105 protein-coding genes and 2 tRNA genes (2 of these 107 cut by a window edge) are annotated in these 113,481 nt (G+C 66.7%); 66 read left to right on the forward strand and 41 right to left on the reverse strand.

What is annotated here, in order from left to right; all coding sequences use genetic code 11:
• Positions 1-178, forward strand: partial view of an acyl-CoA dehydrogenase family protein gene (locus KXD98_RS08570; protein WP_260763298.1) — the 3' end only. It extends 1,016 nt beyond the left edge of the window; 178 of the gene's 1,194 nt are visible here — the last part of the coding sequence; its start codon lies off the left edge, out of view; it ends in the stop codon at positions 176-178.
• A complete protein-coding gene (locus KXD98_RS08575) occupies positions 175-1,380 on the forward strand; it encodes a cytochrome P450 (protein WP_260763300.1) in 1,206 nt (401 codons plus the stop codon). Before KXD98_RS08570 ends, KXD98_RS08575 begins: the two co-directional genes overlap by 4 nt.
• A 3-nt stretch (positions 1,381-1,383) precedes the next feature.
• On the opposite strand, the gene KXD98_RS08580 is transcribed toward KXD98_RS08575, so the two are convergent.
• Both KXD98_RS08580 and KXD98_RS08585 read right to left on the reverse strand, forming a co-directional pair.
• Positions 1,384-2,529, reverse strand: a complete 1,146-nt coding sequence (locus KXD98_RS08580; RefSeq protein WP_260763301.1) for a thiolase family protein — start codon at positions 2,527-2,529, stop codon at positions 1,384-1,386.
• Between the two features lie 51 nt (positions 2,530-2,580).
• Positions 2,581-3,000: an NYN domain-containing protein gene (locus KXD98_RS08585; protein ID WP_260763302.1), complete on the reverse strand. Its 420-nt coding sequence runs from the start codon at positions 2,998-3,000 to the stop codon at positions 2,581-2,583.
• A gap of 47 nt (positions 3,001-3,047) precedes the next feature.
• Here KXD98_RS08585 and KXD98_RS08590 point away from each other — a divergent pair, with 47 nt between their 5' ends.
• Positions 3,048-5,231 (forward strand): molybdopterin-dependent oxidoreductase, encoded by a 2,184-nt coding sequence (locus KXD98_RS08590; protein WP_260763305.1) that lies wholly within the window; start codon positions 3,048-3,050, stop codon positions 5,229-5,231.
• Positions 5,232-5,247: 16 nt separating this feature from the next.
• On the opposite strand, the gene KXD98_RS08595 is transcribed toward KXD98_RS08590, so the two are convergent.
• Positions 5,248-6,459 (reverse strand): CaiB/BaiF CoA-transferase family protein, encoded by a 1,212-nt coding sequence (locus KXD98_RS08595; RefSeq protein WP_260763308.1) that lies wholly within the window; start codon positions 6,457-6,459, stop codon positions 5,248-5,250.
• Between the two features lie 135 nt (positions 6,460-6,594).
• Between KXD98_RS08595 and KXD98_RS08600 the strand changes: the two genes are divergently transcribed.
• Positions 6,595-8,115, forward strand: a complete 1,521-nt coding sequence (locus tag KXD98_RS08600) for an aldehyde dehydrogenase family protein (RefSeq protein WP_260763310.1) — start codon at positions 6,595-6,597, stop codon at positions 8,113-8,115.
• A 16-nt stretch (positions 8,116-8,131) separates the two neighbouring features.
• Here the strand turns inward: KXD98_RS08600 and KXD98_RS08605 are convergent, their stop codons facing one another.
• Positions 8,132-9,337, reverse strand: coding sequence for a cytochrome P450 (locus KXD98_RS08605; RefSeq protein WP_260763312.1), 1,206 nt, complete (start codon positions 9,335-9,337; stop codon positions 8,132-8,134).
• 105 nt (positions 9,338-9,442) lie between these two features.
• Here KXD98_RS08605 and KXD98_RS08610 point away from each other — a divergent pair, with 105 nt between their 5' ends.
• The gene (locus KXD98_RS08610) at positions 9,443-10,231 is read left to right on the forward strand and encodes an SDR family oxidoreductase (RefSeq protein WP_260763314.1); all 789 of its coding nucleotides are present in this window, start codon (positions 9,443-9,445) and stop codon (positions 10,229-10,231) included.
• 5 nt (positions 10,232-10,236) lie between these two features.
• Complete coding sequence (locus KXD98_RS08615; protein ID WP_260765070.1) at positions 10,237-11,691, forward strand: coniferyl aldehyde dehydrogenase; 1,455 nt, start codon at positions 10,237-10,239, stop codon at positions 11,689-11,691.
• A gap of 1 nt (position 11,692) precedes the next feature.
• On the opposite strand, the gene KXD98_RS08620 is transcribed toward KXD98_RS08615, so the two are convergent.
• The 3 genes from KXD98_RS08620 to KXD98_RS08630 form a co-directional block, all read right to left on the reverse strand.
• Complete coding sequence (locus tag KXD98_RS08620) at positions 11,693-13,348, reverse strand: acyl-CoA synthetase (protein ID WP_260763316.1); 1,656 nt, start codon at positions 13,346-13,348, stop codon at positions 11,693-11,695.
• Between the two features lie 87 nt (positions 13,349-13,435).
• Complete coding sequence (locus KXD98_RS08625) at positions 13,436-14,452, reverse strand: Rieske (2Fe-2S) protein (protein WP_260763317.1); 1,017 nt, start codon at positions 14,450-14,452, stop codon at positions 13,436-13,438.
• Positions 14,449-15,417 (reverse strand): TIGR03619 family F420-dependent LLM class oxidoreductase, encoded by a 969-nt coding sequence (locus KXD98_RS08630; RefSeq protein WP_260763320.1) that lies wholly within the window; start codon positions 15,415-15,417, stop codon positions 14,449-14,451. Before KXD98_RS08630 ends, KXD98_RS08625 begins: the two co-directional genes overlap by 4 nt.
• A 135-nt stretch (positions 15,418-15,552) precedes the next feature.
• Between KXD98_RS08630 and KXD98_RS08635 the strand changes: the two genes are divergently transcribed.
• On the forward strand, positions 15,553-17,196 hold the full coding sequence (locus tag KXD98_RS08635; RefSeq protein WP_260765071.1) for an NAD(P)/FAD-dependent oxidoreductase: 1,644 nt from the start codon (positions 15,553-15,555) through the stop codon (positions 17,194-17,196).
• Here KXD98_RS08635 and KXD98_RS08640 read toward each other — a convergent pair.
• Entirely contained in the window at positions 17,183-17,830 is a 648-nt protein-coding gene (locus KXD98_RS08640) for a TetR/AcrR family transcriptional regulator (protein WP_260763321.1), read from the reverse strand. The genes KXD98_RS08635 and KXD98_RS08640 overlap by 14 nt on opposite strands.
• Before the next feature lie 64 nt (positions 17,831-17,894).
• On the opposite strand from KXD98_RS08640, the gene KXD98_RS08645 reads away from it, so the two are divergent.
• Genes KXD98_RS08645 through KXD98_RS08655 form a run of 3 tightly spaced genes read left to right on the forward strand, consistent with a single transcriptional unit; the run spans position 17,895 to position 20,388 of the window.
• On the forward strand, positions 17,895-18,977 hold the full coding sequence (locus KXD98_RS08645; RefSeq protein WP_260763323.1) for an ecdysteroid 22-kinase family protein: 1,083 nt from the start codon (positions 17,895-17,897) through the stop codon (positions 18,975-18,977).
• Positions 18,974-19,348, forward strand: a complete 375-nt coding sequence (locus KXD98_RS08650) for a nuclear transport factor 2 family protein (RefSeq protein WP_260763325.1) — start codon at positions 18,974-18,976, stop codon at positions 19,346-19,348. Before KXD98_RS08645 ends, KXD98_RS08650 begins: the two co-directional genes overlap by 4 nt.
• A complete protein-coding gene (locus tag KXD98_RS08655) occupies positions 19,312-20,388 on the forward strand; it encodes a TIGR03857 family LLM class F420-dependent oxidoreductase (RefSeq protein ID WP_396883135.1) in 1,077 nt (358 codons plus the stop codon). Before KXD98_RS08650 ends, KXD98_RS08655 begins: the two co-directional genes overlap by 37 nt.
• Before the next feature lie 65 nt (positions 20,389-20,453).
• Here KXD98_RS08655 and KXD98_RS08660 read toward each other — a convergent pair whose 3' ends face one another.
• The gene (locus KXD98_RS08660; RefSeq protein ID WP_260763329.1) at positions 20,454-21,950 is read right to left on the reverse strand and encodes an acyl-CoA carboxylase subunit beta; all 1,497 of its coding nucleotides are present in this window, start codon (positions 21,948-21,950) and stop codon (positions 20,454-20,456) included.
• A gap of 79 nt (positions 21,951-22,029) precedes the next feature.
• On the opposite strand from KXD98_RS08660, the gene KXD98_RS08665 reads away from it, so the two are divergent.
• Positions 22,030-23,061: an LLM class F420-dependent oxidoreductase gene (locus KXD98_RS08665; RefSeq protein ID WP_260763331.1), complete on the forward strand. Its 1,032-nt coding sequence runs from the start codon at positions 22,030-22,032 to the stop codon at positions 23,059-23,061.
• 13 nt (positions 23,062-23,074) lie between these two features.
• Complete coding sequence (locus KXD98_RS08670; protein ID WP_260763333.1) at positions 23,075-24,313, forward strand: cytochrome P450; 1,239 nt, start codon at positions 23,075-23,077, stop codon at positions 24,311-24,313.
• Positions 24,314-24,325: 12 nt separating this feature from the next.
• Here the strand turns inward: KXD98_RS08670 and KXD98_RS08675 are convergent, their stop codons facing one another.
• The 4 genes from KXD98_RS08675 to KXD98_RS08690 all read right to left on the reverse strand — a co-directional run bounded on the left by KXD98_RS08675 (position 24,326) and on the right by KXD98_RS08690 (position 30,269).
• Positions 24,326-25,624 carry an amidohydrolase family protein gene (locus KXD98_RS08675; RefSeq protein WP_260763335.1) on the reverse strand — a complete coding sequence of 433 codons (1,299 nt, stop codon included), beginning with the start codon at positions 25,622-25,624 and terminating at the stop codon, positions 24,326-24,328.
• Between the two features lie 40 nt (positions 25,625-25,664).
• Complete coding sequence (locus KXD98_RS08680; RefSeq protein WP_260763337.1) at positions 25,665-27,068, reverse strand: MFS transporter; 1,404 nt, start codon at positions 27,066-27,068, stop codon at positions 25,665-25,667.
• An 82-nt stretch (positions 27,069-27,150) separates the two neighbouring features.
• On the reverse strand, positions 27,151-28,698 hold the full coding sequence (locus tag KXD98_RS08685; RefSeq protein ID WP_260763339.1) for an ATP-dependent DNA ligase: 1,548 nt from the start codon (positions 28,696-28,698) through the stop codon (positions 27,151-27,153).
• 62 nt (positions 28,699-28,760) lie between these two features.
• The gene (locus KXD98_RS08690; RefSeq protein ID WP_260763341.1) at positions 28,761-30,269 is read right to left on the reverse strand and encodes a molybdopterin-dependent oxidoreductase; all 1,509 of its coding nucleotides are present in this window, start codon (positions 30,267-30,269) and stop codon (positions 28,761-28,763) included.
• A gap of 99 nt (positions 30,270-30,368) precedes the next feature.
• Between KXD98_RS08690 and KXD98_RS08695 the strand changes: the two genes are divergently transcribed.
• Both KXD98_RS08695 and KXD98_RS08700 read left to right on the forward strand, forming a co-directional pair.
• Complete coding sequence (locus KXD98_RS08695; RefSeq protein WP_260763342.1) at positions 30,369-31,136, forward strand: SDR family NAD(P)-dependent oxidoreductase; 768 nt, start codon at positions 30,369-30,371, stop codon at positions 31,134-31,136.
• 93 nt (positions 31,137-31,229) lie between these two features.
• Positions 31,230-32,282 carry a phosphotransferase family protein gene (locus KXD98_RS08700; protein ID WP_260763344.1) on the forward strand — a complete coding sequence of 351 codons (1,053 nt, stop codon included), beginning with the start codon at positions 31,230-31,232 and terminating at the stop codon, positions 32,280-32,282.
• A 4-nt stretch (positions 32,283-32,286) separates the two neighbouring features.
• Here KXD98_RS08700 and KXD98_RS08705 read toward each other — a convergent pair whose 3' ends face one another.
• Positions 32,287-33,048, reverse strand: a complete 762-nt coding sequence (locus KXD98_RS08705) for a sulfite exporter TauE/SafE family protein (protein ID WP_260765072.1) — start codon at positions 33,046-33,048, stop codon at positions 32,287-32,289.
• 212 nt (positions 33,049-33,260) lie between these two features.
• Between KXD98_RS08705 and KXD98_RS08710 the strand changes: the two genes are divergently transcribed.
• On the forward strand, positions 33,261-33,740 hold the full coding sequence (locus KXD98_RS08710) for an alpha-isopropylmalate synthase regulatory domain-containing protein (RefSeq protein WP_260763345.1): 480 nt from the start codon (positions 33,261-33,263) through the stop codon (positions 33,738-33,740).
• Between the two features lie 4 nt (positions 33,741-33,744).
• Here the strand turns inward: KXD98_RS08710 and KXD98_RS08715 are convergent, their stop codons facing one another.
• Positions 33,745-35,226, reverse strand: a complete 1,482-nt coding sequence (locus tag KXD98_RS08715; protein WP_260763348.1) for a cytochrome P450 — start codon at positions 35,224-35,226, stop codon at positions 33,745-33,747.
• 117 nt (positions 35,227-35,343) lie between these two features.
• Between KXD98_RS08715 and KXD98_RS08720 the strand changes: the two genes are divergently transcribed.
• Positions 35,344-35,979 carry a TetR/AcrR family transcriptional regulator gene (locus KXD98_RS08720; protein WP_260763350.1) on the forward strand — a complete coding sequence of 212 codons (636 nt, stop codon included), beginning with the start codon at positions 35,344-35,346 and terminating at the stop codon, positions 35,977-35,979.
• A gap of 42 nt (positions 35,980-36,021) precedes the next feature.
• A complete protein-coding gene (locus KXD98_RS08725; RefSeq protein ID WP_260763351.1) occupies positions 36,022-36,909 on the forward strand; it encodes an SDR family oxidoreductase in 888 nt (295 codons plus the stop codon).
• 3 nt (positions 36,910-36,912) lie between these two features.
• On the opposite strand, the gene KXD98_RS08730 is transcribed toward KXD98_RS08725, so the two are convergent.
• From KXD98_RS08730 to KXD98_RS08740, 3 genes are read right to left on the reverse strand one after another with little or no spacing between them, the layout of a single operon-like run.
• Positions 36,913-38,079, reverse strand: coding sequence for an AAA family ATPase (locus KXD98_RS08730; protein ID WP_260763354.1), 1,167 nt, complete (start codon positions 38,077-38,079; stop codon positions 36,913-36,915).
• A gap of 9 nt (positions 38,080-38,088) precedes the next feature.
• Positions 38,089-39,177, reverse strand: a complete 1,089-nt coding sequence (locus tag KXD98_RS08735) for a DNA polymerase IV (RefSeq protein WP_260763356.1) — start codon at positions 39,175-39,177, stop codon at positions 38,089-38,091.
• A complete protein-coding gene (locus KXD98_RS08740) occupies positions 39,174-39,779 on the reverse strand; it encodes a helix-turn-helix domain-containing protein (RefSeq protein WP_396883137.1) in 606 nt (201 codons plus the stop codon). The genes KXD98_RS08735 and KXD98_RS08740 overlap by 4 nt, the downstream gene beginning before the upstream one ends.
• Before the next feature lie 107 nt (positions 39,780-39,886).
• Here KXD98_RS08740 and KXD98_RS08745 point away from each other — a divergent pair, with 107 nt between their 5' ends.
• The 5 genes from KXD98_RS08745 (at position 39,887) to KXD98_RS08765 (ending at position 44,073) form a co-directional block, all read left to right on the forward strand.
• Complete coding sequence (locus KXD98_RS08745; protein ID WP_260763358.1) at positions 39,887-40,429, forward strand: NAD(P)H-dependent oxidoreductase; 543 nt, start codon at positions 39,887-39,889, stop codon at positions 40,427-40,429.
• Positions 40,430-41,002: 573 nt separating this feature from the next.
• Positions 41,003-41,254, forward strand: coding sequence for a glutaredoxin-like protein NrdH (gene nrdH, locus KXD98_RS08750; RefSeq protein ID WP_260763360.1), 252 nt, complete (start codon positions 41,003-41,005; stop codon positions 41,252-41,254).
• A gap of 42 nt (positions 41,255-41,296) precedes the next feature.
• Entirely contained in the window at positions 41,297-41,755 is a 459-nt protein-coding gene (gene nrdI, locus KXD98_RS08755) for a class Ib ribonucleoside-diphosphate reductase assembly flavoprotein NrdI (protein WP_260763362.1), read from the forward strand.
• A 53-nt stretch (positions 41,756-41,808) separates the two neighbouring features.
• The gene (gene nrdE / locus KXD98_RS08760) at positions 41,809-43,890 is read left to right on the forward strand and encodes a class 1b ribonucleoside-diphosphate reductase subunit alpha (protein WP_260765076.1); all 2,082 of its coding nucleotides are present in this window, start codon (positions 41,809-41,811) and stop codon (positions 43,888-43,890) included.
• Between the two features lie 18 nt (positions 43,891-43,908).
• A complete protein-coding gene (locus tag KXD98_RS08765) occupies positions 43,909-44,073 on the forward strand; it encodes a hypothetical protein (RefSeq protein ID WP_260763364.1) in 165 nt (54 codons plus the stop codon).
• Positions 44,074-44,152: 79 nt separating this feature from the next.
• On the opposite strand, the gene KXD98_RS08770 is transcribed toward KXD98_RS08765, so the two are convergent.
• Positions 44,153-44,539: a DUF5997 family protein gene (locus tag KXD98_RS08770; RefSeq protein ID WP_260763367.1), complete on the reverse strand. Its 387-nt coding sequence runs from the start codon at positions 44,537-44,539 to the stop codon at positions 44,153-44,155.
• 29 nt (positions 44,540-44,568) lie between these two features.
• On the opposite strand from KXD98_RS08770, the gene KXD98_RS08775 reads away from it, so the two are divergent.
• Positions 44,569-45,282 (forward strand): LysR family transcriptional regulator substrate-binding protein, encoded by a 714-nt coding sequence (locus tag KXD98_RS08775; RefSeq protein WP_260763368.1) that lies wholly within the window; start codon positions 44,569-44,571, stop codon positions 45,280-45,282.
• A 38-nt stretch (positions 45,283-45,320) separates the two neighbouring features.
• On the opposite strand, the gene KXD98_RS08780 is transcribed toward KXD98_RS08775, so the two are convergent.
• Genes KXD98_RS08780 through KXD98_RS08790 form a run of 3 tightly spaced genes read right to left on the reverse strand, consistent with a single transcriptional unit; the run spans position 45,321 to position 47,575 of the window.
• The gene (locus KXD98_RS08780; RefSeq protein ID WP_260763370.1) at positions 45,321-45,737 is read right to left on the reverse strand and encodes a VOC family protein; all 417 of its coding nucleotides are present in this window, start codon (positions 45,735-45,737) and stop codon (positions 45,321-45,323) included.
• Between the two features lie 33 nt (positions 45,738-45,770).
• The gene (locus KXD98_RS08785) at positions 45,771-46,343 is read right to left on the reverse strand and encodes a hypothetical protein (RefSeq protein WP_260763373.1); all 573 of its coding nucleotides are present in this window, start codon (positions 46,341-46,343) and stop codon (positions 45,771-45,773) included.
• 50 nt (positions 46,344-46,393) lie between these two features.
• The gene (locus KXD98_RS08790; RefSeq protein WP_260763376.1) at positions 46,394-47,575 is read right to left on the reverse strand and encodes an NAD(P)/FAD-dependent oxidoreductase; all 1,182 of its coding nucleotides are present in this window, start codon (positions 47,573-47,575) and stop codon (positions 46,394-46,396) included.
• Positions 47,576-47,684: 109 nt separating this feature from the next.
• Here KXD98_RS08790 and KXD98_RS08795 point away from each other — a divergent pair, with 109 nt between their 5' ends.
• The 4 genes from KXD98_RS08795 to KXD98_RS08810 all read left to right on the forward strand — a co-directional run bounded on the left by KXD98_RS08795 (position 47,685) and on the right by KXD98_RS08810 (position 51,527).
• On the forward strand, positions 47,685-48,425 hold the full coding sequence (locus KXD98_RS08795; RefSeq protein WP_260763380.1) for a TetR/AcrR family transcriptional regulator: 741 nt from the start codon (positions 47,685-47,687) through the stop codon (positions 48,423-48,425).
• Positions 48,426-48,466: 41 nt separating this feature from the next.
• Positions 48,467-49,987, forward strand: a complete 1,521-nt coding sequence (locus tag KXD98_RS08800; protein ID WP_260763381.1) for an NAD(P)/FAD-dependent oxidoreductase — start codon at positions 48,467-48,469, stop codon at positions 49,985-49,987.
• Between the two features lie 141 nt (positions 49,988-50,128).
• Positions 50,129-51,091, forward strand: a complete 963-nt coding sequence (gene nrdF, locus KXD98_RS08805) for a class 1b ribonucleoside-diphosphate reductase subunit beta (RefSeq protein WP_396883139.1) — start codon at positions 50,129-50,131, stop codon at positions 51,089-51,091.
• A 106-nt stretch (positions 51,092-51,197) separates the two neighbouring features.
• A complete protein-coding gene (locus KXD98_RS08810; protein WP_260763386.1) occupies positions 51,198-51,527 on the forward strand; it encodes a hypothetical protein in 330 nt (109 codons plus the stop codon).
• 33 nt (positions 51,528-51,560) lie between these two features.
• On the opposite strand, the gene KXD98_RS08815 is transcribed toward KXD98_RS08810, so the two are convergent.
• Together KXD98_RS08815 and KXD98_RS08820 are read right to left on the reverse strand one after the other, a co-directional pair.
• On the reverse strand, positions 51,561-52,607 hold the full coding sequence (locus KXD98_RS08815; RefSeq protein ID WP_260763388.1) for an NAD(P)-dependent alcohol dehydrogenase: 1,047 nt from the start codon (positions 52,605-52,607) through the stop codon (positions 51,561-51,563).
• A 109-nt stretch (positions 52,608-52,716) separates the two neighbouring features.
• Complete coding sequence (locus KXD98_RS08820) at positions 52,717-53,853, reverse strand: ABC transporter substrate-binding protein (RefSeq protein WP_396882744.1); 1,137 nt, start codon at positions 53,851-53,853, stop codon at positions 52,717-52,719.
• A 198-nt stretch (positions 53,854-54,051) separates the two neighbouring features.
• Here KXD98_RS08820 and ctaD point away from each other — a divergent pair, with 198 nt between their 5' ends.
• Positions 54,052-55,797, forward strand: a complete 1,746-nt coding sequence (ctaD, locus tag KXD98_RS08825) for a cytochrome c oxidase subunit I (RefSeq protein WP_260765077.1) — start codon at positions 54,052-54,054, stop codon at positions 55,795-55,797.
• 10 nt (positions 55,798-55,807) lie between these two features.
• Positions 55,808-57,070, forward strand: coding sequence for a phosphoserine phosphatase SerB (gene serB, locus KXD98_RS08830; protein ID WP_260763392.1), 1,263 nt, complete (start codon positions 55,808-55,810; stop codon positions 57,068-57,070).
• Positions 57,071-57,078: 8 nt separating this feature from the next.
• Here the strand turns inward: serB and KXD98_RS08835 are convergent, their stop codons facing one another.
• On the reverse strand, positions 57,079-58,527 hold the full coding sequence (locus tag KXD98_RS08835) for a PLP-dependent aminotransferase family protein (protein ID WP_260763394.1): 1,449 nt from the start codon (positions 58,525-58,527) through the stop codon (positions 57,079-57,081).
• 63 nt (positions 58,528-58,590) lie between these two features.
• Here KXD98_RS08835 and KXD98_RS08840 point away from each other — a divergent pair, with 63 nt between their 5' ends.
• The 8 genes from KXD98_RS08840 (at position 58,591) to KXD98_RS08875 (ending at position 64,831) form a co-directional block, all read left to right on the forward strand.
• A complete protein-coding gene (locus KXD98_RS08840) occupies positions 58,591-58,743 on the forward strand; it encodes a hypothetical protein (protein WP_260763396.1) in 153 nt (50 codons plus the stop codon).
• Positions 58,744-58,823: 80 nt separating this feature from the next.
• On the forward strand, positions 58,824-59,489 hold the full coding sequence (locus tag KXD98_RS08845) for a nucleoside/nucleotide kinase family protein (protein ID WP_313901276.1): 666 nt from the start codon (positions 58,824-58,826) through the stop codon (positions 59,487-59,489).
• Between the two features lie 13 nt (positions 59,490-59,502).
• Entirely contained in the window at positions 59,503-60,357 is an 855-nt protein-coding gene (locus tag KXD98_RS08850) for an ABC transporter ATP-binding protein (protein WP_260763398.1), read from the forward strand.
• A gap of 24 nt (positions 60,358-60,381) precedes the next feature.
• Positions 60,382-61,230: an NUDIX hydrolase gene (locus KXD98_RS08855; RefSeq protein ID WP_260763400.1), complete on the forward strand. Its 849-nt coding sequence runs from the start codon at positions 60,382-60,384 to the stop codon at positions 61,228-61,230.
• Positions 61,227-61,922: an enoyl-CoA hydratase gene (locus KXD98_RS08860; RefSeq protein WP_260763402.1), complete on the forward strand. Its 696-nt coding sequence runs from the start codon at positions 61,227-61,229 to the stop codon at positions 61,920-61,922. The genes KXD98_RS08855 and KXD98_RS08860 overlap by 4 nt, the downstream gene beginning before the upstream one ends.
• A 10-nt stretch (positions 61,923-61,932) precedes the next feature.
• Positions 61,933-62,910 (forward strand): class I SAM-dependent methyltransferase, encoded by a 978-nt coding sequence (locus KXD98_RS08865; protein ID WP_260763404.1) that lies wholly within the window; start codon positions 61,933-61,935, stop codon positions 62,908-62,910.
• 17 nt (positions 62,911-62,927) lie between these two features.
• Positions 62,928-64,073: a THUMP-like domain-containing protein gene (locus KXD98_RS08870; RefSeq protein ID WP_396882748.1), complete on the forward strand. Its 1,146-nt coding sequence runs from the start codon at positions 62,928-62,930 to the stop codon at positions 64,071-64,073.
• A 65-nt stretch (positions 64,074-64,138) separates the two neighbouring features.
• The gene (locus KXD98_RS08875; protein WP_260763405.1) at positions 64,139-64,831 is read left to right on the forward strand and encodes an esterase; all 693 of its coding nucleotides are present in this window, start codon (positions 64,139-64,141) and stop codon (positions 64,829-64,831) included.
• Positions 64,832-64,838: 7 nt separating this feature from the next.
• Here the strand turns inward: KXD98_RS08875 and KXD98_RS08880 are convergent, their stop codons facing one another.
• A complete protein-coding gene (locus KXD98_RS08880; RefSeq protein ID WP_260763407.1) occupies positions 64,839-66,389 on the reverse strand; it encodes a sodium:alanine symporter family protein in 1,551 nt (516 codons plus the stop codon).
• 119 nt (positions 66,390-66,508) lie between these two features.
• Positions 66,509-67,789, reverse strand: a complete 1,281-nt coding sequence (locus KXD98_RS08885; protein ID WP_260763409.1) for a PQQ-binding-like beta-propeller repeat protein — start codon at positions 67,787-67,789, stop codon at positions 66,509-66,511.
• Between the two features lie 101 nt (positions 67,790-67,890).
• Between KXD98_RS08885 and KXD98_RS08890 the strand changes: the two genes are divergently transcribed.
• Complete coding sequence (locus KXD98_RS08890; protein WP_260763411.1) at positions 67,891-68,628, forward strand: acyltransferase; 738 nt, start codon at positions 67,891-67,893, stop codon at positions 68,626-68,628.
• 132 nt (positions 68,629-68,760) lie between these two features.
• Here KXD98_RS08890 and KXD98_RS08895 read toward each other — a convergent pair whose 3' ends face one another.
• From KXD98_RS08895 to KXD98_RS08905, 3 genes are read right to left on the reverse strand one after another with little or no spacing between them, the layout of a single operon-like run.
• Entirely contained in the window at positions 68,761-69,993 is a 1,233-nt protein-coding gene (locus tag KXD98_RS08895; RefSeq protein WP_260763413.1) for a glycosyltransferase family 4 protein, read from the reverse strand.
• A complete protein-coding gene (locus tag KXD98_RS08900) occupies positions 69,990-71,561 on the reverse strand; it encodes a glycoside hydrolase family 57 protein (RefSeq protein WP_260763414.1) in 1,572 nt (523 codons plus the stop codon). The genes KXD98_RS08895 and KXD98_RS08900 overlap by 4 nt, the downstream gene beginning before the upstream one ends.
• Entirely contained in the window at positions 71,558-72,367 is an 810-nt protein-coding gene (locus tag KXD98_RS08905; RefSeq protein ID WP_396882753.1) for a bifunctional 2-polyprenyl-6-hydroxyphenol methylase/3-demethylubiquinol 3-O-methyltransferase UbiG, read from the reverse strand. Before KXD98_RS08905 ends, KXD98_RS08900 begins: the two co-directional genes overlap by 4 nt.
• 196 nt (positions 72,368-72,563) lie before the next feature.
• Between KXD98_RS08905 and KXD98_RS08910 the strand changes: the two genes are divergently transcribed.
• The 6 genes from KXD98_RS08910 to mnmA all read left to right on the forward strand — a co-directional run bounded on the left by KXD98_RS08910 (position 72,564) and on the right by mnmA (position 78,582).
• Complete coding sequence (locus tag KXD98_RS08910) at positions 72,564-73,355, forward strand: electron transfer flavoprotein subunit beta/FixA family protein (RefSeq protein ID WP_260763416.1); 792 nt, start codon at positions 72,564-72,566, stop codon at positions 73,353-73,355.
• Between the two features lie 34 nt (positions 73,356-73,389).
• Positions 73,390-74,346: an electron transfer flavoprotein subunit alpha/FixB family protein gene (locus KXD98_RS08915; RefSeq protein ID WP_260763417.1), complete on the forward strand. Its 957-nt coding sequence runs from the start codon at positions 73,390-73,392 to the stop codon at positions 74,344-74,346.
• 161 nt (positions 74,347-74,507) lie between these two features.
• Complete coding sequence (locus KXD98_RS08920; protein WP_260763419.1) at positions 74,508-75,344, forward strand: GNAT family N-acetyltransferase; 837 nt, start codon at positions 74,508-74,510, stop codon at positions 75,342-75,344.
• The gene (locus tag KXD98_RS08925; RefSeq protein ID WP_260763420.1) at positions 75,341-76,189 is read left to right on the forward strand and encodes a 1-acyl-sn-glycerol-3-phosphate acyltransferase; all 849 of its coding nucleotides are present in this window, start codon (positions 75,341-75,343) and stop codon (positions 76,187-76,189) included. The genes KXD98_RS08920 and KXD98_RS08925 overlap by 4 nt, the downstream gene beginning before the upstream one ends.
• A 60-nt stretch (positions 76,190-76,249) precedes the next feature.
• On the forward strand, positions 76,250-77,506 hold the full coding sequence (locus tag KXD98_RS08930; RefSeq protein WP_260763423.1) for a cysteine desulfurase family protein: 1,257 nt from the start codon (positions 76,250-76,252) through the stop codon (positions 77,504-77,506).
• 2 nt (positions 77,507-77,508) lie between these two features.
• Entirely contained in the window at positions 77,509-78,582 is a 1,074-nt protein-coding gene (gene mnmA, locus KXD98_RS08935; protein WP_260765081.1) for a tRNA 2-thiouridine(34) synthase MnmA, read from the forward strand.
• Here the strand turns inward: mnmA and KXD98_RS08940 are convergent.
• Entirely contained in the window at positions 78,579-79,244 is a 666-nt protein-coding gene (locus KXD98_RS08940; RefSeq protein WP_260763425.1) for a sensor domain-containing protein, read from the reverse strand. The genes mnmA and KXD98_RS08940 overlap by 4 nt on opposite strands.
• A 35-nt stretch (positions 79,245-79,279) precedes the next feature.
• On the opposite strand from KXD98_RS08940, the gene KXD98_RS08945 reads away from it, so the two are divergent.
• Together KXD98_RS08945 and KXD98_RS08950 are read left to right on the forward strand one after the other, a co-directional pair.
• Positions 79,280-80,290, forward strand: a complete 1,011-nt coding sequence (locus KXD98_RS08945; RefSeq protein ID WP_260763426.1) for a methionine synthase — start codon at positions 79,280-79,282, stop codon at positions 80,288-80,290.
• A 122-nt stretch (positions 80,291-80,412) separates the two neighbouring features.
• A complete protein-coding gene (locus KXD98_RS08950) occupies positions 80,413-82,152 on the forward strand; it encodes a diguanylate cyclase domain-containing protein (protein WP_260763428.1) in 1,740 nt (579 codons plus the stop codon).
• 8 nt (positions 82,153-82,160) lie between these two features.
• On the opposite strand, the gene KXD98_RS08955 is transcribed toward KXD98_RS08950, so the two are convergent.
• Positions 82,161-83,768, reverse strand: a complete 1,608-nt coding sequence (locus tag KXD98_RS08955) for a 4-coumarate--CoA ligase family protein (protein WP_260763430.1) — start codon at positions 83,766-83,768, stop codon at positions 82,161-82,163.
• Between the two features lie 36 nt (positions 83,769-83,804).
• Complete coding sequence (locus KXD98_RS08960) at positions 83,805-84,206, reverse strand: MmcQ/YjbR family DNA-binding protein (protein ID WP_260763432.1); 402 nt, start codon at positions 84,204-84,206, stop codon at positions 83,805-83,807.
• Between the two features lie 92 nt (positions 84,207-84,298).
• On the opposite strand from KXD98_RS08960, the gene ligA reads away from it, so the two are divergent.
• Positions 84,299-86,383 carry an NAD-dependent DNA ligase LigA gene (ligA, locus tag KXD98_RS08965; RefSeq protein WP_396883142.1) on the forward strand — a complete coding sequence of 695 codons (2,085 nt, stop codon included), beginning with the start codon at positions 84,299-84,301 and terminating at the stop codon, positions 86,381-86,383.
• Between the two features lie 15 nt (positions 86,384-86,398).
• Here the strand turns inward: ligA and KXD98_RS08970 are convergent, their stop codons facing one another.
• A complete protein-coding gene (locus tag KXD98_RS08970; protein WP_260763434.1) occupies positions 86,399-87,061 on the reverse strand; it encodes an amino acid-binding protein in 663 nt (220 codons plus the stop codon).
• Between the two features lie 104 nt (positions 87,062-87,165).
• On the opposite strand from KXD98_RS08970, the gene gatC reads away from it, so the two are divergent.
• From gatC to gatB, 4 genes are all read left to right on the forward strand, one after another.
• The gene (gene gatC / locus KXD98_RS08975; protein WP_260763436.1) at positions 87,166-87,465 is read left to right on the forward strand and encodes an Asp-tRNA(Asn)/Glu-tRNA(Gln) amidotransferase subunit GatC; all 300 of its coding nucleotides are present in this window, start codon (positions 87,166-87,168) and stop codon (positions 87,463-87,465) included.
• Positions 87,462-88,946 (forward strand): Asp-tRNA(Asn)/Glu-tRNA(Gln) amidotransferase subunit GatA, encoded by a 1,485-nt coding sequence (gatA, locus tag KXD98_RS08980; RefSeq protein WP_260763437.1) that lies wholly within the window; start codon positions 87,462-87,464, stop codon positions 88,944-88,946. Before gatC ends, gatA begins: the two co-directional genes overlap by 4 nt.
• 17 nt (positions 88,947-88,963) lie before the next feature.
• Positions 88,964-89,995 carry an ATP-dependent 6-phosphofructokinase gene (locus KXD98_RS08985; RefSeq protein ID WP_260763438.1) on the forward strand — a complete coding sequence of 344 codons (1,032 nt, stop codon included), beginning with the start codon at positions 88,964-88,966 and terminating at the stop codon, positions 89,993-89,995.
• 100 nt (positions 89,996-90,095) lie between these two features.
• The gene (gene gatB, locus KXD98_RS08990; protein ID WP_260763440.1) at positions 90,096-91,598 is read left to right on the forward strand and encodes an Asp-tRNA(Asn)/Glu-tRNA(Gln) amidotransferase subunit GatB; all 1,503 of its coding nucleotides are present in this window, start codon (positions 90,096-90,098) and stop codon (positions 91,596-91,598) included.
• Positions 91,599-91,640: 42 nt separating this feature from the next.
• Here the strand turns inward: gatB and KXD98_RS08995 are convergent, their stop codons facing one another.
• Positions 91,641-92,756 carry a PQQ-dependent sugar dehydrogenase gene (locus tag KXD98_RS08995; RefSeq protein ID WP_260763442.1) on the reverse strand — a complete coding sequence of 372 codons (1,116 nt, stop codon included), beginning with the start codon at positions 92,754-92,756 and terminating at the stop codon, positions 91,641-91,643.
• A 146-nt stretch (positions 92,757-92,902) separates the two neighbouring features.
• On the opposite strand from KXD98_RS08995, the gene KXD98_RS09000 reads away from it, so the two are divergent.
• Positions 92,903-93,733, forward strand: a complete 831-nt coding sequence (locus KXD98_RS09000) for a DoxX family protein (RefSeq protein ID WP_260763444.1) — start codon at positions 92,903-92,905, stop codon at positions 93,731-93,733.
• A gap of 3 nt (positions 93,734-93,736) precedes the next feature.
• Here KXD98_RS09000 and KXD98_RS09005 read toward each other — a convergent pair whose 3' ends face one another.
• Positions 93,737-94,126: a PH domain-containing protein gene (locus KXD98_RS09005; protein ID WP_260763446.1), complete on the reverse strand. Its 390-nt coding sequence runs from the start codon at positions 94,124-94,126 to the stop codon at positions 93,737-93,739.
• Between the two features lie 291 nt (positions 94,127-94,417).
• On the opposite strand from KXD98_RS09005, the gene KXD98_RS09010 reads away from it, so the two are divergent.
• From KXD98_RS09010 to KXD98_RS09025, 4 genes are all read left to right on the forward strand, one after another.
• Positions 94,418-96,301 carry an acetolactate synthase large subunit gene (locus tag KXD98_RS09010; protein WP_396882760.1) on the forward strand — a complete coding sequence of 628 codons (1,884 nt, stop codon included), beginning with the start codon at positions 94,418-94,420 and terminating at the stop codon, positions 96,299-96,301.
• Positions 96,302-96,396: 95 nt separating this feature from the next.
• Positions 96,397-96,912, forward strand: a complete 516-nt coding sequence (gene ilvN, locus KXD98_RS09015; RefSeq protein ID WP_260763448.1) for an acetolactate synthase small subunit — start codon at positions 96,397-96,399, stop codon at positions 96,910-96,912.
• Between the two features lie 74 nt (positions 96,913-96,986).
• On the forward strand, positions 96,987-97,988 hold the full coding sequence (gene ilvC / locus KXD98_RS09020) for a ketol-acid reductoisomerase (protein WP_260765084.1): 1,002 nt from the start codon (positions 96,987-96,989) through the stop codon (positions 97,986-97,988).
• A gap of 42 nt (positions 97,989-98,030) precedes the next feature.
• Complete coding sequence (locus tag KXD98_RS09025) at positions 98,031-98,657, forward strand: DUF3159 domain-containing protein (RefSeq protein WP_260763450.1); 627 nt, start codon at positions 98,031-98,033, stop codon at positions 98,655-98,657.
• Positions 98,658-98,660: 3 nt separating this feature from the next.
• Here KXD98_RS09025 and KXD98_RS09030 read toward each other — a convergent pair whose 3' ends face one another.
• On the reverse strand, positions 98,661-100,097 hold the full coding sequence (locus KXD98_RS09030; RefSeq protein WP_260765085.1) for an NAD(P)/FAD-dependent oxidoreductase: 1,437 nt from the start codon (positions 100,095-100,097) through the stop codon (positions 98,661-98,663).
• Between the two features lie 88 nt (positions 100,098-100,185).
• Between KXD98_RS09030 and serA the strand changes: the two genes are divergently transcribed.
• The 3 genes from serA to KXD98_RS09045 all read left to right on the forward strand — a co-directional run bounded on the left by serA (position 100,186) and on the right by KXD98_RS09045 (position 103,390).
• On the forward strand, positions 100,186-101,772 hold the full coding sequence (gene serA / locus KXD98_RS09035) for a phosphoglycerate dehydrogenase (RefSeq protein WP_260763452.1): 1,587 nt from the start codon (positions 100,186-100,188) through the stop codon (positions 101,770-101,772).
• 8 nt (positions 101,773-101,780) lie between these two features.
• Positions 101,781-102,791 carry a 3-isopropylmalate dehydrogenase gene (locus KXD98_RS09040; protein WP_260765086.1) on the forward strand — a complete coding sequence of 337 codons (1,011 nt, stop codon included), beginning with the start codon at positions 101,781-101,783 and terminating at the stop codon, positions 102,789-102,791.
• 77 nt (positions 102,792-102,868) lie between these two features.
• The gene (locus tag KXD98_RS09045) at positions 102,869-103,390 is read left to right on the forward strand and encodes a YrhK family protein (RefSeq protein ID WP_260765087.1); all 522 of its coding nucleotides are present in this window, start codon (positions 102,869-102,871) and stop codon (positions 103,388-103,390) included.
• 10 nt (positions 103,391-103,400) lie between these two features.
• Here the strand turns inward: KXD98_RS09045 and KXD98_RS09050 are convergent, their stop codons facing one another.
• The gene (locus KXD98_RS09050; protein WP_260763455.1) at positions 103,401-104,603 is read right to left on the reverse strand and encodes an MFS transporter; all 1,203 of its coding nucleotides are present in this window, start codon (positions 104,601-104,603) and stop codon (positions 103,401-103,403) included.
• 117 nt (positions 104,604-104,720) lie between these two features.
• On the opposite strand from KXD98_RS09050, the gene KXD98_RS09055 reads away from it, so the two are divergent.
• From KXD98_RS09055 to KXD98_RS09070, 4 genes are all read left to right on the forward strand, one after another.
• Entirely contained in the window at positions 104,721-105,509 is a 789-nt protein-coding gene (locus KXD98_RS09055; protein WP_260763456.1) for a fumarylacetoacetate hydrolase family protein, read from the forward strand.
• A complete protein-coding gene (gene gltX / locus KXD98_RS09060; RefSeq protein WP_260763458.1) occupies positions 105,506-106,981 on the forward strand; it encodes a glutamate--tRNA ligase in 1,476 nt (491 codons plus the stop codon). The genes KXD98_RS09055 and gltX overlap by 4 nt, the downstream gene beginning before the upstream one ends.
• Positions 106,982-107,098: 117 nt before the next feature.
• A tRNA-Gln gene (locus KXD98_RS09065) sits at positions 107,099-107,170 on the forward strand.
• A 64-nt stretch (positions 107,171-107,234) separates the two neighbouring features.
• Positions 107,235-107,307 (forward strand) — tRNA-Glu (locus KXD98_RS09070).
• Between the two features lie 76 nt (positions 107,308-107,383).
• Here KXD98_RS09070 and KXD98_RS09075 read toward each other — a convergent pair.
• On the reverse strand, positions 107,384-108,085 hold the full coding sequence (locus KXD98_RS09075; protein WP_260763460.1) for an IclR family transcriptional regulator: 702 nt from the start codon (positions 108,083-108,085) through the stop codon (positions 107,384-107,386).
• Between the two features lie 38 nt (positions 108,086-108,123).
• Between KXD98_RS09075 and leuC the strand changes: the two genes are divergently transcribed.
• The 3 genes from leuC to KXD98_RS09090 all read left to right on the forward strand — a co-directional run bounded on the left by leuC (position 108,124) and on the right by KXD98_RS09090 (position 111,044).
• Entirely contained in the window at positions 108,124-109,587 is a 1,464-nt protein-coding gene (gene leuC / locus KXD98_RS09080; RefSeq protein WP_260763461.1) for a 3-isopropylmalate dehydratase large subunit, read from the forward strand.
• Entirely contained in the window at positions 109,587-110,180 is a 594-nt protein-coding gene (gene leuD / locus KXD98_RS09085) for a 3-isopropylmalate dehydratase small subunit (RefSeq protein ID WP_260763463.1), read from the forward strand. Before leuC ends, leuD begins: the two co-directional genes overlap by 1 nt.
• Positions 110,181-110,393: 213 nt before the next feature.
• Positions 110,394-111,044, forward strand: a complete 651-nt coding sequence (locus KXD98_RS09090) for an HU family DNA-binding protein (RefSeq protein WP_260763465.1) — start codon at positions 110,394-110,396, stop codon at positions 111,042-111,044.
• A gap of 111 nt (positions 111,045-111,155) precedes the next feature.
• Here the strand turns inward: KXD98_RS09090 and KXD98_RS09095 are convergent, their stop codons facing one another.
• The gene (locus KXD98_RS09095; RefSeq protein ID WP_260763467.1) at positions 111,156-112,073 is read right to left on the reverse strand and encodes an NUDIX hydrolase; all 918 of its coding nucleotides are present in this window, start codon (positions 112,071-112,073) and stop codon (positions 111,156-111,158) included.
• A 68-nt stretch (positions 112,074-112,141) separates the two neighbouring features.
• Positions 112,142-113,481, reverse strand: partial view of an RNA degradosome polyphosphate kinase gene (locus tag KXD98_RS09100; protein ID WP_260763469.1) — the 3' portion only. Its footprint extends 829 nt past the window's final position; the window shows 1,340 of its 2,169 coding nt (coding positions 830-2,169); the start codon falls outside the window, past its right edge; the stop codon is at positions 112,142-112,144.

Raw genomic sequence — 113,481 nt, forward strand, 5'->3', positions numbered from 1 at the left:
GCTGCCGGTCGGAACCGAGGGTGCTGCCGACGACGGGGCCTCGGAGTACATCTACCGGTTCGCGCCGCTGGTCGGGATTTACGGCGGAACCCTGGAGGTGTTCCGCAACATGATTGCCCAATACGTGCTCGGCCTGGGAAAGCCCAATTACTCGCCGCCGGCGAAGAAGGTGTCGTGAGCGCTGCAACGGTTTGCTTCGACCCGTTCTCCGATGACTTCTTCAGCTCGCCCTACGCAACGTACCGGCGGATGCGTGCGGAAGCGCCGGTGTACTACAGCGAGCAGTTCGACTTCTACGCGCTGACCCGCCACCAGGATGTCGCCGCGGCGTTCAAGGACCACGAGACGTTCTCGTCAGCCTACGGTGTCGATCTCGCCGAAGTGCGAAAGGGGGAAGTGACCGAGCACGGGTCGATCATCGCCATGGACCCGCCCGCGCACCGGCGGATGCGCAGCCTGCTGAACAAGGTGTTCACCCCGCGCGCGATCGAAGCGCACCGCGGGCTGGTGACCCGGCTGATCGACAAGCACCTGGCCGCACTGGACCCCGACGGCTTCGACTTCGTGCAGGACTTCTCCGCATTGTTCCCCGTCGACATCATGACCACCATGCAGGGCGTGCCCGATGAAGATCACCAGCAGGTCCGGCTGTGGATCGACGAGCTGTTGCACCGCGAGCACGGTGGGGTCGACATGACCGAGGCCGGCAAGAAGGCCGGCGTCGACATGGCCGTGTACTACTACCAGCTGATCAAACAGCGCCGCGAGGACCTCGGCGACGACCTGCTGAGCAAGCTGATCACCGCTGAAATCGAACGGGACAACGGGGTCATGGAGTCGTTGACCAACATCGAGATCACCGAGTTCGCGATGCTTTTGGGCGGCGCCGGGGCAGAGACCGTCACCAAGCTGCTCGGCAGCGCCGCTGTGGTGTTCGCCGAGGATCCCGGGCAGTGGCAGAAGCTGCTCGACGACCGCAGCAAGATCCCGTTCGCTGTGGAGGAATTGCTGCGCTACGAGGCACCTGCGCAGTACAACGTGCGGTGCACCCTGCGCGAAGTCGAATTGCACGGGGTGACCATCCCGGCGGGCAAACCCGTCTTCTTGGTCGGGGGTTCGGCCAACCGCGACCCTGAGGCCTGGACCGATGCGGACGCCTTCGACATCGACCGGGACCGTACCCAGGCGCAGAACCTGGGCTTGGGCTACGGGATTCACAGTTGTCTCGGTGCGGCGTTGGCGCGCATGGAAAGTGCGGTCGCGCTGGATCGGATGCTGGACTTCATGCCGCGCTACGAAGTCGACCGGAGCCGGTGCACCCGCGTCAACATGCAGAACGTCGCCGGGTGGCGCAACGTGCCGGTGCGGGTACTGCGCTAGGACTCAGGTGGTCAGGATGGTCGCGCCAGCGGTGCCCGGTGCGCCGTACAGCTGGGCGAACCCGACTTTCGGTGCGCCAGGGATCTGCCGGTCGCCGGCCTGACCGCGCAGCTGACGCACGATCTCGTGGATCTGGCGCAACCCGGACGCGCCGATCGGCTCTCCGTTGGCCAGCAGCCCGCCGTCGGTGTTGACCGGCATCGCGCCGCCGATCTCGGTGACACCCTCGGCGATCAGCTTCTCCTGGTCGCCGTCAGCACAGAAACCGCACTCGGCCATGTGGATGACCTCGGCTCCGGCGTCGGTGTCCTGCAACTGGATGATGTCAACGTCCGACGGTGCGATACCGGCCTTTTCGAACGCCGCCCGCGCGGCGTAGACGGTGGGGGCCACGTCCTCGTCGACCGGTGCAAACGTCGTGTTGACCTCGTAGGCGCCGTATTTGCGGGTGCGCACTTCCACCGCGCGCACGAAAACCGGCTTGTCGGTGTACCGGTGCGCGATGTCGGCGCGGCACATCACTACGGCGGCCGCACCTTCGTCAGGTGAGCAGAACATGTACTGCGTCAGCGGGTAGTTGAGCATCGGCGAGTTCAGAATCGACTCTTCATCGATGGGCTTGCGCCGGAATGCATTCGGGTTCAGAGCTCCGTTGCGCAGGTTCTTGTTGACCACCTTGGCCAGCGTCCGGTGGTCGATGCCGTGCTCGTGCAAGTACCGGTTGGCCTTCATGCCGAAGAACTGGGTGGTCAGGTACTGGCCGTTCTCGGCATACCAGCTCGGCATGCCCACCAGCGCCGGATCTTCGGTGAATGCACCGCGTGGGTGCTTGTCCAAGCCGACGGCGATGCCGATGTCGTAGTCGCCCAGGCGGATTCCGTCAGCACAGGCCTTGGTGGCGCTGGCGGCGGTGGCGCACGCGTTGAACACGTTGGTGAACGGAATCCCCGACAGTCCCACCATGCCAACGATGGCGTCAGGGTTGGCCACGGTCCAGCTGCCGCCGACCCCGAACTGGATATCGCTCCACTCGACGCCGGCGTCGGCGATCGCCGCGGTGATCGCGTCGACGCCCATCTCCATCGCGGTCTTGCCCTCGAACCTGCCGAACGGGTGTAGACCCACACCGATGATCGCTACGTCGTGCATTGCTGTGGGATTCCTTCCGGGCAAAACAAGCTGATGGTGCAACGGTAAATGTTACGGTAATTCCCGTTGGTCGGGAACCGCCGGGCTGCCCTCTGCCGATGGCGGATCGATCATCTGCCGCAGGCGCTCGGCGGGGAATACCGTCGCGCCCGCAGCACGCACCCGCTCTGCCAGTCCGCGATCGGAGGTGGCGACCTGGACGCTGCAGGGATCAGCCATACCGGAGAGCAGCCTGAGGATCTCGTCATCGGCCGAGTTCGGCGCCGCGACCGCAGCGTGGGTGACCGTGATGACCGTCGAACCCAGAGGCGGCGACGGCGGCTTCTCGAAGACCACCGTCACGTCGAGCTGCTCGGCCGATGCCCACTGATCGAGGTTTTCGACCAGGGCGGCCATCGCGCGGCGCCGGTGGCGCCACCACCCGTCGGGCCGGCAGCCGATCACATTCATGCCATCGACAATCCAGTGCACTGTGCGCAGACTATCTCCTAGCAGTGCTTTTCCGAGAGGCTTCTGACATGGCACCCACCGTCGAGCACAAAGTGACCTTCTGCCGGATCTGTGAACCGCTGTGCGGCATGATCGCCACCGTCGAGGACGGCACCCTCACCGCACTGCGTCCGGACAAGGATCATCCGCTCTCGGCCGGCTTCGCGTGCCAGAAGGGCATCGCGTTCACCGAGGTGGTCAACGACCCTGACCGTGTCACCGTGCCGTTGCGCCGCACCCCGACCGGGTTCGAACAGGTCAGCTGGGACGAGGCGCTGGGTGACATCGCCGGGCGCCTCTCGACGATCCTCGCCGATCGCGGGCCCGGCGCGGTGGGGTGGTACATGGGCAACCCCGGTGCGTTCAGCTATGGCCACGTGATGTCGGCGCTGGCCTTCATCAAGGGTCTGGGGCGGGGCACGCACTTCTACACGGCCTCGTCCCAGGACACCAACAGCCGGCTGATGGCCAGTCAATTGCTCTACGGCACCGTGACGTCGGTGCCGATTCCGGACCTGAACCGCACTGATCTGCTCGTCGTGATGGGGGCAAACCCGGTGGTGTCGCACGGCAGTTTCCTGACCGCTCCGCGGATCAAGGACCGCATGCACGACATCGTCAAACGCGGCGGGCGGGTGTTGGTCATCGATCCACGCCGCACCGAGACCGCGGCCCAGTTCCAGTGGTGCGGCATTGTGCCCGACACCGACTCGTTGCTGTTGTTGTCGCTTCTGCAGGTGCTTTTCGCCGAGAATCTCGCCGACATCGACCACCTCGAGGCCGTCGCCGACGGGGTTGGGTGGCTGCGCACCCAGGTGCGAGAGTTCACCCCCGAGACGACCGCGTCGGCGACCGGGATCGATGCCGAGGCAGTGCGCGGGCTGGCGCGTGACCTGGCGTCGACGCCACGGGCCGCGATCTACGGACGGCTCGGTACCTGCGTCGGCCGCTACGGCACGCTGACGTCGTATTTGATCGATGTGGTGAATCTGGTGGCGGGCAACCTCGATCGGCCCGGGGGTTCGGTGTTCGGCAGCCTCGAACTGCCCGGCGAACAGTGGGTCAGCACCGCGATGGGGGCGGTGTTGCGCAGGACCTACCGGCGTCGGCGTTCGCGGGTCGGTGCGGTGCCTGCCCTGATCGGTTCCGAACCGGCTGCGCTGATGGCCAAGGAGATCCTCACTCCGGGCCAGCGCCAGATCCGGGCTCTGTTCATCAGTGCGGGCAACCCGGTGCTCTCGGTGCCCAACGGCGATGAACTGGAGTCGGCGCTGCGCTCACTGGATCTGTCGGTGGCGCTGGACTTCTATCTGACCGAGACCACCGCGCAGTGCGACTACGTGTTGCCGGTGACCACAATGTACGAGCGCGACGACTTCCCGTTGACGTTCCAGTTGTTCCAGGCCACGCCGTTCCGGCAGGCCACCGAGGCAGTCGTCGCGCCAGTCGGGCAGTCCCGGCCGGAGTCGCAGATCGTCGGCGAGCTGATCGAGCGGATGTCCGGCCGGGCGCCGGTGTTCACCGCAATGTCGGCACTCGGCAAGGCCATGAACCGGATCGGGGCGGGGTTCACGGTTCGGCGCGTCGTCGACGGCATCATCCGAGTTGCCGGCGGGGGAGACCGGTTCGGATTGCGGCGCGGTGGCCTGACATTCGATCGGCTGACCCGCGAGTATCCGCACGGCAAGATCCTCGACCCGCATCTGGGCACCGGACGTCTGCGCCGGGTCATCGGCTATCGCAGTCGTCGAATTCAACTGCAGCACCGAGATATCGCCGAACAGATTCGGTTGCTGGCAGCGCAGCGGTACCCGCGGGACTACCCGCTGCGACTGATCGGGATGCGCGAAACCCGTTCGGAGAACTCGTGGATGCACAACGCACCGTTGCTGATGCGCGGCGAGCGCGGTCACCACGGTCTGATGCATGTCGACGATGCCGCCGAATGCGGGGTCGACGACGGAGCGTTCGTACGCGTCAGTTCGCCCTACGGCGAGATCACCGTTGCGGTCAATCTGACCAAGGACATCACGGCGGGGGTGATCGCGCTGCCGCACGGCTGGGGTCACAAGGGCACAGGGGGCTGGCAGCTGGCCAACAAGGCCGGCGGGGCCAACGTCAACCGGTTGACCTCGAGCGATCCGGCTGATGTCGAGCCGCTGAGCGGCATGGCGTGGCTGACGGGTGTCCCGGTGCGCGTCGAACCTGTCTAACTGTGCGGTCGGAACCTCAGGCGATGGCGCCGCGGTCTTTGAGTGCTTCGATACGATCCCAGTCCAATCCGAGCTCCATCAGCACGATCTCGGTGTGCTCGGATGCTTGCGGAGCCCGTGACGTCTCCAGCGGCTCATGGTTGAACTGGACCGGGCCGCGCACCACCTTGAACGGCGCGCCGCCGTCACCGGCCTGGACCTCGACGACCATGTCGTTGGCCAGCGCCTGCTCGTCGGTGCCCAAGTCGATCAGGCTCTGGAACGGCGCCCACTGACCCTTCATCGTCTTCAGGTGCTGGCGCCAGAACTCGAAGGGCTTGCTGCGGATCGACTCGGCAATCAACAGCGCTGCTTCCTCGGAGTTCTCGATCAGCGGCATCACATCGTTGAACCGCGGGTCGTCTGCGAGCTCGGGCAGCCCGAGATGCTCGAACGCGTCGCGGATGTAGCCGGTCGGGCTCACGATGCACAGGTTGATGGTGCCGCCGTCGGACGTCAGATAGTTCGCCATGAACGGGTTGACCGAGCTGACCGAGTTCGGCATCAGCGAGCGCATCGTCTCACCGGTCTCCATGCCCTGGGTCACGCTGGCTCCGGCCGCCCACCACGCAGTCGAGAGCAGCGACACGTCGAGTTCGATGGCCTGACCGGTACGCTCGCGATGAAACAACGCTGCCGAGATTCCGCCGGCGATGTTCATCCCGCCGATCGAGTCGCCGAACGCGGGAATACCCTGCGACAGTGCGCCACCGATCTCCTCGGGGGTCAGCGCGTGCCCGACGCCGCTCCGTGTCCAGAACGCGGTGCCGTCGAAGCCGCCGGTGTCGCGCTCGGGACCCTTGTCGCCGTACGCGCTGCCTCGGGCGTAGATGATGTTCGGGTTGACCGCGCGGATGTGTTCGATGTCGAACTTGTTCTTCTGTCGCTGCGCGGGCATGTAGTTGGTCAAGAACACGTCAGCGGTCTTGGCCAGTTCGTAGAGCACTTCCTGGCCCTCCGGGAGAGACACGTCGATCCCGACGCTGCGCTTACCGCGGTTCGGGTGCTCGATCAACGGGTGGCGGTCGGGGTCGAGTTGGAACCCGCCCATGTTGATGAAGCCGCGCTGGGTGTCGCCGCGCACCGGATGCTCGACCTTGATCACGTCTGCTCCCCAGTCGGCCAGGATCGCGCCGGCCGCAGGGACGAACGTGAACTGCGCAACCTCAAGGACGCGAACGCCCTCCATCACCTTGATCAAAGGCCTGTCCCTTCTGACGACGCTGTCGAACGGTTGTCGGAAGTCTAGCCCAGCTTCATACTGTAATGTTTACCGTTGTGCGCCCAAGAAATGGTCGCGCTGAAGGGCGACCGAAGGTGCCAGATGAGCGAAACCGTCATCGAGCTGGGGCGCCGCGCCGCACAGCGAGCCGAGCGCCGGATGCTCATCGGGGGCGAGCTCGTCGTCGCGGCATCAGGTGCGGAGTTCGACAACCTCAGTCCCGCAACCGGCGCGGTGCTCGGGGTGACTGCCGCCGCCGATGCCATCGACATGGACCGGGCCATCGGTGCGGCCCGGTCCGCTTTCGACACCTCGGACTGGTCCACCAATCGGGCGCTGCGGCGACGCTGCCTCGCGCAGCTGCAGGCGGCCCTGGAAGCCGAGCAGGAACTGCTGCGCGAGGAGCTGATCGCCGAGACCGGCGCGCCGGTGATGACCACGCATTCCGCGCAACTGGATTGGCCGCTGGCCGAATCCCTGCGTTATCCGGCCCAGTTGATCGACAGCTACGACTGGGAGCGCGTTCTCGCCGGTGGCGGGTTGTTCGGGGAACGCAACATCCGCACGGTCGTCAAGGAACCGGTCGGTGTGGTGGCCGCTGTGACACCCTCCAACTTCCCGATCGAGGTGATCCTCAACAAACTGGGCCCGGCGCTGGCCACCGGCAACACTGTCGTCCTCAAGCCCGATCCGCACACGCCCTGGAACGCCACTCGGCTCGGCCGACTCATCGCCGAGCACACCGACATCCCGCCCGGGGTGGTCAACGTGATCAGTACGCCGTGCAACGCGGTCGCCGGCCTGCTCGGCACCGACCCGCGGGTGGATCTGGTGTCGTTCACCGGGTCCACCGCGGTCGGCAAGACGCTGATGCGCCAGGGCGCCGAGACGATGAAGCGGATGTTCCTCGAGCTCGGCGGCAAGTCGGCGGCGATTGTGCTCGATGACGCCAACCCCGCCGTGATCGTGCCGACCGCGATCGGGGTGTGTGTGCACGCCGGGCAGGCGTGCGCGGCAACCAGCCGGATGCTGGTGCACCGATCGCTCTATGATCAGGCGGTGGCCGACATCTCCGATGCGTATCAGCATGTGCCCGTGGGTGATCCGGCCGATCCCGGGACGCTGGTGGGTCCGGTGATCAGCGCCGCGCAGAAGGACCGCGTGCTGAGCGCGATCGACGGGGCGCGGTGTGCGGGTGCCCAGATCACCGTCGGCGGCGGACCCGTCGACGGACTCCCCGAGTACCTGGCCGGCGGTCACTTCGTGGCGCCCACGGTCGTGACCGGGATCGACAACAGGGCCGCCGTCGCCCAGCAGGAGATCTTCGGCCCGGTTCTGGTGGTGCTGCCGTTCGACGACGACGACGATGCCGTGCGGATCGCCAACGACAGTCCGTTCGGTCTGGCCGGCGCGGTGATGTCGCGCTCGGAGGAACGGGGGATGGCCATTGCGCGGCGCGTGCGCACGGGGGCGTTCGGCGTCAACGGCGGCATGTTCTACGGCGCTGACGCCCCCTTCGGTGGGTACAAGAGCAGCGGCGTCGGCCGGCAGTGCGGCGTGGAGGGCTTCGGTCAGTACCTGGAGACCAAGACCATCGCCCGCCGGGAGCGCCGAAAATTCTGACCTCTTCCCATACCGTCTAGTCAGCGGGGCCGAACGTGACCGGCAGCGCGGTGGGGGACCGGAACGGCTGGCCGTAGATGTGCGGGTCATCGTCGGTGACGAGTTCGATGTCGGTCAGTCGGGTCAGCAGGGACTCCAGCGCGACTCGGGTCTCCATACGCGCCAGGTGTAATCCCATGCAGGTGTGCTCGCCTGCGGCAAACGAGATATGCGGCACCCGGGTGCGGAAGATGTCGAACTGCTCAGAACGCTCCCAACGCTTCTCGTCGCGGTTGGCCGAGCCGATGCACACGTCGATGACCGATCCGGCGGGTATCGGCACCCCGTGGAGCTCGGTGTCCTCCGTGGCGAAGCGCTGCACGGTGGTCAGGGGCGTCTCATAGCGCAGAGCCTCTTCGATGGCGGCGGGGATCAGGCCGTGGTCGGCATCGACCGCGTCGAACTGGTCGCGGTGGGTCAGCAGCAGATACAACAGGTTCCCCGACGAACGGTAGGTGGTCTCCAAACCGGCGGGCAGCAGGAGCCGCAGGAAGGAGTAGATCGCTTCGTCGCTGAGCTTTTCGTCGTCGATCTGCGCCGAGACCAGGTCGCCGATGATGTCCTCGGTCGGGGCGCTGCGACGTCGCTCGATCTGAGCCAGGAAGTAGTCTTTCAGCGCGGCGGAGGCTTCGAACGCGCGCTGGTAGTTGACGGTGTAGCTGATCAATTCGACGGCGCGCCTGCGGAACCAGGGCAGGTCCTGCTCGGGCAGTCCGAGCAGTAGCGAGATGACGCGGGTGGGGAATTCGATCGCGAAATCCCGCACCAGATCGGCTTCGCCCGCCTCGATGAACTCGTCGATGAGTTCGTTGACCACCGGCCGCACATACTCGGGCTCCCATCGCGCCAGAGAACGCGACTTGAAGGCCGCTGAGACCAGATTGCGATGCGCCCAATGGGTTTTGCCCTCCATCGCCAGGATGGTCGGGCCGATGAACAGGCCGATGGTGGAGTCGTAGATTCTGGAGTTGAAGATCTTGCCGTCCCGCAACACACGGTTGACGGCATCGAATGACAGCGCGGCATAGAGGTTTTCCGGCACCATCGATCGCGGCGTTCTGGACCAGTCCATGACCGACCCGCGAAACACTCCCTGCTCGGCGCGGCGGCGCGCGAACATCGGGTAGGGGTCACGCAGGTCGATGGGGTCAGCCTTGGCAATGCCCTGCACCGGACTGTCCATCAATCTACTGTAACTCTTACAGTAATGTCTGTACACCGGCTCCCGCTCCGAACAGTAGGCGTTACAGTAGTGCTGCTGGTGCGGGTCTCACGGGAGGAGTCGGCAGTGGATTCAGGTGTGCGCCGTGTCGTCGTCGTGGGTGCGGGGTCGGGAATCGGTGCGGCGACGGCGCGCTGGTTCCGCGAGCGCGGTGACCACGTACTGGCTGTCGACGTACGTCCCTGTGCCGGTCCCGCCGCGCAATGGCTCACATGTGACCTGCGCGAGGCCGACCAGATCACGCAGACGCTGGCAGCGATCGGTGACGGCTGGGACGTCCTGGCGCATGTGGCCGGCATCCCGGGTACCGCCGAGGCCGGTGATGTGCTGAAGGTCAACTACCTCGGCGCCCGGCTGATGCTCGAGGGCATGCTGCCACGGATGAACCGGGGCGGATCGCTGGTTGCGGTCGCTTCCACGGCCGCCCTCGGCTGGGAGAGCAATCTCGAGGTGCTCTCGACGCTGGCCGCGGTTGGGGACGCCGCCGCGCTGAATCACTGGATGGTCGGGCAGGATCCGGCGACGGCCTACTACCTGTCCAAGCAGGCTGTGGTGCTCTACGCCAAACGCCTCAGCGGTGTCGCGTGGCGCGACTACGGGGTGCGGGTCAACACGGTCAGTCCCGGACCCACCGAAACACCGATCCTCGGTGACTTCGAGCAGGCCATGGGCAAGGAGGTACTCGACGGTGTGCGCGCAACGATCGGCCGCCACGGCACCGTCGACGACATGACGCCGGTGATCGGCTTCCTCGCCTCGCCGGAGGCGCGCTGGATCAACGGACAGGACATCCAGGTCGACGGTGGCTTCAACGCCGCGCTGGTTTACCCCATGCCGGCGGGTGCGGGCCTGTGACGGCAATGGCCGCAGCGTCGTCGGACACGATGTCGGCCATCCTGGAGCGCCAGCGTGCGGCGTTCATCGCCGACGGACCGCCCGATACGGCGTTACGGCGCAACAGGATCGACCGGTTGCTGCGGCTGGTGCTGGACAACGCCGACGACTTCGTCGCCGCGATGGACGCCGACTACGGGACCCGTCCGCGGGACGGGTCCCTGTTCGCCGAGATCCTCGGCATGGTCTCGGTCATCGAGCACACCCGCAAGAATCTGCCACGATGGGCCCGGCCGGCGCGGATCATGCCCTCGGGCCGACTGTTCGGGGTGAAAGCCGAAGTGCAGCCGACCCCCAAGGGGGTCGTTGGCATCATCGGGCCCTGGAACTTCCCGCTCAACCTTGTCGTGCTGCCTGCCTCGGCTGCGTTCGCGGCGGGCAATCGCGTGATGATCAAGATGTCCGAACTGACCCCCCGCACGGCAGAGTTGATGGCTTCCCTGGCGCCGGAGTTCTTCGATCCGGCAGAATTGGCCGTCCTCACCGGTGACGCCGGAGTGGCCGCAGCGTTCTCGGCGCTGCCTTTGGACCATCTGTTCTTCACCGGATCGCCGACGGTCGGGGCGCTGGTGCAACAGGCCGCTGCCGCCAATCTGGTGCCGGTGACCCTGGAGTTGGGCGGCAAGAACCCGGTCGTGGTCGGCGCGCGAGCCGACATTCACCGTGCCGCCACCCGGATCGCGCAGGGCCGCATGATCAATGGGGGACAGGTCTGTGTGTGCCCTGATTATGTCTTCGTCCCTGAGCGACACATCGAGCAGTTCTGTGACGTGGTGTGCGACACCTGGCGCGCGATGTTCCCGGCGATCGTCGGCAACACCGAGTACTGCTCGGCGGTCAACCAGGCCAACTTCGACCGGGTCGTCGGCCTGATCGAGGACGCGCGCGCCAACGGAGCCCGAGTGCAATCGGTGGCCCCTCCCGGCGAATCGCTACCGGATCTGGCGACCCGCAAGATCGCGCCGACGTTGGTGCGCGACGTCGACGAGACCATGCGGCTGGCCGGCGAGGAGACCTTCGGTCCGGTGCTGACCGTGCGTCCGTACCGAGAGTTGGCCGAGATCGTCGATTACCTCAACGTCCGTCCATCGCCGTTGGTCGCATACTGGTTCGGCCCCGACGACGACGAGTTCCGTTCCTTCGTGCGACACACCCGCAGTGGTGGTGTGGCACGCAATGATTTTGGCGCCCAGATGATCCCGTCGGACGCACCGTTCGGCGGAGTCGGGCGCAGCGGGATGGGCGCCTACCACGGCAAAGCCGGCTTCGACACGTTCACCCATTACCGCTCGGTGGTCGGCAGTGACCTGCCCGTCACGATCACCGGCCGGGCCGCGCCGCCGTTCTCCCGGTCGACGCGATGGACCACCGCGCTGGCGTTGCGCGGCGCGCGCAATCGCGCACGCCGCCGATTGGCGTGAGTCAGCTGCCGCTGATCGCCTGTTCGCGCGCCCACCGATAGTCGGCCTTGCCGGCCGGGCTGCGCTCGATCACCGAGCGGAAGACCACCGCTTTGGGTAGCTTGTAGCGCGCGATCACCTGACCGGCGTGCTCGATCAGGTCCTCGGCGCTGGCCTGCGCGCCTTCGGCCAGCGCAACAACGGCCACCACCTCCTGGCCCCAGCGATCACTCGGACGTCCCGCGACCACCACATCAGCCACCGCCGGATGCGAAGCCACCGCCGACTCCACCTCCTCGGCGAAGATCTTCTCGCCGCCGGAGTTGATGGTCACCGAGTCGCGGCCGAGTAGTTCGATCGACCCGTCGGCGAGGTGACGGGCGCGGTCGCCGGGCACCGAGTAGCGCACACCGTCGATCACCGGGAAGGTGGCCGCCGTCTTGGTGGCGTCGCCCTTGTAGCCCAGCGGCACATAGCCGCGCTGCGCCAGCCATCCGATGCCGTCGTGCCCGGGCTCCAGCATCGCACTGAGATCCTCTGCGGCGACGTAAGTGTCGGGTCCGGCGTTGAACTTGCCGGTCGATACGGCGCCCGGCGCAGACATGTGGGTCATCTGAGCGCCGGTCTCCGAGGAACCCACCCCGTCGACCACCATCAGGTTGTCTTTGGCGTCGATCAGTCGCTGCTTGGCTGTCGGTGTCAGCTGTGCGCCGCCGTTGGCGACGACGGCCAGCGAGGACAGGTCGGCGGTGGTGCGCTCGAACGCCTCGGCCAGCGGTCGGGCCATGGCGTCGCCGACCACGGTGACGGCGAGGACCTTCTCGCGCTCGATGGTGGCGACCACATCGTCGACGTCGAGGTGGGAGGTGACTGCCGAGAACACGACGGTCTGGCCGGTGGTCATCGCCGTGAACACGGCCCACTGCGCGGCGCCGTGCATCAGCGGCGGCAGGATCAGCAGCGTGGTCCCCGGGGACTCTGCGCAGCGCGCCACGATCTCGTCGTAGGTGGTCGCGAGCTCACCGGTGTAGAGGCTCCGACCGCCGAAGGACGCCATGAAGATGTCGTGCTGCCGCCACAACACCCCCTTGGGCATGCCGGTCGTGCCACCGGTGTAGAGCACGTACAGGTCGTCCGGCGACGGTGTCACCGGCGGGGGAGCGCCCGGGCTGTCAGTACTGATGATCGAGTCGTAATCCACTGCGCCCGGCAATAATTCATTGCCAGAATCGTCGGCGATCTGAATCAGCACCCGTAGCTGCGGGAGGTCGGGCAGGACTTCGGCCAGCCGGGGTGCGAAGGCGGCGTGATACAGCAGCGCGGTGGCGCCCGAATCGGCCAACAGGTACTGCAGCTCACTCTTGACGTAGCGGTAGTTGACATTGAACGGGGCCACCCTCGCCCGCCAGGCGCCCAGCATGCCCTCGACGTACTCGGGCCCGTTGTGGGCGTAGATGCCCAGCAGATCCTGCCCGACCTCGTGGCCACCCAACTGTGCGCGCTCGGTGCGGCAGCCCAGACCCTGGGCGTGCAGGAACCGTGCCACCGCATTCGACCGCGCGACGACCTGCGCATACGTCAGTCGACGATCCCCCTGGACGATGAATTCGCGGTCGCCGATGGCAGCTGCGATGGCATCGGCAGCGGCGGGAACGGTGAACTGGGTCGTCTCAGACATACGGCCTCTCATCGCGGGTGGGCAGGCAGAGCAAGATTCATTGAAGACTCTATCCTTCCGGCGTGCCGGCCGTCACTGCCGCCGTGCTCAGGCCGTGCCGGACGGCGCTCCGGTAGGCGGGACCTCGTAGAACTGTTGAGCCCAGGAGCGCATTGCCATGTAGGGCTTGGCGTCAACCTTGGCAAGCGGCGGGTTCTCGACGTACTTCTGATAGCGCCAGATATCGCAGTCCTCCCACACGGTTTTGAGGAACTGCTTCTCGACCTTGGCGCGCACCTCGGCCGGCGGGATGTCGGAGGTCTCGCCGGGCTCCTTCGGCCACCAGATCGAATAGAACATGTCCGACACCTCGTCGTCGACCGGTGTGCACGCGAAGATCAGCCGGTGGTTCGAGGAGCCCTCGAAGGCGCTCATCGCGAAGCCGAGGCCGGAGAAGTGGCTGTGAATGCGCAGTGCCATCCGGCCGGGGTCCTGGCTGCGTGTGTCGGGCCACCCGGTCAGGAAGCGCCACTCCTGATCCACGTGTTCCCAGTGCAGACACACCGGTGTCACGGTGGCGCCGTGCACGTAGCGGAAGTGGGAACTGTCCGGGCCGTTCTCGGCGACGATCTGCGGATGCACCGGGATGGCGTCGGCGCGGCTGGAGAATTCGGGGTAGGGCCGGTAGTAGGCATTCGGGTCCGTCTCGAACTGCGGGAACTTTCCGAAGATGTCGGGCAACTCCCACCGGGGTTCCTCGCCGTGGGGCTGGTACCACAGGAAAATGCAGCCGTACTGTTCGCGGACCGGGTAGGACCGCAGTCGAAGACCGCGGTTGGGGCGGTCGGGCTGGTAAGGGATATAGGTGTTGGCTCCGTCGGGCCCCCAGCGCCAGCCGTGGAACGGGCACTCGACGCAGTCGCCAACCACAGTTCCGCCGTGCCCGATGTGGGCGCCGAGGTGTTTGCAGTGCGCTTCGAGAACATGCAATTCGCCGGACTCGTCCCGGTACGCCGTCAGGTCCTCACCGAAGTACTTCAGCGCCTTGACGTCGCCGATCTCGAACTCCGCCGACCACCCGATCATGAACCACCCGGTGACCTTCCACGTGAACGGCACTTTCATGACAACTCCTCCGATCGGGCGCGCGGCGCCGGCGACTTGACGGCGAGGGTCCGATCGCGGTCGATCACCGCGGACCCGAACGTCTCGATGAACTCGCGTGCCGCGCAGGGGGAGCGGCCGTCGGCGCGAATCAGCGCCCAGGTCGCTCCGCCGTCGGCCAGTTCGCCGAGCATCTCGACGGTGCGCGACACCGCGTCGTCGTCGGCGACGTCGATGGCCGGGCAGACGACCTGCACGTCGAGAGTGTGCGGATCGCGGCCGGCGCGTTCCATCCGCTCGCGCAGCCGCGCGACCGACCGCGTGAAGGCGTCGACATCGGGAAGGGCGGCGGTGCGAATCGTCGCCGCCAGCACCTCGGGAGCGATGATCGGCATCCACCCCGTGCCGTACTCCACCACCCTGCGCTGGGCTGCCTGACCGTTGCCGCCGATCCAGATCGGCGGATGGGGGCGCTGTACGGGCCGCTGCAGCCAGACCGGTCCGACCGTGGAGAAGCCCCGGCCCCGGACCGGGGCGTCAGGGTCGACCCAGATGCTCCACAGGGCGGCCAACGCCTCGTCGAACAATGCTGCGCGCCGGTGGAATTCGACACCGACCGCGGTGAATTCCGAGCGTAGATAGCCGGCACCGAGGCCGGCGACCAGGCGTCCGCCCGACAACTGGTCGACGGTCGTCAGTGCCTTGGCGGCCAGGTACGGATTGCGGTAGGGGAGCACGAACAGGTTCGTCATCACCTTGATCTGCGACGTCACCGCGGCCACGAAGCTCAGGGCGGCGATCGGATCGAGGGTTTCGTGCCCGCCATGGGCGCGCCACTTGACCGACGGGGCGGGATGCTCGCTCACCGCGACAGCGTCGAACCCGGCCGCTTCGGCCGCGGTCACCAGGTCGATGGTGACCTCGGGGCGTCCGAAGTCATCGACGGCGGTGGGCAGGTCGCTGGGATACTCCAACGTGTATCGCATCGCCTCCGCCTCCGGCGTCGAGGGGCTTGATCGCCGAATCCGTCCCGGGCTCGGCGCTACTACTGTAATAGTTACAGTATCAATTCCGAAGTGCTGCCGGTCGCGCACCGGCAAGGAAGTGTGACAACGCCGCCGATGACTGCCGAACCCAGATGTTCCGACCAGCTCGCCGGATGCTTCGACGCCATCGTCATCGGCGCCGGGTTCTCCGGGCTCTACGCGTTGCATCGGCTCCGGGAACTCGGTTGCCGCGTGCACGTGCTGGAGAAGGCCGACGACGTCGGAGGCACCTGGCTGGTCAACCGCTATCCCGGAGCGCGGTGCGACATCGAGAGCATCGAGTACTCCTACTCGTTCTCCGACGAGATCCAGCAGGAATGGGTCTGGACCGAGACGATGCCTGCCCAGCCCGAGATCGAGGCCTACCTGCACTTCGTCGCCGATCGCCTGGATCTCCGTGGCGACATCACGTTCGGCGCCGAGGTGGTGTCGATGACGTTCGACGAGCGCGACGCCGTCTGGACGCTGGGGTTGCTGTCGGGGGAGACGGTCACGACCCACCACATCGTCGCAGCCACCGGAATTCTGTCCACGCCGCTGGAGCCGGCGATCCCCGGCATGGAAACGTTTGCCGGAACTTCACTGCACAGCAGCCGGTGGCCCCGCGGCGGCATCGACCTGTCCGGAGGTCGGGTCGGTGTGATCGGAACCGGCTCCACCGGCGTGCAGCTGATCCCGGTGGTGGCACGAGAAGCCCGCACGCTCACCGTGTTTCAGCGCTCGCCTGCCTACACTCTGCCCTGGGAGGTCCGGGCCTTCGAGCCCGGTGAGCTCGACGGGCTCAAGGCCCGTTACCCGGAGATCCGGGCCGCTCAGCGCGAGCATCCGGTCGGGGCGGCCCGGCTCAGCGCGTTCTCGGTGATGCTGGAGATGCTGACCAAACCTCCGGTGAAGACGGCATCGCGGGAAGAGCAGATGCGCGCCGTCGAGGCCGACGGCGTGATGGGTGCGTTGAACTGGGGCGATGTGTTCTTCGATATCGAAGCCAACTGGATGGCCACCCGCTTGTACGGAGAGGCGGTGGCGCGCATCGTCACCGATCCCGTGACCGCACGGGCGTTGACCCCCAGTCATCCCTTCGGGTGCAAGCGGCCGATCATCGACCAGGGCTACTACGAAACGTTCAACCGCGACAACGTGGCCCTGGTCGATCTGCGCGAGGATCCGATCGTCACTGTTCGGCCGGACGGCATCGAAACGTGCCACGGCCTGCACGAACTCGATGTCATCATCTATGCGACCGGGTTCGACGCGATGACCGGCGCGCTGTCGCGCATCGACGTGCGCGGCCGCGGCGGGCAGTCGCTGCGCGAATTCTGGACCCAGGAGGGCCCGTTGAGTTATCTCGGGATCGCGGTGGCGGGTTTCCCCAATCTGTTCATCGTGCAGGGTCCCGGCAGCCCCTCGGCGGCAACGAACTTCGTCGCCGCGCTGGAGCAACACGTGGAGTGGATCGGTGACTGCGTCGGGTATCTGCGGGAGAACGGCTTGCGCACCATCGAGGCATTGCCCGACGCACAGCGTGACTGGATCGACCACACCACCGCACTGGTCGAGCACACGGTGCTGGTCCACCCGTCGTGTCAGTCTTGGTACAACGGCGGCAATGTGCCCGGGAAGAAGCGCATGTACATGGGCTACACCGCCGGCATCCCCGAGTACCGCCGCCGCTGCGACGAGATCGTCCGGGACGGTTACACCGGATTCATGCTGGCATGACCGTGACCGGGCCGGTGTCACGCGGTCGCGCGCCGTACGAGTCGATGATCCGGGTCCGGACCACCTGCAGCTCGGTGCTCAGCTCATGCTCGTCGGCGACGACCACCCATTGGAACGCGATCCCAAACACTGCCGCGGTGATGTCGCGGACCGCGGTGTCGAGGTCCACGTCGGCACGCACGGACCCGTCGGCGATGCCGGTGCGCAGTCCTGCCTCGACGTTGGCCGCGCCGCTGCGCAATTGTGCGTGGACCCGCCCGCGCAGTGGTGATGTGGTCTTGACCGCCTCGAAGGTCGCGACGAACATCGCTCTGAGCAGTGCCGGATCGGCACAGTAGATCTCCTCGATGCGGTCGAAGTGCGCGAGTACCTGGGCCATCCCGTCGGTGTTCGGGTCGGGATCGGGGTTCAGACGCTTGACGTATTCGCCGAGGAACTCCTCAAGAATGACGTCCTTGCTGCCGTACCGGGCGTGCACCATCGCGCGGCTGTATCCGGCGCGACGCCCGATTTCGGCGGCAGTCGTTGCTTCCCAACCTTTTTCGACGATCAGATCAGCGGCAGCTCGTAACATGCGCCGGTTGGAGATTTCGACGCGCTGGGATTGGCTGAGTCCACGCCCGGGCGGAGGCACCCTTGAATGTTAGACCGCCGACAACTAACTTAGTTGTTCAGCGTCAAATTATTGGAGGTCGAGGGTGACCATCGCGCCCGCCGAGGTGCCGTCGGGCATCGCGGAGATCAACCCCGAGTGGCTCACCGCCGCCTTGCGCGCCGACAGCCCGCTGCCGAACAGCCTGCGGATAAACGATCTTCGGGTGCAGCGCATCGCCGAGGACTCGGGATTCTCGTCGCTGCTGTATCGCCTGAGCCTCGACGCCACCGCCGGCGTGCCGAGCACCCTGATCGCCAAGCTGCCCGCCGAATCCGAAGCCCGTGCGGCGATGGACCTCTTGGGTGGTTACCGCCGCGAGATCACGTTCTACCGCGAGGTGGCCACCCGCTCGCCGATGGACACCCCGGTTGTCTACAGCGCCCGAATGGCTGACGAATCCGCCGATTTCGTGTTGCTGCTCGAAGACTTGCAGGGCTGGGACAACGCCGACCACCTCGCGGGTTTGCCTCTGGACCGGGCCAGGCTGGCCATCGAACAGCTTGCCGGACTTCACGCCTGGTCGGTGCGTCCGGCCAACGTGGCAGCCCTGCAGAGTTTCCCGAGCCTGGACGCACCGGCGGTCCGTGACCTGCTGTTGCCGGCCTTCGAGCCCGGATGGCAGATATATCGCGAGCGCACGAGCCTCTCGGTTCCGCGTGCCGTCGCGCGGTTCGCCGATCGATTCGGCGAGTACGCCGGACAGGCACTGTCTTCGCTCGCCGAGCACACAATGCTGCTGCACGGGGACATCCGCGCCGACAACCTGTTCTTCGACGGCGACCGGCTCAAGGTCGTCGATTTCCAGTTCGCCGCGACCGGCAGTGGCATCGCCGACATCGCCTACCTGGTCAGCCAGGGCTTACGCACCGAGGTCCGCCGCGGGCATGACGAGGCACTGGTGCACGAGTACCTCCAGCAGCTCGCGGCACGCGGGGTCACGGGGTACACCTTCGACGACGCGTGGCGACGCTACCGCTATGGAGTCGCCTACTTCATGGTGTTACCCGTCATCACGCTGCTTGGCTGGGATGGGCTGCCGCCGCGCTCACGTGCGCTGTGCCTGGAGTTGACCGACCGGGCAATCGCCGCCATCAGCGACACCGACGCTCTGGAGGTGTTCGAATGAACCGCTCGGCACGCGACGTGGTCGAACTGTACAACCTCGTGGTGTGGAATCAGCGCGACTTCGCCCTCGCAGAGGAGCTGATGGGCGACACCGTGATTCGTCACGATGTGGGGGAGTCGACGACGCTGACCCATGATCAAGCCGTGGCGCGCATCGTGAACCACTGGGACATGTTCGAGGCCATCCGGTTCGAGTTGAACCTTCTGGTGGCCGGCGAGGACGGTGAACACGTCGCGATCGTCTACGAGTCCCCGATGACGTTGAAGGACGGTACCGGTATGACGATCAGCAGTATGGAGATCTTCCGCGTGGTCGACGGCAGGATTACCGAAGTCTGGAATTGCGGCTACAAGCAAGGAGTTTGGGCGTGACCGACAAGACTCTCGACGAGCTCGGGTACTACCTGCTGGCCGGTGCGGGCGGGCAAGGCCCCGCCACGCTGATGGACGAGGCGCGTCGGGGCGAGGAACTCGGCTTCGGCACCGGATTCATCTCCGAGCGTTGGAACGTCAAGGAGGCGTCGTCGCTGACCGGTGCCGCGCTCGCGGTGACGAACCGGATGCAGATCGCCACCGCGGCCACCAACCACAACACCCGCCATCCGCTCATCACGGGGTCGTGGGCGACCACCATGCACCGGTTGTCGGGTGGGCGGTTCACCCTCGGTATCGGCCGCGGCATCGGCGCGATCTACAACGCGTTCGGAATCCCCACGGTGACCACCGCCCAGATGGAGGATTTCGCGCAGGTCATGCGCAAGCTGTGGCACGGCGAGATGATCTTCAACCACGACGGCCCGCTGGGCACGTACCAGATCCTGTTCCTCGACCCGGACTTCGGTGAGGACATCCGACTGGCCATCGTGGCGTTCGGTCCGCAGACGCTGGCACTGGGTGGCCGGGAGTTCGACGACGTCATCCTGCACACTTACTTCACCCCCGAGACCCTGCAGCGGGCGGTCAAGACCGTCAAGGATGCCGCCGAACAGGCCGGCCGGGACCCGGCCAGCGTGCGGGTATGGTCCTGCTTCGCCACCGTCGGCGACCACCTGCCCGAGGAACTGCGGTTGAAGAAGACCGTCGCCCGGTTGGCCACCTACCTGCAGGGCTACGGTGACCTGCTGGTCGGGACCAATGGCTGGGATCCCGCTGTGTTACAACGATTCCGCGAGGATGCGGTGGTGCAGTCGATCGGTGGTGGCATCGACCACAAAGCCACCGCCGAGCAGATCGAACATATCGCCACGCTGATCCCCGACGAATGGCTGGAACCGTCGGCCACCGGCTCGCCGCAACAGTGCGCGCAGCGGGTCCGCAAGGAGTTCGACTACGGCGCTGACGCAGTGATCATGCACGGCGCCACCCCCGACGAACTCGAACCGGTTGTGACGGCCTACCGCGCCACTTCGTAGGGATTTCGGCGCGGCCGGTGACGCTGAGCGTCGCCCAGCGCGCCGAAATCGCAGCGTTGCGGCGGTCAGGGGGTGATGACGGTACGGGTGACGGGTTCGGCGGAGACCTGGCGGCTGTAGAGACCCCGCTCGAGTGCGTCGAGAAGTACATCGCGGGTCTGCTCGGGATGAATCAGATCGTCGAAGCCCAGGTGGCCCGCCGAGCGGAACGACGCATCGACCTCTGCTTGGCGCAGCTTGGCTTCGATGTCCTCGGTGGCGTGCGATGCTCGGCTCAGCGCCGCGGCGCTCATCGCGCCCATCGTCGCGCCCGGGTAGGCGAACGTCGCACTCTGCCCGTCAAAGCCCAACAGCGACATCACCATCGAGCCGAAGCCGTACGCCTTGCGCAGCGTGACATGAAGTTTCAGCGTGGTAGCCGCGGTCTGGGCGGCGAACATGCGCGCGCCGCTGCGCAGCACCCCGGTCTTCTCCGACCGGCTACCGGGCAGCATCCCCGGATTGTCGGCCAGGAAGACGATCGGCAGATGGAAGGCGTCGGCAACCATGATGAAATGGGCTGCCTTGTCGGCCGCGTCGGCGTCGATCGACCCGGCCAGAACCTTGGGCTGATTGGCCACGACCGCAACAGGGTGGCCCCCGAGGTGGGCGAGGGCAGTGATCATCGCCGGACCGAACTTGGGCTGCACCTCGAACCACTCGGTGTCGTCGAAGACGACGTCGAGTACGGCGCGCATGTCGTAGACCTGCCGGTTACCGCGGGGCACGATCTCGAGTAGTTCCGGTGTCGATCGGTGCGCGGTCGACTCCCCGGCCGGCCGCGACACCGGATACGACCATGCGCTGGACGGAAAGTACGACAGATACCGGCGAATGTCGTCGAGCACCGCCACGTCGTCCGGTCCGAGGTTGTGAATGACGCCGCTGGCCAGCGCCACCGACGGCCCGCCGAGGTCTTCCTTGGTGATCTCCTCACCGGTCGACTCCTTGACCACCGGCGGGCCGGCGGTGAAGATCGCGCCCTGGCTGGTCATGATCGTCCAGTCACACACCGGCGCGACCAGCGCACCGTGCCCGGCAGACGGTCCGAACAGCCCACTGACCGTAGGCACCTTGCCCGAACATCGGGCTTGGGCCAGCAGGTCGGTGGGGGTGCGGCCGTAGTGTTCCCCACTGGGCCGGAAACCGGCCCCTTCCAGCAGCATCACCATCGGAACCCGGTCTCGTAGCGCCAGCTCGGCCAACCGGTAGCGTTTGGCGTTACCGCCGGGCCCGATGCTGCCCGCCAGCGTGGTGAAGTCCTCGGCGCCGACGAGCACCGGGCGGCCGTCGATGCGCCCGGAGCCGGTGATGATGCCGTCGGCGGCGATGTCGCCGCCGACCAACGTGCCGAACTCGCGAAACGAACCCGTGTCGAGCAGGTGATCGATACGCCCACGGGCATCGAGTTTGCCCTTGCCGTGGTGTCGGGCCAGGCGCTCGTCGCCGCCCATGGCTGTGGAGTGGCCACGTCGCCGTGCGAGTTCATCGAGCGTGTCCGTCCAATCCTCGGCACTGGCCATGCGCAGACTCCTGTTCTCCGGCGCCACGAGAGGTCCCGGCGTTGACCCTACTGAATTGCTTACTGTAGCGTCATCCAACATGGGTGCTGAAGGCGGCCTGAAGGTTGACGCTGCCGTCGTCAGTCAACTGTCCCAGGTTCCCGCCGCGGCGAGAACGCTGGAGCGTCGCGGTTACGACGGCTGCTGGACGGCGGAGATCAATCACGATCCATTCCTGTCGTTGGCGCTGGCAGCCGAACACACGCACAGCATCGAACTCGGCACCAGCATCGCGGTGGCGTTCGCGCGCAATCCGATGACGGTGGCGCAGACCGCCTGGGATCTGCAGGACTACTCGCACGGCCGATTCATTCTGGGGCTGGGTTCGCAGATCAAGCCCCATGTCGAGAAGCGCTTCAGCATGCCGTGGAGCCGGCCGGTGGATCGGATGCGGGAGTTCGTCGCGGCGCTGCGCGCGATCTGGGCGTGCTGGCGCGACGGTAGCGGGCTGGACTTCGACGGTGAGTTCTACACCCACACACTGATGACGCCGATGTTCGTTCCGCCTGCACAGCCCTACGGTGACCCCAGGGTCTTCGTCGCCGCGGTTGGTGACCGGATGACCGAGATGTGCGGCGAGGTCGCCGATGGTTTTCTGGCGCATGCGTTCTCGACACAGCGCTACGTCCGCGAGGTCACGATCCCGACCCTGAGCCGGGGGATGGAACGGGCCGGCCGTACGCGTGCCGACATCGAGGTCGCCAGCCCGCTATTCGTGGTCACCGGCCGCGACGAGCAGGGGGTGGCCGACGCGGCCGTGGCCACCCGCATGCAGATCGCGTTCTACGCCTCGACACCGGCCTACCAGAATGTTCTGGAACTTCACGGTTGGGGCGATCTGCACAACGAGATGCATCGACTGTCCCGCAGGGGCGACTGGGACACCATGGGCGCGCTCATCGACGACACCATCCTCGAGGAGTTCGCGGTTGTCGCGCCGCTCGACGACATCGTCGACAAGATCCGTGCGCGGTGTGACGGGCTGATCGACCGTGTGCTGGTGGGCTTTCCGCCATCCATCGACGAGGCGACGGTTGTCGACCTGGTCACCGATTTGCGCGCCGGCGCATGACGAAGGAGACCCGATGAGCGTTCGAATCGCCGACGAAGCGGCCCGGGTGTTCGCCGACCCGACGGCCTATGCCGACGAGTCGCGGTTGCACGCGGCACTGACCCATCTGCGGGCCAACGCTCCGGTGTCCTGGGTCGACGTACCCGGCTACAACCCGTTCTGGGCGGTCGCCAAGCATGCCGACATCATGGCGATCGAGCGGAACAACACGGTCTTCACGAACTCGCCGCGGCCCGTGCTGACGACAGCAGAAGGGGACGCCCAGCACGCGACGATGGGCATCAGCACCCTGATTCACCTCGACGACGCGCAGCACCGCAAGATCAGGGCCATCGGCGCCGACTGGTTCCGACCCAAGGCCATGCGCGCGTTGAAAGTCCGCGTCGACGAACTGGCGAAGTCGTTCGTCGACCAGATGGCCGACCGCGGCGGGGAGTGCGACTTCGTCTCCGAGGTCGCCGTCAACTTCCCGCTGTACGTCATCATGTCGCTGCTGGGCATCCCGGAGGGGGACTTTCCGCGGATGCTGACCTACACCCAGGAACTGTTCGGCAGCGACGACGCTGAGTTCCAGCGCGGGGAGAGTATGGAGGAGCGTGGGCTTGCGCTGTTCGACATGTTCAACTACTTCAACGAGATCACCGCTGCCCGGCGTGCCAACCCGACCGAGGACCTGGCGTCGGCGATCGCCAATGCGCGCATCGACGGTGAACCGCTGTCGGACATCGAAACGGTCTCCTACTACCTGATCGTCGCCACCGCCGGGCATGACACCACCAGTGCGACCATCTCCGGTGGCCTGCAGGCGCTGATCGAGAACCCTGACCAATTGCGCCGACTGCAGCGCAACCCGGACCTGATGCCGCTGGCGGTGGAGGAGATGATCCGCTGGGTGACACCGGTCAAGGAGTTCATGCGTACCGCCCAGCAGGACACCGAGGTGCGGGGCGTCAAGATCTCGGCCGGAGAGTCGGTTCTGCTGTCCTATCCGTCAGGGAACCGCGACGAAGACGTCTTCGACGCCCCGTCCACTTTTGACATCGCCCGAGATCCCAACAAGCACATCGCATTCGGATACGGGGTGCACTTCTGCCTGGGCGCGGCGCTGGCCCGGATGGAGATCAGCAGCTTCTTCAGTGAGCTACTGCCACGGCTGACCTCAGTCGAACTGGCCGGCAAGCCTGAGCACACCGCCACCATCTTCGTCGGTGGGCTCAAGCACCTGCCGATTCGCTACACGATGTCAGGGTGAGTCCGTCCGGGCTCAACCGTTGGTGTTCTGGGTGACTTTTGCCATTCGGGCCTGCCAGTCTGAGGCTCCGCCGCCGCCGTGGTCGTGCTTGGAGAGGGCTTGGATGGTGACGTCGTGTCCTTCGGCGGCTTTGCGGAGGGCGCCGACGGTGGCCTTGTCTTTGGGGATGTGGGTGAACGGGTCCCAGTGATACCAGCGCATGGCGTTCTGGTAGGTCATCTTGTCGATCTCGTCATCGGGGACGTTGTTGGCGGTGAGGACTTCGTCGAGTTGTTCGGGGGCCCCGGGCCACATCGAGTCGCTGTGGGGGTAATCAGCCTCCCAGCAGATGTTGTCGACCCCGATCTGATGCCGAGTAGTGACCCCGACCGGATCAGCGATGAAACAGGTCAGGAAATGCTCCCGGAACACCTCGCTGGGCAGTTTGCCGCCGAAGTCCTGACCGGTCCAGGTCGAATGCATCTCATAGGTGCGGTCCACCCGCTCCAGGAAATACGGAATCCAACCCGTCCCACCCTCACTCAACGCGATCTTCAGATCCGGATACTCCTTGATCGGCCGCGACCACAACAAGTCCGCGGCCGCCTGCACGATATTCATCGGCTGCAACGTGATCATCACATCCATCGGCGCATCCGGGGCGGTGATCGCCAACCGCCCCGAGGACCCGATATGCACATTGAGCACCGTGTCGGTATCGACCAGCGCATCCCACATCGGCTTCCAATGCTCAAAATCGTGGAAACTGGGATAGCCCATCGCCGCCGGATTCTCGGTGAACGTCAACGAATGCACCCCACGATCGGCGTTACGCCGAATCTCGGCCGCACAGGCTTGGGGATCCCAGATCACCGGCAACGTCATCGGAATGAACCGCCCCGGATAGGCCCCGCACCACTCCTCGACATGCCAATCGTTGTAGGCCTGCACCAACGCCAACGAAAACTCCGCGTCCTCGGTGGCGAACAACCGCCCCGCGAAACCCGGAAACGACGGGAAACACATCGACCCCAAAATCCCGCCGGCATTCATATCCTTGACCCGCTCATCAACCTGCCAACACCCCGGCCGGATCTCATCGAGCCCCTGCGGCTCCAGCCCGTACTCCTCCTTCGGACGACCCGCCACCGCATTCAACGCCACATTCGGAATCACCACATCCCGAAACTGCCACGTATCCGACCCATCCGGGTTATGCACCAACCGCGGCGCCTCATCCAAATACTTCTTCGACAAATGGTTCTTGAACATATCCGGCGGCTCAACAATGTGATCATCCACACTGATCAAAATCATGTCGTCCTTATGCATGACTGTCCGTCCTGTTGCGGATTACCGTATGGGCGACAGTTTAGCGCTCGGGCGGATGGCCAGGGTCCGCTCGGACAATGCCCGAACGATCGACCGAATCCAGCGAAGCGTCCCTGGTCTCGCGCATGATCATGATCGCGACGAAGCTGAGCGTGGCCGCGATGAACAAATACAGGCCCACCCACCCAACCCCGTACCGGGTTGCCAGCCACGTGGCGATGAAGGGTGCCACCGCGGCGCCAAGAATGCTGGCCATGTTGTACGAGATTCCCGAGCCCGTGTAGCGCACGTTGGTCGGAAACAGTTCGGGCAATACGGCGCTCATCGGTCCGAAAGTGAAGCCCATCAACGTCATTCCGATGATCAGGAACCACAGCATGGTCAGTGATGAGGTGTCTTCGGATCCCAGCATCGGGGCGAACAGCGCGCTGTAGGCCATGATGCCGCCGGTCACCACCAGCAGCAGGCGCCGCCGCCCGATGCGGTCTGCCAGCAGTCCGGCCAGCGGCAGGGTTCCGGCGAAGAACAGCACCGCGATCAGTTGCATCTGCAGGAACTCGACGTAACCGAAACCGAGACCGGTGCCGTCCGGCGGTGGCTTGCCCGTGCCGAAACTCAGCGCCCAGGTGGTGACGATGTAGAAGATCGTGTAGGTCGCCAGCATCACGAAGGTGCCGATGATCAGCTGCCGCCAGCTGGTGCGGAACACCTCGGTCAGCGGCGCCTTCACCTTCTCGCCGCGCTGGACCGCGCGGGTGAAGACCGGGGTCTCCATTATGCGCAGCCGGACATAGAGCCCGATCGCCACCATGACCGCGCTGAGCAGGAACGGCACCCGCCAGCCCCACGTCAGGAACGGCCCGTCCGGGTCGGGGCTGACGTTGCTGTGTCCGAGCCAGACGATCAGTCCGACGAACAGTGCATTGGCCAGGAAGAACCCGAACGGCGCACCCAGTTGCGGCCACATCGCGGCCCACCCTCGCCGGCCCGGTTTGGCGGTCTCGGTGGCCAGCAGGGCTGCCCCGCTCCATTCGCCGCCGAGGGCGAGCCCCTGGCAGAAGCGCATGACCGCCAGCAGGGCCGGTGCGATGATGCCGACCTGGGCGTATGTCGGCAGTAGCCCGATGGCGAAGGTGGCGATGCCCATCAACAGCAGCGAAGCGACCAGGGTGGTCTTTCGGCCTGCCCGGTCACCGAAATGCCCGAACAGCACCGAGCCCACTGGACGCGCCACGAACGCGAGTCCGAAGGTGGCCAGCGATGCCAATAGGGCCGTCGTCGAATCGCTCTTCGGGAAAAACAGGTGCGGGAACACCGAAACGGCGGCGGTGGCGTAGATGTAGAAGTCGTAGAACTCGATGGTGGTACCGACCATCGACGCGACCACGATGCGTCGTCGCGGAACCCCCGCGACCAGGTCGTCGCCGGCAACGGTACTGGCCATCAGCGCACCTCCCACGGCGTTGGCAGAGGCACATCATGCCAGCGACCGCGGCGGCGCGGATGATGTACGCCCCGAACAGCCCTCAGTTCGCGCGCTCGTACAGCGCGCGCACGGTGTCAATGGTGTCGGTCTCGGCGGCGGGTTTGTCGTCGCGGTAGCGCACCACCCGAGCGAATCGCAACGCCATGCCGCCGGGGTAGCGCGAGGACGTCTGGATGCCGTCGAAAGCGATCTCGACGACCTGCTCGGGGCGAACCGTCACCACGTAACCGTCGGTGGGGCCGGTGGCCAGCTCGAGGAACCGAGATGTCTGCCAGCTCAGCATCTGGTCGGTCATGCCCTTGAATGTCTTGCCCAGCATCACGAATCCGCCGGTGTGCGGGTCGCGAGCGCCGAGATGAATGTTCGACAACTTGCCGCTGCGCCGCCCTGAACCCCATTCGACTGCCAGCACAACCAGGTCGAGGGTGTGCACAGGCTTGACCTTCAACCAGCCCGCGCCGCGCCGGCCGGCCTCGTAGGTCGCCGTCGGCGACTTCACCATGACACCTTCGTGACCGGCGGCCAGCGTCGCATCCAGAAACCGTTGCGCCGCTCCGGTTTCGGATGCCAGGAGCCGATCGACTCGCCGGCCCACCGGGACGATCGCGTCGAGTGCGGCGATCCGCTGCTGTGCAGGGCGGTCGAGCAGGTCCACACCGTCGACGTGCAGCAGGTCGAAGAAGAACACCGAAAGCGGCTGAACCTGTGTGCCGGTGGCCGATCCGCTCCGGCGGCCGAAGCGCGAAGCCGTCACCTGGAACCGGTGCGGGCGTCCGTCCGGCCGCAAGGCGATGGCCTCGGCGTCGGCGATCACGTCGGTGACCGGCAGCGCCAGCACCGCGTCGACCACCTCGGGCAGCCGCGTGGTGACGTCGTCGAGACTGCGGGTGTAGATCGATACCTCGTGCCCGCGACGATGGACCTGTATTCGCGCGCCGTCGAGCTTCGCCTCCAATATCGCTGTGCCGCCGAGACGTTGCAGCGCATCACCGACGCTGGTGGCCGGTTGCGCCAACATCGGCCCCACCGGCCGGCCGACCTGCAGGGTGAATTGTCCGAGAGCGGCTTCACCGCCCGTCAGCGCGGCCGCGGCGACCGCAGGCAGCTGCCCGCCGAGCATCGCGGCGCGACGCACCGCCTCGGCGGGTATCCCGGCCGCCGTGGCGACGGCGTCGGCCATCACCCCGGTCAACGCCCCTTGGCGCAGTTCGCCGCTGAGTAGTCTGCGTAGGAAGGTCTGCTCGGCAGCGGTGGCGGCGCTGAACAAGGCCCCGAGCAATTCGGCGCGCCGGGTCTGCGAGCCCTTACCCGCCACCTGGCCGATCTGTCCGAACCGGGCGTCCACCTCAGACACCGTCAGCGACGCGTCTGACGCCGGCGCGGGAAGATTGCGCAGCGCAGCCCAGCCGACACCGATCTGCCGCTGGGTCAGCTCGCCGGACAGCCATGACACCACCACCGCGACCTGCTCGGCATCGCCCGCACCTCCGGCGCGGCCCAGTAACTCGGCGATCCTGGCGATCTTGGCCAGCCGGGACGACGCGGCGCCGACCTCGGCGGAGGTGGTCGCGACATCGAGCAGGTGCACGAATCCAGCCTGGCACGCCGGTCGGACATCGCGGGAAAGGTCAGGGTCGCGCGCCCGTGAACTCACCTGACCGCGAACGTGATCGTGTGCCAGCCGGTGGCGCCGTCGGGGATGGGATCGACCCTCTCGGGTGTCTGGGTGTACCCGGCGTTGTCGGTGGCGCGCACGGCGATCTGGTGAAACCCGGTGTCGCGGGCGTCCCAGTCGAAACTCCACATCCGCCACGTCTGGCCGGAGTAACCATCAGCCAGAGTGGCGGTCTGCCACGGACCATCGTCGATGCTCACCTCGACGGCGCGGACACCTCGATTCTGCGCCCAGGCCACGCCCCCGAACACCACCGGACCGACGGCGACGTCCTGTCCGGCCCGCGGTACGTCGACTCGCGAGGCGGTCTTGATCGGACCGCGCTCCGCCCATCCCAATCGTGTCCAGTACGCCTGCGCACGATCGAATCGGCTGACCTCCAGGTCGACCACCCACTTGGTCGCCGACACGTAGCCGTACAAGCCGGGGACCACCAGACGCGCCGGATAGCCATGCTCGACGGGAAGGGGTTCACCGTTCATCCCGACCGCCAGTAGCGCGTTCCCGGCGGTCAGCGCCTCGATCGGAGTCCCGGCCGTGAACCCGTCGACCGACATCGACAGCACCATGTCGGCGTCGTCGTGAACACCGGCGCGGGCGAGTAGGTCTGAGACCCGATATCCCCTCCACACCGCGTTGGAGACGAGGTTGCCACCCACCAGATTGGAGACGCAGGTCAACGTGATCACGTCCTCGACCACCTCGAACTCGTCGAGATCGGAGAAGCCAAAGGTGATCTCGCGATCAACCATGCCGTGGATGCGCAGCTGCCAGTCGTCGCGGCGCAGCTGCGGCACGGTCAACGCGGTGTCGATGCGATAAAAGTCGGCGTTGCTGGTGACAAAGGACGGCAGGTCAACACCGTTGGGCTGCACCGTCGGCGGTATCGGCGCGGCGGGCACATCCACATCCGGCAACGTGAACGCCTCCCGCTCCCCGGAGACCGACGTGGTCAGACGGCTGATCACGACACCGGCGACACCGCTGAGCGCGCCGGCCGCCAGAAACCCCAACCCCAGAAGTGAGGCCCGCCGGCCGGGATCGGGGGAGTCGGCCTCAGCGCAGCGCGTGGCGGCCAGGAAGCGCAACACCACCACGCCGCAGGCGGCGCCGAGCAGGGTCGGGACGATGTCGAGCACGGTCGACCCGGTGCGCGACAGCACCGCCGCACAGCCGAGAGCGGCGGCCGCCGCGATCATCGCGGTACCGAACGGGCGTCGGGGCTCCTCCACCATGCCCGCGACCGCGGCCAGCAGCGCGATCGCGAGGAGCACCGACACCGTCAGGACGGACTTGTTGGCAGTGCCCAACGTCTGGATCGCCCATTCCTTGACCGAGCCCGGTGTCAGCTCGATCACCGACGATCCCACCGCGGTGCGGACATCGGCATTCGCACCGAACACCACGGCCGTCAGCTGGGCCACGCCGAGGGCGGTGGCGGCTGCGGCGACCCCGCTGAGGGCCCGCAGGCCGACCGGTCTCATGGGCGCCAAACTACCGCCGCCGGGAACCCGAAAGCCTTACAGAATGATGATCGGCTAGGTTGCTTTACGATTCGAGCACTTTTTGGAAAGGGGATTGGCGTGGAGATCTCGGGCAAGAAGGCCATCGTCGTCGGCGGAGCCTCCGGCTTCGGCAAGGCGACGGCGGAGCTGCTGGCGCAGCGCGGCGCGGACGTCGCGGTGCTGGACCGTCCGCAGTCCAAGGGTAAGGAAGTGGCCGATGCGATCGGCGGCTCCTTCGTCGAGGTCGACATCACCGATTTCGAGGGCACCGAAAAGGTGCTGCAGCAGACGATCGACGCGCTGGGCGCACTGCACATCATCGTCACCACCGCCGGCGGCGGCATCGCCGAGCGCACGGTCAAAAAGGACGGCCCGCACAGCTTGGAGTCCTTCCGTAAGTCCATCGACCTCAACCTCATCGGTACCTTCAACATCAGCCGGCTGGCCGGTTGGCAGATGAGCCAGCAGGATCTGGTCGATGACGAGCAGGAGGAGCGCGGCGTCATCATCAACACCGCCTCGATCGCGGCGTTCGAGGGACAGATCGGCCAGGTCGCCTACACCGCGTCCAAAGCGGCGATCGCCGGGATGAGCCTGACGATGGCCCGCGACATGGGCAGCCTCGGTATCCGGGCGCTGGCGATCGCGCCGAGCCTGTTCGCCACCGGCCTGACCGAGGGCATTCCCGACGAATACGTCAAGGCGCTGACCAAGGACGCGGCGTTCCCGAAGCGCCTCGGCAAGCCGGAGGAATACGCCAAGTTGGTCGCCGCAATCGTGGAGAACCCGATGCTCAACGGCCAGTGCCTGCGCCTGGACGCCGGCCAGCGCTTCGCCCCGAAGTAGACACCGCGCGACCTTCACCTGCCGGACAGTCGCTTTCGGGGCGTTGTCCGGTTCGGTCCTTGAGTGCCGGGGCGACCTGACACGATGTCGGGCATGTCCGTGGACGCCACGCTCAGCGAGTCCGATCAGCGCGCACTGCAGGGCTGGATCCGACGAACCGGCCTCGGGTCCACGGTGTCCGACGTCGCGCCGCTGACCGGTGGGTCGCAGAACATCGTGGTGCGTCTGCTTGTCGACGGCCGCCCGATGGTGTTGCGACGCCCGCCTGAGCATCCACGGCCCACCAGCGACAACACCATGCGTCGTGAGATCGCGGTGCTGACCACGTTGAAAGGCACCAGCGTGCCGCATCCGGAGTTGATCGCCGGCTGTGAAGACCTCGATGTGCTCGGCGTGGTGTTCTACCTGATGGAGGCCGTCGACGGGTTCAACCCCGGCACCGAGGTCGGTGACGCGTACCTGAGAAATCCGCAGATGCGCCATCGAGTGGGTCTGTCGTATGCCGCCAGCCTGGCCCGGCTGGGCGACGTGCCGTGGGAGGGCAGCCCGCTGGCCCGGATCAAACGCCCGGGATCGTTTCTGGCCCGTCAGGTTCCGCAGTTCTTGCGGCTGCTCGAAAGCTACCGCCACGACCACTACGCGCCCGAATCCTTCCCGTCGGTGCATGCGCTGGCCGACTGGCTCGAACAGCATCGCCCCCCGGACTCCGAGCCCGGCATCATGCACGGCGACGCGCACCTGAACAACGTGCTGCTGCGCCGCGAGGTCCCGGAACTGGCGGCGTTCATCGACTGGGAGATGTGCACCGTCGGCGACCCGCTGCTCGACCTGGGTTGGATGCTGATCTGCTGGCCCGACGGACCCAACCCGATCGACGTCGGGTCCGCGCTATCGGCTCTCGGCGGGCTGGCCACCCGCGCCGAACTGCTCGAGGCCTACCGCGACACCGGCGGCAGACCCACCCACCACGTCGATTGGTACATGACGATGGCCTGTTTCAAACTCGCGATCGTGATCGAGGGCACCTGGTCGCGGTACCTGGCCGGGCAGGCGAGCTCCGAAGCCGGCGAGCGATTGCACACTTCGGCGCAGAACCTGGTCGAACTGGGCACCCAGGTCGCGCGAGGGGACAATCCGTTCCTCTGACCGGTCACCGGTAGGCGTCCCAACCGAGCTGCACGGCCAGCGCCAACCCGGACAACCCGATCGCGATCCGCATCGGTCCGGACGGCGCGTGCCGGACCACCACCGGACCCAGCCGCGAGCCGAGCAGACACCCGAGACCCAGCACGATCGCGGCGTCCCAGCGAACCGGCGCGACCACCACGAAGATGACCGCGGCCACCGCGTTGGCAGTACCCAGCAGGACGTTCTTGGCGGCGTTGGCCACCGCAAGGTGCGCCCGTCCGGCGCGCAGCAGCAGTGCCAGCAGCAGCACGCCGGCTGCCGCGCCGAAGTAACCCCCGTACACGCAGATGCCCAGGATCGCCGCGCCCTGCAGGTACCGCGTCCGTCGCTGCCGACGCGCGCTCACCACGATGCCGGACCGGACCGTCACCGGTAGCAGAATCGCCACCGAGGCGACAGCGAGGAGAACCGGTACCGCTTTCTCGAACCCTTCGGCCGGCGTGGACAGCAGCAGGATTGCCCCCGCCGCGCCACCGGCCGCAGCCACCGGGATGAGTCGTTTCAGCTCGGCACCCTGACCGGCCAGTTCGGGCCGCGAGCCCGCGATCGAACCGACGGCGTTGAAGACCAGCGCGGTGGTGTTCGTGACATTGGCCGCGACCGGTGGCAGGCCGATCAACAGCAGGGCCGGGTACGTCGCCACCGAGGCCAGGCCGGCGATGCTGCCGGTCAGGCCGCCGAGCACACCGGCGCCGGCCAACAACAGCGCCTGTACCCATGACATCTCGGCCATTGTGTCAACGTTGCGGACTCGCCGCGCACCCCGCGGGGCGGCGCGAAAGTATTTGCGCCGACCAGCTGGACCGGCTTAGGATCGCGGGCGTGCCGAGACGACTCGTAGTAGCAACCCGCAGCGGGGTCTGATCCTGACCGACCCCTCGCTGTGGGTCGTCGCTACTTCGTCGGTCACCTTCTCACGATCTGCAAGGCCGGCACATGACTTCTCAACTTGCCTCGTCTGAGGTGTGTTTCGCTGCTCACATCGACGCTCCGATGCCCCGCGCGTTGCGCGAACACGCCGCGGAGATCTCGTTCGAGGACTTCCTCGTGGAGTACGCGCCGAGCACCGGTCCGGTCAAGCTTGGGCAGTGGTCGTGCACCGACGACGAGCGCCCCGCCGCGCGGCTCGGGCCGCAGGCGCGCAACTACCAGGCCACGCTGGCTGTCGGAGACCGCATCACCACCTCGCGCGCGGCCGCATGTGGACCCGTCGCCGCCCTGACCGAGATGCTGCACGAGTGTGGGGTCGCGGTCGAGATGACCGCGTTTCACCAGTTGCCAGCCGGCACACATACCGCGACCTTCATCCGCGGTAGCCGTGACGGTCGCGATCAGTGGGCGCTGGGATGGTCACAGGACCCCACCACCTCGGCACTCAAGGCCGTGGTGGCCTGTGCCAACCGGCTGCTGAGCTGACCTCTCAGTGCAGCGGGCGCAGCATGATCGGCATGCCGTCGATCGGCACCGACATCCCGCCGTGGTCGTAGCGCGGGGTGTAGTTCGGGTGCACCAGTTCCAACCGGTACTTGCGCAGCAGGCGGTGCATGACCGTCTTGATCTCCAGCTGGCCGAACACCATGCCGATGCACTTGTGCGCGCCGCCACCGAACGGCGCGAACGCGTACCGGTGTTTCTTGTGCTCATTGCGCGGCTCGGCGAATCGCTCCGGGTCGAACTTCTCCGGGTCGGTCCACAGCTCGGGGAGCCGGTGGTTGAGCGAGGGCCAGGTCATGATGTTGGTGCCGGCCGGAATGAAGTAGCCGAGTAGCTCGGTGTCGCGCACGGCCTGGCGGAAGTTGAACGGCAGCGGCGTCATCATCCGCAGCGCCTCATTGATCACCAGGTCGTAGGTCTCGAGCTTTTCGAGTGCTTCGATGTCCAGCGGGCCGTCGCCGATTCGGGCCGACTCGTCGCGGCAGCGGTCCTGCCACTCGGGATTGGCGGCCAGGTGGTAGGCCATCGTGGTCAACGTCGAGGTGGAGGTGTCGTGCGCCGCCATCATCAGGAAGATCATGTGGCTGACGACGTCCTCGTCGGTGAAGCTGCGACCCTCTTCGTCTTGCGCATGGCATAGGACGCTGAACATGTCGGTGCTCTCCGAGGCGCGCTTTCCGGCGATGCGGGCGTTGAAGTAATTCTCCAGCGTCTTGCGCGCCTGAATACCCCGCCACCAGGTCAGCGGCGGTACGGGCTTGCGCACGATCGCATTGCCCGCCCGGGTGGTGGTGGTGAACGCCTCGTTGACCGTGGTGACCAGCTCGGTGTCGGTGCCCGCCTCGTGGCCCATGAACACCACCGACGCGATGTCGAGGGTGAGTTCCTTGACCGCGGGATGGAACAGGAACCGGGGGTCGTTGGCCACCCAATCGTCGGCCACGACCGATGACGCCACCGAGTCGATGTGCTCGACGTAGCCGGCCAGCCGGGTGCGGGTGAAAGCCTCCTGCATGATGCGGCGGTGATACAGGTGGTCGTCGAAGTCGCGCAACATCAGCCCGCCCTCGAAGAACGGGCCGATCACCGGGTCCCATGCGCGCTGCGAGAAGTCCTTGTTGCGGTTGGTGAACACCGCCTGCGTCGCATCGGGGCCCAGTGCCGCGACGGCCGGTAGCACCTGGGAGCCGGAGTAGTAGATCGGTCCGTACCGACGGTACTGGTGCAGGATGAAATCCGGACCGCCGCGGAACATCTCGATCATGTGCGCGATCACCGGTAGACCGTTGTCTCCCTTGACCGCTTTGAGTCCGCTGCCGGCGGGCGGCTCGGCCAGTGTGATCTCTTTGAATTCGGTCTCGAGGAGCTTCTTCTCCAGTGCGCCCATACCCGGGATCGTGACCGGCGTCGGCTTGAGCCGTCGTTTTGCCTGGTCAATCCAGTAGTCTTTGGTGCTGATCGTCGCCATTGAACGCTCCTGAACAGAAGTGCTTGTGGTGGATGTCACCTTCACCCCATCCTGGTGGGGAGACTTGACGCATGTCAAGTTTGAGCGAGCTCAGTTCCGATGACAAGGTCTGGAGTCATGACCGCCGAACCGACACCCTCTGCGGAGGACCGGCGCAGCCGAGGCGACCGGCAGCGCGACGCGATTGTCGCCGCGGTGCGCGAACTGCTCGAGGAGCGATCGTTCGCCGAACTGTCGGTCAGCGCGATCAGCGAGCGCGCCGGGGTGGCCCGGTCCGGCTTCTACTTCTATTTCGAGTCCAAGTACGCGGTGCTGGCGGTGATCCTTGACGAGGCCCGCGACGAACTCATCGAGCTGACACACGACTTCGCGCCCCGGGAGCCGGGGGAGACGCCCTCGGAGTTCGCCACCCGGATGGTCGGCAGTGCTGCCAAGGTCTACGCGACCAACAACCCGGTGATGCAGGCCTGCGCGGCCGCGCGTTACACCGATGCCCAGATCCGCGCGATGATGGACGACTTCGGCGACAAGATCATCGACCGCATCGTCGCACTGGTTGGACAGGATGAGGGAGCCCAGCCGATCAGCAGCGATCTGCCGGCTTTGATCCGCACCCTGGCGGCGACCACCACGATGACGTTGACCCATGACAGCGCGTTCATCGGACGTGACGCCGACATCACCCGCGCGGTCGAGATCGTCGAACGGCTGTGGCTCTATGGGCTGTGGGGCGGCGGGGATCTGCGCGATTAGCCCGCCCGGGGCGGCCAGGGCTCGCCGGTAAGGTCGGCTCTCATGGCGCGACGCAGCGGACCCCGCAAACTTCTCCGGGACGGATACGCCGGTAAACGGTGTTTGGTCACCGGGGCCGCCAGTGGCATCGGCCGCGCCACCGCACTGCAGCTGGCTGAACAGGGCGCCGAGTTGTACCTGACCGATCGCGACGCCGCCGGTCTGGCCGCCACCGTCGCCGATGCGCGCGCGCTGGGAGGCACCGTCGCACAGCACCGGGCCTTCGACATCACCGACTACGAGGCGGTGGCCGGGTTCGCCGCGGATATCCACGCCGAAACCCCCGCCATGGACGTCGTGATGAACATCGCCGGCATCTCAGCCTGGGGCACTGTCGACACGCTGACCCACCAGCACTGGAAGTCGTTGATCGACATCAACCTGATGGGCCCGATCCATATCATCGAGACGTTTGTGCCGCCGATGATGGCGGCCCGGCGCGGGGGGCAGCTGGTGAACGTGTCCTCGGCGGCGGGGCTGGTCGCGTTGCCCTGGCACTCGGCCTACTCGGCGAGCAAGTATGGACTGCGTGGACTTTCGGAGGTGCTGCGTTTCGACCTCGCGCGACACCGCATCGGCGTCTCGGTGGTGGTGCCCGGCGCGGTGAAGACCCCGCTGGTGGAGTCCGTCGCCATCGTCGGGGTGGACCGCGAGGACCCGCGGGTGCAGTTCTGGACGCGCCGCTTCGCCGGGCATGCGGTGTCCCCGCAGGTCGCCGCGGACAAGATCCTGCGCGGCGTGGCCCGCAACCGCTATCTGGTCTATACCTCGGCCGACATTCGGGCGCTGTATCTGTTCAAGCGCACCCTGTGGTTGCCCTACAGCCTGGCGATGAAGCAGGTCAACGTGCTGTTCACGCGGGCGCTGCGGCCGAAGAAGAAACGGCGCTGAGGCTCACCGGGACCCCCAGTCCCAGCGCGGCGTGGTCAGCAGCTGCTGGCCGCCCACTGTCGTCTCGCCCCAGTCTTTGACCAGCTCGATCTCCCAAGCCTGCGTATCGGACCCGATCGGGCCGGCGCCGAGTTCTTGACGCAACCGCGCCGAATGGGTGACGACGACGATTTGGGCCCGTTCGGCCGCCGCGGTGATCAACCCGGCCAGCGGCGCCACCAGTTCGGGGTGCAACGAGGTCTCCGGTTCGTTGAGCACCATCAGCGAGGGCGGCTCCGGGCTCAGCAGCGCGGTAGCCCAGAGCAGGAATCGCAGTGTGCCGTCGGACAGTTCAGCGCTGCGCAACGGTCGCAGCATGCCGCGCTGGTGGAGCAGCAGGTCGAACAGTCCGTCGTTGACCGACACCGAAACCGTTGCGCCATCGAGTGCCGCCGCCACCATGTGTGCCAGATCCTCGGTGCCGGTCTCCAGGATGGTCTGGACCGCCGCGGCCAGGTCCGAGCCGTCGTCGGCCAGCACCGGTGTGCGGGTACCCACCTGCGGGCGACGCGCCGGTGCGCCGCTGTCGGCGCGGAAGCCGTCATAGAACCGCCAATCCCGCAGGCGCTCCCGCACCTGTGTCAGCTCCGGGGTGGCACCTGCCCAGTCGTTGAGCACGCTGCGGTGCGGCGCCAGGTTGCGCGCCAGCTCGTCGAACCTGCCGGGGGTATCGCCGGCGATCTCGACATGCGAACGCACCCGGCGTACCAGCGTCGCCGCCGGACGGGCCACCGGACCGGCGAAAACCAGTTCGCGCTTGATCTCCGGGTCGCGGTGGAACGCGGTCTGACGGTTCTGGGGGAGGCCGAGATCAATCAGATAGCCGAAATCGTCGCTGGCGTAGCCGAGTTCGATCGAGACATGACGGGCGCGCGGTCCGCCCTCGGCGATGCCGGTGCGACGGGCCGCACCGAGGCTCTCCGGACCGGCCCACAGCGCCGACTCCACACCCCCTTCCCGGGCCAGCGACGCGATGACCTCTCCGCGCCCGCAGTCGGCCAACAGCCGCAGCGCGCGATACAGCGACGACTTGCCCGCACCATTGGCGCCGGCGATGACGGTCAGTCGGCGCAACGGCACCACGATGTCGCGCAGCGAGCGGTAGCCGCGGATCGCCACTGTCTCGAGCATGGTCTGACGTTAACGGCCGACACCGACTCCGACGCGCTCACTGCCGGATTCGTTCATCGCCAGCTCCAGGCGCACACCCAATAACCGCACCGGTCGGTCCAACGCGAACATGCCCAGCAGTTCGACGGCGGTGGCCACCACGACGTCGGCGTCGGTACCGGGGGTGGCAAGTTTGCGAATCTTGGTTCGGGTGTAGAAGGTCTTGGTGCGAACGGTGACCGCGACGCGGGTGACGGTGCGGCGCTGTTCGACGACCTCGGCCAAGGTGCGGCGCGCCAGGTCGGCGACTGCCTCTGCCATCTCGTGCGGGTCCGTCAAGTCCTCGGCAAAGGTGACGACGTGGCTGCGCGACCGTGCCACCCACGGCTGCGCACTGACGGTGCTGTCGCCACCCCCCTTGGCCAGCAACAAGATCCACAGCCCGGTCGTCGGACCGAACGCGGCGGTGAGCACCCCGGCGTCGGTGTCGGCCAATTGCGCGACCGTGCTGATGCCCATTGCGGCAAGCTTCTTCGCGGTTTTCGGGCCGACTCCCCAGAGCTCGTCGACGGGCCGGTCGCCCATCGTCGTCATCCAGTTCTCATCGGTGAGCACGTGGATGCCGGCCGGTTTGGCGAAACCGGTGGCGACTTTGGCCCGTTGCTTGTTGTCACTGATACCCACAGAGCAGGACAGCGCGGTCTGCGCGCCGATCACCGTGCGAAGGCGCTGGGCGAGATCGACGGCCTCGTGCAGTGTCGGTACCTGCGCGCCGAGGTAGGCCTCGTCCCAGCCCCAGACCTCCACGGGGTGTCCGAAATCCCGAAGCAGTGTCATCACCTGCTCGGATGCGGCGTCATAGGCTGCGGAGTCGGATGCGAGAAAGACGGCTTCGTGGCACCGGCGGGCCGCGGTGCGCAATGGCATGCCTGCCCGGACGCCGTACGCGCGGGCCTCGTAAGAGGCGCAGGCGACGACCTTACGCGGTTCGGTCGGGTCGCCGTTGCCTCCGACGATCACCGGGCGCCCGGCAAGATCCGGGTTCCGCCGCACTTCGACGGCTGCCAGGAACTGGTCGAGGTCGACGTGCAGGATCCAGCCGTCGCAGTCCTGGGTCATGTCCCACACAGCTTGCGTGCCACCGATTCCCACGCATCGCCGAGGTCGGCCAGGGTGCGGCCGCGTTCGGTGGTCTGGTAGCGGACGTAGCCGGCATCGAGCAGCGCCAGCAGTGCCGCGGCCTGGGCGTCGAGATCGCCGGTGGTTCCGGCGGCGCGCAACAGCACGCGGACGTGACTGTGGTGCAGGGCCATCGGTGCGTTGAACCGCATCAGCGGGTCACGACCGACGTCGGCGAGCAGCGCGTAGTGCGCGTCGACGAAGGCCAGCCGCTCGCGCCCGTAGGCCAAGAGGCGCTCCAATGCCGGGGCGCCGGGGCCCAGCGGGGGCGGTCCGAACAGCAGCGCGTGCTGGTGGGCCTTCTCGTTCTCGTCGAGCAGCACGTTCATCAATCCGGCCCGGCTGCCGAACCTGCGAAACAGCGTGCCCTTGCCCACCCCGGCAGCGGCCACGATCTCGTCGGTGGTCACCGCGTCGGCGCCCCGCTCGGCGATCAGACGCCGGGCCGCGTCCAGCAGCAGACCCCGATTTCGCGCGGCGTCGCCACGCTCGACCGGAGCGGCGATCAGATTCTTGCCGGCCACCGGCACCGGCTCCAGCAGCGGATGCTCGGACGCACTCACCTTGGTCACTTTAACTCAGCGGGAATAAATCGGACTGTAGTCCGGTTAGGATGGGCGAAGATCGACTCAGACGAAGGGACATCGAAATGCCGGACAACTCCGTACTGGTCCTGGTGGGCAGCCTGCGCGCAGCATCGGTCAACCGCCAACTCGCCGAACTCGCCGTCGAGTACGCGCCGGCCGGAACCACCTTCGAGTGGTTCGATCGGCTGGCTGAACTGCCGTTCTACAACGAAGACCTCGACAACGACGCGGTCGCCGAACCGGTGGCGGCGCTGCGCGAGGCTGCAGCGCGGGCCGGAGGTGCGCTGGTCATCACTCCGGAGTACAACGGCAGCATCCCCGGTGTGCTCAAGAATGCGATCGACTGGCTGTCACGGCCATGGGGTGACAGCGCACTCAAGGACAAGCCGCTCGCTGTCGTGGGCGCCGCGCTCGGACGCTATGGCGGCCAGTGGGCCCACGACGAAACTCGCAAGTCGTTCGGCATCGCCGGCCCCCGGGTGCTCGAGGACGTGGCGTTGTCGATCCATACTCCGACGCTCGACGACAAGCATCCTCGTGAGACGGCCGAGGTCGTCGACCAGTTGAAGGATGTCATCGGCAAGCTCATCAGCGAGATCGGTTGACCGTCCGATTGTGTCCCACCGGCGTCGGCCGTCACGCAGATCGTTGCGGCCGGCGCCGGTGTTCGGTTGCGGTCGGGTGCCGCGCCGCGCTGCGAGGTCGAATCGCGGCTCTGTGGGACTTTGCTGACTGTGCTGCCCCGACGAAGCGCGGTTTGCTGATGCGGGGCGCGCCGACGCCGCGGCGGAGCTGATCTGTCGGTGCGGGCTGATACACCTGACAGCAGCCCGACGACACGGTCGATTGTGACGTGCGACACGCCGGGGCGCGTCACCGTGAAAGGCTTACGACCTGGGAATTTCAAAAATGTCATTCAGAACATCTGGTATCTCTTCGCAATGTCGGACACTAGGTGTAGTGTTTCGACCACCGAAGGACCCCCAAGATATGGAGTCCGGACGGACCTGAAGAACCCGGCAGAGCCGGCCTCCCGGCAGACCGGTACGCGGTCCGGACGGCGCGGAATTCTCACGGTTCCCGGGTCGCTGAACTTCAGCGGAATGCAGTAACTGAGATGTTGCCAGCTCGTCCCTCTCAGCCCTCCAAGACAGCCTCACGACAGGAGCCGATCGCAGATGACACAGCCCACCGTCACCGTGTACACGAAACCGGCCTGCGTTCAGTGCAACGCCACGTACAAGGCGCTCGACAAGCAGGGCATCGCCTACGAGGTCGTCGACATCTCGGTCGACCACGAGGCGCGTGACTACGTGATGGCTCTGGGCTATCTGCAGGCTCCGGTCGTGGTGGTCGGCAACGAGCACTGGTCGGGCTTCCGTCCGGACCGGATCAAAGCGCTGGCCGGCGCCGCCGCAGTCACCGCGTAGATCACGTAGCTCCACCAACCAACCCGACCGAGAGGAGACGACGTGAGCAACCTCGTCTACTTCTCCAGCGTGTCGGAGAACACCCATCGTTTTGTACAGAAGCTCGAAATTCCTGCCGTCCGGATCCCGCTGAAGGAACGGATCCTGGTCGACGAGCCGTATGTACTCGTCGTCCCCACCTACGGTGGCGGGCACGCCAACGGTCCTGATCCTGACCGCGGGGGTTATGTCCCCAAGCAGGTGATCGCCTTCCTCAACAACGAACACAACCGGTCGTTGATCCGCGGCGTCATCGCCGCGGGCAACACCAATTTCGGCGCCGAGTTCGGGTACGCGGGGGTCGTCATCTCCCGCAAGTGCGGCGTCCCGTTTCTGTACCGCTTCGAATTGATGGGCACCACGGACGACGTCTTCGCCGTACGCCAGGGCCTGACCGATTTTTGGGCCGACGCCCGGAAGGAACAGACGTGTCACCAACCGTCACAGCTGCAGAACCTGTAACCACAGGCACCCACGCGCTCCCCGGGGAGACCGATTACCACGCGCTGAACGCGATGCTGAATCTGTACGACGCCGACGGCAAGATTCAGTTCGACAAGGATGTGCTGGCTGCGCGTGAGTACTTCCTGCAGCACGTCAACCAGAACACCGTCTTCTTCCACAGCCAGGACGAGAAACTCGACTACCTGATCGAGAAGGAGTACTACGAGCGTGAGGTGCTCGACCAGTACTCGCGCAACTTCGTCAAGACACTGCTCGATCGGGCCTACGCCAAGAAGTTCCGGTTCCCGACCTTCCTCGGTGCGTTCAAGTACTACACGTCCTACACGCTCAAGACATTCGACGGGAAGCGTTACCTCGAGCGGTTCGAGGATCGCGTCGTCATGGTTGCTCTGACGCTGGCCGCGGGGGACAACACACTGGCCGAGAAGCTCGTCGACGAAATCATCGACGGTCGTTTCCAGCCGGCCACCCCGACATTCCTCAACTCGGGCAAGAAGCAGCGCGGCGAACCGGTCAGCTGCTTTCTGCTGCGCATCGAGGACAACATGGAATCGATCGGTCGCTCCATCAACTCGGCGTTGCAGCTGTCCAAGCGCGGAGGCGGGGTGGCATTGCTGCTGACCAACATTCGTGAGCACGGCGCACCGATCAAGAACATCGAGAACCAGAGCTCGGGCGTCATCCCGATCATGAAGCTACTCGAGGACTCGTTCTCCTATGCCAACCAGCTCGGGGCCCGGCAGGGGGCGGGTGCGGTGTACCTGCACGCCCACCATCCCGACATCTACCGCTTCCTGGACACCAAGCGGGAGAACGCCGACGAGAAGATCCGGATCAAGACCCTCAGCCTGGGGGTGGTGATCCCGGACATCACCTTCGAGTTGGCCAAGAAGAACGAGGACATGTACCTGTTCTCGCCGTATGACGTCGAGCGCGTCTACGGGGTGCCGTTCGCCGACATCTCGGTGACCGAGAAGTACTACGAGATGGTCGACGACAGCCGGATCCGCAAGACCAAGATCAAAGCGCGCGAGTTCTTCCAGACCCTGGCCGAGCTGCAGTTCGAGTCCGGATACCCGTACATCATGTACGAGGATACGGTCAACCGAGCCAACCCCATCGATGGCAAGATCACCCACTCCAACCTGTGCTCGGAGATCCTGCAGGTCTCCACGCCATCGGAGTTCAACGATGACCTGTCCTACAAGAAGATCGGCAAGGACATCTCCTGCAACCTCGGTTCGCTGAACATCGCCAAGGCAATGGACTCGCCGGATTTCGCGCAGACCATCGAGGTGTCGATCCGGGCGCTGACCGCTGTCAGCGATCAAACCCACATCACCTCGGTGCCGTCGATCGAGCAGGGCAACAACGAGTCGCACGCCATCGGCCTCGGGCAGATGAACCTGCACGGCTACCTGGCTCGCGAGCGGATCATGTACGGCTCCGAAGAGGGTGTGGACTTCACCAACATCTACTTCTACACCGTGCTCTATCACGCGCTGCGGGCCTCCAATCGCATTGCGATCGAACGAGGTACGGCGTTCGGTGGATTCGAGAAGTCCAAGTACAAGTCGGGGGAGTTCTTCGACAAGTACACCGAGCAGGTGTGGGAACCCAAGACAGATCGGGTTCGCCGGCTCTTCGCCGATGCCGGCATCCGCATCCCGACCCAGGAGGACTGGAATCGCCTCAAGGCGTCGGTGCAGGAGCACGGCATCTACAACCAGAACCTGCAGGCGGTGCCGCCGACCGGGTCGATCTCCTACATCAACAACTCCACCAGTTCGATCCACCCGGTGGCGAGCAAGATCGAGATCCGCAAGGAAGGCAAGATCGGCCGCGTCTACTATCCGGCGCCATATCTGACCAACGACAACCTGGAGTACTACCAGGACGCGTATGAGATCGGCTACGAGAAGATCATCGACACCTACGCCGCGGCCACTCAGCACGTGGATCAGGGGCTGAGCCTGACGCTGTTCTTCAAGGACACCGCCACCACCCGTGATGTGAACAAGGCGCAGATCTACGCGTGGCGCAAGGGAATCAAGACGCTGTACTACATCCGGCTGCGGCAGATGGCGTTGGAGGGTACCGAGGTGGAGGGCTGCGTCAGCTGCATGCTGTGACGGCTTCCCGGTGAAGAAGTGTCGACGACAGTTCAGGCGATCCTCATCGCTGCTCTGGTACTCGGAATCGTTGTCGCGCTGTTCGCTTCAATCCACTTGTGGGAGAAGCGCGTTGAAGGCACACGACTGGAGGAGCGTATCGACCGGTTCTTCGATCGCGTGAGCGATCTGTTCAATCGGTAGTTGCCTGACCGCGCGCCGCGACCGTGGGGGATATGCACGCGGGGAAGCGCATTTGCGGACATAACCCCCACGCTCGACTTTAGTCGCCGCGAGCCTGCTCGGCCCGCAATCCCTTCAGCCGTCGCTCCTCGCGCAGCACGTTCTGGTAGCTCTCCCGTTCGGCAACCAACCAGTCCGGCTTGTCCTCGAGCAGGGCGTTGATCTGTTCGGTGGTGAGCGCCTCGGTGACCCCGCCTCGCGCGAGACCGGCGATCGACACGCCCAACTTGGCCGCCACCAGGTTTTTCGGGTGCGGGCCGTTGTGTCGCAGGTCTCGCAGCCACTGCGGCGGGTCGGCCTGCAGCGCTTCGAGTTCGGACCGGGTGATCGGATTGGCCTGGAACTCCGCGGGTGTCGCGGGCAGGTACACGTCCAACTTCTTCGCCGCAGTGGCGGGCTTCATGGATTGCGCGTTCGGCCTGCTCATGGGCTCAAGCGTATCGGTAGCCTGAAGCTGTGACCTCGCCGTGCCTCACCGTCGGCTACGTCCCCGGTGTGACGCCCGCGAAGTGGGCTCGCAACTGGGCTCAGCGCCATCCGGAGACACCGCTGCACTTACACGCTGTCGCCGCGGCCGACGCGGCCGACGCGGTGCGCACCGGCTCGACCGACGTGTCGTTGCTCCGGTTGCCCACCGACACGTCCGCGCTGGCCGTCATCCCGCTCTACACAGAGACGACCGTGGTGGTGATTCCCGCCGACCACTTCCTCGCTGCCGCCGACGCGCTCAGCGCCGCCGACCTTGACGGCGAACCGACGCTGGTGCCGCTCGACGACGTCGTCATCTGGGACGGTGCACCCGGCGCCGAGATCGAGCACAGGCCCGAAACCACAGCCGGCGCCATCGAACTCGTCGCGGCCGGGACCGGCGTACTCATCGTCCCGCAGTCGCTGGCACGGCTGCATCATCGTAAAGACCTCACATACCGACCCATCATCGACGCGCCGGCCTGCCCGGTGGCCCTGGCGGTCCCCGACGGACCCCAATCGGCAATGGTCGAGGAGTTCATCGGGATCGTGCGCGGCCGCAGACCGGGTTCGTCGCGCGGACAATCGGAGCCGGCGCCGAAACGTACCGCACGGGAGAAAACCCTCGCCAAGCAGGCGGCGCGCGTCGCCGCGGGTAAGGACTCCCGCAAGCCGGGCGCCGCCAAACGCGGACGACGCTGAGGCCGGTCCGCACTGCGACGCGATCAGCCGGCACCGCCTCACATGGTCAACGTGCCGTCGGCGTTGATGGTCCACTGCGGGTTGAACGCGACCTCCCAGACGTGGCCATCCGGGTCGGCGAAGTAGCCGGAGTAGCCGCCCCAGAACACCCTCTCGGCCGGCTTGAGAATCTGCGCCCCGGCTGACTGCGCCTGAGTCAGAACAGAATCCACGTCGGCCTCGGTGCGCTGATTGATGGCGATGGTGATGCCGCTGAATGTGCCGTCGACCGGATGGCGAGCATCTTCGGCGAGTTCATCGCGCCCGAACAACGCCAACGCGATACCGGGCAACTGATAGAACACCACACCCTCGGGCGCATCTTTGGGCTCCCAGCCGAGGCCCTGCTCGTAGAACCGGCGGGCACGCGCCAGGTCGGCGACTCCGAGGGTGATCAAGCTGATGCGCTGTTCCATGCCCGGGAGGCTACGCGGCACCCCCGACACGGCTCAGCGGACGTGGTCTGACCAGAAATCGACGGTCGACACGGCGGGCTCTGGGGCGGGTGTCGCACCGAGTATCCCGCACTCGACATAGTCACGCAGCTCGGCGCCGGCGATGCTGATCGCCGCCTGGTAGATCGACAGCACGGGATGGCCCGATGAGCCGTGGCCGGCGGGCAGATAGCAGTGCGCATGCACCGGCACCATCTGCGGGACGCGCGCCAGGTGGTAGGCGGCACTGCGCAACGCGTGTTTCATCTGGGCCGGACGCCGACCCCATCGGTCATCCCAGAAACTCGTCCACTCCACGGCGAACAGGATGCCCTCGACCGGAGATCGCAGGTGTCTGAGCGCGCTCCTGCGTCCGTCGGGGGTCCGCCAGTTCGGCCAGCCCGTGCCGACCGGCAACCCGGATGCCAGCAGCGCTCGGTGGTCCTCGGCGAAGCTGAACCCGAGTTCAACTTCCGCGCAGGCGATTTCGTCGTCGGATAGCCCCGGTTCGATGCGGATCGAACCCAGCGTAGCCAACCGCCGGGCGGCTTCGGTGCCGAGTGGTGTGCCGTGGCCGTGCGGATTCACATCGGCCTCACGGCATCTCGGCGCTGAAGCCGGGTTTCATACCGATGCTTTTAGAAGCTGTGCTGCGGACCCTGAGCCTTCTTGTAAAGAGCCTTGAGCATCCGGTCCCGGAACGCGGCGTTGTCGATCAGCTTCACCCCGGCGGCGGCGAGTCTGGGCTGACCGATCAGCTTGTGCATGTAGCGGCCACGCTTGTACTCCCGGCCCCACGCGGCTTCCATGCGTTGCGCGTAGTTGGTGAAGTCGTCGGGACCGCCGTTGGTCAGTGCCGCGATCGCGCATTCCCCTGCGGCCAGACCGGATTCGAGGGCCTTGGAGATCCCGGCGCCTGACGCCGGCTTGCCCGCACCCAGCGAGTCGCCGGTGAACAGCACCCCGGGACGCCACGGCGGCCAGGCGGTGAAACCCATCGGCAGTCGCCATGCGCGCACACTCTTGTTCTTCTTGAGCTCCTCGATCGGGGGCAGTTCCCACTCCGGTGGCAGAGTGCGCAGGAAATCGCCGAGGAACTGGGTGGCATTGATCGACTGCCAGTTCTTGTAACTGTTCACATAGCCCAGCCCGATGTTGAACATGCCGTGGCCCATCGGGAACACCCAGCCATAGCCGGGCAACTGATCGCCCTGAAACAGCAGTTTGAGATAGATGTCCAGCGAGTCCGAATCCGGCCGGTTGGCCGGCATCTCTGAGCGAATCGCGATCGCCTGATAGCCGTTGTACTTCGAGTCGATCTTCAACGCACGCTTGATCGGTGAGTAGGCGCCGTCGGCGGCGATCACCGCATCGCCCAGCACCTTCTCGCCGCCCTTGAGCACCACACCGACCACCCGGCCGCTGGCGTCGAGCTCCGGTCCGGCGACCTCGGCGCCCTGCCGGATCTCGGCTCCGGCGGACTCGGCGTGCTTGAGCAACACCGTGTCGAGGTGCGTGCGGCTGACCGTGTGGCCGTGGTCGGGCATGCCGGGGCGCTTCGGGAAAGACAGTTCCCAGCGGCTCGGGCTGAACACCGTCACCCGGTTGACCCGGTGGTAGGTGGCGACCTCGTCGGCCAGCCCCATCTTCTGCAGATAGCTGACCGCACGGGCGGTCAACCCGTCCCCGCAGGGCTTGTCGCGGGGGAACTGTGCCTTGTCACACACCAGCACCTTGGCGCCGGTCTGCGCGGCCTGCCACGCGGCGGCCGAACCTGACGGTCCTCCACCTGCGATGACCAGGTCGTATCGCTGCGTCATAGAACTCTCTCGTCGAGCGGCTGTCGCAGCGATAGTACCCAAACTCGGGCATCCGGGTCGGATACGGTCTTGGCAGGTCAGCGGCGGTGAAGCGGGTACAGTGAGCCGGGTGCGACGAGGGTCGAGGAAACGCTCCGCTGACGAACCGGGTGCCAAGGTCGATGCCCGCAGCGAACGCTGGCGCGAACACCGTAAAAAGGTGCGCTCCGAGATCGTCGACGCCGCATTCCGCGCCATCGACCAGCACGGCCCCGACGTCTCGCTGCGCGAGATCGCCGAGGAGGCCGGCACCGCCAAACCCAAGATCTACCGACACTTCACCGACAAGTCCGATCTGTTCCAGGCGATCGGGCAGCGCATGCGAGACATGCTGTGGTCGGCGATCTTCCCCTCGATAGACATCTCGACCGACCCCGCCCGCGCGGTGGTGTACCGCGCCGTCGAACAGTACGTTCGGTTGGTCGACGCGCATCCCAACGTCGTGCGATTTCTCATGCAGGGCCGCTTCGCCGAGCAGAGCGAGTCGGCGCTGCGCGCGGTCAACGAAGGCCGCGGCATCACGCTGGCGATGGCCGACATGTTCAACAACGAGCTCAGCGACATGGAACTGGACTACGCAGCGTTCGAGCTGGCCGGCTTCGCCACATTCGGCGCTGCCGCCTCGGCCACCGACTGGTGGCTGGGTTCGGAGCCCGAGAGCCCGCGCCGCCTGCCGTCAGAGAAGTTCGTCGACTACCTGACCACCATCATGGTCGGCTCGATCAACGGGACGTGCGAGGTCCTGGGAATCCGGATCGACCCCGACCTGCCGCTGCACGAAGGTGTCAGGCGCTCCGAAGAGGTGGCCTGAGGGGGTTCGCGGTACCAGCGTTCCCAGGTACAGTCGGGAAGATGACAGCCGCCGATCAGGCCGAACGTGGCGCCCAGGAGTCGCTGCCGGTGCACACCCGAACCCTGATCATCGGGTCGGGCTTCTCTGGTCTGGGTATGGCGATCGAACTGCAGCGGCGCGGGACCGATTTCCTGATCCTGGAGAAGGCTGGCGAAATCGGCGGCACGTGGCGCGACAACACCTATCCGGGATGCGCGTGTGACATCCCGTCGCACATGTACTCGTTCTCCTTCGAACCCAAGCCCGACTGGACCCACATGTGGTCCTTTCAACCCGAGATTCAGGATTACCTGCTCGGCGTCACCGAGAAGTACGGCCTGCGCCGCTACATCTGCTTCGATGCCCACGTCGATCGTGCGCAGTGGGACGACGACGAACAGCGCTGGTACGTCTTCACCAAAGACGGCCGCGAATTCGTCGCACAGTTCGTGGTGTCGGGTGCCGGCGGGCTACACATTCCCCTCATCCCGGAATTCGACGGCCTCGACGACTACCTCGCCGCGGGCAACACGGCGTTTCACTCCGCGCAGTGGGATCACGAGGTCGACCTGACCGGCAAACGTGTCGCGGTGATCGGCACCGGTGCCAGTGCCATTCAGATCGTCCCGGAGATCGTGGCAGACGTCGCCGAACTGCAGCTCTACCAGCGCACCCCGGCATGGGTGATGCCCCGGCCCAACAACCCCATCCCGCAGCGCATGCAGCAGCTGTTCGCCAATGTGCCCGGGACCCGTGCCGCGATGCGTGCGGGCATCTACTGGCTACACGAAGCCGTCGGGTTCGCGATGACACGTCAGCCCAAGCTGCTCAAACTCGGGGAGCTGGCCGGGAAATGGAACATCCGGCGTTCGGTGCAGGATCCAGAGCTACGACGCAAGCTCACCCCCGATTACCGCGCCGGCTGCAAACGCATCCTGAATTCCGATACCTACTATCGCGGCATCGCCGACCCCACGACCGAGGTGATCACCGACCGCATCTCCCGATTCAGCGCGGGCGGGATCGTCACCGCCGACGAGGACGGCCGCACCATCGAACGAGCCGCCGACGTGGTGGTCTTCGCGACCGGTTTCCACGTCACCGACTCCTACACCTACGTCCACATCAAAGGGCCCGGGGGAGAGGACCTGGTCGACCGGTGGAACCGGGAAGGTATCGCGGCGCTGCGCGGCATCACCGTCGCGGGTATGCCGAACCTGTTCTTCCTGCTCGGTCCGAACACCGCTTTGGGCCACAACTCGGTGGTGTTCATGATCGAAAGTCAGATCCGCTATGCCGCCCAGGCGATGGCGGCGGCGGATCGCGTCGGCGCTGCGACCGTCACACCGACCCGCGCCGCGCAGGATCGCTACAACGCCGAGTTGCAGCGACAGCTCGGCGGCACGGTGTGGAGCACCGGCGGATGCCGCAGCTGGTATCTCGACGAGCACGGTGTCAACCGCACCCTGTGGAGCGGCATGACGTGGCAGTACTGGCTGGCGACCCGGCGCTTCGACCCCTCGGAGTACACCCTGGTGTGAGCCGCGCCCGCGACACGCCACACACAACATCTCGTACTGCGCGGAGATGTCGGACACCAGTTGTAGTGTTGTGGTCATCGCCGGCGATTCCGCGGCGCCGCACAAAAAGCCAGGTGAAATGGGGTTCTCGTGAGTGATGGCATGAAACTGATCGACCGTGTCTCGGCCATCAACTGGAACCGCCTGCAGGACGACAAAGACGCCGAGGTCTGGCACCGGCTCACCGGCAACTTCTGGCTGCCGGAGAAGGTGCCGGTGTCCAACGACATCCAGTCCTGGAACACCCTCAACGAGCACGAGAAGCAACTCACGATGCGGGTGTTCACCGGCCTGACGCTGCTGGACACCATCCAGGGCACGGTTGGCGCGGTCAGTCTGATTCCCGACGCGGTGACCCCGCACGAGGAAGCGGTGCTGACCAACATCGCGTTCATGGAGTCGGTGCACGCCAAGAGCTACAGCAACATCTTCTCCACGCTGTGCTCGACGGCCGAGATCGACGACGCGTTCCGCTGGTCGGAGGAGAACCCCAACCTGCAGCGCAAGGCCTCCATCGTGATGCAGTACTACAAGGGCGACGAGCCGCTGAAGCGCAAGGTCGCCTCGACCCTGCTGGAGAGCTTCCTGTTCTACTCGGGCTTCTACCTGCCGATGTATTGGAGCAGCCGCGCCAAGCTCACCAACACCGCCGACATGATCCGACTGATCATCCGCGACGAGGCCGTGCACGGCTACTACATCGGCTACAAATACCAGCGCGGCTTGGCGTTGGAGGACACCGCCAAGCAGACCGAACTCAAGGACTACACCTACGAGTTGTTGTTCGAGCTCTACGACAACGAGGTCGAATACACCCAGGACCTCTACGACGGTGTCGGGTTGACCGAGGACGTCAAGAAGTTCCTGCGCTACAACGCCAACAAGGCGTTGATGAACCTCGGCTACGAAGCGCTGTTCCCACGCGACGAAACCGATGTCAACCCGGCCATCCTGTCCGCGTTGTCGCCGAACGCCGACGAGAACCACGACTTCTTCTCCGGTTCGGGTTCGAGCTACGTGATCGGCAAGGCGGTCAACACCGAAGACGAGGACTGGAACTTCTGAGGCTGGCGCGGCTGCCGGCCGGCGGGACAAGCAAAAGCGCCGAAAGGCAGCCAACGGAACAGGCCGACCCGAAGAATGGGATCGGCCTGCCACCGGAAGAGGACGCATGACCGACACGCCCGTCGACCCGCCGTCGCCCGACGATTTTCGCCGCAAGCTGGCCCACGTCGATCAAGAGTTCGCCGACGCTCGCCGCTACTTGTCGGCGTTGCATGCCGGTGACAACGAGGCGCTCAGTGCATTGATGGCGGAGATCCACCACGAAGGACGCGCCCTGAAGGTCCTGGCCGCAATGGCCGTCCAGGCCCTTGACTTCGCTGAGCTGTCCGCGGACCGTCTCGGCGGCGATGTTCAGACGTGGCTCGACGAGTCGATGGTGGCTCAGGACACCGCCGAGAACGAGCGCGACCAATCCGAGCTCGGTGGCGAGGGATGAGCCCCGCCGTCGCCATCCCGGCCGCGCGTAGAGCTACCGCAGCGAGGATGTGTCGATGACGAACCGGTACCGCACGTCACTGCTCAGCACCCGCGCGTAGGCCTCATTGATGTAATCCGGTGTGATGACCTCGATTTCGGGTGTTGCGTCATGCTCGGCGCAGAAGTCGAGCATCTGCTGGGTCTCGGCGATGCCACCGATCAGCGAGCCCGCGATCCGGCGGCGGCCGAAGATCAACGCCCCGGCGGGCACAGACATCGGATGCTCCGGCATGCCGAGCTCCACGAGCGTGCCGTCGAGCTTGAGCATCTTGAGGTAGCTCTGAAGATCGAGGTTGGCCGAAACCGTGTTGAGGATCAGGTCGAAGCGCCCCCGCAGATCCTTGAACGTGTCGGGGTCGCTGGTCGCCCGATAGTCGCCGGCGCCCAGACGCAGCCCGTCCTCCATCTTCTTCAGCGACTGGCTCAGCACCGTCACCTCGGCGCCCATCGCGACGGCCAGTTTGACCGCGATGTGGCCCAGCCCGCCCAGGCCGATCACCGCGACCCGCTTACCCGGGCCTGCTTCCCAGTGCCGCAGCGGGGAGTATGTCGTGATCCCGGCGCACAGCAACGGCGCGGCCTTGTCGAGCGGAATGGTGTCCGGGATGCTCAGCACGTAATTCTCGTCGACCACGATCGCGCCGCTGTATCCGCCCTGGGTCGGCTGACCGTCGCGGCCCACCGAGTTGTAGGTGCCGACCATGCCCGGGTTGTCGCAGTACTGCTCCTCACCGGCGAGGCACTGCGCGCACTCCCGGCACGAGTCGACGAAACAGCCGACACCGACGCGGTCGCCGACCTTGTGCATGGTGACCTCCGAGCCCACCTCGGTGACGACGCCGGCGATCTCGTGGCCGGGAACCAGCGGGTAGGTCGGCGCGCCCCACTCGCCGCGCACGGTGTGGATGTCGGAGTGGCAGATGCCGGCGAAGTGAATGTTGAACGCCACGTCATGAGTCCCGATCTCACGACGGCTGATGGTGGTGGGGGTCAGAGGGTCAGTGGCCGAGGTGGCCGCATAAGCGGAAACGGTGCGCAATTGTCATCCCTGTTCGTCGTCTGTGCCCTCGCGGCGGCTCCGCGCGACGGTTCAACTATGGGACAACCCGATCGCGGCAGGCTTTAGTCCACTAATGCCGAAGGTCACATCAGTTGATCGGGGCGTTGAGCATGCGCAGATCGGCCAGAATGCCGCGGGCCGCCACGACGCCGCCACCGCCGTCCTCGCCCTGCCAAATCGCGTTGTTGACCGCGAATACGCGGCCATCGCGGTTGGCGGACAACCGCTTCCACGCGTCGCCGCGCATCACCTCGGCTGCCCGGTCTTTGGCTTCCGCTGTGGCGAACGACACGTACACGATGTCGCCGTCGGCAGCGGAGAGGTCCGAACCGCTGTCCAGATCAGCATCGGAGATCCCGACTTCGACGAACGGCTTGTCAGTGAACCGTTGCGTCGCGGGGCGATCCACCCCCACATCGGCGAGCACCGTGCCGGGGAAGTTGTCGGTTCCGAAGATGCGCAGCGTGGTATCGGTGAACTGGACCACCGATGCCTGGAAGTGGGTGGCGTCGTTGTCGATCCCGGTCTGGGCGGCCGCCCGGTCGAAATCCTCGACGATGCGGTTGGCGGCCTCCAGCCGGCCGACAGCCGCACCGACCGTGCGCAAGTTGTCCTTCCAGCCCGCACCGGGTGGCCCGGCCAGCACGGTGGGTGCGATCTCGGCGAGCTCCGGGAACTGGCCGGCGGTCAGCGTCACCGAGCCGAGGATCAGATCGGGCGCGGCGTCGCGGATCGCTGCGATGTCGGGCTGGTTCCGGTGTCCTGCCGGGGCCACCTCGTGGATGACAGTGCCCAGATACGCCGGTTGATCGTCAGACCCGTCGGGCAGCGCCGCCACGACGATGCGCGACTGCAGCCCCAGCGCGCACAGCGCGTCGAGTTGATCTCCGGAGAGCACGGCGATGCGTTGCGGATCGGCGCGCACCGTGGTCGTCTCGGGCACCGGCGGCCGGACGCCGTGGGCTGCCGCGTTGCCCACCTCGCGGTCGGGGGGTCCGTCGTCGAGCGGGGCGGGCTCGGCCGCACACGACTCGTCGGGGCGCCGGTCGTTGCCGAGAACTCCGGCATCGGCAATGCGGGTGGTGCTGGTGATCACCGACTCGCCGGTCGGGGTCGTCATCGAACCGTCACCGGAACCGCAACCGCCGAGAACCACCGCAGCAGCGGTGGCCAGTACTGCCGCGCGGGGTAATATCCCGCCCGTTCGCGATCTGGTCCCCAGCACGTCGCCGACCGTAACACCTGGCTGTAGCGGCAGGTCAGGTCGTATCGACCGGCTCGCAGTAGGCTGAGTACGACCGTTTGTAGGACCACCCACTGCGCGCGGGGAAACAGCGGTTAGGATTCAAGGCGATGCAGGAGTGCCGGGACGCCCGGCGGAGTGCTCCGGGAAGTCGGGGCACGCGAAAGGTTGGAGGACCTGTTGGTAGCCGAAGCGCCCCCAATCGGTGAACTCGAGGCTCGGCGTCCGTTCCCGGCCCGACTCGGCCCCAAGGGCAATCTGATCTACAAGGTGATCACGACGACCGATCACAAGTTGATCGGCATCATGTACTGCGTCGCCTGCTTCATCTTCTTCTTCATCGGTGGGCTGATGGCGCTGTTCATCCGCACCGAACTCGCGATGCCGGGTCTGCAGTTCCTGTCCAACGAGCAGTACAACCAGCTGTTCACCATGCACGGCACGGTGATGTTGCTGTTCTACGCCACGCCGATCGTGTTCGGTTTCGCGAACCTGGTGCTGCCGTTGCAGATCGGCGCCCCGGACGTGGCGTTCCCGCGCATGAACGCACTGTCGTTCTGGCTGTTCCTGTTCGGTGCGCTGATCGCACTGGGCGGTTTCATCACCCCCGGCGGTGCGGCGGACTTCGGCTGGACCGCTTATGCGCCGCTGTCCGATGCGGTGCACTCACCCGGTGCGGGCGGAGACCTGTGGATCATGGGCCTGGCCGTCGGTGGTCTGGGCACCATCCTCGGCGGGGTCAACATGATCACCACCGTGGTGTGCATGCGTGCGCCCGGCATGACGATGTTCCGGATGCCGATCTTCACCTGGAACATCCTGGTGACCTCGATCCTGGTGCTGATCGCCTTCCCGATCCTGACCGCGGCGTTGTTCGGTCTGGCCGCCGACCGCCACCTCGGCGCGCACGTCTACGACCCGGCGAACGGCGGTGTGCTGCTCTGGCAGCACCTCTTCTGGTTCTTCGGCCACCCCGAGGTGTACATCATCGCGTTGCCGTTCTTCGGCATCGTCAGTGAGATCTTCCCGGTGTTCTCCCGAAAACCGATCTTCGGTTACACCACGTTGATCTACGCGACGCTGGGTATCGCGGCGTTGTCGGTGGCGGTGTGGGCGCACCACATGTACGCCACCGGTGCAGTGCTGCTGCCGTTCTTCTCCTTCATGACGTTCCTGATCGCGGTGCCCACCGGGATCAAGTTCTTCAACTGGATAGGCACGATGTGGAAGGGCCAGTTGACGTTCGAGACACCGATGTTGTTCTCGATCGGCTTCCTGGCGACCTTCCTGCTCGGCGGTCTGTCGGGTGTGCTGCTGGCCAGCCCGCCGCTGGACTTCCACGTCACCGACAGCTACTTCGTCATCGCGCACTTCCACTACGTGCTGTTCGGCACCATCGTGTTCGCGACCTACGCCGGGATCTACTTCTGGTTCCCGAAGATGACCGGCCGGATGCTCGACGAGCGGTTGGGCAAGCTGCATTTCTGGTTGACGTTCATCGGCTTCCACGTGACCTTCCTGGTGCAGCACTGGCTGGGCGATGAGGGCATGCCGCGCCGCTACGCCGACTACCTGGACACCGACGGGTTCACCACGCTGAACATCGTCTCCACCATCGGGGCGTTCATCCTGGGTCTGTCGACGCTGCCGTTCGTCTGGAACATCTTCAAGAGCTGGCGGTACGGCGAACCGGTGACCGTCGACGATCCGTGGGGTTACGGCAACTCGCTGGAGTGGGCGACAAGTTGCCCACCCCCGCGCCACAACTTCACCGAGCTGCCCCGCATCCGTTCGGAACGTCCGGCCTTCGAGCTGCACTACCCGCACATGATCGAGCGGATGCGCGCAGAAGCTCACGTCGGTCGCGCCCACGGACCCGAGGACGGCGACGTGACGCGGCTCGACGAAGAGAACGTCCGTACCTGACCCATCGACGGTGAGTGAATCCGACGCGTCGGCTGACCGCACCTCGGCGCGCAACCGGTCATCGCTGCTGATCACGGTGACCGGCCGGGACCAGCCCGGCGTCACTTCGGCGCTGTTCGAGGTGTTGTCGCGGCACCGCGTCGACCTGCTCAATGTCGAACAGGTGGTCATTCGCGGACGGCTCACGCTCGGTGTGCTCGTTGCTGTCCCGGCGGAGATTGCCGCGGGTCCGGTGTTGCGCGACGAGTTGACCGCCGCCATTCACGGGGTGGGCCTGGAGGTCAGCATCGAGGGCAGCGACGGCCTACCGGTGATGCAGGATCCCTCGACGCACACCATCGTCGTACTGGGTCGACCGATCACCGCGGGAGCGTTCGGGGTCGTGGCGCGGGAGGCCGCAGCACTGGGTGTGAACATCGACGTCATCCGCGGCGTGTCCGACTACCCGGTGACCGGGCTGGAGCTGCGGGTGTCGGTTCCGCCCGGAGGATTCGGCGAGCTGCAACGAGTGCTCGCGCGGGTGGCCGTCGAGCAGAGCGTCGACATCGCCATCGAGGACTACAGCCTGTCCCGGCGGGCCAAGCGTCTCATCGTGTTCGACGTGGACTCGACGCTGATCCAGGGTGAGGTCATCGAGATGCTGGCTGCGCATGCCGGCGCCGAAGCCGCTGTCGCCGAAGTCACCGAGGCCGCCATGCGCGGCGAACTCGACTTCGCCGAGTCGCTGCATCGCCGGGTCGCCACGTTGGCGGGCCTGCCGGCCGACGTGCTCGACCGGGTGGCCGAACAGATCGAGCTGACGCCGGGGGCGCGCACGACGCTGCGAACGCTGCGCCGGCTGGGTTATCACTGCGGGATCGTCTCGGGTGGATTCCGCCAGGTCATCGAGCCGTTGGCGCACGAGCTCATGATGGATTTCGTGGCCGCCAACGAACTCGAGATCGTCGACGGCAAGCTGACCGGTCGCGTCATCGGCGAGGTGGTCGACCGGCCCGGAAAGGCCAAGGCGCTGCGGGACTTCGCGCAGCAGGCCGGTGTCCCGATGGAGCAGACGGTGGCGGTGGGCGACGGTGCCAACGACATCGACATGCTGTCCGCGGCGGGGCTAGGGGTCGCGTTCAACGCCAAACCGGCCCTGCGTGAGGTGGCTGACGCCTCACTGAGCCATCCCTACCTGGATACCGTGCTGTTCGTCCTCGGGGTGACCCGCGGAGAGATCGAAGCTGCCGACGCGATCGACGGCATGGTGCGGCGGGTGGAGATCCCTGACTGACCGTCGGGTCACACCACGACGGTGACCGGCTCCGGGGACGCTGCACCGGTGACGTTGTGCCACGCAGTGGCCAGCAGCGCGACGGCTTCGTCGAGTTGGTCGTCGGGCAGTGCATACGGCACCCGCACGAACCGTTCCAGCGTTCCGTCGACACCGAAGCGCGGCCCGGCCGGCAATTCCAGACCGATCCGGGAGGCGGCCGCCGACAGTGCCGTGCTCATCGGTGCCGGCAAGCGCACCCACATCGACAGACCACCGGCACCTGAACCGGGCTGCCAGTCGGGCAGCCGCTCTGCCAGCAATCGACGCAGGAACTCCCGGCGGGCGCGCAGCATCTGCCGTCGCTCCGGGAGAACGTCCTCGGCCATCGCCAAGAGCTTTGCCGCCGTGAGTTGTTCGAGGATGGCCGTGCCCATGTCCACGGTCGGTCGGATCGCCGCCAGGGTGGCGATGACGCTGCGCTCGGCGCGGATCCATCCCACGCGCAGCCCTCCCCAGAATGATTTCGACATCGAGCCGACGGTGAGCACGAGGTCACGGCGATGTGGGCTCAGCTCGGTGGCCAGCGGGCGAGGTACAGGCTCGTCCAGCCAGATGTCGCTGATGGTCTCGTCGACAATGGTGCGGGTGCGCGAATCGGCGATCAGGCGCGCCATCCGGTTTCGGTCCGCTCCGGCCAGGGTGTGCCCCGTGGGATTGTGGTTGTCCGGGATCAGGTAGGCCAGATCGGGGGCCAGTTGGGCAACGGCGGCCGACATCGCCTCCAGATCCCAGCCGTCGTCGACCATCGGGACCGGCACCGCCGCCGCGCCGGACGCCGCGATGGCCGACAGGGCTCCGTGATAGGTCGGCTGTTCGACCAACACGCGATCACCCGGCTTGATGTAGGCCCGCAGGATCAGCCCGATCGCGTGCAGGGCTCCGGTGGTGACCATGACCTCGTCGGGTTCGGTGGGCAGGCCGCGCCGGCAGTACCTGTCGGCGACCGCCTCCCGCAGCGGTGCCGTGCCGACCAACTCGTGGCCCATCCCGTGCAGGTAGGGAGCGACATCGGCGGCGGCCTCGGCATAGGCCGTCAGCACCGCAGACGCCGGAGCTGCCAGCGCCGCTGCGGCAAGACCGGTGATGGGCGCCGGCGGCTGTGCTGCGGGGACGCCGGTCGCGGTCGGTAGAGCGACGGTGCTGCGGGCACCGCGGCGCGCAACGAGGTAGCCGTCCTCACGCATCTGGTTGTATGCGGCGGTGACGGTGGTGCGCGACACTCGCAGCGCCTCGGCCAGCACGCGTTCACTGGGGAGGCGGGCACCTACCGGCAATCGCCCGTCGATGATCAGCAGTCGCAGTGCGTCGGCCAGCCCGTGGTAAGCGGGACCGGTGCGGTTGGCCGTCCGCCAGTTCCCCAGCTCGCGGATCACCAGGTCCACTTCGAGAGATCGCAACGAAACACCAGTAGTCATTTGCAGCCAGTATTCGCCAACTGGCTATTGATAGGCAAGCCACATGAGCACAAACATGGCCACATGGCGAACTGGATATCCCGGCTGGCTGACCGGCTGGCTGATCTGTACCACCTGCCGGCGATGAACGGCGGTTACGACACCGAAGACCCGCAGGCACGCCGTGCCCGCGCCGACCTCGACGCCATCCGCATCCGCTTTCCCGACCACGCGTAGCACCGCGTCACTCGTTCGGTGGATTCGCGGTGCCCCAGCGCCGATGATGGAACCCGATGAGCCGACAGCAAGGTGGGAGAGTGGCCGGTTCCGATGTGCTGAGGGCGCTCGCCGGTGACGCGATGACGCTGTGTGGTGGCCGCCCACGCGCGATCCTGGGTATCGCGGGAACGCCCGGGGCGGGCAAATCCACGCTGGCCACGCTGCTGTGTCAGCGGGTGGCCGACGTGTGGGGAGCCGATACGGTGTGCCACCTGCCGATGGACGGATTTCACCTCGCCGATGCGCAGTTGCGTCGGCTGGGTCTGTTGGAGCGCAAAGGCGCACCCGAGACCTTCGACCCGTACGGATATGCGCACCTGCTGGACCGCGTCCGCCACGACCTCGAGGTGGACATCTATGCACCGGGATTCGACCGTGCCCTCGAACAACCCCTGGCTGGGGCTATCGCTGTCGCGCCGGCGACCCGGCTGGTCGTCACCGAAGGCAACTATCTGCTGCATGCGGATCTGCCGTGGCGACGGGCGCGCGCGCTGATGGACGGCGTGTGGTTCGTCACCGCCGAGCACCAGACCCGGCTGGACCGGCTGATCGCGCGACACATCGAGTTCGGCAAGACCCCGCAACAGGCGCGCGCGTGGGTGGCCAAGGTCGACGAAGGCAACGCCGAGCAGGTGGCGGCCACCGCGACCGCAGCCGACCGCGTCGTCATCAACGGCGTCCACGGCTGGGCGTTGGCCGCCTGACTACGATGGCCAGGTGGCAGTCGAGGAGTCTGAAGACGAGGCAGAGACCACCGATCCCGACCTGCTGATCGACTTCGCCAAGGTCACGCTGCGCCGTAACGGCAGGCTCATGGTCGGTCCCGTGACGTGGTCGGTGGAGTTGGACGAACGCTGGGTCATCGTCGGCCCGAACGGCGCGGGCAAGACGTCGTTGTTGCGCATCGCCGCGGCGATGGAGCATCCGTCGTCGGGCACCGCATGGGTGCTTGGCGAGCGACTGGGTCGGGTCGACATGTCAGAGTTGCGCTCTCGTGTCGGTTTGAGCAGCGCGGCGCTGGCGCAGCGGGTCCCCGACGACGAGGTGGTACGCGACCTGGTGGTGTCGGCCGGGTACTCGGTCCTGGGCCGTTGGCGGGAACGCTACGAGGAACTGGACTACCACCGCGCGCTGGACATGCTTGAGAGCGTGGGGGCCGAGCACCTCGCCGACCGCACGTACGGAACCCTGTCCGAAGGAGAGCGCAAACGGGTGATGATCGCCCGCGCGCTGATGACCGATCCGGAGCTGCTGCTGCTCGACGAGCCCGCCGCCGGGCTGGACCTCGGTGGGCGTGAGGAACTGGTGGCCCGCCTCAGCGATCTGGCCGACGACCCCGACGCGCCGGCCATGGTGCTGGTGACCCACCACGTGGAGGAGATACCCCCAGGATTCTCGCACTGCCTGATCCTGTCGGAAGGCGCCGTCGTGGCCGCCGGCCTGCTCAGCGATGTGCTGACCGCCGAGAACCTGTCCAGCGCGTTCGGCCAGTCCATTTCCCTGGACGTGATCGACGGGCGCTACTTCGCGCGCCGCACCCGCACCCGCGCGGCCCATCGACGCCGGGCCTGACGGCCCGACTGCAGAGGAGCAGAGATGACCGACCCCCTCGTTCCGCTCGTTCCGCGGCCCGCCGCGACCGTCATGTTGATCCGTGACGAGGCCACCGGATCCGCCGATGGGCTCGAGGTGTTTCTGATGCGCCGCCACTCGGCCATGGACTTCGTCGCCGGGGTCATGGTTTTTCCCGGCGGCGGGGTCGATGACCGCGACCGCAACGCCGACGTCGCCTGGCACGGCCCCGACCGGCAATGGTGGGCACGCCGCTTCGGCATCGACGTCGAGCTCGCTGAAGCGTTGGTCTGTGCGGCCGCCCGGGAGACCTTCGAGGAGTCCGGGGTGCTGTTCGCCGGGTCTGCCGACGACCCCGACCTGCTGGTCGACGATGCGACGGTCTACCGCGAGCAGCGCGCGGCACTGGAGAACAAGTCATTGTCGTTCGGCGAGTTCCTGCGCTCGGAAAAGCTGATGCTGCGTGCAGATCTGCTGCGCCCGTGGGCCAACTGGGTGACACCGAAAGAGGAGCGCACCCGCCGTTACGACACCTACTTCTTCGTCGGAGCCCTGCCCCAGGGGCAGCGCGCCGACGGCGACAACACCGAGACAGACAAGGCTGACTGGGTCACCCCGCAAGCAGCGCTGGACGACTTCGCCGACGGGCGTAGTTTCCTGCTACCTCCGACGTGGACACAGCTCGACGCCCTCAACGGCCGCACCGTCGCTGAGGTTCTCGACGTCGAACGCCAGATCGTCGCGGTCGAGCCGTCGCTGTCGGCGGAGCGCAACGGCAACTGGGAGATCGAGTTCTTCAACGGCGAGCGCTACAACGAGGCGCGAAACCGCCGCTCGCCGCAGGGATACACCGACGGGGTACCGCTGGCGTGACTGAGTTCGTCAACGTCGTACCTGCCGCGGGCGACGTGCCCGAAGGATTGGCGACGCTGCTGTTGTCGCGTCCGCCTACCAATGCGCTCACCCGGCAGGTGTACCGCGAGCTCGCTGAGGCGGTCGCCGAGCTCGAGACGCGCGACGAGATCGCCGCGGTCGTGGTGTTCGGCGGGCATGAGATCTTCTGTGCCGGCGACGACATGGCCGAGCTGCAGACCTTGAATGCCGCTGAGGCCGAAATGGCCGCGCAGGGGTGTGCGCAGGCGCTGGATGCTCTCGCCGCGCTGTCCAAGCCGACTGTGGCGGCCATCACCGGCTACGCGCTGGGCGCTGGGATGACGCTGGCACTGGCGACGGACTGGCGGGTCAGCGGTGACAACGTCAGATTCGGCGCGACCGAAATTCTGGCCGGACGGCCTCCGGCCGGCCCCAGCGCCCGGCGGCTGGCCGAGACCATCGGCCGCAGCAAGGCCAAGGATCTGGTGTTCAGCGGGCGGTTCGTCGACGCGCGCGAAGCGCTCGAACTCGGGCTGGTCGACGAGTTGGTGGCCCCGGACGGGGTCTACGACGCGGCGCTGGCCTGGGCCGCCCGATTCCTGGACTATCCGCCCCCGGTGCTGGCCGCCGCCAAAGCCGCCTTCACCAGTGATGACGTGCTCGCCGACGGTCGACTCGACCGCGCCCGTTAGGCTGCCCTTCATGACGAGTTCCGATGTCACCGACCCGGCTCCGACGCCACACGCCACCCAGGAGCAGGTCGAGGCCGCGATGCAAGACTCGAAGCTGGCCCAGGTGCTGTATCACGACTGGGAGGCCGAGACCTACGACGACAAGTGGTCGATCTCCTACGATCAGCGGTGCGTGGACTACGCCCGCGGCCGGTTCGATGCGGCGGTGCCCGAGGACGTACAGCGGGAGTTGCCCTACGACCGCGCGTTGGAGCTGGGGTGCGGGACCGGATTCTTCCTGCTCAACCTGATCCAGGCCGGGGTGGCGCGGCGCGGGTCGGTGACCGATCTCTCGCCGGGCATGGTCAAGGTGGCGACTCGCAACGGGCAGTCGCTCGGGCTCGACATCGACGGCCGGGTCGCCGACGCCGAAGGAATCCCTTACGACGACAACACCTTCGACCTGGTGGTCGGGCATGCAGTGCTGCATCACATCCCCGACGTGGAGCTGTCGCTGCGCGAGGTGGTCCGGATCCTCAAGCCGGGCGGGCGGTTCGTGTTCGCCGGTGAACCGACGACGATCGGTAACCGGTATGCGCGTGAGCTCTCCACACTGACGTGGCGCATCGCGACGAACGTCACCAAGCTGCCGATGTTGGCCGACTGGCGCCGTCCCCAGGCCGAGCTGGACGAATCCTCGCGTGCCGCGGCGCTGGAGGCCGTGGTGGATCTGCACACCTTCGATCCGGGCGATCTGGAGCGGATGGCGACCAGTGCCGGAGCGGTCGAGGTGCGCACGGCCAGCGAGGAGTTCACCGCGGCGATGCTCGGATGGCCGGTGCGCACCTTCGAGGCGGCGGTGCCCCCTGGTCGGCTGGGTTGGGGCTGGGCCAAATTCGCGTTCAACAGCTGGACCACGTTGTCCTGGGTGGACGCCCACCTCTGGCGCCGGGTGGTGCCCAAGGGCTGGTTCTACAACGTGATGATCACCGGGGTCAAGCCGTCGTAGAGTTCACCCTCGACGATGTGCGCTACCTCAGCGGTGACGCCGGTCGCGCGGCACTGGCCCGGGTGGCCGGCCACACCCTGAGTCGAGCCACCCTGATCGCCGATATCGCCGCACTACGAACAGATTTCGGTGACCGCACGGCGGTGCTGGTCGAGACGGTCCAGTTGCGCCGCAAGGCGTTGGCCAAGCTGCCGGACCCATCGCAGTGGTTGTTCACCGACACGGCCGTGCAGCAGGCCACCGCCAGTGTGGTCGCCCAACATCGGGCGCGGCGCCTGTCGGGCCGGGTCGTGCACGACGCGACCTGTTCGGTGGGCTTCGAGCTTGCCGCGCTGCAGGACTGGGCGCGATTCGTGGTCGGCACCGACCTCGATGCCGTCCGGCTGGCTATGGCCCGTCACAACCTCGGCCCGTCGGTGGCGTTGTGCCGCGCCGACGCGTTGCGCCCGGTCACCGAAGGCGCTGTCCTGGTGGTGGATCCGGCGCGCCGGGACGCCGCGGGCCGACGGTTCGACCCGCGGGCCTACTCGCCACCGCTGGACGATCTGCTTGCCATGTTGGTCGGTCGGGACTATGCCGTGAAGTGTGCTCCCGGAATCGACTTCACCGCGGTGCAGGCCATGGGTTTCGACGGGGAAGTGGAGATCGTGTCCGCCGGTGGCAGTGTCCGGGAGGCGTGCCTGTGGTCGAGGGGACTGACCGGCAGCGCGGTGCAGCGGCGCGCCACGGTACTCGACGCGGGGGAGCAGCTCATCGACACCGAACCCGACGAGTGCGGGGTCGCCCCGGCCGGCCGTTGGCTGATCGATCCCGACGGGGCGGTGGTGCGGGCCGGCCTGGTGCGGCACTACGCCGTCCGCCACGGCCTGTGGCAGATCGATCCAGACATCGCCTACCTGTCCGGGAATCGGCTGCCCGACGGCGTGCGTGGGTTCGAAGTGCTCGAGCAGCTGCCGTTCAACGAACGGCAGCTGCGCCAGGCGCTGGCGCTGCGCCACGTGGGCGTCGCCGAGATCCTGGTGCGCGGCGTCGACGTGGACCCCGACCTGCTGCGCCCGCGGCTGCGGTTGCGCGGATCCGAGCGGGCTTCGGTGGTGATCACCCGGCTCGGCACCAAAGCGGCAAGCCGGGCAACGGCATTCATATGTCGTCCGTCACGTTGATCGCTGACGTACCCTGACTGCAAGAGCGCCCGAAGTCCGATGCGGCGCCGATCGTAAGGACCTCGATGCGCATTCTCGCTCCTGCGCTGGTGACCGCCGGTCTGGTCGCCGGCTGGCTGGCCGCCCCGGCGGCCGCGGCCGCACCGGCATGCACTGAACTGGGAGGTGCCGTCGATGTCGACCAGACCTGCCAGGTGCACCTGGAGGAACAGACCTACCGGGTGGATTTCACCTTCCCCGTCGATTACCCGGATCAGCAGGCGCTGGTCGCCTATCTCACCCAAACTCGGGACGGATTCGTCAACGTTGCCGGAATGCCCGGCTCCTGGAACCTGCCCTACGTACTGGACGGCCGGGGAACCTCCTACCGCAGCGGCCCCGAGGATGCCGGCACCCGCAGCGTGGTCTTTGAGGTGTACGAGAACGTCGGTGGAGCCCATCCGCAGACCTGGTACAAGACCTTCAACTGGGACGTCGCCGGCCAGGCGCCGATCACCTATGACACCCTGTTCGAGCCGGGCGCCGAACCGCTCGACGTGATCTACCCGATCGTGCAATCCGAGGTGTCCCGTCAGCTCGGTATCGACTCGCCGATATCGCCGGCCGACGGCCTCGACCCGGCCAAGTACCAGGAGTTCGTGCTGACCGACGACGAGGTGATCTTCTTCTTCGGTCAGGGTGAGGTCATGGCAGGCGCCGGTGGCGCGTTGCAGGCCGCGGTCCCGCGGTCGGCGCTGGCCGACATGCTGGCGGTCTAGCAGCAGATCAGCCGGTGGTGGCGGGCTGCTTGTCCTTGCCGGTGCTGGGGTCGTAATTCTCCCAGAAGGTGGCGTTGCGGATGCCCAACGCGAGTGGGTCGAACATCGGGTCCAGTCCCTGCGCCTTCTGCTTCTCGTAATCGCGCAGTGCCTTGTAGGCGGGCTGCTGCAGGATGATGATGCCCACGATGTTCAGCCAGGCCATCAGCCCGACACCGATGTCGCCGAGCGTCCAGGCATCTGATGCGGTCGAGACCGCGCCCATGGTGACCGACACCAGGATCAGGGCCTGCAGCAACATGGTGGCGTTGGAGCCCACGGTGCCTCGGATGACGGGGACGTCGATGGTGGCGGCCTTGCCCAGCAGGAAGCGCAGGTTCGTTTCGGCCATGTAGTAGTACGCGATGATCGTGGTGATGCAGAAGAAGGCCAGCGAAATAGCGATGAAGCTGGATCCGGCCCCGCTCCACAACGTGTCGAAACCTGCCTGGGCGAAGGCGGGACCGACTTCGGCGCCCTCGGCCAGGATGGATCCGCCCTCGCGGATCACCGCACCGCCGGCGGTTCCGTCGTCGTAGACCCGGTAGGCCCCGGTGGACAGGATCAGGAATCCGGTCGCCGAGCAGATGAACAACGTGTCGACGTAGACCGCGAACGACTGCACCAGGCCCTGTTTGGCCGGGTGGGAGACCTCCGCGGCCGCGGCCGCGTGCGGGCCAGTGCCCTGACCGGCCTCGTTGGAGTAGATACCGCGCTTGACACCCCACATGACCGCTGAGCCGATGATGGCGCCGAACGCCGAATCGATACCGAAGGCGCTGGAGAAGATCAAGGCGATGATGCCCGGAATCGCCGAGGCGTTGATCAGCACGATGATCAGCGCCAGGGTGATGTAGACCAACGCCATGAACGGCACCACGATCGAGGCGAACGTCGCGATGCGCTTGACGCCGCCGATGATGACGAAGGCCAGCACGATCACGGTGACCACAGCGACCCACCAGGTCGAGAAACCCCACGCGGAGTTCATCGCCGAGGCCATCGAGTTGGACTGCACGCTGGGCAGCAGCAGGCCCATCGCCAACAGGGTGACACCAGCGAAGACAAAGCCGTACACCCGCATCAACCCGGCCGCACCGGTGTGCGAGAGCGCAGTGGAGAAGTAGTAGGCAGGCCCGCCGCGATACTCACCGGTGAGCCTGTCGCGGTCCTTGTAGATCTGGCCCAGCGTCGACTCGACGAACGAGGTGGAGGCGCCGAGGAACGCCACCATCCACATCCAGAACAACGCACCCGGGCCGCCGAATGCGATGGCCGTGGCCACGCCGGCGATGTTGCCGGTACCGACACGGCCGGCCAACGACATGGTCAGCGCCTGGAAGCTGGAGACACCCGACGGCGACTTCTCGCCCTTGAGCATGAGGCGGACCATCTCGGGAAGCTGGCGCACCTGGACGAAGCGCGACCGCAGCGAGAAGTAGACACCCGCGCCCAGACAGAGATAGACCAGCGTCTCGTGCCACACCAGATCGTTGACGCTGCTGAGGAATTCCGACACTTGTGGCCCCCTGTTGGCGTTCCCGGCTGCTCCGAGCCAGCTGTGCGTGCATGCTGGCACGGCTGCGAAAGATCGAAGTTACCGCGTCGTGTCGCTGGTGTTATCGATTCCTGGCGGACTCAGGTGGGCGCGAAGCCATACACCCGGCCCTCGCTTGTCGCCGTGACGACGCGCTGGTCCTGGCCGACCGACACGCCCACGGGCCACCCCGCAGCGTTGGGCAGCGGATAGGCGTCGATCGTGTGTCCGTCGTCGAGGTCGACGGTGGCCAGAGCCATCCCGTCGTCGCCGTCGCGAATGACGGCGTAACCGACTCCGGCGATGCTGGTGGTGGTCAGCGGCTCGACGTCGTCGCGGGTCCACAGAACTTCGGCGTCGTCACCGTTGTCGCGCAACCCGGTCAACTCGGCACCCGGACCGCCGCCGGCCACGATCAGACCGTCGGGCCGCACCGACGGCGGGGTCTGGCCCAGGTAGTTCAGCGGCACCGACCACTTCGGGCTGCCGTCGTCGCTGTCGAGGGCCCACAGACGCTCATCGCGGCCATTGACGTAGACCGTGTCGCCGTCGGCGGAAAGCACCGGGCTGGCCAACGGACCGCCGCCGACCGCGTCGCTGGTCCACTCGCGGGCCAGCAACGGTGTCTGCCCGGGCCGGTACCGCAGTCCGACCAGCACCGGCTCGTCGGCGCCTGGCTCCCACAGCGTCAGCACCGCCAGGCCGGAGGCATCGGAGTACGCGGGCGCCGCGGCGACCGGGCAGCCCTGCCGCGCGGGCAGACAGTCGTCGAGGCCGCGCTCGGAATTCGTCGGATCCACCCCGGCAACCAGATCGAGCGCTGCGCCGACCACCGTGCCGCGGTGGGCATCGAACACCAGCACCTGCCCGAGGTGGGTCACCACCAGTAGGTGGCCGGGGTCGAGCACGCGCAACGTGGTCGGCATCCCGATCACCGGTTGCCGCCACCGGATCCATTGCGTCGTCGGAAAGGACAGCACCGCGCCCGGCTGGCCGATGTAGAGGTTGTCGAACCCGTCGACCAGCGGACTCGAGGTCGGGCCACCCTGCACCAGCCGGGTGCACCACCGTTGCCGCGCCCGGTTGTCGGCCTCCCACACCATCAGCGAACAACCCGCCTCGGTCTGGCCGTTGAGCGCCAGGTAACCGGGTGAACCGAGTGCGGCCTGCGCGCCGAGCTCACCCTTGACCGACCTCGTCCACTCCAGGCGCAGCCGCTCGGCACCGCCGACGGAAGAGCGGCTGCTGTTTGCGGCGTCGGCGTACTGGGCCGACCACCCGTCGGCCGGTTTCGCTTCGACCCAGGAGTCCGAGGTGCCACAGCTGGCGACGGTTGCGGTGACCAGCGTCGTCGCCGTCACCACGATGATTCGCCGGAGCACGCCGATCCCTTCTATGTCTCTTCCGCGGCTCTGCGCGTCCTTCGCGAGCCCTCGTGAGGGTAACCGTTGGCAGCACCGTCCCTCGCGTAGGCTTTGCGGCCATGACGACGATGTGGGGAGCGCCGCTGCACAAGCGTTGGCGAGGCTCGCGTCTGCGGGATCCGCGGCAAGCCAGGTTCATCACGCCCGCGTCGCTGAAATGGGTGTTCAGTAACCGCGCCTACACGCCGTGGTACCTCGTCCGGTACTGGCGGTTGCTGAAGTTCAAGCTGGCCAATCCCCACGTGATCACCCGAGGCATGGTGTTCCTCGGCAAGGACGTCGAGATCCAAGCCACCCCGGAGCTCTCCCAGATGGAGATCGGCCGGTGGGTGCACATCGGCGACAAGAACACGATCCGCTGTCACGAGGGTTCGCTGCGCATCGGCGACAAGGTGGTGCTGGGCCGCGACAACGTCATCAACACCTACCTCGACATCGAGTTGGGTGACTCGGTGCTGATGGCCGACTGGTGCTACATCTGCGATTTCGACCACCGGATGGACAGCATCGAGCTGCCGATCAAGGACCAGGGCATCGTGAAAGGCCCCGTGCGTATCGGCCCCGACACCTGGGTCGGCGTCAAAGTGACCGTGCTGCGCAACACCTCGATCGGCCGGGGCTGTGTGCTGGGATCACACGCTGTGGTCCGCGGCGAGATCCCGGACTTCTCCATCGCCGTCGGCGCGCCGGCCAAGGTGGTCAAGAATCGCAAGCTGTCGTGGGAGACCTCGGCAGCCCAGCGCGCCGAGCTTGCTGCCGCGCTGGCCGACATCGAACGGAAAAAGGCCGACCGCTAACCGCTCATCGGTGTTATCTGCTCTTCGCGCAAGCGCTCATCGGTGTTGTCTGCTCTTCGCGCAAGCGCTCATCGGTGTTGTCTGCTCTTCGCGCAAGCGCTCATCGGTGTTGTCTGCTCTTCGCGCAAGCGCTCATCGCCCGGGCAGGGGGCGCTCGGCGATCGGGCGGCGCGGCTGCGGGCGCCGTTCGGCCCGCTTGGCGGCCAGGTACACCTGCGCGGTTTCGGTCGCCACGGTCTCCCAGGCGAACTCGGCGGTGAGTCGCTCGCGGGCCGCGACGGCCCGCTGCTGCGCCGCGCCCGGCGCGTCGAGCACAGCGCGAACCGCGGTGGTCAGCGCCGCCACATCGCCGGGTGGGTGCGACAGGCCCGTCACGCCGTCGATGACGGCTTCGCCGAGCCCGCCCGCCGACGAGGTGACCAGCGGTGCGCCGGTGGCCGCGGCTTCCAGCGCGACGATGCCGAACGGCTCGTAGAGCGATGGCAATACCGCTGCGTCGGCGCGGTGCAGCAGTTCGACCAGCGGCGAATGATCAACCGGGCCAAGGAAGGTCACAGCTTTGACGACTCTGTGTTTGCGGGCCTGTTCGTGCAGGAAACCCAGTTGGGTGCCGTCACCGGCGACGGTCAGAGTGGTACCGGGGTGGGTTCGGCGGATCCGTGGGAGTGCCGCGATCGCGTCGTGGACACCCTTCTCGTACTCCAGCCGACCGAAGTACAGCAGCTCGGCGGGTCCGGAGTGGCTGCGTCGCGCCGCGAAAGGCCATCCGTGAACGTCGATCCCGTTGCGAATCACCGTGGTCTCGGCCAGCTCCGGACCGAACAGCGCGGTGATCTCGTCGCGCATCGAGGCCGAGCAGGTGATCAGCGAATCCGAATCGCGGATCAGCCAGGATTCCAGCGCATGCACCTGACGGCTCACCTGCCCGGACACCCAGCCGGAGTGACGGCCGGCTTCGGTGGCGTGGATGGTGGAAACCAATGGTACGTCGAAGAATTGGGCCAGGGTGACGGCCGGATGGGCGACCAGCCAGTCGTGCGCGTGCACCACGTCGGGCCGCCAGTTGGCCAAGCCGAGCCCGGCGCGGACCATGGCGTGGCCCATCGCCAGCGTCCAGGCCATCATGTCGGTGCCGAACGTGAACTCGTGCGGATCCTCGGCGGCGGCGACGACGCGTACGCCGTCGCAGACCTCGTCGGTGGTGGGGTGCGACATCGGATCGGTGGCCGTCGGCCTGCGACTGAGCACGACCACATCGTGACCCGCGCCGGCCAGCTCGGTGGCCAGGTGATGCACGTGGCGACCCAGTCCGCCGATCACCACAGGCGGGTACTCCCACGAGACCAACAGAATCTTGAGCTTCATGCGACCGGCAGCCTGCGTGCATCCAGCGCGCCGAACAGTCCGTCGGCGCGGTTCCAGGCCGCGGCGAGTCGCTGCGCCTGATCCTGCCGGCCGGACGCCGCGGCGTCGGCGATCTCGCGGGTGGCGTGGGCGTGCAGGTGGGCTCGGTAGCGCGCATACTCGGCCGCGGAATCCTTGCTGACCATGAAGGGCCAGTCACTGGACACCGTCAGCAGTGTCTCCCGCAGAATCTGGTCGGCCACGACATTGCGCGGCGCGGCACCGGCCGAGGCGGCCTGCGCGAGTGCCTTGTCCACGCAGGTCAGTGCCGTGTCGACCACCTCGTTGTTGAGCTGCACCAGGTCGGCCACCTGCTCACCGGCCCAGACCTGCCAGTCCTTGCCCGACCCCCAGGAGCTGGGCGGCAACTCGACCGGTGTGCCCAGGTATCCGCCGTGCACCGCGTCGGCGAGGGTGCCGACGCGCACGCCGGCGGCCGGCAGTGCGCGCAACACCCGCGCCAGCCACTGCGGCCCCTCGTACCACCAGTGGCCGAACAGTTCGGTGTCGAATGCTGCCACCACGTGAGCCGGACGCCCGATCCGGTCGCTTTCCGCGCGCATCCGCTTGCGCACGGTGGCAACGAAATCGGCGACGTGGCTGTCGATCACCGCGTCGGCGCGTTCGGGGTCATAGGGCGCCTTGTCCTCGGAGGCGATGTGGCGCCCGGTCACCCGCGCGGGCTTGAGTCCGGTGGCGTGGTCGTAGGTGTGGAAATCACGGTATGCGGGGTGACCCGGGTAGCCCGATTTCGGAGACCACACGCGGTAGCTGACCTTGAGATCACGCCCGAACGCGATGACATCGGAGTCGCCCACCGGGCGGCCCAACGCGGTGTCGCCGTGCAGCGACGGCCCGTCGACCATGAAGTGGCCGACCCCGGCAGCCGCGTAATCGCCCTCCATGCCCGGCGCGTAGGCGCATTCCGGGGCCCAGATGCCGCGCGGGATGTGGGCGAACCGTTGTCCGGCGTCGGCCAGGCCCTCGCGCAGCGCGAACTCACGCAGACGTGGATTCAGCAGCGGCTGGAATGGGTGTGCCAACGGCCCGCCGAGCAATTCGATGACCTTGCCGTCGATCAGTTCTCGGAGTACCGGACTGCCGCCGTGGCGCCACAGCGCGTCGAACTCGGCGAGTTCGCGCTCTGCCTCGGCGTGTTCGTGGGAACCGAAGCGGCGCAGCGCTGCCGGTCTGGATGCCGGAGACGGACCGGAAGCGGTGCGTATGGTGGCCGCCTCCAGTGCGCGTAGCTGCCAGTTGGCCAGCCAGTGGTGCATGCCCTGCAGGCAGTACGGATCGTCGAGCTGTGCTGCCACCACGGGTGTGACGCCCAATGTGACCAGGTGCGTGCGGTCTTCGGCGGCCAGTGCTCGCAGCACCCGGATCAACGGCAGGTAGGACGCCGACCACGACTGGTAGAGCCACTCCTCGCCGACCGGCCAGCGACCGTGGTGGGCCAGCCACGGCAGGTGGGTGTGCAGGACCAGGGTGAAAAGCCCCGGTACGGCTTCGCCGCCGGGGGCCGTCACGGCCGCACCGCGATGGCAACCAGATCGAGGCTGTCGTCGATGTTCGTGGCGGTTCCGTGCTCGGACAGCTCGAAGTCGTCGACGTGCACCGAGACGACGTCTGCGAGCAGTTCGGTCGGCCACGGCGCATCGGCGAGGGCACGGGCAATCTGGGCGTCGATGATCGAGCCGCCGTGCCGGGCGTCGAGCTCGGCCAGCCGGGGGCCATGAAAAACGCCGAGCATCGATTGCACCACCAGACCGGCCGACTCGAGCAGTTCAGTCAGCTCGGCGGCGTTGAGCTCGCGGGTGTGGAACGGATTGACCGGGGTGTCGCGGCCGGGGGAGAACGTGATCCGGTTGGGAGTCGAGATCAGCAGCACGCCGCCCGGGCGTAGCACGCGGCCGCACTCGGCGACGAACTGTCCCTGGTCCCACAGATGCTCGATGACCTGAAAGTTGACGACGACGTCGACCGAGCTGTCGGGCAGCGGCAACTCCGCCAGATTCCCCTGGTGCATGTCCACCCTGGGGTAGCGGGCACGCACATGTGTCACCGCCGAGTCGTCGTAATCCAGCCCGATCACCCGGCGGGCGACATCGGCGATCAGGTCGGCGCCGTAACCCTCCCCGCAGCCGGCTTCGAGTACGTCGCGGTCGCGGCAATGGTCGAGGAGGCGGCGGTAAACCACCTCGTGGCGGCGAAACCAGTAATTCTCCTCTGCAACACCGGGCACGGTCCGCTCACCGGTCAGGGCCATCGGGACGTCGACGGGGAGACCGGCCGTTCGATCTCCGCGTGGGCCGTCGCTCACAGAAGCGCTCATCGGAAGGCAGGCTAACCCGTAACCGTCCGATGACGAATAGTTCGCTTGTCTACGGGCCGACGGATCGCCGATGTCGACCAGTTATGGTGTTCAGGCGAACCGCCGCAAGTTACTTGCGGGTAACATGGCGGTGATTGCTTCAAGCGTGGTATGGCGGGCCGGTCACCGGCCCCTTCGAGGAGGACGAACCAGAGTCATGACGAATATCGTGGTCCTGATCAAACAGGTCCCTGACACATGGTCCGAGCGCAAGCTGTCCGACGGCGACTACACGTTGGACCGTGAGGCCGCAGATGCGGTGCTCGACGAGATCAACGAGCGCGCCGTGGAGGAAGCGCTGCTGATCAAGGAGCGCGAGGGCGGCGACAGCACGGTCACGGTGCTGACGGCCGGCCCGGAGCGGGCCACCGAAGCCATCCGCAAGGCCCTGTCGATGGGTGCCGACAAGGCGGTGCATCTGGTCGACGAGGGCATGCACGGCTCCGACATGGTGCAGACGGGCTGGGCCCTGGCCCGCGCGCTGGGCACCATCGAGGGCACCGAACTCGTGATCGCCGGCAACGAGGCCACTGACGGCACCGGCGGCGCAGTGCCGGCCATCATCGCCGAGTACCTCGGTCTGCCGCAGCTGACCCACGTGCGCAAGCTGAGCGTGGAGAACGGCAAGGTCGTCGCCGAACGTGAGACCGACGACGGTCTGTTCACCCTCGAGGCGTCGCTGCCGGCAGTGGTCAGCGTGAACGAGAAGATCAACGAACCTCGCTTCCCGTCCTTCAAGGGCATCATGGCCGCGAAGAAGAAAGAAGTCACCAAGCTCACGCTGGCCGAGATCGGCGTCGAGGCAGACGAGGTCGGTGTGGGCAACGCCGGTTCCAAGGTGCTCTCGTCGACGCCGAAGCCGCCCAAGACCGCGGGTGAGAAGGTCACCGATGAGGGCGACGGCGGATCGAAGATCGCCGAGTACCTGGTCGGTCAGAAAATCATCTAGCAGATCAACTTTTCGAGAAACGAGAAACATCCCCATGGCTGAAGTACTCGTGCTCGTCGAGCACGCTGATGGTGCGCTGAAGAAGGTCACCAACGAACTGATCACCGCCGCGCGTGTGTTGGGCGAGCCTGCCGCTGTCGTGGTGGCCAAGCCCGGCACCGCCGAGGGGCTGACCGACGGGCTGAAGTCTGCCGGCGCGGCCAAGATCTACGTCGCCGAATCCGACGACGTCGAGAACTACCTCATCACTCCCTACGTCGACGTACTGGCCTCGCTGGCTGAGTCGGCTTCCCCGGCCGCGGTGCTGCTGGCTGCCAACGCCGACGGCAAGGAGATCGCGGGCCGGTTGGCCGCCCGGATCGGTTCCGGTCTGCTCTCCGACGTCGTCGAGGTCAAAGAGGGCGGCAAGGGCATTCACTCGATTTTCGGTGGTGCCTTCACCGTCGAGGCCGAGGCGGTCGGTGACAGCCCGATCATCACGGTGCGCGCCGGCGCGATCGACGCCGAGCCCGCCGACGGAGCCGGCGAGGTCGTGTCGGTCGAGGTGCCGGCCCAGGCCGAGAACGCCACCAAGATCACCGCGCGCGAGCCTGCCGTCGCCGGTGATCGGCCCGAGCTGACCGAAGCCACCGTCGTCGTGGCCGGTGGCCGTGGCGTCGGCAGCGCCGAGAACTTCAACGTGGTCGAGGAACTCGCCGACTCGCTCGGTGGTGCCGTCGGGGCCTCGCGCGCCGCCGTCGACTCGGGTTACTACCCGGGCCAGTTCCAGGTCGGTCAGACCGGAAAGACAGTGTCGCCGCAGCTCTACATCGCGCTGGGCATCTCCGGGGCCATCCAGCACCGCGCCGGCATGCAGACTTCGAAGACGATCATCGCGGTCAACAAGGACGAAGAGGCGCCGATCTTCGAGATCGCCGACCTCGGGATCGTGGGCGACCTGTTCAAGGTCACTCCGCAGCTCACCGAGAAGGTCAAGGCCCGCAAAGGCTGATACTTCTCTCACGACAAGCCGTAAAGTCGCCCTTTTCCTGCGGGAATCGGGCGATTTTGCGTCTGCCGGCGTCAACGTGCGCACAGCTCGTCATCTGACGCTCACGGACACGTCACTCTGGCGATGCCGTCCGGAGACCCCGCTGCGCGACCGTGCAGATCGTGAGCACCGCTTCTGTCCTCATCCGATCCGACGACAGCGCTGCGCCGCAGCCCGCAGTTCCGCGCTACTCGCTGCTGCTGAGCACTGACGCCGAGGCGATCGACGCCGCGCAACGGCTGCGCCACGACGTCTTCTCCACCGAACCCGGATACACCCTGCCCACCGCCGGGGACGGCCGCGACGCAGACCGTTTCGACGAGTTCTGCGATCACCTGCTGGTCCGTGACGACGCCACCGGGGAGCTGGTGGGCTGTTACCGCATGCTGCCGCCCCCAGGTGCGATCGCCGCCGGCGGTCTCTACACCGCCACCGAGTTCGACGTCTCCGGTCTGGACCCGCTGCGCCCCGCGTTGGTGGAGATGGGGCGGGCCGTGGTGCGCGACGGCCATCGCAGCGGTGTGGTGGTGCTGCTGATGTGGACCGGGATCTTGGCCTACCTGGACCGCAGCGGCTACGACTATGTCGCCGGATGCGTATCGGTGCCGGTGGCCGACCCGGCCGGCGAATCAGCTCCCGGCAGCCACCTGCGGGGCGTTCGCGATTTTGTGCGCGCCCGCCATGCCGCACCGGCGTCCCGCACCGTCTACCCGTACCGGCCCGTCGTCGTCGACGGACGCACGCTCGACGACATCACCCCGCCGAGGCGCGTCAATGTGCCGCCGCTGCTGCGAGGTTATCTGAGGCTGGGAGCACAGGTGTGCGGTGAACCGGCCCACGACCCGGTGTTCGGCGTAGGCGACTTCCCCGCCCTGCTCGACAAGCGCCGCGCCGACGTTCGCTATCTGCGCAGGCTGCGCTCGGCGGGCGCGGCCACAGCCGCCGGGACCGCCCGATGAGCGCCCCGCACGCCTGGCTTCCCCGGGCCACCTGCGTCCGGGACTGCCTGAACGGTCCGCCTGCCGATCGCGGTGTGCGCGTTATCACCCGGACGACATTGCGAAGCCTCATGGTGCTGCTTCTGCTGCCGTGCATGCCGCTGTTGGCGGTGCCGGTCCCTGGCCGACGGCGCTGGCAGCGGGGGTACTGCCGCGCGGTGCTGCGCTGCCTGGGCATCCGGATCAGCGTGTCCGGCGGGCCGATCCGCAATGTGTCGGGTGTCCTGGTGGTGGCCCGGCACGTGTCATGGGTGGACGTGTTCGTCGTCGGTGCAGTGCTGCCGGGCTCGTTCGTCGCCAAAGCCGAGATGCTGCAGTGGCCGGCGCTGGGCGCGGTGGCCCGGATGGTCAAGGTGATCCCGATCGATCGCACCAGCCTGCGCCGACTTCCCGAGGTGGTGCGCACCATCGCCGACCGGCTGCGCAGCGGGCACACCGTGGTGGCGTTTCCCGAAGGCACCACCTGGTGCGGACGTGCGCACGGACACTTCCGGCCGGCGATGTTCCAGGCCGCGATCGACGCGCAACGGGCGGTACAACCTCTGCGGTTGAGCTATCACCACCGCGACGGTGAACTGTCCACGGTGTGCGCCTACATCGGCGAGGACACGCTGTTGGCATCGCTGCGCCGGGTGATCTCAGTCCGACGGACCCTCGTGCGAGTCGGGGTGGAGTCGCTGCAGCTTCCCGGCGACGATCGCCGCGAGTTGGCCGCGCGCTGTCAACGGGCGGTCGGCGAACTCGGCGCCGCGGCTACGCCGCTGCGGCCGGCCGAACACCGCAGCTGTCACACCCTGGTGGCCTGACCGGCGCCGAGCTGCGGCGACTGAGGCCGGCCGCGACCAGACGGCTATTGTGGAACGGTTATGTCTTCGCCGGTGCCTCCCGCCAAGTCGGTGTACTTGGACCACGCCGCCACCACCCCGATGCGCCCCGCGGCCATCGAGGCGATGGCTGCGGTGCTGGGGACAGTCGGCAACGCGTCGTCGCTGCACGGATCCGGCCGATCGGCGCGCCGTCGCCTCGAGGAGTCCCGCGAAGCGCTGGCGCTGCTGCTGGGAGCGCGTCCCTCTGAGGTGATCTTCACCGCCGGTGGGACCGAGAGCGACAACCTGGCGATCAAAGGCATCTATTGGGCGCGTCGTGACGCCGATCCGCGACGACGGCGGATCATCACCACCCCGGTGGAACACCACGCAGTGCTCGATGCGGTGCAGTGGCTGGTCGAACACGAGGGCGCCGAGGTCACCTGGCTGCCGGTCGACGACGTCGGCGTGGTGAGTGCGGCATCGCTGCGTGCCGCCCTCGACAATCCCCTCGACGTGGCGCTGATCTCGGTGATGTGGGCCAACAACGAAGTCGGAACTGTGATGCCGATCGATGAATTGGCGGCTGTTGCGTTGGAATTCGACATCCCGATGCACAGCGACGCGGTCCAGGCCGTCGGTCAGCTCCCGGTGGACTTCGGCCTGAGCAAGCTGTCGGCGATGAGTGTGACCGCGCACAAATTCGGCGGCCCGACAGGTGCGGGTGCATTGCTGTTGCGCCGCGACGTCGGCTGCGTGCCACAGCTGCACGGTGGAGGCCAGGAGCGCGACGTGCGCTCCGGGACCCAGGACGTCGCCGGCGCGGTGGCAATGGCCGCAGCTGCCCACGACGCGGTGGAGACGATGGAGTCCACCACGCTGCGGATGCGGGAACTGCGCGACCGTCTGATCACCGGTGTCCTCGCAACGATCGACGACGTACATCTCAACGGAGCTCGAGGTCAGGGCCGGCTTCCGGGTAACGCCCACTTCACCTTCCGCGGTTGCGAGGGCGACTCGCTGCTGATGTTGCTCGACGCCAAGGGAATTGAATGCTCGACCGGGTCAGCCTGCACTGCCGGGGTGGCGCAGCCGTCGCACGTACTGACCGCGATGGGTGCGGAGTCGGCCAGTGCCCGGGGCTCGTTGCGGCTGTCGTTGGGCCACACCAGCACCGACGGTGATGTCGACGCGGTGCTGGCAGTGCTGCCGGCTGCTGTCGAGCGCGCCCGCCAGGCCGCACTCGCCAGTGCAGGTTCGTATTCCTCGCGCGAGCGCTCGTCTTCTGTTGTCGACTCGTCGGCTGCCGGGCGGTGAGTATGCGGGTACTGGTCGCAATGAGTGGCGGGGTTGATTCCTCGGTGGCCGCAGCGCGGATGGTCGAGGCCGGCCACGATGTCACAGGCGTGCACCTGGCGTTGTCGTCGGCTCCTGGAACGTTGCGCACCGGGTCACGCGGGTGCTGCTCGAAAGAAGACGCCGCAGATGCCCGCCGAGTCGCCGATGTGCTGGGAATACCTTTCTACGTATGGGATTTCGCCGATCGCTTCAAAGAGGACGTGATCGACGACTTCGTGGCGTCCTACGCCCGTGGCGAGACCCCGAATCCCTGCGTGCGCTGCAACGAGCGGATCAAGTTCTCCGCCTTGGCGGCCCGAGCGCTGGCGCTGGGCTTCGACGCATTGGCCACCGGCCACTATGCGCGGTTGTCCGACGGCAGGCTGCGCCGAGCAGTCGACCATGACAAGGACCAGTCCTATGTGTTGGCGGTGCTGACGGCCGAGCAGTTGCGACACGCCATCTTCCCGATCGGCGACACCCCGAAATCCCAGATACGCCAGGAGGCGTCGCGGCGCGGTCTGGCGGTGGCCGAGAAGGCCGACAGCCACGACATCTGCTTCATACCCACCGGCGACACCCAGGCCTTCCTCGGCGCCCGCATCGGCGTCCGGCGCGGCCCGGTGGTTGACACTTCGGGTGCTGTGCTCGCTGAACACGACGGCGTGCATCACTTCACCGTCGGGCAGCGCAAGGGGCTCGGCATCGCCGGTCCCGGGCCGGACGGCCGCCCACGTTACGTGACTGGAATCGACGCCGACACCGGCACCGTGCACGTCGGTGACCTCACCGATCTCGAAGTCACGACCCTGCTGGGCGACGTGCCTGTGATCACTTCGGGCGTCATGCCCACCGCGCCGGTGGAATGCCAGGTTCAAGTACGCGCCCATGGCGGTGTCGTCGACGCGGTCGCCCGCGTCGACGACGACCGTGTCGTCGTGGACCTGCGCACCGCACTGCGCGGGGTGGCTCCCGGTCAGACATTGGTGCTCTACCGGCCCGACCCCGGCGGTGACGAGGTGCTGGGTTCGGCAACGATCCGTTCGGCGCACTAACCCGGCACGTTGGCGATGATGTTCGACATCACGATGTCGGGTACCGACTCGGGAAATGCGCAGAACGTCACCTCGACCAGGACTGCCGACTTCACCCGGTAATCGCGGCCGCAGCCGCCTGCGCGGGTCCCCACCGAGTCCTCGGTGGTCGACACCGCACCGACGATCGTCGGGCCCTGGTTGCTCGACGCGCACTGGCGGATCGACTCCGCGAGCGCCCCGAACGCACGTCGGGCGGTGCCGGTGTCGCGATATCCGGCGGCGGCCTGCGAGATGACACCGCGGTCGGGCGGGTTCTGGTAGGTCGTCTTCTGGAATTCCTCCACCTCGACGCCGAATACCTGAGTTTCAGCGAATACCCAACGGCATTGGGCCGCAACGGTGTCCATCAGATACTCGATGTCTACCGGAACCTTGCTCTGCATCCCGGGGATCGGCGTCAGGTCCTGGCCCGCACCGGTGATGGCCTGCATCTGTGCCCGGTCGAGGAGCACGGTGTCGACGTTGACCGGCGAGCGTGAGTTCTCGCCGGGAACGGGCGCGGAACGCACGGCCGTGCCGTCGACGGTCTGTGCGCAGCCCACCAGCAGGGCCGCGAGGCCTCCCAGCAGGCACCCGCGCCGCCACGCGTGGCGAGCCGACGCGCGTCTGCGGGCCGTCATGGCTCGACTGTAGTGCGTGCAATATCGTCGGGCGAGTGAGTGTCTTCGCGACAGCAACCGGCATCGGATCGTGGCCGGGAACGTCTCCCCGGGTGGCCGCCGAGGTGGTCGTCGGCGAGTTGCACCGGCTACCGCATCTCGTCGAACTGCCGGCCCGCGGTGTCGGCGCGGACATGATCGGTCGCGCCGGTGCATTGCTCGTCGACATCGGGATCGACGTGGTACCGCGTGGCTACCGAATCGCTGCCCGACGGAGCTCGGCTGTCCGGCGCGCGGTCAGCCTGCTCGACGAAGACCTCGACGCGTTGGAGGAGGCATGGGAGATAGCCGGTCTGCGCGGAGGGGGCCGCGTTGTCAAGGTGCAGGCGCCAGGTCCGGTGTCGTTGGCCGCCCAGCTCGAACTGGCCAACGGCCACCGCGTGATCACTGACGCCGGAGCATTCCGCGACGTGGCCACGTCACTGGCCGAAGGGGTGGCCCAGCACCGTGCCACGGTCGCGCACCGCCTGCAGACCACCGTCGCTGTGCAATTCGACGAACCGTCGCTGCCGGCCGCGGTCGCCGGCGCGCTGTCTGGTGTGACCAGTCTGAGTCCGGTCGCGGCGCTGGAAGAGTCGACGGTGACGGCGATGCTGGACACCTGTGTGGCCGCTGCCGGGCCCGACGTCGTGGTCCATTCGTGTGCTGCCGGTATGCCTTGGAAAGCATTGCACGACAGTGGGATAGACGCAGTGTCGGTGGATATGGCGACATTGGCGGCCGATGACCTCGACGGTATCGGGGCATTCGTGGATTCGGGTCGCACGGTCCTGCTGGGTGTGGTTACCTCCACCGAGGTCACGCCGAAGCCATCGGTGGAACTGATCGCGAAGTCGGTGGCTTCGTTCACCGACCGGCTGGGGTTCCCTCGCACCGTGCTGCACACCGGCATCGGCGTCACGCCGGCGTGTGGCCTGGCCGGCGCCACGGCGCAGTGGGCTCGCACCGCGGTCGAGCTGGCGCAGCGGACCTCCGATGCGTTGCGCGCCGATCCCGGCGGGATATAGACGACAACGCCGGCCCGGACAGCGGCGAGCCGCCGGATCGCCGTCACGGGCACCGTTACTGCTCTATCCTCGAATTCGATCCGGGTCCAGGAAGGCAGTCGATGATCTCGAGCGTTGGTCGGGTGACTCACCCCGGCGCCGAGAATGACCGCCTGCAGGCGTTGCGGTCCTATGACGTCCTCGATCGCGCCCCCGACGGCGCCTTCGACGATCTGACCGCGCTGGCCGCCGACATCTGCGATGCACCGATGGCGCTGCTGAGTTTCGTCGACGCCGACCGTCAGCTGATCACATCAGGCCGCGGCATCGCGGTCACAGAAATCCCGCGAGACCTCTCGCTGTGTGCTCACGTCGTCGACATTGCCGCCCCCCTGGAGGTGCCCGACACCCGCAAGGACCGGCGTTTCGCGGCGCATTCCCTGGTGGCGGGCCACCCGTATGCCCGGTTCTACGCCGGCGTGCCGATCATCACGCCCGACGGACATGCGCTGGGCGCGCTCAGCGTCCTCGATGTCGAGCCCCGGCAATTGTCCGGCCCGGCCGGCCGGCACCTGCAGACGCTGGCCGACCAGGTTCTCACTTCCATGGAGCTGCGCCGCCGGGCCCGCCGGACAGCCGCCGACGGCAGATCGCGGCGGGTGGCGAGCGCGGCACTGCGCGAACAGTTGCGGGTGCTCGACGGTGTACTCAAGCACTCCGATGTGCTGATCTTCGCCAAGGACGTCCACGGTCGTTTCCTGATGGCCAACCCTGCGCTCGAACACCTGACCCGCAGCAGCGGCGGGCTGATCGGCCGCACCGACTACGACCTGTTCGACCAGACCGACGCCGATCGATTCCGCGAGAACGACAACCACATCCTGGCAACGAAGCAATGGCAGGTCTTCACCGAGGACATGGTCCATCCGGACGGGTCCGCCCACACCTACCGATCGACGAAGTTCCCGCTGATCGGCGACAACGGTGAGGTGATCGGGGTTGGTGGGGTCTCCACCGACGTCACCGAACTCGCCGCCGCCCGGGCCGCCCACGCGCAAGCCGAACAGCGCTGGCGGGCGTTGATCGAGCAGTCCCCGGCCGCAGTGGTCGTGGTGGACGAGGGCGGTACGGTGCTCTACGCCAACCCGGCAGCTGACAGGCTGTGCGGCGCGCCGATCACGGCCACCGCCGGTATGGACCTGGTCCACCCCCGGCTGCGAGCCGCCGCCAAGAAGATGCTGGGCGACATCCTGGCCGGCGCGACGGCGCCGCGCGGACAGCGGGGGAGCCTGCGTCGGTCCGACGGCACCGAGTTCACCGTCGAGTTCAACGCCACCGCGGTCAACCACGCCGGTGTTCGCGGTGTCCAGCTCGAGGTGCGTGACATCTCCGATGTCGCTGCCGCACACGCCGCGCTCAAGCAGTCCGCATCCACCGACGCGCTGACCGGCCTGCTCAACCGCCAGGCCTGGGACGAGCAGGTGTCAGCGTTGCTGCAGCACAAGGTGTCCCGCGGGCTGCCCATGACTGTCGCGGTGATCGACCTCGACAATTTCAAGGATTACAACGACACTCGTGGCCATACCGCCGGTGACGCGTTGCTGCAACGTTTCTCTGAAGCCGCGGAAGCCACACTTCGTGAGGATGACGTGTTGGCCCGATGGGGCGGTGAGGAGTTCATCGTCGCGTTGCCCGCCACCACCCCAGATCAGGCCGAGACGGTCCTGCAGCGGATCAAGCGGTGCGTGCCGTTCGGCCAGACCTGCTCGATCGGCTACACCAGCCACGACCCCGGTGAAGCTCTGACCGACACGGTGATCCGGGCCGACGCGGCGCTGTACCGGGCCAAACGCCAGGGACGCAACCAACTGGCACGGTCGTAGCGGGGTTCTCAGCGCGAGCGCAGATCCTTGCGCAGAATCTTGCCCGACGCCGACTTCGGGACGGCGTCGATGAACGCCACCTGACGCACCTTCTTGTACGGCGCCACCTGACCGGCGACGAACTCGATGACCTCCTCGGCGCGCAGCTCGGCACCGGGCTGGGTGACCACGAACGCCTTGGGCACTTCCTCCCCGCTGTCGTCGGGTACCCCGACAACTGCGGCGTCGGCGATCTGCGGGTGGGTCAACAGCACTGCCTCCAGCTCGGCCGGCGGTACCTGGTAGCCCTTGTACTTGATCAACTCCTTGAGCCGGTCGACGATGTAGACGCAGCCGTGCGCGTCGACCTGCGCGAGGTCGCCGGTGTGCAGCCAGCCCTGCGCGTCAATGGTGGCCGACGTCGCCTCGGCGTTGTTGAGGTAGCCGGCCATCACGTTGGGCCCCTTGAACCACAACTCGCCGGTCTTGCTCAAACCCTCTGCAGGTGGGTGGATTTCATCTCCCGACTCGGGGTCGACGATCTTGGACGCCGCGTTGGAGACGGTCCAGCCCACCGAGCTCAGCGGCGCCTCGACACGCATGTCGAGTCGGCCGGAGTCGAACGGTGTGATGTGGCTGACCGGGCTGAGTTCACTCATTCCGTAACCCTGGACCACCTTGCAGCCCAGGCGTCGGGCAACCGCGTGGCCGAGGTCGGCGTCCAACGGTGCTGCGCCTGACATCACCACCTCCAACGAGGACAGGTCGTAATCGTCGATCAGCGGATGCTTGGCCAGCGCCACGGCGACCGGCGGAGCGATGAACGCAATGGTGCACCGGTGTTCGGCGATGTTGCCCAGGAATTCGCTCAGATCGAAACTGGGCATGATGACCAGCCGGGCGCGGGCGTGCAACGCGGCGTTGAGCAGCACCGTCATACCGTAGATGTGAAAGAACGGCAGCACGGCCAACACGACGTCGTCGGCCGCCATGCCGTGCAGTGGCCGGATCTGGGCGACGTTGGCGACCAGGTTGCGGTGCGTGAGCATCACACCCTTGGGGTTACCGGTGGTCCCGGAGCTGTACGGCAGCACCGCCAGATGCGAAGACGGCGCGAAGTCCACCCTCGGTGCCGGCGGCGCACCCTCCAGAAGCTCTGCGGCGTTGGGATACCCGTCGGCGGCACGTCCCGCGCCGTCGAGTACCACCACATTGTCGTTGGTGATGCCGGCCGCCGCCGCGCCGGCCTTGGCCTGCTCCAGCAGCGGGGTGACCGTGATCAGCATGGTGGCCTTGGCGTCGGTCAACTGCTTGGCGACGTCGTCGGCGGTGAACAGTGCGTTGATCGTGGTCGCCGTCGCGCCCGAGCGCAGGATGCCGTGGAAGGCCACCGCGAAGGCCGAGCTGTTCGGCGCGAGCAGACCGATCACATCGCCGACACCCACGCCGCGGGCGGCCAGCGCCCCGGCGAACGTCTCGATGCGGGAGATCATCTCGCGGTAGTCGGTGTGTCGCTTGGACTTCGCGTCGATCAGAGCGACACGGTCGAGGTCACTGTGGTCGATGTCGGCGAACAGGTAGTCGAAGATGCTGGCGGTCGGAATGTCGACCTCGGGGAAAGGGCTGGAGAAACTCATGGTGTTCTGATCGAAGCACGTCCGGCGTCCGCATGGTCAGCGTTCGTCGAGCTGCCTGATCAATTTCTTCGGTGCCGTCATCCGGTAGGACGCGTCGACCAGCTCGGCGACCTCGCCCCAGTCCACCGGTGCGGCGGCGAAATCCAGGCCCAGCCAGCCGAACGGTCCCAGATAGGCGGGGAAGAAGAATCGGCGGTCCTGCTCCAGGGCCCGGCGATCACTCTCATCGACCTTGACGAGCACAGCATGCGGAAATTGGCGGTGTTCACCCTTGCGCTCGGCTTTGCAGCTTCCGCCGTAGACGGCGAACATCTTCGGCGCGCAGAACACCGGCCTGCCCCAGGAGACACGCTCGGCGGCCGCCGGCAATGCCAGCGCGATCTTGCGCAACTCGGACAAGCCCGGGTCGTCGGCGCCGAACATGAGCGGGTGCGGCATGCAGGCAGCCTACCCAGGTGGGACCGGGGGTTGTCGGGGCGCTTCGATAGCCTGCCAGGGTGAGTCCCGAGGCGACCCCGGATCCCGAGGCAGTGCTGGCCGAGCAGGCTGACGACGGCCCTGACGCCGATCTGCGCCGCCGCTGGCAGGAGCTCGCCGACGAGGTTCGCGACCACCAGTTCCGCTATTACGTGCGCGACGCGCCGGTGATCTCCGATGCCGAGTTCGATGCCCTGCTGGCTCAGCTGCAGACGCTGGAGGACGAGCACCCCGAGCTGCGGACGCCTGATTCGCCGACGCAACTCGTCGGTGGTGCCGGGTTCGCGACCGACTTCGCCGCCGCGGAGCACCTTGAGCGAATGCTGAGTCTGGACAACGTCTTTACCCCGGACGAGCTGGCAGCCTGGGCCGCACGCATCAAGGGGGAGATCGGTACGGACGCCCACTACCTGTGTGAGCTGAAGATCGACGGCGTTGCGTTGTCGCTGGTGTACCGGGACGGGCGGCTGGAGCGGGCCGCCACGCGCGGCGACGGACGAACCGGAGAAGACGTCACACTCAATGCCCGCACCATCGATGACATACCGGAAAAGCTCACTCCGACAGATGGTTTCCCGGTTCCCCGGCTGCTCGAGGTGCGTGGCGAGGTGTTCTTCCGGGTCGCCGATTTCGAGGATCTCAACGCCGGTCTGGTCGCCGAGGGAAAGCCTCCGTTCGCCAATCCGCGCAACAGTGCGGCAGGCTCGCTGCGCCAGAAGAATCCCGCGGTCACCGCGCGCCGTCGGCTCCGGATGATCTGCCACGGGGTCGGTCGCGTCGAGAGCCCCGCGGGTTTCCCCTTCGCCACCCTGCATGAGGCCTACCTGGCGCTCGGGGCGTGGGGGCTGCCGGTTTCCGGCCACACCGCCCGCGTACAGGGACTGGAGGCGGTGACCGAGCGGATCGCCTACTGGGGCGAGCATCGCCACGAGGTTGATCATGAAATCGACGGCCTGGTCGTCAAAGTCGACGAGGTCTCGTTGCAGCGTCGGCTCGGAGCGACCTCACGCGCGCCGCGTTGGGCGGTGGCCTACAAGTACCCGCCCGAAGAGGCCACCACGAGATTGCTCGACATCCGCGTCAACGTGGGCCGCACCGGACGTGTCACCCCATTTGCCTATATGGAGCCGGTCAAGGTTGCCGGCTCGACGGTCGGGCTGGCCACCTTGCACAACGCCTCGGAGGTCAAGCGCAAGGGCGTGCTGATCGGCGACACCGTGGTGATCCGTAAAGCGGGCGACGTCATTCCCGAGGTCCTCGGGCCGGTCGTGGACCTGCGCGACGGGTCCGAGCGCGAATTCCAGATGCCCACGCATTGCCCGGAATGTGGCACCGCGCTGGCTCCGGCCAAAGAGGGCGATGCCGACATCCGCTGCCCCAACGCCCGCACCTGCCCGGCGCAGTTGCGGGAACGGGTCTTTCACGTCGCCGGACGTGGTGCGTTCGACATCGAAGGACTGGGCTACGAAGCCGCGACCGCACTGCTGCAAGCGCAGGTGATCACCGACGAGGGGGACCTGTTCACCCTCACCGAGCAAGATCTGCTGCGGACCGATCTGTTCACCACCCAGAAAGGTGAGCTCTCGGCCAACGGGCGCCGATTGCTGTTCAACCTCGACAAGGCAAAGAGTCAGCCGCTGTGGCGGGTCCTGGTCGCCCTGTCGATCCGCCATGTCGGCCCGACTGCCGCACGGGCGCTGGCCACCGAGTTCGGCAGCCTGGATGCGATCGTGGCGGCCTCGGAGGAACGGCTGGCCGCCGTCGAAGGAGTGGGTTCGACCATCGCGGCGGCGGTGACGGACTGGTTCACCGTCGACTGGCACCGCGCGATCGTCGACAAGTGGCGAACGGCGGGTGTGCGGATGGCTGACGAACGAGACGCCAGCATCGAGCGCACCCTGGAAGGTCTGTCCATCGTCGTGACCGGCTCGCTGACCGGGTTCAGCCGCGACGACGCCAAAGAGGCGATCATCGCCCGCGGCGGAAAAGCGGTCGGCTCGGTGTCGAAGAAGACCGCGTTCGTGGTGGCCGGTGATGCGCCCGGATCCAAGTACGACAAGGCCGTCGAACTCAGTGTGCCCATCCTCGACGAGGCGGGATTTCAGCGTCTGCTCGACGGCGGCCCGGACACCGTGTGAGGTGCCGATGGTTGCTCAGCCGATGATCGTCGCGATGATCCCGGCCAGATAGCCCAGTCGAGCCACCTCGCTGGGCCGAAACAGCGGTCCCCCCGGCCGGCCGAGCACCACCGCGGTGCGCGGATCGCCCAGTGGCGCCGCGGCCAGCGTGGTGTCCATGTCGCGCCACACCTGGGGAACCCAGGGCGCCGTCGCGTCCAGCGCCGCAGCCCGTGACAACGGCAGCCATGGAGTTTCGGCGGCCATCGTTTCCGGCGCTCCGGGACTTCCGGCCACCCGCTGCGGTCCGGCTTCGGTCAGCGCGGTCACCGTGCACCAACCCACCCGCAGCACCCGGGGGGCTTCATCGACCAGCACCTGCAACCGGGTTTGGCGCTCGTCGCCCGCAGCGGCGACATGATCGATCAGTTCGAGCTCGCGGTGTGCCTCCAACAGCCCGGTGTGGGGTCGGATGCTGTCGACGTAGACGCCTTTGAGCTGCTCGGCAGCGGTGATCAGCATGTCGGGCATCGCACCGGGCGGCAGCTCGACGACCAGGTCGTCGACGGCGTAACCCGCCGCGCGCTCGACCACGTCCAGCGACAGGATGTCCGCGCCCGCGGTGCCCAGCGCCACCGCCAGTGAACCCAGGCTTCCGGGCCTGTCCTCCAGCTCGACACGCAGCAGATACGTTGGCACGGCCAACACTGTGTCACGGACCGGCGCAGGTGGGCGACTCGGCCGCGGTCGGCCCAACGGCGCGGGCGGCTGGCCGCGGTGGCGTTGAACTAGGCTTCGTGGTCGTGTCACAGATCTCTCGAGACGAGGTTGCCCACCTGGCGCGGCTGGCTCGGCTCGCCCTCACCGACAGTGAACTCGACAGCTTCGCCGATCAGCTCGGGGCCATCCTCGGCCATGTCAGCAAGATCGCGGCCGTCGACGTCACGGGCGTCGACGCCACCGACAACCCGCTGAAGGATGTCAACGTGTTCCGCCCCGATGACGTGCGACCTGGGCTGGAACAGGAACAGGCACTGAGTCAGGCGCCACGCGCCGAGGAGGGCCGGTTCGCGGTGCCGCGCATCCTGGGAGAGCCCGAATGAGCGAGTTGATCAGGCTCGACGCGGCCACGCTGGGTGCCAAGATCGCGGCCAAGGAAGTGTCGTCGACCGAAGCGACCCAGGCCTGCCTCGATCAGATCGCCGCCACCGACGGGGAGTTCCACGCGTTCCTGCACGTCGCCACCGAGCGCGCGCTGGATGCCGCCGCGGCCGTCGACAAAGCGGTCGTCGCGGGGGAGCAGCTGCCCTCGCCGCTGGCCGGGGTTCCGCTGGCGCTCAAGGACGTGTTCACCACCACCGACATGCCCACCACCTGCGGGTCGAAGATCCTCGACGGCTGGATGTCACCCTACGACGCGACCGTCACCGCGCGGCTGCGCGCCGCCGGCATCCCGATCCTGGGCAAAACCAACATGGACGAATTCGCGATGGGGTCCTCGACCGAGAACTCGGCCTATGGACCCACCCGCAACCCGTGGAACGTCGACCGGGTGGCCGGCGGCTCCGGTGGCGGAAGCGCCGCTGCTCTGGCCGGGTTTCAGGCGCCGCTGGCGATCGGCTCGGACACCGGTGGATCCATCCGTCAGCCCGCGGCACTGACCTCGACCGTCGGGGTCAAGCCGACTTACGGCACGGTGTCGCGCTATGGCCTGATCGCGTGCGCCTCATCGCTGGATCAGGGTGGTCCGTGCGCGCGCACCGTGCTCGACACCGCGCTGTTGCACGCGGTGATCGCCGGACATGATCCGCGCGATTCGACCTCGGTGGATGTGCCCGTGCCCGACGTCGTGGCCGCAGCGCGTACCGGGGCCGCCGGAGACCTCACCGGTGTGCGCGTCGGGGTGGTCAAGCAACTGCGCAGTGGAGAGGGTTATCAACCCGGGGTGCTGAACTCGTTCACCGCCGCTGTCGATCAGCTGACCGCGCTGGGCGCGCAGGTCACCGAAGTGGATTGCCCGCACTTCGATTACTCGCTGCCGGCCTACTACCTGATCCTGCCCTCCGAGGTGTCGTCGAACCTGGCCAAGTTCGATGGTATGCGCTACGGACTGCGCGTCGGTGACGACGGGACCCATAGTGCCGAAGAGGTGATGGCGCTGACCCGCGCGGCCGGCTTCGGTCCAGAAGTCAAGCGGCGCATCATGATCGGCGCCTACGCGCTGTCGGCGGGCTACTACGACGCCTACTACAACCAGGCCCAGAAGGTGCGCACGTTGATCGCGGGCGACCTGGAGAAGGCTTACCAGAGCGTCGACGTGTTGGTTACCCCGACCACGCCTTCCACGGCATTTCGCCTCGGGGAAAAGGTCGATGACCCGCTCGCGATGTACCTGTTCGACCTGTGCACGCTACCGCTGAATCTGGCCGGGCACTGCGGGATGTCGGTGCCCTCGGGCCTCAGTGATGACGACGGGCTGCCCGTCGGCCTGCAGATCATGGCGCCGGCGCTGGCCGACGACCGGCTCTACCGCGTGGGTGCCGCCTATGAAGCTGCTCGCGGTCCGCTGCCGACCGCGCTCTGAAAGGGGAGGATGGGCACATGCGTATCGGAGTGCTGACCGGCGGCGGTGACTGTCCTGGCTTGAATGCGGTGATCCGGGCGGTGGTGAGAACCTGCGACGTGCGCTACGGCTCGTCGGTCGTGGGCTTTCAGGACGGCTGGCGGGGCCTGCTGGAGAACCGCCGCATCCAGCTGAAGAACGACGACCGCAACGACCGGCTGCTGGCCAAGGGCGGCACCATGCTCGGCACCGCTCGGGTCAATCCTGACAAGCTGCGCGCCGGTCTGGACCAGATCAAGCAGACCCTCGAGGACAACGGCATCGATGTGTTGATCCCGATCGGCGGTGAGGGCACGCTGACCGCAGCGCACTGGCTGTCGGAAGAGGATGTCCCGGTCGTCGGGGTGCCCAAAACGATCGACAACGACATCGACTGCACTGATGTCACGTTCGGCCATGACACCGCGTTGACCGTGGCAACCGAGGCCATTGACCGGTTGCACAGCACCGCGGAGTCCCACCAGCGTGTGATGTTGGTCGAGGTGATGGGCCGCCACGCCGGCTGGATCGCGCTCAACGCGGGGCTGGCCACGGGCGCGCACATGACGTTGATTCCCGAACAGCCGTTCGACGTCGAGGAAGTCTGCCGACTGGTCAAAGAGCGCTTCGTGCGTGGAGATTCGCACTTCATCTGCGTGGTCGCCGAGGGGGCCAAACCCGCCGAGGGATCGATGCAGCTGCGTCAGGGGGGTGTCGACGAGTTCGGTCACGAGCGTTTCACCGGGGTCGCGCAGCAGTTGGCGATGGAGGTGGAGAAGCGGATCAACAAGGAGGTCCGGGTGACCGTGCTGGGGCACGTGCAGCGCGGCGGTACGCCAACAGCCTACGACCGGGTGCTGGCCACCCGCTTCGGCGTCAACGCCGCTGACGCCGCGCACGCCGGCGAGTACGGAATGATGGTGTCGCTGCGCGGGCAGGACATCGGACGGGTTCACCTGGCCGACGCCGTACGCCAGCTCAAGCTGGTGCCGCAGAGCCGCTACGACGACGCCGCCGAGTTCTTCGGCTGAGATTGCACCCGCGAGCAGACGCGTAGCCCCCTGAATCGCGGCCATTTCGGGGGCGTCCGCGTCTGCTCGCCGGACAACGGCGACCCATTAGGATCAGGGCATGTCTGTCGCTACCGCTGATCTGCTGGACTACGAGGAGGTCGTCGCCGCCTTCGAGCCTGTGATGGGCATGGAGGTGCACGTCGAGCTCTCCACGGCCACCAAGATGTTCTGCGGGTGCGCCAATAGGTTCGGCGCCGAGCCCAACACCCAGGTGTGCCCGGTATGCCTGGGACTGCCGGGTTCGTTGCCTGTGCTCAACCAGGCCGCCGTGGAGTCGGCGATCCGCATCGGACTCGCGCTGAACTGCGAGATCGCTTCGTGGTGCCGGTTCGCCCGGAAGAACTACTTCTACCCCGATCAGCCGAAGAACTACCAGATCTCCCAATACGACGAGCCGATCGCGTTCAACGGATATCTCGATGTCCCGCTGGAGGACGGCAGCACCTGGCGCGTCGAGATCGAGCGGGCACACATGGAGGAAGACACCGGCAAGCTGACGCACCTGGGCAGCGACACCGGCCGGATCGCCGGGGCCACCACCTCACTGGCCGACTACAACCGCGCCGGTGTGCCCCTCATCGAGATCGTGACCAAACCGATCGAAGGAGCGGGTGAGCGCGCCCCGGAGATCGCCCGCGCCTACGTCACCGCGCTGCGGGATCTGTTGCGCGCGCTGGATGTTTCCGATGTCCGGATGGATCAGGGTTCTATGCGCTGCGATTCCAACGTCTCGCTGCGCCCACTCGGCCAGGCCGAGTTCGGTACCCGCACCGAGACCAAGAACGTCAACTCGCTCAAGAGTGTCGAGGTGGCGGTCCGTTACGAGATGCGCCGCCAGGCAGCCATTTTGGCCTCCGGGGGCCAGGTGCTACAGGAGACGCGACACTTCCACGAGGACGGTCACACCTCTGCCGGCCGTAGCAAGGAAGAGGCGCAGGACTACCGTTACTTCCCTGAACCCGACCTCGAGCCGGTGGCGCCCAGCCGCGAGCTCGTCGAGCGACTCCGCCAGACCATCCCCGAGCTTCCGTGGTTGGTGCGCAAGCGTATTCAGCAGGACTGGGGCATCTCAGACGAGGTGATGCGCGACCTGGTCAACATCGGAGCGCTGGACCTCATCGCCGCAACGGTCGAGCACGGCGCCACCAGTGACGCTGCGCGCGCGTGGTGGGGCAACTTCCTGGTGCAGAAGGCCAATGAGCAGGCCGTGGCGCTGTCCGACCTACCGATCACCCCGGCCCAGGTGGCGACCGTGGTCAAGCTTGTTGACGAGGGCAAACTGTCCAACAAGCTGGCTCGTCAGGTCGTCGAGGGCGTCCTGGCCGGCGAGGGTGAGCCCGAGCAGGTGATGACCGACCGGGGCCTGGCCGTGGTGCGCGACGACTCGCTGATCCAATCCGCGGTCGACGACGCGCTGGCCGCCAACCCCGACATCGTCGAGAAGATCCGCGGCGGCAAGGTCGCGGCTGCCGGCGCCATCGTCGGCGCAGTGATGAAGGCGACCAAGGGACAGGCTGACGCCGCGCGGGTGCGCGAACTGGTCATGGCGGCGTGCAATTAGCCGTTGACGGGGCAACAGCTACCGGCCGGACCCACGATCACGTCAGGTCAACTCGTCGCGGGTGCGCGGGAAGCCGCCTTGCGGGAACAGCGGGAAAACCACGTCATCGAGACTCTCGGCGTCCCCGGCGGTCTTGTTGATGGTGGCGCCCCAGACATTGCCGTCCGGTGAAACCTGCAGCGCCCATGCATGACCGCGCAGGTCCTGTCGGACCACCTCGGGCTCGCCGGTGACCGCGCCGGTGTCGGCGGCCAACCGCACCGCGACCGTCTGTTTGGTGTCGACCAGGTTCACCAACACGGTGCCGTCCAGCGCCGCACATCCGGCCACGCCGGGACGATCCGGCCACGTCCACACCGTCGAGACTTCCGAATCCTTGGTGATGCGCTGCAGGCGGTCTGCCGTCGGGGTGCGGTCGGTGACATAGAGAGAGTCGTCGGACGGGTCCTTGCATATCCCGCCACCGGCACCCAGACCCGACAGCGCCGTGGTGGTGGGCGCCTGGTTGACCGTCGTCGGCTGCTCGATGCGCAGCAGCTTGCCGGCCATCGAATTCGGATCGGCTGCCAGACCCGGGTCCCCGGCGTCGCCGGTCTGCACCAGCAAGGTGGTGCGGCTGGTGAAGATCAGCGAGCCGGCATTGCCGGTCGCACCCTTCGGGATTCCGGTCAGGATCGGCTTGGGGACGTCGCCGTCGGCGATCCGGATAACCTGGTTGTCGGTCGGAGTGCTGACGTAGGCGTACATCAGCCGGTCCTGGGCGTAGGTCGGCGACAACACGATGTCCATCAGCCCACTGTCGGGGCCACCGTCGACCGGGATGACGGTCTTGACCTTCGGCTCGGCGCGCACCGAGATCTCCTTGACCGCGCCGGTGGTGCGTTCGGCCACCAGGGCCGACTTGCTGTCCGGCAGCATGATCAGCCCGCTGGTGCTCTCCAGACAACCCTGCATGACGCCCGGGGCCGGACACTCCTTCGGGAAGGGCACGGCGGGCAGCGGCGGCGGTGGTGGCGGCGTCGAGGTCGGGCCCGGGGCCAACTTGGGCTGGGTGGTGAACGGCTGCGACTGCGCGGAATCAAAGCGTGCACATCCCACGGTGAGCACGGCGGCACTCAGCACAACGACGAATGCCCGCAACGGCCGGCGCTGACTCATGCAGGCCAGATTACGGATCGCCGAGCACTGCCCGCCACGCGCGCCTCGGCGACCTGCCCGCGACCTGCAATGCAACCGGAAAACACGTGCTCAACGCGCCGGGTCAATTCCCGGCCGCGGGTCCAGTAGCCCTTACCCTGGCTCTTGTGACCAGTCCCCATGAATCCGGACTCTGGCAGCGGCCCGACGACTCCAGCGGTCGTCCCGCGTCGGCCCGCCTGGTCGACCCCGAAGACGATCTCGCCTCGCCGCACTACGGCGGCGACCTGGAGACCACCGCGATTCCGCGCTACGACGTGGGCAAACCGGCCGGTGTCGCGCCGTTCAGCCTGAGCAACGATCCCGGCCCGCTGCCGTACGTGCAGCCAGGGGCGGGCCTGGCCGCCGGCGCCTACGGCACCCCGGCGGCCCCCGCCGAGGTGGCGGTCGACGAGTCCCGCCGCGACGGTGATCGCCGAGGCACCCAGAACCTCGGCCTGCTGCTGCTGCGCGTCGCGGTCGGGGCGTTGCTGATCGTCCACGGTCTGCAGAAGATGTTCGGCTGGTGGGGCGGTGAGGGCCTGGCCGGTTTCCGGGAGTATCTGACCGATATCGGCTTCCGGCACGCCGACATTCTCAGCTACGTCGCCGCGGGCGGACAGATCGCCGCGGGCATCCTGCTGATCCTTGGCGTGTTCACCCCCGTCGTCGCCGCCGGGGCGCTGGCCTACCTGGTGACGGCGATCCTCGCCGAGGTCATGGATGCGCGCAGCGAGGCACGGCTCTCGGCGTTCCTGGCCGACGGACACGGGTATGAGGTCGTGTTGCTGCTGGTGGTCGCTGCGCTGGTGCTGATCGGTCCCGGCCGCTACAGCCTGGACCGCAGCCGCGGTTGGGCGCGACGTCCGTTCATCGGTTCCTTCGCCGCGCTGGTGCTCGGAGTTGCCGCCGGCATTGCGATCTGGATCCTCCTCAACGGAGCCAACCCATTGGGTTGAGCGCTACTCGTAGGGGTTGGGCACCCGGCCGCCGGACACGGCAGTCAGCGACGGCAGCGTGTTGAACGTCACCGCCGGCAACATCACCTCCGAGCCGTCGTGGCGACGCGCCATCGCCCACATTCTCCTGCCGAACCGCAACCCGTCGATGTCGTCCCAGCGAATCGTCTGACTGCCCGTCAACGTCCGCGCCGTAACGGTCTCGCGGTCCGCGGTGGTCCGGTACCGCGCGATCGCCACCGACAGCCCCGCCGGTATCAGCAGGAGCAGCGCGGCCCACGGCGGGCTGGCCAGCACCACCGAAAATAGGGCGAACGCCAGCAACAGCACCGCCAGATGGGCCATCGGGGAGATCTTGATGACGATGGGCGCCTCCATCGACGGTTCTGCCATGAGGCCATCATCGCACCGGCCCGACCGGGGCTCGGCGCGGTGCTGACCCGGCAGGCAGATTTGACCGCGGGCCAGGTCGGCGGCTACCGTCGTCTGCTATGCAGACCCCCGGCATGCTCGTAGTAATTGGGTTGCGCGTTGATTCCGCGCTAGCCCCAGCTAGGGCATAGCACAACCGGATCGACGCGCAACCCTCGTACAGCCGCTGGGCTGACGGGGGTTTTTTGTTGCCCAGCACCGTCAGGATTCGCACGAGCAGGCCACACCGGCCAGAAGGATCAAGAGGACATCGTGAGCGCACCCACGACACGACCCCCCGAACAGTCGGCGACCCCGGCCAACGGGACCCAGACACCGGGCACCCACAAGGTGAATGCCGATATCGGCTCCGGTTCTGCAGGGCAGCCCAGAAAGGTTGCCCCGCAACAACTCACCGGCGCACAGGCGGTGGTGAGGTCTTTGGAGGAACTCGACGTCGACGTCATCTTCGGCATCCCCGGCGGCGCCGTCCTCCCGGTCTACGACCCGCTGTTCGACTCGCAGAAGGTGCGGCACGTGCTGGTCCGCCACGAACAGGGTGGCGGACACGCGGCCAGCGGTTACGCCCACGCCACCGGCCGGGTGGGGGTGTGTATGGCCACCTCGGGTCCGGGTGCGACCAACCTGGTCACGCCGCTGGCCGACGCCTACATGGATTCCATCCCGGTGGTCGCGATCACCGGCCAGGTCGGCCGCGGGCTGATCGGCACCGACGCGTTTCAGGAGGCCGACATCTCCGGCATCACGATGCCGATCACCAAGCACAACTTCCTGGTCCGTGACGGTGACGACATCGCTCGTGTGATCGCCGAGGCGTTCCACATCGCCGCCAGCGGGCGTCCCGGGCCGGTGCTGGTCGACATCCCCAAGGACGTGCTGCAGGGGGAGTGCACCTTCAGCTGGCCTCCGCAGTTCGAGCTGCCCGGGTACAAGCCCAACACCAAGCCGCACAACCGGCAGGTGCGAGAAGCGGCCAAGCTCATCGCCGCGGCCCGCAAGCCGGTGCTCTATGTGGGCGGCGGCGTGATCCGCGGCGAGGCCTCCGAGCAGTTGCTCGACCTGGCCGAGCTGACCGGAATCCCGGTGGTCACCACGCTGATGGCGCGCGGCGCTTTCCCCGACAGTCATCCGCAGAATCTGGGGATGCCCGGGATGCACGGCACCGTCTCGGCGGTGGCCGCACTGCAGCGCAGCGATCTGCTGATCGCGCTGGGCACCCGCTTCGACGACCGCGTCACCGGCAAGCTGGATTCGTTCGCTCCCGATGCCAAGGTCATCCACGCCGACATCGACCCCGCGGAGATCGGCAAGAACCGGCACGCCGACGTGCCGATCGTCGGTGACGTCAAGGCGGTGATCGCTGACCTGATCGAGGCCCTCCGCAGGGACGACGCGCTGGGCTCGATCCAGATCGATGCCTGGTGGGAGTACTTGCGCGGACTGCAGACCACCTACCCGCTGAGCTACGGGCCGCAGAGCGACGGCAGCCTGTCCCCGGAGTACGTCATCGAGACGCTGGGCAAGATGGCCGGCTCGGACGCGATCTACGTCGCCGGCGTGGGCCAGCACCAGATGTGGGCAGCGCAGTTCATCTCCTACGAGAAGCCCAAGACGTGGCTGAACTCGGGCGGTCTGGGCACCATGGGTTACGCCGTTCCGGCGGCCATGGGCGCCAAGATGGGCTGCCCCGACAGCGAGGTGTGGGCCATCGACGGCGACGGCTGCTTCCAGATGACCAACCAGGAACTGGCCACCTGTGCGATCGAGGGTGTGCCGATCAAGGTCGCGCTGATCAACAACGGCAACCTCGGCATGGTGCGCCAATGGCAGACCCTGTTCTACGAGGAGCGCTACAGCCAGACCGATCTGGCCACCCACAGCCGCCGCATCCCGGACTTCGTCAAGTTGGCCGAGGCTCTCGGCTGTGTCGGTTTGCGCTGTGAACGCGCCGAGGACGTGGCCGACGTCATCGCCGAGGCCCGGGCGATCAATGACCGGCCGGTGGTGGTGGAGTTCATCGTGGGAGCCGATGCCCAGGTGTGGCCTATGGTTGCGGCCGGCACCAGCAACGACGAGATTCAAGCGGCACGGGGTATTCGGCCGCTGTTCGACGACCCGGAAGAGGGCCACGCGTGATGAGCGCTTGCGCGAAGAACGGAGAACTGTGATGAGCGCTTGCGCGAAGAACGGAGAACTGTGATGAGCGCTTGCGCGAAGAACGGAGAACTGTAATGGGCACCAACGAATCCCGGCGCACGCACACGCTGTCGGTGCTCGTCGAGGACAAGCCCGGCGTGCTGGCCCGGGTGGCCTCGCTGTTCTCCCGCCGCGGATACAACATTCAGTCGCTTGCGGTCGGTGCCACCGAACAGAAAGACCTGTCGCGGATGACCATCGTCGTCGACGTCGAAGACTCACCGTTGGAACAGATCACCAAGCAGCTCAACAAGCTGATCAACGTCATCAAGATCGTCGAGCAGGAGGACGAGAACTCCGTCGCCCGCGAGCTGGCGCTGATCAAAGTCCGAGCCGACGCGGTGACCCGCGGTCAGGTCATCGAAGCGGTGAACCTGTTCCGGGCGAAGGTCGTCGACGTGTCCAACGAGTCGCTGACCATCGAGGCCACCGGGACACCGGGCAAGCTGGAGGCCCTGCTGCGGGTGCTCGAGCCCTACGGTATCCGTGAGATCGTGCAGTCCGGTGTGGTGTCGCTGTCGCGCGGCCCGCGCGGCATCACCACCAAATAAGCCAGGGGGCGTGCGCTCCCGACAGATCTGAGATCACAACACAAGAAGGAAGATTCACGAATATGGCAGTTGAGATGTTCTATGACGACGACGCGGACCTGTCGATCATCCAGGGCCGCAAGGTCGGCGTCATCGGCTACGGCAGCCAGGGCCACGCGCACTCGTTGAGCCTGCGCGACTCCGGTGTGCAGGTGAAGGTCGGTCTCAAAGAAGGTTCCAAGTCCCGCGACAAGGTCACCGAGCAGGGCCTGGAGGTCGACACCCCGGCCGAGGTGGCCAAATGGGCCGACGTGATCATGCTGTTGGCGCCCGACACCGCGCAGGCCGAGATCTTCACCAATGACATCGAACCCAACCTGACCGACGGCAACGCGCTGTTCTTCGGCCACGGGCTGAACATCCATTTCGATCTGATCAAACCGCCGGCCAACGTCACCATCGGCATGGTCGCCCCGAAGGGACCCGGCCACCTGGTGCGTCGCCAGTTCGTCGACGGCAAGGGTGTGCCGTGCCTGATCGCCATCGACCAGGACCCCAAGGGTGAGGGGCAGGCGTTGGCGCTGTCTTACGCCAAGGGCATCGGCGGTACCCGGGCCGGCGTCATCAAGACCACCTTCAAAGACGAGACCGAGACCGACCTGTTCGGTGAGCAGGCCGTGTTGTGCGGCGGCACCGAGGAACTCGTCAAGACCGGCTTCGACGTGATGGTCGAGGCGGGATATGCCCCCGAGCTCGCGTACTTCGAGGTGTTGCACGAGCTGAAGCTAATCGTCGACCTGATGTACGAGGGCGGTATCGCGCGGATGAACTACTCGGTGAGTGACACCGCGGAGTTCGGCGGGTACCTGTCGGGACCGCGGGTCATCGACGCCGACACCAAGAAGCGGATGCAGCAGATCCTGTCCGAGATCCAGGACGGCACCTTCGTCCGGCGACTGGTCGCCAACGTCGAGGGTGGCAACAAGGAACTCGAGGGTCTGCGTAAGCAGAATGCCGAGCATCCCATCGAGGTGACCGGGAAGAAGCTGCGTGACCTGATGAGCTGGGTCGACCGCCCGATCACCGAGACCGCCTGACCTTCCGCGGCCGAGACGGCCTCGTCGGTATCCTCGGTGTTCATGACGGGCCCTCCGACACCGGCGGACGCGCTGCTGGCCCGAGCCGGTGGGGTGCGCGGTTTGATCTACAGCGCGCTGCCGGTGCTGCTGTTCGCATCGGCCAACGCGCTGGCCGGGTTGACTGCGGCGCTGGTGGCGGCCACGGGAGCCGGTCTGGTGGTGCTGACCTGGCAGCTGTGGCGCCGCGAGTCGATCCGGCCGGCCCTGTGGGGGTTTGCCGGCGTCGCGGTCGGTGTGGTGTTTGCGTTGGTCACCGGCCGTGCCAAGGATTTCTACCTGCCCGGCATCTGGATGTATCTGGGCATGGCCGTGCTGTTCACCTCTTCGGTTCTGGTGGGGCGGCCGCTGGTGGGTGTGGTGTGGGCGTGGATGACCGGTCGCGACGACAGCTGGCGGCGGGTGCGTCGCGTCCGGCGGGCTTTCGCATTGGTCACCCTGGCCATGGCAGCGGTGTCGGCCAGCCGCTTCGGCGTGCAGTACCACCTGTATGACACCGATCAGGAAGGACTGTTGGCGCTGGCACGGGTGGCGATGGGCTGGCCGGTATTCCTGGTCACCTCGACGCTGATCTATTTCGCGATCCGCACGGCGATGCGCACGCTGCCGCCCAAGGCGAAATCCGCTTGACCGTCAGGGTGCCAGCGGGGGGGCCCGGGTGATGCCGAACTCGCGGCGCAACACCGTGCGTGCCGCGAAATACCCTGCCATGCCGTGCACCCCGCTGCCGGGCGGGACCGCCGACGAGCACAGATAGGCCTTGTCGATCGGAGTCGACCACGGATTCCAGCGCAACGCGGGCCCGGTGACGGCGCTGAACATGTTCGCCCCGCCCACCCCGATGTCGCCGCCGACGAGGTTGGCGTTGTGATCGGACATGCGTGCAGCAGTCACGCTGCGCACCCCCACCACCAGGTCGCGGAAGCCGGGCGCGAACCGCTCGAACACCCCGGTGACGGTCTCGGCCATGTCGACGGTGGATCCGGACGGTACGTGGGCGTAGGTCCACAGCGGCCGGCGTCCCCGGCCGTCGATGCGTCCCGGATCGGTCAGGTGTGGCAGCGCGGCTAGGGTCATCGGCCAGTCGGCGTGACGTCCCGCGGCGATCTCGCTCTCGGCCTGCGCCATGGTGGCCCGGTCACCGCCGAGGTGAAGTGTCGGCGCCTGCGCCAGTCGGGGGTCCCGCCACGGGATGTCGCCGGAGAGGACGAAGTCGACCTTGGCTACCCCGGGCCCGTAGCGATAGCGACGCAGCACCTTGGCGTAGCCGGCCGGGACCGCATCACCGTAGATCCGCAACAGTGCGGTGGGCGCGGTGTCGTAGAGCACCACCCCGTCCGGCGGCCGGCTCACCTCCTCACCGACCACCAGCTCACCGCCGTGGGCTCGCAGGTCGGCCGCCAACGCGTCGGGGATCGATTGTGAACCCCCCGCCGGTATCGGCCATCCGGTGGCGTGTGCCAACGAAGCCAGCATCAGCCCCGCGCCGGCCGTCACCAGCGAGGGCATCTGCGAAATCGCATGTGCGGCTACGCCACTGAACAGCGCGCGAGCGTCCTGGCCGGCCAGGGTGTTCCACGCTGGGCTGCCCTGGAGCAACAACCGCGGCGCGAAGTGCAGCGCCGCGGTGATGCTGGGAGGTATCGAGCGCTTATCGCCGAGAATCAAACCGACGACGCCGTCGCTGTGGTCGGTCAGCGAGCCGAGCAGGCGGCGCCACGAGGCGCCGTTGTCGAGTTCGGCGCAGGTGCGGTCGATGTCGCGGTAGGCGATCGCGGCCGATCGACCGGGCAGCGGATTGGCATAGGAGATCTCGGGCACGTCTAGGGTCACCCCGCGGGCCTGAAGATCGAATGCGGCGAAGAACGGCGAGGCCAACCCCAGCGGATGGACTGCTGAACAGACGTCGTGGGCCACGTCGGGGAACTCCGGATCGGGCAGGGTGCGCGCGCCACCGCCGATCGTGGGCTGGGCCTCGACGACACGCACCGACAGACCTGCCCGTGCGCAAACCACGGCCGCTGACAGCCCGTTGGGGCCGCTTCCGACGACGGTGACGTCGACATCCATGCGTGTGTAGCCCCTGCCCTCGCGTCGCTCGACGGTACTGCCCGCTCCTGCCCTCACCGTCGAAACTACCGCCCTTTAGGCTGGGCGGGTGAGTCTGCCTGTTGTACTGATCGCCGACAAATTGGCCCAATCCACGGTGGAAGCGCTGGGGGACCAGGTCGAAGTCCGCTGGGTCGACGGCCCCGACCGGGAAAAACTGTTGACCGCGGTGGCCGACGCCGATGCGCTCCTGGTGCGCTCTGCGACGACCGTCGACGCCGAGGTTCTGGCCGCGGCGCCCAAACTCAAGATCGTCGCCCGCGCCGGCGTCGGCCTGGACAACGTCGACGTCGACGCCGCGACCGCGCGTGGGGTGCTGGTCGTCAACGCGCCGACGTCGAACATCCACAGCGCCGCCGAGCACGCCTTGGCGTTGCTGCTGGCCGCGGCGCGCCAAATTCCCGCTGCCGACGCCACGCTGCGCGAGCACACGTGGAAGCGGTCGTCCTTCTTGGGTACCGAGATTTTCGGCAAGACCGTCGGGGTGGTGGGTTTGGGCCGCATCGGGCAGCTGGTGGCCCAGCGGCTGGCCGCATTCGGCGCCCACGTGACCGCGTACGACCCGTATGTCTCCCATGCCCGGGCCGGGCAATTGGGCATCGAGTTGCTCCCCCTCGACGAGTTGCTCGAGCGCGCCGACTTCATCTCGGTGCATCTGCCCAAGACCAAGGAAACCGCGGGTCTGATCGGCAAGGAGGCGCTGGCCAAGACCAAGCCGGGTGTGATCATCGTCAATGCGGCGCGCGGTGGGCTGATCGACGAGCAGGCGTTGGCCGATGCGATCGTCGCCGGGCATGTGCGCGGCGCGGGTCTGGACGTGTTCGCCACCGAGCCGTGCACCGACAGCCCGCTGTTCGAGTTGCCGCAGGTGGTCGTGACTCCGCATCTGGGAGCGTCGACCGCCGAGGCCCAGGACCGCGCGGGCACCGACGTGGCGGCCAGCGTGAAGCTGGCACTGGCCGGTGATTTCGTACCCGATGCGGTCAACGTCGGTGGCGGTGTCGTCGGCGAGGAGGTGGCACCATGGCTGGACCTGGTGCGCAAGCTGGGCCTGCTTGCCGGTGTGCTTTCCAGCGAGGCGCCGGTGTCGTTGTCGGTCCGGGTGTGCGGCGAACTGGCGTCCGAGGATGTCGAGATTCTCAAGCTCTCTGCGCTGCGGGGACTGTTCTCCGCGGTGATCGAGAATCCTGTGACGTTCGTCAACGCACCGGCGATCGCGGCCGAGCGCGGCGTCGAGGCGTCGCTGTCCACCGTCACCGAAAGCCCGAACCACCGCAGCGTGGTCGATGTGCGGGCGGTCAGTGCCGACGGCGCGGCGGTGAACGTCGCCGGCACGCTGTCGGGACCGCAATTGGTCGAGAAGGTGGTGCAGATCAACAGCCGCAACTTCGACCTGCGTGCCGAAGGCGTCAACCTGATCATCAACTACGACGACCAACCCGGCGCGCTGGGCAAGATCGGCACCCTGCTCGGCGGGTCGGGCGTCAATATCCTTGCCGCCCAACTGAGTCAGGACGCCGACGGTGACGGGGCGACAATCATGCTCCGACTCGACCGGGAAGTGCCCGGCGACGTGCTGGACTCCATCGGCCGCGACGTGAGCGCGGCGACGCTGAGAGTGGTCGACCTGACATGACACAGAAGCTGCGATTGGGTGTCATCGCCGGCGACGGCATCGGGCCCGAGGTCGTCGGCGAGGCTCTCAAAGTCCTCGATGCGGTGTTACCCGACGTCGACAAGACCGAGTACGAACTCGGGGCCCGGCAGTACCACCGCACCGGTGAAGTGTTACCGGAGTCGGTCCTTGACGAACTGAAGCGCCACGACGCGATCCTGCTCGGTGCAATCGGTGATCCCTCGGTGCCCAGCGGGGTGTTGGAACGGGGGTTGTTGCTGCGCATCCGATTCGAACTCGACCACCACATCAATCTGCGGCCCGGGCGGCTCTACCCCGGAGTGGTCAGCCCGCTGGCCGGTAACCCCGAGATCGACTTCGTCGTCGTCCGAGAAGGTACCGAGGGGCCGTACACCGGCAACGGTGGCGCCATCCGGATCGACACTCCGCACGAAGTCGCCACCGAGGTCAGCGTCAACACCGCCTACGGCGTGCGCAGGGTGGTGCAGGACGCGTTCGGTCGCGCCATGCAACGCCGCAAGCACCTGACGCTGGTGCACAAGAACAACGTGCTGGCCTACGCCGGGTCGCTGTGGTGGCGCACCGTGCAGGCCGTCGCCACCGAGTATCCCGAGGTCGAGGTCGCCTATCAGCATGTCGACGCTGCAACCATCCACATGGTCACCGACCCGGGACGGTTCGACGTGATCGTCACCGACAATCTGTTCGGCGACATCATCACCGACCTGGCGGCCGCGGTCTGCGGCGGCATCGGACTGGCGGCCAGCGGCAACATCGATGCCACACTGACCAATCCGTCGATGTTCGAACCGGTCCACGGCAGCGCCCCCGACATCGCGGGGCAGGGGATCGCCGACCCCACCGCGGCAGTCATGTCGGTGTCGCTGCTGCTGTCGCACCTCGGTGAGATCGACAAGGCTGCCCGCGTCGACCGTGCCGTCGCCGAGCACCTGGCCACCCGCGGCGATGCGGCCCTGTCCACCACGCAGATCGGCGAGCGCATCCTCAGCAAGCTGTAGACGTTTTGCAGGTGGCGTCGCTGTCGCGGCAGTGCTGGCTGTTCGCCGTCGGCTCGTCGCTGTTCGCTGTGGCAACGATGCCGGGATTTCCCGCGTGGGCAGGTGCCGGAGCTGCCAACGTGGCCTGTTTCGTCGGGTCGTGGTTCTTCACGTCGGCGGCAGCCATGCAGCTGGCGTCGACGCGCCGCGTTGTCGCTCCCCTGGAATGGGCCAGCGCGGCAGTGCAATTCGTCGGCACCGTGCTGTTCAACGTGAGCACCGGCGCGGCGGTGTGGGCGCATGTGGTGGCCGAGGAGAGGCGCTTTGTCTGGACGCCCGACGCTGCCGGATCGGTCGCGTTCCTGGTCAGCGGTGTGCTGGCGATGACCGCAGTGACCGCCACCGCCGGGCTGCTCGCCCTGCGGTCCTGGGCCTGGGTGGCCGCTGCGCTCAACCTGATCGGTTGTATCGCGTTCGGTATCTCCGCGGCTGCGGCGTTCATCCGGCAGAGCGGGGTGACCGCCGACGAACGGTTGGCCAATCTGGGTACTTTCGTGGGAGCGCTGTGCTTTTTGGTCGCCGCGCTGGTGACGCTGCCCCGCGCGACGCGCACGGGGTGAGTCGGCCGCGTCAACGCCGACGTACGGGCACGGCTGGAACGGCCAGTAGCGGGAAGAGTGCGCACACCGCGAATGTCACTGAAAATCCGGCAATTCCGATCAGTCCGCCGAACAGCGGCGGAGCGATTCCCTGAGTCAGAAGTTGGCTGGTGTTCTGCGTACCCAGTGCACGCCCGCTCCAGAACGGGCCGGCGAACTCGGCGATCGCGGTGAAGGCCAAGCCGTTGTCGGACACGGTCAGCACCGAGGCCACCACCACCACCACCACGCTCAGCGGTGAGTCGAACCAGTTGGTGACGGCCAGCAGCGCCATCGACAGCGCTGCAGCGAGCGCGATGACGCGGATCGGGCGCAGCCGGGCGTCGAGCACGTCTGAAGACCGCCGCAGCACGCTGTCCGACCACCGGCCGGCGGTGACTCTGCCGGCGGCGCCGAGGAACTGAGCCGCCATCACCAGCACCCCTGCTGATCCCGGCGACCATCCGCGATCGGCGATCAGCCACACCAGGGTGAACGTCCAGATCAACACCTGGGGCACGACCAGCAGTACGGAGGTGATGTGAATCCGCACCAGCAGCGACGACCCGCGGTAAGGGTTGGCCAGGTCGTGCGCGTCGGCCTCGGCGCGGGGCGGCCGGGGCGGGTCGATCACCATCAGCACGCACATCACTGCCGCGACCGCGCACACCACCGCCGGGAACAACAGTGCAGCAGCGACTCCGGAGTACTCGGCCAGACGGGGGATGACCAATGCGCCGACGCCGACGCCCATCGGCTGCGCCGTCTGCCGGATTCCCATCACCAGGCCACGACGCTCGGCGTCGAACCATCCGACCACCAGCCGCGCGCTGGCGGTGTTGCTGCTTGCGGCGGCCATCCCGCCGAGGAACAGGAAAACGCCGGTGGTAACCAACGACTCCGCAGCGGCGGCGCCGAATCCGGCTGCGGCGGTCAGGGCCGAGCCCAGGGTCAGCACGATGCGTTCACCCACCCGGTCCACCACATAGCCCCAGGCGATCAACGTTGTGACCATGCCGAGGCTGGGAAGAGACGACATCAGACCCGCTGACGCCAGATCAAGTCCCCGCTGGTCGTGCAGTGTCGGAATGAGGAACGCCACACCGTTGATGAAGACGTTGGCGCACAGCGTCGCCAGCAGCGCCACCACCAGCATGGACCAGCGCCGTGAGGAGCTGATCGACGCCACGGCCATGCGGCCATGGTTTCACAGCAATCCCAAGATGCTGAACATCTGTCTCAGCATTCGAGAAGCTGGCGCGGAACCGGCCACTGCGGCGGTCCGCCCCGGGGCGGGCATTACGCTGAACCCATGCGTCTCGGCCGAATAGCCAGCCCCGACGGTGTCGCCTTTGTCGCCATCGAAGGTCCCCCCGACGATGCCGCCGAGGCGATCGCCCGGGAGATCGCCGAACACCCTTTCGGCACTCCGACGTTCACCGGCCGTCAGTGGCCGTTGGCCGATGTCCGGTTGCTCGCGCCGATCTTGGCCAGCAAGGTCGTCTGCATGGGCAAGAACTACGCCGCGCACATCGAGGAGATGGGCGGCGGCACCTTCGAGGACCCCATCATCTTCCTCAAGCCCAACACTGCGATCATCGGGCCCAATACCGCGATCCAGCTTCCCGCCGATGCCCACCCGGTGCATTTCGAAGGTGAGCTCGCCATCGTCATCGGCCGCCCCTGCAAGGACGTACCGGCTTCGCGCGCGGCCGAGAACATCCTGGGCTACACGATTGCCAACGATGTGTCGGCGCGCGATCAGCAGCAAAAGGACGGGCAGTGGATGCGGGCCAAGGGCCACGACACGTTCTGTCCGGTCGGGCCGTGGATCGACACCGACGTCGACCCGGGTGATCTGGAGATCCGAACCGAGGTCAACGGCGAGATCAAGCAGCGCAGTCGGACTGCGTTGATGATCCACGACGTCGGTGCGATCGTCGAGTGGGTGTCTGCGGTCATGACCCTGCTGCCCGGAGACCTGATCCTGACCGGCACCCCGGAAGGGGTCGGTCCGCTCGAACACGGCGATCAGGTCAGCATCACCGTCGAGGGTATCGGCACCCTGACCAATCCCGTTGTGCGGAAGGGAAAACAGTGACTGTCCGGGTGAGATTCTGTCCCTCTCCGACCGGGATCCCGCACGTCGGGTTGATCCGGACCGCGCTGTTCAACTGGGCCTACGCGCGCCACACCGGCGGGGTGTTCGTGTTCCGCATCGAGGACACCGACGCCCAGCGCGACAGCCAGGACAGTTACCTGGCTCTGCTCGACGCGTTGCGCTGGCTGGGCATGGACTGGGACGAGGGTCCGGAGGTCGGCGGACCCTACGGCCCCTACCGGCAGTCGCAGCGCCGGGAGATCTACACCGATGTGATCGCGCGCCTGCTGGCCTCCGGCGAGGCCTACGAGGCGTTCTCCACCGCCGACGAGGTGGAAGCCCGCCATGTCGCCGCCGGGCGAAACCCCAAGCTGGGCTACGACAATTACGACCGCGACCTCACCGACGAGCAGCGCGCCGAGTTCCGTGCGCAAGGCCGAGCGCCGGTGGTGCGGCTGCGGATGCCGGACACCGATCTGACGTGGAACGATCTGGTCCGCGGCCCGACCACGTTCCCGGCCGGTTCGATACCCGATTTCGCACTGACCCGGAGCACCGGCGAACCGCTCTACACCCTCGTCAATCCCGTCGACGACGCCATGATGAAGATCACACATGTGCTGCGGGGCGAGGATCTGTTGCCTTCCACGCCACGGCAGTTGGCCCTGTACGCAGCGTTGACCAGGATCGGCGTCACCGAGACGACACCACAGTTCGCGCATCTGCCGTCAGTACTGGGCGAGGGGAACAAGAAGCTCTCCAAACGAGACCCGCAGTCGAACCTGTTCCTGCACCGCGACCGGGGCTTCATTCCCGAGGGGCTACTGAACTACCTTGCGCTGCTGGGCTGGTCCATCGCCGATGATCGTGACATCTTCAGCCTGGAGGAGATGGTGGCAGCCTTCGATGTCGCCGACGTCAACTCGAATCCGGCCCGGTTCGACCAGAAGAAGGCCGACGCGCTCAATGCCGAGCACATCCGCTTGTTGAGCGAAGACGAGTTCTGTCGTCGGCTGGCCGGCTACTTCGCCGCCCACGGCCACCGCACCGGACTCGACGACGCGGGTTTCGCCGAGGCCTGTCGCCTGGTGCAGACGCGCATCGTCGTCCTCGGCGATGCGTGGGAACTGCTCAAGTTCCTCGATGACGGCGAGTTCGGACTCGACGAGAAGGCGGCCGGCAAGGAGCTGCGCGGTGCGGCAGTGCCGGTACTGACCGCCGCGCTCGCTGCGGTCGAGCCGCTCGAGCACTGGGATGCCGCGCATCTCGAAGACGCTCTGAAAACTGCCGTGGTGGACGGTTTGGAACTCAAACCGCGCAAAGCGTTCGGGCCGGTCCGGGTCGCGGTGACGGGGTCCTCGGTCAGCCCGCCGCTGTTCGAGTCCATGGAGCTGCTGGGCCGGCAGCGCAGCATCGAACGGCTACTGGCCGGGCGCGACTACGCTGCGGCGTCGGTGGCAGGGGAGGCGTGAAAAGCACCCCCCAACCTTTGGTAGTCTGCTCGTCGGCCCGTCAAAAGTCCCACCGCGGCCCCGCTGCGGTGTGATGGTCCGAAAAAGGCTCTGTGACCAGCGGTAACAGGTGCCTATTGGGGTATGGTGTAATTGGCAACACAGCTGATTCTGGTTCAGCCATTCTAGGTTCGAGTCCTGGTACCCCAGCGACTGAGGTGATTAGGTCAGCATTCTTCCGTCAGCTATGCTGACCCACCGAAGTGCAGTTCTGGCCCCCGTCGTCTAGCGGCCTAGGACGCCGCCCTCTCACGGCGGTAGCGTGGGTTCGAATCCCATCGGGGGTACGCATCGTAAGAACAACACAGGCTCTGGCCCGCAACGGGTGCAGGGCCTGTTTGTCTTACGGCGCGGTGGCGCCGGTCACAGGCGGCGCGTCAGCGCGTCAGCGGCGGCGACCAGGTCAGCGGCCCATCGTGCGCCGGGGCGCCGTCCCATCCGATCGATCGGCCCCGACACCGACACCGCGGCGATCACCGCGCCACGGCCGTCGCGCACCGGAGCCGAGACACTGGCCACCCCGGGCTCGCGCTCCGCGGCGCTCTGGGCCCATCCCCGCTTGCGGACCTCGGCCAGCGTCCGGTCGGTGAACTGCGCCGCCGGAAGCACGGCCTGTGCAGTGGCGGTGTCGGCGAAGGCCAGCAGCACCTTGGCTCCCGAGCCTGCGGTCATCGGCAGCCGAGCGCCCACCGGCACCGTATCGCGCAGCCCGGCAGGTGGTTCCAATGCCGCCACGCAGACCCGCGACGTGCCCTCCCGGCGGTACAGCTGCACGCTTTCCCCGGTCAGTTCACGTAGCCGGGGCAAAACGACCGCTCCGGCAGCCAGCAGCGGATCACGCACGTGGGCAGCCAGTTCCGACACCGCGGGGCCCAACCGCCACCGGCCGTCGGCGTCTCGGGTGAGGAATCGGTGAACTTCCAGGCCGACGGCCAGCCGATGTGCGGTGGCCCGCGGGAGTTGGGTCCGCTCGCACAGCTCGGCAAGGGTGCACGGGGACATGGCTACCGCATGCAATACCCCGATTGCTTTGTCCAACACGCCGATGCCGCTATCCTGTCCCATGGAGAGATATTAGCTTCCCAGAATGTGAGATCGTCAAGATGCTAACTGCAGGTACCCCCCGCACGCTCGCCGAGAAGGTCTGGAGCGATCACGTGGTCGTTTCCGGTGCCGGAGAGGGCGCCGCCCGCGAACCGGACCTGATCTACATCGACCTGCATCTCGTGCACGAGGTCACCAGCCCGCAAGCGTTCGACGGACTTCGGTTGGCCGGCCGGCAGGTGCGGCGGCCGGATCTGACCATCGCGACCGAAGACCACAACGTCCCGACCATCGACATCGACAAACCGATCGCCGACCCGGTCTCGCGCACACAGGTGGAGACTCTTCGGCGCAACTGCGCTGAGTTCGGCATCCGGCTGCATCAGATGGGCGATGTCGAACAGGGCATCGTTCACATCATCGGGCCGCAGTTGGGTTTGACCCAGCCGGGGATGACGGTGGTCTGCGGTGACAGTCACACCTCCACCCACGGTGCCTTCGGCGCTCTGGCCATGGGTATCGGGACCTCCGAGGTTGAGCATGTGCTTGCCACGCAGACACTTCCGCTGCGGCCTTTCAAGACCATGGCGGTCAACGTGGACGGCGTCCTACCGCCCGGTGTCAGCGCCAAGGACATCATCCTGGCCGTCATTGCCAAGATCGGGACCGGCGGCGGTCAGGGCTACGTCATCGAATACCGCGGCAGCGCCATCGAATCGCTGTCGATGGAGGGTCGGATGACGATCTGCAACATGAGCATCGAAGCCGGCGCCCGGGCCGGCATGGTGGCGCCCGATGACATCACTTTCGAGTTCCTGCGCGGCCGCCCGCATGCTCCGGCCGGTTCGGATTGGCAGGCCGCGGTCGACGAATGGCGCCGGCTGCGCACCGATGAGGGCGCCGAATTCGATGCCGAGGTCTACATCGATGCGTCGACCCTGAGCCCGTTTGTGACATGGGGCACCAATCCTGGTCAGGGAGTGCCGTTGGCCGAGGCCGTCCCTGATCCCGAGATGATGGCCGGCGAGGCAGACCGACAGGCTGCAGAAAAGGCACTGGCATACATGGGGCTTCGTGCGGGCACCCCCATGCGCGATATCGCCGTCGATACGGTCTTCGTGGGATCGTGCACCAACGGGCGAATCGAGGACCTGCGGGTGGTGGCCGACGTTCTGCGTGGGCGCCAGGTCGCCGACGGTGTGCGGATGCTGATCGTGCCCGGCTCGATGCGGGTGCGTGCTCAGGCTCAGGACGAAGGTCTCGACGAGATATTCCTTGCCGCTGGTGCCCAATGGCGCCAAGCCGGGTGTTCGATGTGCCTGGGCATGAATCCCGACCAACTCGCCCCCGGCGAGCGGTGCGCGTCCACATCCAACCGCAATTTCGAGGGCCGGCAAGGCAAAGGCGGCCGGACACACCTCGTCTCACCTGCGGTGGCTGCCGCCACCGCGGTGCGGGGCACGCTGTCCTCGCCCGCCGATCTGACACCGGCGGCTGCCGCGCCGCAGACAGGAGAACTGTGATGGATGCCTTCAGCACGCACACCGGGATCGGCGTCGCGCTGCGCCGGTCGAATGTCGACACCGACCAGATCATCCCGGCGGTGTACCTGAAACGGGTGACTCGAACGGGATTCGAGGACGGATTGTTCGCCGGATGGCGCTCCGACCCGTCGTTCGTGCTCAATCAGCCGCCCTTCGACAAGGGCTCGGTCTTGGTGGCCGGACCCGACTTCGGCACCGGGTCGTCGCGCGAGCACGCGGTCTGGGCGCTGATGGACTTCGGATTCCGGGTGGTCATCTCGTCGCGTTTCGCCGATATTTTCCGGGGCAATGCCGGCAAGGCGGGGCTGCTGGCCGCCGAAGTCGGCCAGGACGACGTCGAAATCTTGTGGAAGTTCATCGAGCAGCATCCCGGTGCGGAAATCACTGTGAATCTTCAAGATCGGACAATTGCCGCCGGAACCATCCTGGTGCCGTTCAATATTGATGACTACACCGCTTGGCGATTGCTGGAAGGTCTCGACGATATAGGCCTTACGCTGCGGAAACTGTCCGAAATCGAGGACTTCGAGACACGTCGGCCAGCCTGGAAACCCCAGACCCAGCCAGCCTGAGCGGACGCTTCGAACCGGCGCGAAACGCCGAAATCGCCCTCCCGCGATCTGCTTTTGATGGCCCCCGGTAGGAGAGTTTGCGCGGCAAGCGGATTGAAAAAAGTTCGCTAGCTTGCTTTGAAATTGCGCGTGGCTCTTGGAAATCAGCAGCCATTGGGTTTACCGTGTCCTCTAGTCGGTCCAAGGAGGGCCACTGTTATCCGGAGGTTTTGCATGAATAAAGCAGAGCTCATCGACGTACTCACGGAGAAATTGGGCTCGGATCGTCGGCAGGCAACTGCCGCCGTGGAGAACGTCGTCGACACCATCGTGCGCGCTGTGCACAAGGGCGACAGCGTGACCATCACCGGCTTCGGCGTTTTCGAGCAGCGTCGTCGTGCCGCCCGTGTCGCGCGCAACCCGCGCACCGGTGAGACGGTGAAGGTCAAGCCGACGTCGGTTCCGGCCTTCCGGCCCGGCGCCCAGTTCAAGGCCGTGGTGTCCGGCGCGCAGAAGCTTCCGGCCGAAGGGCCCGCAGTCAAGCGTGGCGTCACCGCCGGCAGCACTGCGCGTAAGGCTGCCAAGAAGGCTCCGGCTAAGAAGACGGCTGCCAAGAAGGCTGCGCCTGCCAAGAAGGCTCCGGCCAAGAAGACGGCTGCCAAGAAGGCTGCGCCTGCCAAGAAGGCTCCGGCCAAGAAGACGGCTGCCAAGAAGGCTGCGCCTGCCAAGAAGGCTCCGGCCAAGAAGACGGCTGCCAAGAAGGCTGCGCCTGCCAAGAAGGCTCCGGCCAAGAAGACGGCTGCCAAGAAGGCTGCGCCTGCCAAGAAGGCTCCGGCCAAGAAGACGGCTGCCAAGAAGGCTCCGGCCAAGCGCGGTCGCAAGTAATTCCGGTTCCACCTCACACGCCGCGGGTCACCGACCCGCGGCGTGTTGGTGTGTGGCCCCGGAAGGGTCAGCGAGGCCCGGCGGCGAGTCCGTGCGAGATGACCTGGCGTGTCACTTCTTCGGCGCCAGCGGACTGCTGAGGTGATCGGCGGCCACCAGGCGACCGTCCACCAGCGAAAGCACCCAGGTGCTGCCCTTACGGTTGCGCGACTTGTCGGGTCGCACACCGTCGCGTTCGCACCACCACGCGACGAGATCCGGGATCACCTCGCCCTGACTGCATATCACCGGTGTCCGGGCGCTATCGGCGATCTCAAGCAGCCGGTGCGCAGCGGCCTTCGGTTTGTCCGAGTAGGCCTCTTCGGTGAGCGCGCGCTCATCGCGAATGCTGACGCCCAGTTCCTCGGCCAGCGGGGCCAGCGTCTGCCGGCACCGGGTGCGGTCGGCGGCGAACAGTTCCTGTGCGCCGAAGGCGAGCAGCAGCCCGACCAGCGATTCGGCCTGCGCGCGACCATGCTTGTCCAGCGGACGGTTTCGATCATCTCCGCGGTACTTGGACTTGCTGCCGGCGGTGGCGTGCCGGACCACCAGCACCGTCTTGGTGTCGGCGGGCAGCTTGGCGAACCGGCGCAGTACCTTGCGGTCGTGTGGATAGCTCAGTTGGTCCATGGCCGGACCCACCGGTAGCCATTTGAGCTCATCGACTTCGTCGTTGACGGTGAAATCGCCGGTGCCGGCGCGCGCCGACCAATACCGGACCTTCTTGACGCCGTCGTCAACGGGATAGCTCACCGAGGCAAGCCGTCGACCCAGCCGGGACTGAAATCCGGTTTCTTCGGCGATCTCCCGGACCGCGGTGACCGGTTCGGTCTCACCGGGGTCGACCTTGCCCTTGGGCAGCGACCAGTCGTCGTAGCGCGGGCGGTGGATGACCGCGACTTCGGGTTCGGCTGTTGCGTCCTGAGGACGCCAGAGCACCGCCCCCGCGGCCAGCACGATGTTCTTCGTTGCGACAGGCTTCTTGGACACCTACTCCTCATCTTTCGGCGCACTGCGCATCACTGTCCTTGGCCGACTACCCACCGAGGCTGCGCCTATCACGGCTGGCGGTGACGCTTCATCATCGAGACCTGGTGGTCCTGCACGGTCCGGCCCTCCTGGGGCGAGGCCGTCCAATGACCGTCGGCGCCCAGTTCCCAGCATCGGGTGCTGGGATCCATCGCCGATTCGAAGATGTCGTTCAACTGCGCGGCCAGTCGCGGATCCTTGACCTGCGCCATGACTTCCACGCGCCGATCCAGATTGCGGTGCATCATGTCGGCGCTGCCGATCCAGTACTCATCGATGGCGTGAAAGTGGATGACTCGTGAATGTTCGAGGAACCGTCCCAAGATGGAACGGACCGCAATGTTCTCCGAATAGTCGGCGGCGCCGGGACGCAGCGCGCAGATCCCGCGCACCACGACCTCCACGCGCACGCCTGCCTGCGATGCCCGGTACAGCGCATCGATGACCTGCTCGTCGACCAAGGCATTGGCCTTCAGCCGAATCCGGCCGTCGGCTCCGTTGCGGGTTGCCGCAATCTCACGTTCGATGCGCTCGATGATGCCTCTGCGCACCCCGTTCGGCGCGACCAGTAGGTTGCGGTAGGAATCCTTGCGCGAGTAGCCGGTCAGCGAGTTGAACAGGTCGGTCAGGTCGGCACCGATATCCGGTGCGGCGGTCAGCAGCCCGATGTCCTCGTAAAGGCGCGCGGTCTTCGGGTTGTAGTTTCCGGTGCCGACGTGGCAGTAGCGCCGGATCATCGAGCCCTCACGTCGCACCACCAGACACGTTTTGCAGTGTGTCTTCAGGCCGATCAAGCCGTAGACCACATGCACGCCTGCCTGCTCCAGTGCCCGCGCCCATTTGATGTTGGCCTGCTCGTCGAACCTGGCCTTGATCTCCACCAGAGCGACGACCTGCTTACCGGCCTCGGCCGCATCGATCAACGCGTTGACGATCGGTGAGTCACCGGAGGTGCGATACAGCGTCTGCTTGATCGCCAACACGTTCGGGTCGGCGGCGGCTTGCTCGATGAATCGCTGCACCGTGGTGGAGAACGAGTCGTAGGGGTGGTGGACGAGGACATCACCGTCACGCAGAGCGGCGAAAATGCTCTTCGGAGTTTCGCGCTCACCGAAGGCCGGCGGTGTGGCCGGCACGAACGGCGGGTCCTTCAACGCCGGTCGGTCCACCCCGTAGACCTGCCACAACGACGAGAGATCCAGCAACCCAGGCACTTCGACGACATCGCCAGGAGCCACGTCGAGCTCGCGCAGGAGCAGCTCCAGCATGCTCTCGGTCATGTCGTCGGAAACCTCCAAGCGCACCGGCGACCCGAACCGTCGACGCGCCAGCTCCCGCTCCAGGGCTTGCAGCAGGTCTTCGTCGCGGT

The sequence above is a fragment of the Mycobacterium sp. SMC-4 genome, from assembly GCF_025263265.1.
In the GTDB taxonomy this organism is placed as follows: domain Bacteria; phylum Actinomycetota; class Actinomycetes; order Mycobacteriales; family Mycobacteriaceae; genus Mycobacterium.

What these genes read in the sequence shown, in the direction of transcription:
- KXD98_RS08580 (WP_260763301.1), bottom strand. Translation starts at nt 2,529, where the DNA reads ATGCACGACGTAGCGATCATCGGTGTGGGTCTACACCCGTTCGGCAGG.
- KXD98_RS08590 (WP_260763305.1), top strand. Translation starts at nt 3,048, where the DNA reads ATGGCACCCACCGTCGAGCACAAAGTGACCTTCTGCCGGATCTGTGAA.
- KXD98_RS08595 (WP_260763308.1), bottom strand. Translation starts at nt 6,459, where the DNA reads ATGGAGGGCGTTCGCGTCCTTGAGGTTGCGCAGTTCACGTTCGTCCCT.
- KXD98_RS08600 (WP_260763310.1), top strand. Translation starts at nt 6,595, where the DNA reads ATGAGCGAAACCGTCATCGAGCTGGGGCGCCGCGCCGCACAGCGAGCC.
- KXD98_RS08605 (WP_260763312.1), bottom strand. Translation starts at nt 9,337, where the DNA reads ATGGACAGTCCGGTGCAGGGCATTGCCAAGGCTGACCCCATCGACCTG.
- KXD98_RS08615 (WP_260765070.1), top strand. Translation starts at nt 10,237, where the DNA reads ATGGCCGCAGCGTCGTCGGACACGATGTCGGCCATCCTGGAGCGCCAG.
- KXD98_RS08620 (WP_260763316.1), bottom strand. Translation starts at nt 13,348, where the DNA reads ATGTCTGAGACGACCCAGTTCACCGTTCCCGCCGCTGCCGATGCCATC.
- KXD98_RS08625 (WP_260763317.1), bottom strand. Translation starts at nt 14,452, where the DNA reads ATGAAAGTGCCGTTCACGTGGAAGGTCACCGGGTGGTTCATGATCGGG.
- KXD98_RS08630 (WP_260763320.1), bottom strand. Translation starts at nt 15,417, where the DNA reads ATGCGATACACGTTGGAGTATCCCAGCGACCTGCCCACCGCCGTCGAT.
- KXD98_RS08635 (WP_260765071.1), top strand. Translation starts at nt 15,553, where the DNA reads ATGACTGCCGAACCCAGATGTTCCGACCAGCTCGCCGGATGCTTCGAC.
- KXD98_RS08650 (WP_260763325.1), top strand. Translation starts at nt 18,974, where the DNA reads ATGAACCGCTCGGCACGCGACGTGGTCGAACTGTACAACCTCGTGGTG.
- KXD98_RS08660 (WP_260763329.1), bottom strand. Translation starts at nt 21,950, where the DNA reads ATGGCCAGTGCCGAGGATTGGACGGACACGCTCGATGAACTCGCACGG.
- KXD98_RS08665 (WP_260763331.1), top strand. Translation starts at nt 22,030, where the DNA reads ATGGGTGCTGAAGGCGGCCTGAAGGTTGACGCTGCCGTCGTCAGTCAA.
- KXD98_RS08670 (WP_260763333.1), top strand. Translation starts at nt 23,075, where the DNA reads ATGAGCGTTCGAATCGCCGACGAAGCGGCCCGGGTGTTCGCCGACCCG.
- KXD98_RS08675 (WP_260763335.1), bottom strand. Translation starts at nt 25,624, where the DNA reads ATGCATAAGGACGACATGATTTTGATCAGTGTGGATGATCACATTGTT.
- KXD98_RS08680 (WP_260763337.1), bottom strand. Translation starts at nt 27,068, where the DNA reads ATGGCCAGTACCGTTGCCGGCGACGACCTGGTCGCGGGGGTTCCGCGA.
- KXD98_RS08690 (WP_260763341.1), bottom strand. Translation starts at nt 30,269, where the DNA reads ATGAGACCGGTCGGCCTGCGGGCCCTCAGCGGGGTCGCCGCAGCCGCC.
- KXD98_RS08700 (WP_260763344.1), top strand. Translation starts at nt 31,230, where the DNA reads ATGTCCGTGGACGCCACGCTCAGCGAGTCCGATCAGCGCGCACTGCAG.
- KXD98_RS08705 (WP_260765072.1), bottom strand. Translation starts at nt 33,048, where the DNA reads ATGTCATGGGTACAGGCGCTGTTGTTGGCCGGCGCCGGTGTGCTCGGC.
- KXD98_RS08710 (WP_260763345.1), top strand. Translation starts at nt 33,261, where the DNA reads ATGACTTCTCAACTTGCCTCGTCTGAGGTGTGTTTCGCTGCTCACATC.
- KXD98_RS08715 (WP_260763348.1), bottom strand. Translation starts at nt 35,226, where the DNA reads ATGGCGACGATCAGCACCAAAGACTACTGGATTGACCAGGCAAAACGA.
- KXD98_RS08720 (WP_260763350.1), top strand. Translation starts at nt 35,344, where the DNA reads ATGACCGCCGAACCGACACCCTCTGCGGAGGACCGGCGCAGCCGAGGC.
- KXD98_RS08725 (WP_260763351.1), top strand. Translation starts at nt 36,022, where the DNA reads ATGGCGCGACGCAGCGGACCCCGCAAACTTCTCCGGGACGGATACGCC.
- KXD98_RS08730 (WP_260763354.1), bottom strand. Translation starts at nt 38,079, where the DNA reads ATGCTCGAGACAGTGGCGATCCGCGGCTACCGCTCGCTGCGCGACATC.
- KXD98_RS08735 (WP_260763356.1), bottom strand. Translation starts at nt 39,177, where the DNA reads ATGACCCAGGACTGCGACGGCTGGATCCTGCACGTCGACCTCGACCAG.
- KXD98_RS08745 (WP_260763358.1), top strand. Translation starts at nt 39,887, where the DNA reads ATGCCGGACAACTCCGTACTGGTCCTGGTGGGCAGCCTGCGCGCAGCA.
- nrdH (WP_260763360.1), top strand. Translation starts at nt 41,003, where the DNA reads ATGACACAGCCCACCGTCACCGTGTACACGAAACCGGCCTGCGTTCAG.
- nrdE (WP_260765076.1), top strand. Translation starts at nt 41,809, where the DNA reads ATGCTGAATCTGTACGACGCCGACGGCAAGATTCAGTTCGACAAGGAT.
- KXD98_RS08770 (WP_260763367.1), bottom strand. Translation starts at nt 44,539, where the DNA reads ATGAGCAGGCCGAACGCGCAATCCATGAAGCCCGCCACTGCGGCGAAG.
- KXD98_RS08780 (WP_260763370.1), bottom strand. Translation starts at nt 45,737, where the DNA reads ATGGAACAGCGCATCAGCTTGATCACCCTCGGAGTCGCCGACCTGGCG.
- KXD98_RS08790 (WP_260763376.1), bottom strand. Translation starts at nt 47,575, where the DNA reads ATGACGCAGCGATACGACCTGGTCATCGCAGGTGGAGGACCGTCAGGT.
- KXD98_RS08800 (WP_260763381.1), top strand. Translation starts at nt 48,467, where the DNA reads ATGACAGCCGCCGATCAGGCCGAACGTGGCGCCCAGGAGTCGCTGCCG.
- nrdF (WP_396883139.1), top strand. Translation starts at nt 50,129, where the DNA reads ATGAAACTGATCGACCGTGTCTCGGCCATCAACTGGAACCGCCTGCAG.
- KXD98_RS08810 (WP_260763386.1), top strand. Translation starts at nt 51,198, where the DNA reads ATGACCGACACGCCCGTCGACCCGCCGTCGCCCGACGATTTTCGCCGC.
- KXD98_RS08835 (WP_260763394.1), bottom strand. Translation starts at nt 58,527, where the DNA reads ATGACTACTGGTGTTTCGTTGCGATCTCTCGAAGTGGACCTGGTGATC.
- KXD98_RS08840 (WP_260763396.1), top strand. Translation starts at nt 58,591, where the DNA reads ATGGCGAACTGGATATCCCGGCTGGCTGACCGGCTGGCTGATCTGTAC.
- KXD98_RS08855 (WP_260763400.1), top strand. Translation starts at nt 60,382, where the DNA reads ATGACCGACCCCCTCGTTCCGCTCGTTCCGCGGCCCGCCGCGACCGTC.
- KXD98_RS08865 (WP_260763404.1), top strand. Translation starts at nt 61,933, where the DNA reads ATGACGAGTTCCGATGTCACCGACCCGGCTCCGACGCCACACGCCACC.
- KXD98_RS08875 (WP_260763405.1), top strand. Translation starts at nt 64,139, where the DNA reads ATGCGCATTCTCGCTCCTGCGCTGGTGACCGCCGGTCTGGTCGCCGGC.
- KXD98_RS08890 (WP_260763411.1), top strand. Translation starts at nt 67,891, where the DNA reads ATGACGACGATGTGGGGAGCGCCGCTGCACAAGCGTTGGCGAGGCTCG.
- KXD98_RS08895 (WP_260763413.1), bottom strand. Translation starts at nt 69,993, where the DNA reads ATGAAGCTCAAGATTCTGTTGGTCTCGTGGGAGTACCCGCCTGTGGTG.
- KXD98_RS08905 (WP_396882753.1), bottom strand. Translation starts at nt 72,367, where the DNA reads ATGAGCGCTTCTGTGAGCGACGGCCCACGCGGAGATCGAACGGCCGGT.
- KXD98_RS08910 (WP_260763416.1), top strand. Translation starts at nt 72,564, where the DNA reads ATGACGAATATCGTGGTCCTGATCAAACAGGTCCCTGACACATGGTCC.
- KXD98_RS08915 (WP_260763417.1), top strand. Translation starts at nt 73,390, where the DNA reads ATGGCTGAAGTACTCGTGCTCGTCGAGCACGCTGATGGTGCGCTGAAG.
- KXD98_RS08925 (WP_260763420.1), top strand. Translation starts at nt 75,341, where the DNA reads ATGAGCGCCCCGCACGCCTGGCTTCCCCGGGCCACCTGCGTCCGGGAC.
- KXD98_RS08930 (WP_260763423.1), top strand. Translation starts at nt 76,250, where the DNA reads ATGTCTTCGCCGGTGCCTCCCGCCAAGTCGGTGTACTTGGACCACGCC.
- mnmA (WP_260765081.1), top strand. Translation starts at nt 77,509, where the DNA reads ATGCGGGTACTGGTCGCAATGAGTGGCGGGGTTGATTCCTCGGTGGCC.
- KXD98_RS08940 (WP_260763425.1), bottom strand. Translation starts at nt 79,244, where the DNA reads ATGACGGCCCGCAGACGCGCGTCGGCTCGCCACGCGTGGCGGCGCGGG.
- KXD98_RS08955 (WP_260763430.1), bottom strand. Translation starts at nt 83,768, where the DNA reads ATGAGTTTCTCCAGCCCTTTCCCCGAGGTCGACATTCCGACCGCCAGC.
- KXD98_RS08960 (WP_260763432.1), bottom strand. Translation starts at nt 84,206, where the DNA reads ATGCCGCACCCGCTCATGTTCGGCGCCGACGACCCGGGCTTGTCCGAG.
- gatA (WP_260763437.1), top strand. Translation starts at nt 87,462, where the DNA reads ATGAGCGAGTTGATCAGGCTCGACGCGGCCACGCTGGGTGCCAAGATC.
- KXD98_RS08985 (WP_260763438.1), top strand. Translation starts at nt 88,964, where the DNA reads ATGCGTATCGGAGTGCTGACCGGCGGCGGTGACTGTCCTGGCTTGAAT.
- gatB (WP_260763440.1), top strand. Translation starts at nt 90,096, where the DNA reads ATGTCTGTCGCTACCGCTGATCTGCTGGACTACGAGGAGGTCGTCGCC.
- KXD98_RS08995 (WP_260763442.1), bottom strand. Translation starts at nt 92,756, where the DNA reads ATGAGTCAGCGCCGGCCGTTGCGGGCATTCGTCGTTGTGCTGAGTGCC.
- KXD98_RS09005 (WP_260763446.1), bottom strand. Translation starts at nt 94,126, where the DNA reads ATGGCAGAACCGTCGATGGAGGCGCCCATCGTCATCAAGATCTCCCCG.
- ilvN (WP_260763448.1), top strand. Translation starts at nt 96,397, where the DNA reads ATGGGCACCAACGAATCCCGGCGCACGCACACGCTGTCGGTGCTCGTC.
- ilvC (WP_260765084.1), top strand. Translation starts at nt 96,987, where the DNA reads ATGTTCTATGACGACGACGCGGACCTGTCGATCATCCAGGGCCGCAAG.
- KXD98_RS09025 (WP_260763450.1), top strand. Translation starts at nt 98,031, where the DNA reads ATGACGGGCCCTCCGACACCGGCGGACGCGCTGCTGGCCCGAGCCGGT.
- KXD98_RS09030 (WP_260765085.1), bottom strand. Translation starts at nt 100,097, where the DNA reads ATGGATGTCGACGTCACCGTCGTCGGAAGCGGCCCCAACGGGCTGTCA.
- KXD98_RS09045 (WP_260765087.1), top strand. Translation starts at nt 102,869, where the DNA reads ATGCCGGGATTTCCCGCGTGGGCAGGTGCCGGAGCTGCCAACGTGGCC.
- KXD98_RS09050 (WP_260763455.1), bottom strand. Translation starts at nt 104,603, where the DNA reads ATGGCCGTGGCGTCGATCAGCTCCTCACGGCGCTGGTCCATGCTGGTG.
- KXD98_RS09055 (WP_260763456.1), top strand. Translation starts at nt 104,721, where the DNA reads ATGCGTCTCGGCCGAATAGCCAGCCCCGACGGTGTCGCCTTTGTCGCC.
- KXD98_RS09075 (WP_260763460.1), bottom strand. Translation starts at nt 108,085, where the DNA reads ATGGGACAGGATAGCGGCATCGGCGTGTTGGACAAAGCAATCGGGGTA.
- leuC (WP_260763461.1), top strand. Translation starts at nt 108,124, where the DNA reads ATGCTAACTGCAGGTACCCCCCGCACGCTCGCCGAGAAGGTCTGGAGC.
- leuD (WP_260763463.1), top strand. Translation starts at nt 109,587, where the DNA reads ATGGATGCCTTCAGCACGCACACCGGGATCGGCGTCGCGCTGCGCCGG.
- KXD98_RS09090 (WP_260763465.1), top strand. Translation starts at nt 110,394, where the DNA reads ATGAATAAAGCAGAGCTCATCGACGTACTCACGGAGAAATTGGGCTCG.